108 protein-coding genes and 5 pseudogenes (2 of these 113 cut by a window edge) are annotated in these 113,259 nt (G+C 69.4%); 56 read left to right on the forward strand and 57 right to left on the reverse strand.

Annotation, left to right across the window (positions count from 1 at the left end):
* Nucleotides 1-982, reverse strand: partial view of a succinyl-diaminopimelate desuccinylase gene (gene dapE / locus ABCR94_RS10805; protein WP_347118990.1) — the 5' portion only. It extends 98 nt beyond the left edge of the window; the window shows 982 of its 1,080 coding nt (coding positions 1-982); its start codon is at nt 980-982; its stop codon lies beyond the left edge, outside the window.
* Nucleotides 983-1,069: 87 nt separating this feature from the next.
* Between dapE and ABCR94_RS10810 the strand changes: the two genes are divergently transcribed.
* Nucleotides 1,070-2,023: a VldE C-terminal domain-containing protein gene (locus ABCR94_RS10810; RefSeq protein ID WP_347118991.1), complete on the forward strand. Its 954-nt coding sequence runs from the start codon at nt 1,070-1,072 to the stop codon at nt 2,021-2,023.
* 297 nt (nt 2,024-2,320) lie between these two features.
* Nucleotides 2,321-2,758: an ATP-binding protein gene (locus ABCR94_RS10815; protein ID WP_347118992.1), complete on the forward strand. Its 438-nt coding sequence runs from the start codon at nt 2,321-2,323 to the stop codon at nt 2,756-2,758.
* Nucleotides 2,759-2,928: 170 nt separating this feature from the next.
* Here ABCR94_RS10815 and dapC read toward each other — a convergent pair whose 3' ends face one another.
* Both dapC and fdxA read right to left on the reverse strand, forming a co-directional pair.
* The gene (dapC, locus tag ABCR94_RS10820; RefSeq protein WP_347118993.1) at nt 2,929-4,023 is read right to left on the reverse strand and encodes a succinyldiaminopimelate transaminase; all 1,095 of its coding nucleotides are present in this window, start codon (nt 4,021-4,023) and stop codon (nt 2,929-2,931) included.
* A gap of 188 nt (nt 4,024-4,211) precedes the next feature.
* A complete protein-coding gene (gene fdxA, locus ABCR94_RS10825) occupies nt 4,212-4,532 on the reverse strand; it encodes a ferredoxin (protein ID WP_030573070.1) in 321 nt (106 codons plus the stop codon).
* Nucleotides 4,533-4,671: 139 nt separating this feature from the next.
* Between fdxA and ABCR94_RS10830 the strand changes: the two genes are divergently transcribed.
* Together ABCR94_RS10830 and ABCR94_RS10835 are read left to right on the forward strand one after the other, a co-directional pair.
* Nucleotides 4,672-5,667, forward strand: coding sequence for a GNAT family N-acetyltransferase (locus ABCR94_RS10830; protein ID WP_347118994.1), 996 nt, complete (start codon nt 4,672-4,674; stop codon nt 5,665-5,667).
* Nucleotides 5,668-5,685: 18 nt separating this feature from the next.
* Nucleotides 5,686-6,531 carry a transglutaminase family protein gene (locus ABCR94_RS10835; protein WP_347118995.1) on the forward strand — a complete coding sequence of 282 codons (846 nt, stop codon included), beginning with the start codon at nt 5,686-5,688 and terminating at the stop codon, nt 6,529-6,531.
* Nucleotides 6,532-6,595: 64 nt separating this feature from the next.
* Here ABCR94_RS10835 and ABCR94_RS10840 read toward each other — a convergent pair whose 3' ends face one another.
* The 4 genes from ABCR94_RS10840 to ABCR94_RS10855 form a co-directional block, all read right to left on the reverse strand.
* Complete coding sequence (locus ABCR94_RS10840; RefSeq protein WP_347118996.1) at nt 6,596-8,776, reverse strand: peptidoglycan binding domain-containing protein; 2,181 nt, start codon at nt 8,774-8,776, stop codon at nt 6,596-6,598.
* Nucleotides 8,777-8,951: 175 nt separating this feature from the next.
* Nucleotides 8,952-9,329, reverse strand: a complete 378-nt coding sequence (locus ABCR94_RS10845) for a DUF6113 family protein (RefSeq protein ID WP_347118997.1) — start codon at nt 9,327-9,329, stop codon at nt 8,952-8,954.
* Entirely contained in the window at nt 9,326-10,258 is a 933-nt protein-coding gene (gene mshB / locus ABCR94_RS10850; protein WP_347118998.1) for an N-acetyl-1-D-myo-inositol-2-amino-2-deoxy-alpha-D-glucopyranoside deacetylase, read from the reverse strand. Before mshB ends, ABCR94_RS10845 begins: the two co-directional genes overlap by 4 nt.
* A 37-nt stretch (nt 10,259-10,295) precedes the next feature.
* Entirely contained in the window at nt 10,296-10,490 is a 195-nt protein-coding gene (locus ABCR94_RS10855; protein WP_347118999.1) for a hypothetical protein, read from the reverse strand.
* A gap of 178 nt (nt 10,491-10,668) precedes the next feature.
* On the opposite strand from ABCR94_RS10855, the gene ABCR94_RS10860 reads away from it, so the two are divergent.
* On the forward strand, nt 10,669-12,837 hold the full coding sequence (locus ABCR94_RS10860; RefSeq protein WP_347119000.1) for a prolyl oligopeptidase family serine peptidase: 2,169 nt from the start codon (nt 10,669-10,671) through the stop codon (nt 12,835-12,837).
* A 326-nt stretch (nt 12,838-13,163) separates the two neighbouring features.
* Here ABCR94_RS10860 and ABCR94_RS10865 read toward each other — a convergent pair whose 3' ends face one another.
* The 5 genes from ABCR94_RS10865 to ABCR94_RS10885 all read right to left on the reverse strand — a co-directional run bounded on the left by ABCR94_RS10865 (nt 13,164) and on the right by ABCR94_RS10885 (nt 18,735).
* A complete protein-coding gene (locus ABCR94_RS10865; RefSeq protein WP_347119001.1) occupies nt 13,164-14,252 on the reverse strand; it encodes an ABC transporter ATP-binding protein in 1,089 nt (362 codons plus the stop codon).
* Complete coding sequence (locus ABCR94_RS10870; protein WP_347119002.1) at nt 14,245-15,219, reverse strand: ABC transporter ATP-binding protein; 975 nt, start codon at nt 15,217-15,219, stop codon at nt 14,245-14,247. Before ABCR94_RS10870 ends, ABCR94_RS10865 begins: the two co-directional genes overlap by 8 nt.
* A gap of 13 nt (nt 15,220-15,232) precedes the next feature.
* Nucleotides 15,233-16,213 (reverse strand): ABC transporter permease, encoded by a 981-nt coding sequence (locus ABCR94_RS10875; protein ID WP_347119003.1) that lies wholly within the window; start codon nt 16,211-16,213, stop codon nt 15,233-15,235.
* The gene (locus ABCR94_RS10880; RefSeq protein ID WP_347119004.1) at nt 16,206-17,129 is read right to left on the reverse strand and encodes an ABC transporter permease; all 924 of its coding nucleotides are present in this window, start codon (nt 17,127-17,129) and stop codon (nt 16,206-16,208) included. The genes ABCR94_RS10875 and ABCR94_RS10880 overlap by 8 nt, the downstream gene beginning before the upstream one ends.
* Before the next feature lie 85 nt (nt 17,130-17,214).
* Complete coding sequence (locus ABCR94_RS10885) at nt 17,215-18,735, reverse strand: peptide ABC transporter substrate-binding protein (RefSeq protein WP_347119005.1); 1,521 nt, start codon at nt 18,733-18,735, stop codon at nt 17,215-17,217.
* On the opposite strand from ABCR94_RS10885, the gene ABCR94_RS10890 reads away from it, so the two are divergent.
* The gene (locus ABCR94_RS10890; RefSeq protein ID WP_347119006.1) at nt 18,686-19,165 is read left to right on the forward strand and encodes a GNAT family N-acetyltransferase; all 480 of its coding nucleotides are present in this window, start codon (nt 18,686-18,688) and stop codon (nt 19,163-19,165) included. The two genes, ABCR94_RS10885 and ABCR94_RS10890, sit on opposite strands and share 50 nt — an antisense overlap.
* Here the strand turns inward: ABCR94_RS10890 and ABCR94_RS10895 are convergent.
* From ABCR94_RS10895 to ABCR94_RS10930, 8 genes are all read right to left on the reverse strand, one after another.
* Entirely contained in the window at nt 19,119-19,703 is a 585-nt protein-coding gene (locus ABCR94_RS10895) for a chloramphenicol phosphotransferase CPT family protein (RefSeq protein WP_347119007.1), read from the reverse strand. The genes ABCR94_RS10890 and ABCR94_RS10895 overlap by 47 nt on opposite strands.
* A 128-nt stretch (nt 19,704-19,831) precedes the next feature.
* Complete coding sequence (locus tag ABCR94_RS10900) at nt 19,832-20,980, reverse strand: ABC transporter ATP-binding protein (RefSeq protein WP_347119008.1); 1,149 nt, start codon at nt 20,978-20,980, stop codon at nt 19,832-19,834.
* A gap of 21 nt (nt 20,981-21,001) precedes the next feature.
* Complete coding sequence (locus ABCR94_RS10905; RefSeq protein WP_347119009.1) at nt 21,002-22,066, reverse strand: ABC transporter ATP-binding protein; 1,065 nt, start codon at nt 22,064-22,066, stop codon at nt 21,002-21,004.
* Between the two features lie 10 nt (nt 22,067-22,076).
* Complete coding sequence (locus ABCR94_RS10910; protein WP_347119010.1) at nt 22,077-23,054, reverse strand: ABC transporter permease; 978 nt, start codon at nt 23,052-23,054, stop codon at nt 22,077-22,079.
* 121 nt (nt 23,055-23,175) lie between these two features.
* Complete coding sequence (locus tag ABCR94_RS10915) at nt 23,176-24,975, reverse strand: ABC transporter substrate-binding protein (protein WP_347119011.1); 1,800 nt, start codon at nt 24,973-24,975, stop codon at nt 23,176-23,178.
* Between the two features lie 105 nt (nt 24,976-25,080).
* On the reverse strand, nt 25,081-26,115 hold the full coding sequence (locus ABCR94_RS10920) for an ABC transporter permease (protein WP_347119012.1): 1,035 nt from the start codon (nt 26,113-26,115) through the stop codon (nt 25,081-25,083).
* A 726-nt stretch (nt 26,116-26,841) separates the two neighbouring features.
* The gene (gene typA, locus ABCR94_RS10925; RefSeq protein WP_347119013.1) at nt 26,842-28,713 is read right to left on the reverse strand and encodes a translational GTPase TypA; all 1,872 of its coding nucleotides are present in this window, start codon (nt 28,711-28,713) and stop codon (nt 26,842-26,844) included.
* Nucleotides 28,714-29,047: 334 nt separating this feature from the next.
* Nucleotides 29,048-31,468 (reverse strand): ABC transporter family substrate-binding protein, encoded by a 2,421-nt coding sequence (locus ABCR94_RS10930; RefSeq protein ID WP_347119014.1) that lies wholly within the window; start codon nt 31,466-31,468, stop codon nt 29,048-29,050.
* A 304-nt stretch (nt 31,469-31,772) separates the two neighbouring features.
* Between ABCR94_RS10930 and ABCR94_RS10935 the strand changes: the two genes are divergently transcribed.
* The 12 genes from ABCR94_RS10935 to ABCR94_RS10990 all read left to right on the forward strand — a co-directional run bounded on the left by ABCR94_RS10935 (nt 31,773) and on the right by ABCR94_RS10990 (nt 43,973).
* Nucleotides 31,773-32,066, forward strand: a complete 294-nt coding sequence (locus ABCR94_RS10935) for an Rv0250c family protein (protein WP_347119015.1) — start codon at nt 31,773-31,775, stop codon at nt 32,064-32,066.
* Between the two features lie 71 nt (nt 32,067-32,137).
* On the forward strand, nt 32,138-32,956 hold the full coding sequence (sdhC, locus tag ABCR94_RS10940; RefSeq protein ID WP_347119016.1) for a succinate dehydrogenase subunit SdhC: 819 nt from the start codon (nt 32,138-32,140) through the stop codon (nt 32,954-32,956).
* Between the two features lie 16 nt (nt 32,957-32,972).
* On the forward strand, nt 32,973-34,919 hold the full coding sequence (locus tag ABCR94_RS10945; RefSeq protein ID WP_347119017.1) for a fumarate reductase/succinate dehydrogenase flavoprotein subunit: 1,947 nt from the start codon (nt 32,973-32,975) through the stop codon (nt 34,917-34,919).
* Nucleotides 34,916-35,686 carry a succinate dehydrogenase/fumarate reductase iron-sulfur subunit gene (locus tag ABCR94_RS10950; protein ID WP_347119018.1) on the forward strand — a complete coding sequence of 257 codons (771 nt, stop codon included), beginning with the start codon at nt 34,916-34,918 and terminating at the stop codon, nt 35,684-35,686. Before ABCR94_RS10945 ends, ABCR94_RS10950 begins: the two co-directional genes overlap by 4 nt.
* Before the next feature lie 193 nt (nt 35,687-35,879).
* A complete protein-coding gene (locus ABCR94_RS10955) occupies nt 35,880-36,248 on the forward strand; it encodes a hypothetical protein (RefSeq protein ID WP_347119019.1) in 369 nt (122 codons plus the stop codon).
* Between the two features lie 20 nt (nt 36,249-36,268).
* Complete coding sequence (locus ABCR94_RS10960) at nt 36,269-36,610, forward strand: hypothetical protein (protein WP_347119020.1); 342 nt, start codon at nt 36,269-36,271, stop codon at nt 36,608-36,610.
* 87 nt (nt 36,611-36,697) lie between these two features.
* The gene (locus tag ABCR94_RS10965) at nt 36,698-37,753 is read left to right on the forward strand and encodes a LacI family DNA-binding transcriptional regulator (RefSeq protein ID WP_347119021.1); all 1,056 of its coding nucleotides are present in this window, start codon (nt 36,698-36,700) and stop codon (nt 37,751-37,753) included.
* Between the two features lie 389 nt (nt 37,754-38,142).
* Nucleotides 38,143-39,384, forward strand: coding sequence for a sugar ABC transporter substrate-binding protein (locus ABCR94_RS10970; protein ID WP_347119022.1), 1,242 nt, complete (start codon nt 38,143-38,145; stop codon nt 39,382-39,384).
* Nucleotides 39,385-39,433: 49 nt separating this feature from the next.
* Entirely contained in the window at nt 39,434-40,375 is a 942-nt protein-coding gene (locus tag ABCR94_RS10975) for a carbohydrate ABC transporter permease (protein WP_521976746.1), read from the forward strand.
* On the forward strand, nt 40,372-41,202 hold the full coding sequence (locus ABCR94_RS10980) for a carbohydrate ABC transporter permease (RefSeq protein WP_347119023.1): 831 nt from the start codon (nt 40,372-40,374) through the stop codon (nt 41,200-41,202). Before ABCR94_RS10975 ends, ABCR94_RS10980 begins: the two co-directional genes overlap by 4 nt.
* A gap of 59 nt (nt 41,203-41,261) precedes the next feature.
* A complete protein-coding gene (locus ABCR94_RS10985) occupies nt 41,262-42,461 on the forward strand; it encodes a glycoside hydrolase family 1 protein (RefSeq protein ID WP_347119148.1) in 1,200 nt (399 codons plus the stop codon).
* A gap of 96 nt (nt 42,462-42,557) precedes the next feature.
* Entirely contained in the window at nt 42,558-43,973 is a 1,416-nt protein-coding gene (locus tag ABCR94_RS10990) for a glucoamylase family protein (protein WP_347119024.1), read from the forward strand.
* 17 nt (nt 43,974-43,990) lie between these two features.
* Here the strand turns inward: ABCR94_RS10990 and ABCR94_RS10995 are convergent.
* A pseudogene (locus tag ABCR94_RS10995) lies at nt 43,991-44,181 on the reverse strand (hypothetical protein); the annotation flags it as partial.
* Between the two features lie 148 nt (nt 44,182-44,329).
* Here ABCR94_RS10995 and ABCR94_RS11000 point away from each other — a divergent pair.
* Both ABCR94_RS11000 and ABCR94_RS11005 read left to right on the forward strand, forming a co-directional pair.
* On the forward strand, nt 44,330-46,411 hold the full coding sequence (locus ABCR94_RS11000; protein ID WP_521976748.1) for a TPM domain-containing protein: 2,082 nt from the start codon (nt 44,330-44,332) through the stop codon (nt 46,409-46,411).
* Nucleotides 46,412-46,561: 150 nt separating this feature from the next.
* Nucleotides 46,562-47,272: a PspA/IM30 family protein gene (locus ABCR94_RS11005; protein ID WP_347119026.1), complete on the forward strand. Its 711-nt coding sequence runs from the start codon at nt 46,562-46,564 to the stop codon at nt 47,270-47,272.
* 14 nt (nt 47,273-47,286) lie between these two features.
* Here the strand turns inward: ABCR94_RS11005 and ABCR94_RS11010 are convergent, their stop codons facing one another.
* From ABCR94_RS11010 to ABCR94_RS11035, 6 genes are all read right to left on the reverse strand, one after another.
* Nucleotides 47,287-49,791: a SpoIIE family protein phosphatase gene (locus tag ABCR94_RS11010; protein ID WP_347119149.1), complete on the reverse strand. Its 2,505-nt coding sequence runs from the start codon at nt 49,789-49,791 to the stop codon at nt 47,287-47,289.
* Nucleotides 49,792-49,979: 188 nt separating this feature from the next.
* The gene (locus ABCR94_RS11015; RefSeq protein ID WP_347119150.1) at nt 49,980-50,408 is read right to left on the reverse strand and encodes an ATP-binding protein; all 429 of its coding nucleotides are present in this window, start codon (nt 50,406-50,408) and stop codon (nt 49,980-49,982) included.
* A gap of 178 nt (nt 50,409-50,586) precedes the next feature.
* A complete protein-coding gene (locus ABCR94_RS11020; RefSeq protein ID WP_347119027.1) occupies nt 50,587-51,006 on the reverse strand; it encodes a (deoxy)nucleoside triphosphate pyrophosphohydrolase in 420 nt (139 codons plus the stop codon).
* A 129-nt stretch (nt 51,007-51,135) separates the two neighbouring features.
* Complete coding sequence (locus tag ABCR94_RS11025; RefSeq protein ID WP_347119028.1) at nt 51,136-51,318, reverse strand: SPOR domain-containing protein; 183 nt, start codon at nt 51,316-51,318, stop codon at nt 51,136-51,138.
* 258 nt (nt 51,319-51,576) lie between these two features.
* Nucleotides 51,577-52,329 (reverse strand): GntR family transcriptional regulator, encoded by a 753-nt coding sequence (locus ABCR94_RS11030; protein ID WP_347119029.1) that lies wholly within the window; start codon nt 52,327-52,329, stop codon nt 51,577-51,579.
* A gap of 425 nt (nt 52,330-52,754) precedes the next feature.
* Complete coding sequence (locus tag ABCR94_RS11035) at nt 52,755-54,317, reverse strand: S8 family peptidase (RefSeq protein ID WP_347119030.1); 1,563 nt, start codon at nt 54,315-54,317, stop codon at nt 52,755-52,757.
* 232 nt (nt 54,318-54,549) lie between these two features.
* Between ABCR94_RS11035 and ABCR94_RS11040 the strand changes: the two genes are divergently transcribed.
* From ABCR94_RS11040 to ABCR94_RS11050, 3 genes and pseudogenes are all read left to right on the forward strand, one after another.
* Nucleotides 54,550-55,695: a threonine synthase gene (locus ABCR94_RS11040; protein WP_347119031.1), complete on the forward strand. Its 1,146-nt coding sequence runs from the start codon at nt 54,550-54,552 to the stop codon at nt 55,693-55,695.
* Between the two features lie 171 nt (nt 55,696-55,866).
* On the forward strand, nt 55,867-56,448 hold the full coding sequence (locus ABCR94_RS11045; RefSeq protein WP_347119032.1) for a Uma2 family endonuclease: 582 nt from the start codon (nt 55,867-55,869) through the stop codon (nt 56,446-56,448).
* Between the two features lie 10 nt (nt 56,449-56,458).
* Nucleotides 56,459-56,632, forward strand: a pseudogene (locus ABCR94_RS11050) (type II toxin-antitoxin system RelE family toxin); the annotation flags it as partial.
* Nucleotides 56,633-56,738: 106 nt separating this feature from the next.
* Here ABCR94_RS11050 and ABCR94_RS11055 read toward each other — a convergent pair.
* The 3 genes and pseudogenes from ABCR94_RS11055 to ychF all read right to left on the reverse strand — a co-directional run.
* Nucleotides 56,739-56,831 (reverse strand): annotated as a pseudogene (locus tag ABCR94_RS11055) (type II toxin-antitoxin system YoeB family toxin); the annotation flags it as partial.
* A pseudogene (locus ABCR94_RS11060) lies at nt 56,828-56,932 on the reverse strand (type II toxin-antitoxin system prevent-host-death family antitoxin); the annotation flags it as partial. The pseudogenes ABCR94_RS11055 and ABCR94_RS11060, both read right to left, overlap by 4 nt.
* A 106-nt stretch (nt 56,933-57,038) precedes the next feature.
* The gene (gene ychF / locus ABCR94_RS11065) at nt 57,039-58,127 is read right to left on the reverse strand and encodes a redox-regulated ATPase YchF (protein WP_347119033.1); all 1,089 of its coding nucleotides are present in this window, start codon (nt 58,125-58,127) and stop codon (nt 57,039-57,041) included.
* 255 nt (nt 58,128-58,382) lie between these two features.
* Here ychF and ABCR94_RS11070 point away from each other — a divergent pair, with 255 nt between their 5' ends.
* Nucleotides 58,383-58,982, forward strand: coding sequence for a DUF6542 domain-containing protein (locus ABCR94_RS11070; protein ID WP_347119034.1), 600 nt, complete (start codon nt 58,383-58,385; stop codon nt 58,980-58,982).
* Between the two features lie 59 nt (nt 58,983-59,041).
* Here the strand turns inward: ABCR94_RS11070 and ppgK are convergent, their stop codons facing one another.
* Nucleotides 59,042-59,791: a polyphosphate--glucose phosphotransferase gene (gene ppgK / locus ABCR94_RS11075; protein WP_347119035.1), complete on the reverse strand. Its 750-nt coding sequence runs from the start codon at nt 59,789-59,791 to the stop codon at nt 59,042-59,044.
* Between the two features lie 91 nt (nt 59,792-59,882).
* Complete coding sequence (locus ABCR94_RS11080; protein ID WP_347119036.1) at nt 59,883-60,878, reverse strand: 4-hydroxy-3-methylbut-2-enyl diphosphate reductase; 996 nt, start codon at nt 60,876-60,878, stop codon at nt 59,883-59,885.
* A gap of 159 nt (nt 60,879-61,037) precedes the next feature.
* On the opposite strand from ABCR94_RS11080, the gene ABCR94_RS11085 reads away from it, so the two are divergent.
* From ABCR94_RS11085 to ABCR94_RS11100, 4 genes are all read left to right on the forward strand, one after another.
* Nucleotides 61,038-62,456 carry an APC family permease gene (locus ABCR94_RS11085; protein WP_347119037.1) on the forward strand — a complete coding sequence of 473 codons (1,419 nt, stop codon included), beginning with the start codon at nt 61,038-61,040 and terminating at the stop codon, nt 62,454-62,456.
* A 9-nt stretch (nt 62,457-62,465) separates the two neighbouring features.
* The gene (xseA, locus tag ABCR94_RS11090) at nt 62,466-63,686 is read left to right on the forward strand and encodes an exodeoxyribonuclease VII large subunit (protein WP_347119038.1); all 1,221 of its coding nucleotides are present in this window, start codon (nt 62,466-62,468) and stop codon (nt 63,684-63,686) included.
* Nucleotides 63,687-63,780: 94 nt separating this feature from the next.
* Complete coding sequence (locus tag ABCR94_RS11095) at nt 63,781-64,014, forward strand: exodeoxyribonuclease VII small subunit (protein WP_347119039.1); 234 nt, start codon at nt 63,781-63,783, stop codon at nt 64,012-64,014.
* A gap of 157 nt (nt 64,015-64,171) precedes the next feature.
* Nucleotides 64,172-64,762, forward strand: a complete 591-nt coding sequence (locus tag ABCR94_RS11100; RefSeq protein WP_347119040.1) for a malonic semialdehyde reductase — start codon at nt 64,172-64,174, stop codon at nt 64,760-64,762.
* 67 nt (nt 64,763-64,829) lie between these two features.
* Here ABCR94_RS11100 and ABCR94_RS11105 read toward each other — a convergent pair whose 3' ends face one another.
* Entirely contained in the window at nt 64,830-65,354 is a 525-nt protein-coding gene (locus ABCR94_RS11105; RefSeq protein ID WP_347119041.1) for a DUF4245 domain-containing protein, read from the reverse strand.
* 170 nt (nt 65,355-65,524) lie between these two features.
* Between ABCR94_RS11105 and glpX the strand changes: the two genes are divergently transcribed.
* The gene (glpX, locus tag ABCR94_RS11110; RefSeq protein WP_347119042.1) at nt 65,525-66,556 is read left to right on the forward strand and encodes a class II fructose-bisphosphatase; all 1,032 of its coding nucleotides are present in this window, start codon (nt 65,525-65,527) and stop codon (nt 66,554-66,556) included.
* Nucleotides 66,557-66,753: 197 nt separating this feature from the next.
* Here the strand turns inward: glpX and ABCR94_RS11115 are convergent, their stop codons facing one another.
* Nucleotides 66,754-67,134 (reverse strand): WhiB family transcriptional regulator, encoded by a 381-nt coding sequence (locus tag ABCR94_RS11115; protein ID WP_347119043.1) that lies wholly within the window; start codon nt 67,132-67,134, stop codon nt 66,754-66,756.
* Between the two features lie 92 nt (nt 67,135-67,226).
* Nucleotides 67,227-67,943, reverse strand: a complete 717-nt coding sequence (locus ABCR94_RS11120) for a DUF1707 SHOCT-like domain-containing protein (RefSeq protein ID WP_347119044.1) — start codon at nt 67,941-67,943, stop codon at nt 67,227-67,229.
* A 168-nt stretch (nt 67,944-68,111) separates the two neighbouring features.
* Here ABCR94_RS11120 and ABCR94_RS11125 point away from each other — a divergent pair, with 168 nt between their 5' ends.
* Entirely contained in the window at nt 68,112-69,794 is a 1,683-nt protein-coding gene (locus ABCR94_RS11125) for a fumarate hydratase (RefSeq protein ID WP_347119045.1), read from the forward strand.
* 178 nt (nt 69,795-69,972) lie between these two features.
* Here the strand turns inward: ABCR94_RS11125 and ABCR94_RS11130 are convergent, their stop codons facing one another.
* Entirely contained in the window at nt 69,973-71,505 is a 1,533-nt protein-coding gene (locus ABCR94_RS11130; protein ID WP_347119046.1) for a ricin-type beta-trefoil lectin domain protein, read from the reverse strand.
* Between the two features lie 105 nt (nt 71,506-71,610).
* On the opposite strand from ABCR94_RS11130, the gene ABCR94_RS11135 reads away from it, so the two are divergent.
* The 4 genes from ABCR94_RS11135 (at nt 71,611) to ABCR94_RS11150 (ending at nt 77,528) form a co-directional block, all read left to right on the forward strand.
* Complete coding sequence (locus tag ABCR94_RS11135; RefSeq protein ID WP_347119047.1) at nt 71,611-73,020, forward strand: class II fumarate hydratase; 1,410 nt, start codon at nt 71,611-71,613, stop codon at nt 73,018-73,020.
* Between the two features lie 128 nt (nt 73,021-73,148).
* Nucleotides 73,149-73,814: a cytidylyl-2-hydroxypropylphosphonate hydrolase gene (gene fomD / locus ABCR94_RS11140; protein ID WP_347119048.1), complete on the forward strand. Its 666-nt coding sequence runs from the start codon at nt 73,149-73,151 to the stop codon at nt 73,812-73,814.
* A 242-nt stretch (nt 73,815-74,056) separates the two neighbouring features.
* Entirely contained in the window at nt 74,057-75,955 is a 1,899-nt protein-coding gene (locus ABCR94_RS11145) for an ATP-binding SpoIIE family protein phosphatase (protein WP_347119049.1), read from the forward strand.
* A gap of 109 nt (nt 75,956-76,064) precedes the next feature.
* Entirely contained in the window at nt 76,065-77,528 is a 1,464-nt protein-coding gene (locus tag ABCR94_RS11150; protein WP_347119050.1) for a catalase, read from the forward strand.
* Nucleotides 77,529-77,601: 73 nt separating this feature from the next.
* On the opposite strand, the gene ABCR94_RS11155 is transcribed toward ABCR94_RS11150, so the two are convergent.
* Nucleotides 77,602-79,836 (reverse strand): transglycosylase domain-containing protein, encoded by a 2,235-nt coding sequence (locus ABCR94_RS11155; protein ID WP_347119051.1) that lies wholly within the window; start codon nt 79,834-79,836, stop codon nt 77,602-77,604.
* A 272-nt stretch (nt 79,837-80,108) separates the two neighbouring features.
* Between ABCR94_RS11155 and ABCR94_RS11160 the strand changes: the two genes are divergently transcribed.
* The 5 genes from ABCR94_RS11160 to ABCR94_RS11180 all read left to right on the forward strand — a co-directional run bounded on the left by ABCR94_RS11160 (nt 80,109) and on the right by ABCR94_RS11180 (nt 85,294).
* Nucleotides 80,109-81,044: an SPFH domain-containing protein gene (locus ABCR94_RS11160; protein ID WP_347119052.1), complete on the forward strand. Its 936-nt coding sequence runs from the start codon at nt 80,109-80,111 to the stop codon at nt 81,042-81,044.
* Complete coding sequence (locus ABCR94_RS11165; protein WP_347119053.1) at nt 81,041-81,349, forward strand: type II toxin-antitoxin system antitoxin; 309 nt, start codon at nt 81,041-81,043, stop codon at nt 81,347-81,349. The genes ABCR94_RS11160 and ABCR94_RS11165 overlap by 4 nt, the downstream gene beginning before the upstream one ends.
* 344 nt (nt 81,350-81,693) lie before the next feature.
* Complete coding sequence (locus tag ABCR94_RS11170; protein ID WP_347119054.1) at nt 81,694-82,218, forward strand: PadR family transcriptional regulator; 525 nt, start codon at nt 81,694-81,696, stop codon at nt 82,216-82,218.
* Nucleotides 82,215-82,901, forward strand: coding sequence for an ABC transporter ATP-binding protein (locus ABCR94_RS11175; RefSeq protein WP_347119055.1), 687 nt, complete (start codon nt 82,215-82,217; stop codon nt 82,899-82,901). The genes ABCR94_RS11170 and ABCR94_RS11175 overlap by 4 nt, the downstream gene beginning before the upstream one ends.
* On the forward strand, nt 82,898-85,294 hold the full coding sequence (locus ABCR94_RS11180) for an ABC transporter permease (RefSeq protein ID WP_347119056.1): 2,397 nt from the start codon (nt 82,898-82,900) through the stop codon (nt 85,292-85,294). Before ABCR94_RS11175 ends, ABCR94_RS11180 begins: the two co-directional genes overlap by 4 nt.
* Before the next feature lie 78 nt (nt 85,295-85,372).
* On the opposite strand, the gene ABCR94_RS11185 is transcribed toward ABCR94_RS11180, so the two are convergent.
* Nucleotides 85,373-86,326 (reverse strand): hydrogen peroxide-inducible genes activator, encoded by a 954-nt coding sequence (locus tag ABCR94_RS11185; protein WP_347119057.1) that lies wholly within the window; start codon nt 86,324-86,326, stop codon nt 85,373-85,375.
* Between the two features lie 131 nt (nt 86,327-86,457).
* Here ABCR94_RS11185 and ABCR94_RS11190 point away from each other — a divergent pair, with 131 nt between their 5' ends.
* Both ABCR94_RS11190 and ABCR94_RS11195 read left to right on the forward strand, forming a co-directional pair.
* Nucleotides 86,458-87,012: a peroxiredoxin gene (locus tag ABCR94_RS11190; protein ID WP_347119058.1), complete on the forward strand. Its 555-nt coding sequence runs from the start codon at nt 86,458-86,460 to the stop codon at nt 87,010-87,012.
* 5 nt (nt 87,013-87,017) lie between these two features.
* A complete protein-coding gene (locus ABCR94_RS11195) occupies nt 87,018-87,557 on the forward strand; it encodes an alkyl hydroperoxide reductase (protein ID WP_347119151.1) in 540 nt (179 codons plus the stop codon).
* 84 nt (nt 87,558-87,641) lie between these two features.
* Here the strand turns inward: ABCR94_RS11195 and ABCR94_RS11200 are convergent, their stop codons facing one another.
* From ABCR94_RS11200 to ABCR94_RS11220, 5 genes are all read right to left on the reverse strand, one after another.
* The gene (locus tag ABCR94_RS11200; protein WP_347119059.1) at nt 87,642-88,388 is read right to left on the reverse strand and encodes a hypothetical protein; all 747 of its coding nucleotides are present in this window, start codon (nt 88,386-88,388) and stop codon (nt 87,642-87,644) included.
* Complete coding sequence (locus tag ABCR94_RS11205) at nt 88,385-89,722, reverse strand: AI-2E family transporter (RefSeq protein WP_347119060.1); 1,338 nt, start codon at nt 89,720-89,722, stop codon at nt 88,385-88,387. The genes ABCR94_RS11200 and ABCR94_RS11205 overlap by 4 nt, the downstream gene beginning before the upstream one ends.
* Before the next feature lie 129 nt (nt 89,723-89,851).
* Nucleotides 89,852-90,583: an aggregation-promoting factor C-terminal-like domain-containing protein gene (locus tag ABCR94_RS11210; RefSeq protein WP_347119061.1), complete on the reverse strand. Its 732-nt coding sequence runs from the start codon at nt 90,581-90,583 to the stop codon at nt 89,852-89,854.
* Between the two features lie 424 nt (nt 90,584-91,007).
* A complete protein-coding gene (gene phoH2 / locus ABCR94_RS11215) occupies nt 91,008-92,330 on the reverse strand; it encodes an RNA 5'-3' helicase PhoH2 (protein WP_347119062.1) in 1,323 nt (440 codons plus the stop codon).
* 320 nt (nt 92,331-92,650) lie between these two features.
* Nucleotides 92,651-93,412: an isoprenyl transferase gene (locus tag ABCR94_RS11220; protein WP_347119063.1), complete on the reverse strand. Its 762-nt coding sequence runs from the start codon at nt 93,410-93,412 to the stop codon at nt 92,651-92,653.
* Nucleotides 93,413-93,578: 166 nt separating this feature from the next.
* Here ABCR94_RS11220 and mgrA point away from each other — a divergent pair, with 166 nt between their 5' ends.
* Entirely contained in the window at nt 93,579-94,616 is a 1,038-nt protein-coding gene (gene mgrA, locus ABCR94_RS11225) for an L-glyceraldehyde 3-phosphate reductase (RefSeq protein WP_347119064.1), read from the forward strand.
* Nucleotides 94,617-94,991: 375 nt separating this feature from the next.
* Here the strand turns inward: mgrA and ABCR94_RS11230 are convergent, their stop codons facing one another.
* From ABCR94_RS11230 to ABCR94_RS11240, 3 genes are all read right to left on the reverse strand, one after another.
* On the reverse strand, nt 94,992-95,348 hold the full coding sequence (locus ABCR94_RS11230) for a winged helix-turn-helix transcriptional regulator (RefSeq protein ID WP_347119065.1): 357 nt from the start codon (nt 95,346-95,348) through the stop codon (nt 94,992-94,994).
* Between the two features lie 79 nt (nt 95,349-95,427).
* Nucleotides 95,428-96,972 (reverse strand): DUF2079 domain-containing protein, encoded by a 1,545-nt coding sequence (locus ABCR94_RS11235; RefSeq protein WP_347119066.1) that lies wholly within the window; start codon nt 96,970-96,972, stop codon nt 95,428-95,430.
* 293 nt (nt 96,973-97,265) lie between these two features.
* Nucleotides 97,266-98,390, reverse strand: coding sequence for a baeRF3 domain-containing protein (locus ABCR94_RS11240; protein WP_347119067.1), 1,125 nt, complete (start codon nt 98,388-98,390; stop codon nt 97,266-97,268).
* A 188-nt stretch (nt 98,391-98,578) separates the two neighbouring features.
* Here ABCR94_RS11240 and ABCR94_RS11245 point away from each other — a divergent pair, with 188 nt between their 5' ends.
* The 4 genes from ABCR94_RS11245 to ABCR94_RS11260 all read left to right on the forward strand — a co-directional run bounded on the left by ABCR94_RS11245 (nt 98,579) and on the right by ABCR94_RS11260 (nt 100,983).
* On the forward strand, nt 98,579-98,962 hold the full coding sequence (locus ABCR94_RS11245) for a DUF192 domain-containing protein (protein WP_347119068.1): 384 nt from the start codon (nt 98,579-98,581) through the stop codon (nt 98,960-98,962).
* Between the two features lie 484 nt (nt 98,963-99,446).
* Nucleotides 99,447-99,638 (forward strand): hypothetical protein, encoded by a 192-nt coding sequence (locus tag ABCR94_RS11250; RefSeq protein WP_347119069.1) that lies wholly within the window; start codon nt 99,447-99,449, stop codon nt 99,636-99,638.
* 60 nt (nt 99,639-99,698) lie between these two features.
* A complete protein-coding gene (locus ABCR94_RS11255; protein ID WP_347119070.1) occupies nt 99,699-100,106 on the forward strand; it encodes a hypothetical protein in 408 nt (135 codons plus the stop codon).
* A 130-nt stretch (nt 100,107-100,236) separates the two neighbouring features.
* Nucleotides 100,237-100,983 (forward strand): Clp protease N-terminal domain-containing protein, encoded by a 747-nt coding sequence (locus ABCR94_RS11260; protein WP_347119071.1) that lies wholly within the window; start codon nt 100,237-100,239, stop codon nt 100,981-100,983.
* Between the two features lie 34 nt (nt 100,984-101,017).
* Here the strand turns inward: ABCR94_RS11260 and ABCR94_RS11265 are convergent, their stop codons facing one another.
* The 3 genes from ABCR94_RS11265 to ABCR94_RS11275 form a co-directional block, all read right to left on the reverse strand.
* Complete coding sequence (locus ABCR94_RS11265) at nt 101,018-101,179, reverse strand: hypothetical protein (protein ID WP_347119072.1); 162 nt, start codon at nt 101,177-101,179, stop codon at nt 101,018-101,020.
* A gap of 11 nt (nt 101,180-101,190) precedes the next feature.
* Nucleotides 101,191-101,544 carry a DUF4406 domain-containing protein gene (locus ABCR94_RS11270; RefSeq protein WP_347119152.1) on the reverse strand — a complete coding sequence of 118 codons (354 nt, stop codon included), beginning with the start codon at nt 101,542-101,544 and terminating at the stop codon, nt 101,191-101,193.
* Nucleotides 101,545-101,679: 135 nt separating this feature from the next.
* Entirely contained in the window at nt 101,680-102,465 is a 786-nt protein-coding gene (locus ABCR94_RS11275) for a DeoR/GlpR family DNA-binding transcription regulator (RefSeq protein WP_347119073.1), read from the reverse strand.
* Between the two features lie 90 nt (nt 102,466-102,555).
* On the opposite strand from ABCR94_RS11275, the pseudogene ABCR94_RS11280 reads away from it, so the two are divergent.
* Nucleotides 102,556-102,651 (forward strand): annotated as a pseudogene (locus ABCR94_RS11280) (DUF2087 domain-containing protein); the annotation flags it as partial.
* Between the two features lie 27 nt (nt 102,652-102,678).
* Here the strand turns inward: ABCR94_RS11280 and ABCR94_RS11285 are convergent.
* On the reverse strand, nt 102,679-103,512 hold the full coding sequence (locus tag ABCR94_RS11285; protein WP_347119074.1) for an SGNH/GDSL hydrolase family protein: 834 nt from the start codon (nt 103,510-103,512) through the stop codon (nt 102,679-102,681).
* Entirely contained in the window at nt 103,505-104,080 is a 576-nt protein-coding gene (locus tag ABCR94_RS11290; RefSeq protein WP_347119075.1) for a PadR family transcriptional regulator, read from the reverse strand. Before ABCR94_RS11290 ends, ABCR94_RS11285 begins: the two co-directional genes overlap by 8 nt.
* Before the next feature lie 96 nt (nt 104,081-104,176).
* Here ABCR94_RS11290 and ABCR94_RS11295 point away from each other — a divergent pair, with 96 nt between their 5' ends.
* Complete coding sequence (locus ABCR94_RS11295) at nt 104,177-104,608, forward strand: nuclear transport factor 2 family protein (RefSeq protein ID WP_347119076.1); 432 nt, start codon at nt 104,177-104,179, stop codon at nt 104,606-104,608.
* A 10-nt stretch (nt 104,609-104,618) separates the two neighbouring features.
* Here the strand turns inward: ABCR94_RS11295 and ABCR94_RS11300 are convergent, their stop codons facing one another.
* Nucleotides 104,619-105,110 (reverse strand): ATP-binding protein, encoded by a 492-nt coding sequence (locus ABCR94_RS11300; protein ID WP_347119077.1) that lies wholly within the window; start codon nt 105,108-105,110, stop codon nt 104,619-104,621.
* A 291-nt stretch (nt 105,111-105,401) separates the two neighbouring features.
* Between ABCR94_RS11300 and ABCR94_RS11305 the strand changes: the two genes are divergently transcribed.
* The 3 genes from ABCR94_RS11305 (at nt 105,402) to ABCR94_RS11315 (ending at nt 107,213) form a co-directional block, all read left to right on the forward strand.
* Nucleotides 105,402-106,253, forward strand: a complete 852-nt coding sequence (locus tag ABCR94_RS11305) for a helix-turn-helix domain-containing protein (protein ID WP_347119078.1) — start codon at nt 105,402-105,404, stop codon at nt 106,251-106,253.
* An 11-nt stretch (nt 106,254-106,264) separates the two neighbouring features.
* Nucleotides 106,265-106,456 (forward strand): hypothetical protein, encoded by a 192-nt coding sequence (locus tag ABCR94_RS11310; protein WP_347119079.1) that lies wholly within the window; start codon nt 106,265-106,267, stop codon nt 106,454-106,456.
* Between the two features lie 91 nt (nt 106,457-106,547).
* A complete protein-coding gene (locus ABCR94_RS11315) occupies nt 106,548-107,213 on the forward strand; it encodes an AAA family ATPase (protein ID WP_347119080.1) in 666 nt (221 codons plus the stop codon).
* A gap of 13 nt (nt 107,214-107,226) precedes the next feature.
* Here the strand turns inward: ABCR94_RS11315 and ABCR94_RS11320 are convergent, their stop codons facing one another.
* Together ABCR94_RS11320 and ABCR94_RS11325 are read right to left on the reverse strand one after the other, a co-directional pair.
* Nucleotides 107,227-108,255, reverse strand: a complete 1,029-nt coding sequence (locus ABCR94_RS11320) for an IS3 family transposase (protein WP_347119138.1) — start codon at nt 108,253-108,255, stop codon at nt 107,227-107,229.
* Nucleotides 108,252-108,635, reverse strand: coding sequence for a hypothetical protein (locus tag ABCR94_RS11325; RefSeq protein WP_347118891.1), 384 nt, complete (start codon nt 108,633-108,635; stop codon nt 108,252-108,254). The genes ABCR94_RS11320 and ABCR94_RS11325 overlap by 4 nt, the downstream gene beginning before the upstream one ends.
* A gap of 19 nt (nt 108,636-108,654) precedes the next feature.
* Here ABCR94_RS11325 and ABCR94_RS11330 point away from each other — a divergent pair, with 19 nt between their 5' ends.
* Both ABCR94_RS11330 and ABCR94_RS11335 read left to right on the forward strand, forming a co-directional pair.
* Nucleotides 108,655-109,278 carry an AAA family ATPase gene (locus tag ABCR94_RS11330; protein WP_347119081.1) on the forward strand — a complete coding sequence of 208 codons (624 nt, stop codon included), beginning with the start codon at nt 108,655-108,657 and terminating at the stop codon, nt 109,276-109,278.
* Between the two features lie 25 nt (nt 109,279-109,303).
* Complete coding sequence (locus ABCR94_RS11335; RefSeq protein WP_347119153.1) at nt 109,304-109,876, forward strand: DUF4276 family protein; 573 nt, start codon at nt 109,304-109,306, stop codon at nt 109,874-109,876.
* A 78-nt stretch (nt 109,877-109,954) separates the two neighbouring features.
* Here the strand turns inward: ABCR94_RS11335 and ABCR94_RS11340 are convergent, their stop codons facing one another.
* Nucleotides 109,955-110,098, reverse strand: a complete 144-nt coding sequence (locus ABCR94_RS11340; protein ID WP_347119082.1) for a hypothetical protein — start codon at nt 110,096-110,098, stop codon at nt 109,955-109,957.
* A gap of 275 nt (nt 110,099-110,373) precedes the next feature.
* The gene (locus ABCR94_RS11345) at nt 110,374-110,838 is read right to left on the reverse strand and encodes a hypothetical protein (protein ID WP_347119083.1); all 465 of its coding nucleotides are present in this window, start codon (nt 110,836-110,838) and stop codon (nt 110,374-110,376) included.
* Between the two features lie 120 nt (nt 110,839-110,958).
* On the opposite strand from ABCR94_RS11345, the gene ABCR94_RS11350 reads away from it, so the two are divergent.
* The 3 genes from ABCR94_RS11350 (at nt 110,959) to ABCR94_RS11360 (ending at nt 112,906) form a co-directional block, all read left to right on the forward strand.
* On the forward strand, nt 110,959-111,342 hold the full coding sequence (locus tag ABCR94_RS11350; RefSeq protein ID WP_347118891.1) for a hypothetical protein: 384 nt from the start codon (nt 110,959-110,961) through the stop codon (nt 111,340-111,342).
* 59 nt (nt 111,343-111,401) lie between these two features.
* Nucleotides 111,402-112,367 carry an IS3 family transposase gene (locus ABCR94_RS11355; RefSeq protein WP_347119154.1) on the forward strand — a complete coding sequence of 322 codons (966 nt, stop codon included), beginning with the start codon at nt 111,402-111,404 and terminating at the stop codon, nt 112,365-112,367.
* 347 nt (nt 112,368-112,714) lie between these two features.
* A complete protein-coding gene (locus ABCR94_RS11360; protein ID WP_347119084.1) occupies nt 112,715-112,906 on the forward strand; it encodes a hypothetical protein in 192 nt (63 codons plus the stop codon).
* A 272-nt stretch (nt 112,907-113,178) separates the two neighbouring features.
* On the opposite strand, the gene ABCR94_RS11365 is transcribed toward ABCR94_RS11360, so the two are convergent.
* A protein-coding gene (locus tag ABCR94_RS11365) for a hypothetical protein (protein WP_347119085.1) crosses the window boundary here: on the reverse strand, nt 113,179-113,259 show its end. It continues 384 nt past the right edge of the window; 81 of the gene's 465 nt are visible here — the last part of the coding sequence; its start codon lies off the right edge, out of view; it ends in the stop codon at nt 113,179-113,181.

Genomic DNA, 113,259 nt, shown 5'->3' on the forward strand with positions numbered 1-113,259 from the left:
GCCCGTAGTTCACCGCGGGCACCCCGAGCGCGCTGAAGAGCGATACGTCCGTCCAGCCGAACTTGGGCTGCGCGGTGCCGCCCACCGCCGCCATGAACGCGGCGGCGGCCGGGTGCGAGAGGCCGGGCAGGGCCGCACCCGAGTGGTCGTCCACGATGAATTCCGCGATGTCGCAGTCCGCGAAGATCTCCCGTACGTGCGCCAGTGCCTCGTCCGCGCTGCGGTCGGGCGCGTAACGGAAGTTGACCGACACCGTGCAGGCGTCCGGGATGACGTTGCCCGCGACCCCGCCCTCGATCTTCACCGCGTTGAGGCCCTCGCGGTACTCCAGGCCGTCGATGACAGGACGCCGCGGCTCGTACGCCGCCAGCCGCGCCAGGATCGGGGCGGCCTGGTGGATCGCGTTGGAGCCCATCCAGCTGCGCGCCGAGTGGGCGCGCTCCCCCGCTGTCCGCAGCAGCACTCGCAGCGTGCCCTGGCAGCCGCCCTCGACCTGCGCGTCGGACGGCTCCAGGAGTACGGCGAAGTCGCCCGCCAGCCAGTCGGGATGCGCCTCGGCGACATGGCCCAGGCCGTTGAGGTGGGCGGCGACCTCTTCGTTGTCGTAGAAGACGAAGGTCAGGTCACGGTTGGGGGCCGGGACGGTCGCCGCGATCCGCAGCGATACGGCGACCCCGGACTTCATGTCGCTCGTGCCGCAGCCCCACAGGACGCCGTTCTCGTCGAGCCGCGAGGGCACGTTGTCGGCGATCGGGACGGTGTCGATGTGCCCGGCCAGGATGACCCGCTCCGCGCGCCCCAGGTTCGTGCGGGCCACCACGTTGTTGCCGTACCGGTCGACGGTGAGGTGCGGCAGGGCGCGCAGCGCCTCCTCGACCGCGTCGGCGAGGGGCTTCTCCTGGCCGCTCTCCGACCGGAAGTCGACGAGCCGGGCGGTCAGCGCGGGGGCGTCCAGCGCAAGGTCGAGCGGGGTTTCGGGCATGGCCCCGAGCCTAACGCTCCGCCCCGGAGCGGTCCGAAGCAGTGGGACCCGGCAGGCTCTTCACTCGCCTCCAGTACCTTTGGCCACGTGTCTGAGCCCACCGTTTCCACCCGCCGTGGCCGTACCCTCCGCATAGCGGCGGGTGTCGCCGTGCTGCTCGCCCTGGCCGGGTACCTGGTGGCGCAGTACGTGAGCGGCGGCGGGGGCGCGCCCCGCTGCACCGTGCGCCCGGCGGAGGGCGACGGGGCGACGTACGAGATCAGCCCCGAGCAGGCCGTCAACGCCGCGACGATCTCCGCCGTGGGCACCTCGCGCGGGCTGCCCGAGAGGGCGGTGACGATCGCGCTGGCGACCGCGCTCCAGGAGTCGGCGCTGCGCAACATCAAGCACGGCGACCGGGACTCGCTCGGCCTGTTCCAGCAGCGCCCCTCGCAGGGCTGGGGGACCCGGAAACAGATCCTGGACGCCGGCTACTCGGCGGGGAAGTTCTACGAGTACCTGGAGAAGGTCCCCGGCTATTCGCGGCTGCCGCTGACCGTCGCGGCCCAGCGCGTCCAGCGCAGCGGCTTCCCGCAGGCGTACGCGAAGCACGAGCCGGACGCCGCGCTGCTGGCCGCCGCGCTCACCGGCCGCTCCGCCGCGTCCCTCACGTGCGCGGCGGCGCAGGACGCGCAGGTGGGCAAGCCGGCCGACGTACGGGCCGCGCTGGTGCGGGACTTCGGGCCCGATGTGCTGCCCAGGACGCAGGCGGCGGGCGCCGGTACGACCGCGAGGCTCGGCGGAACCACGGCGAAGGCCACCGTGACCGTCCCGGTGCCCGAACAGGCGGCGGGCAGCGCGGGGGCGGCCCGGGGGGCCGACGGGGAGCGGCGCGGCTGGGAGCTGGCCCACTGGGCCGTCGCCCACTCGTCCGCGTTGCACATCGAACGCGTCACCTACGGGGACCGGGTGTGGACCGCGGGGGACTCCGGGCAGGCGTGGAGCAAGGCGAAGGGCACCGAATCCGGCCCGGCAGAGGTCCGGATCAGCACCGCGCAATAGTGCGGACGGTCACTCGAAAGCGGTACGCGAGCCCCATCGGTTCCGCTTTTTGCGAGAGGCCGCGCGCCCCCTTCCCACTACCCCCCGAAAACCCTGTGAACAAAGGGAACCGGCGGTACGGCAGGTCATTCTGGGCGGCTCATTTGCCCGCATTCATCCATAACTGATTATGCGACGCATTACCAATTCTTTACCTTGGTGTACCGCATCCAACCCCTCCCCCCGAGGGGTTGTCAGTGCGTCCGATCGCCGGACAAGACAGCGTCCACGAACGTCTTCTCCCGTTTAAGGAGCACCATGTCCCTCCCCCTGGCCCGTCGGATCGCCCGCGCCGCACTCATCATCGCGGCCGGCGCAGCCCCCGTGGTCGGAGCGGCCGGTTCCGCGAGCGCCGTGGACCTCCCCGCGGCTCCCAGCCTGAGCGGCGTGACCGCACTGGACGGCGCCGGTCTCGGCAACGCCGTCGACGGTGCGGCGCAGAAGTCCACCGATGTGGCAGGCGACACCGGCAGCAAGGCCGTCAAGAAGGCCGCACCGACCGCCGGAAAGACCGTCGGCACGGCAGGCAAGACGGCCACCCCCGCCGCACAGAACGCGGCCGGTGACGTCGCGGGCAGCGCCGGCGACATCCTCGGCGAGACCGCGTCCACCGCGACCGGTGCCGGCGGCGGGCTCCCCTCCGGCGGCGGCCTGCCGACCGACCAGCTGCCGCTGAAGGGCCTGCCGATCGGCTAGTCCGTACGGCAACCACGCACGTCCGACACCACGCCAGTACGACACCACGCCAGTACGGCTCAGCGCACATACCGGCTCAGCGCACGTACGGCACAGAAAGCGGAAGGGGCCCCGGGGAGCACGAACTCCCCGGGGCCCCTTCTTCCACGCTCCACACCGCGCGCAGGCGGTCAGCCGAGGCGCTTGACCGCCGCGGCGACCCGCTCGTCGGTGGCGGTGAAGGCCACCCGTACGAACCGCTCCCCCGCCGGCCCGTAGAAGTCCCCCGGCGCCACCAGGATCCCCAGCTCCGCCAGGTGCCCCACGGTCGTCCAGCACGGCTCGTCGCGCGTCACCCACAGGTACAGGCTCGCCTCGCTGTGCTCGACCCGGAAGCCGTGCGCCTCCAGCGCGGAGCGCAGGGCCGCGCGCCGGGCCGCGTACCGCGCGCGCTGCTCGGCGACATGTGTGTCGTCCCCGAGCGCGGCGACCGTCGCGGCCTGCACCGGGGTGGGCGTCATCATCCCGCCGTGCTTGCGGATGAGCAGCAGGTCACCCAGGACGTCGGCGTCACCCGCGAGGAAAGCGGCGCGGTACCCGGCCAGGTTCGAGCGCTTGGAGAGCGAGTGGACGGCGACGATGCCCTCGTACGTACCGCCGCAGATGTCCGGGTGCAGTACGGAGACGGGCTCGGCCTCCCAGCCCAGCTCCAGGTAGCACTCGTCGCTGAAGACCAGCACGCCGTGCTCACGCGCCCAGGCGACCGCCGCACGCAGCTCGTCCGCGCCGAGCACCCGGCCGGTCGGATTCGACGGCGAGTTGAGCCAGAGCAGCTTGAGGCCGGCCGGGTCCAGGTCGGTGACGTTGTCGTACGCGACGGGCTCGGCGCCGCACAGTCGCGCGCCCACCTCGTACGTCGGGTACGCGAGCCGCGGGTACGCCACCTTGTCCCCGGCGCCGAGCCCGAGCTGCGTCGGCAGCCAGGCCACCAGCTCCTTGGAGCCGACGACGGGCAGCACATTGGTGTGCGCCACGTCGCGGGCGCCGAGCCGCCGCTCCACCCACCCGGTGAGCGCGTCCCGCAGCGCGACCGTGCCCCACACCGTCGGGTAGCCCGGCGAGTCGGCGGCGTCGACGAGTGCGCGGCGGATCAGCTCGGGGACGGGGTCGACGGGCGTGCCGACTGAGAGGTCCACGATGCCGTCCGGGTGGGCCGCCGCGGTCGCCTTGTACGGCTCCAGCTTGTCCCAGGGGAAGACGGGCAGACGGTCGGTGACTGCGGACACGGTGCATCACTTTCTTGCTCGTACGGGCTCACACGGGCTCGCACCGACACTCGTACCGGCGGGCTCGTACGGGCCGGCCCGTGCGGTCTCGTACCGGCGGTCTCGTACCGGCGGCAGGATACTGAAACGGCTCGGTCCCGCACGGCGGACAGGCCGTACGGGACCGGGGCGGCGCGGCTGGCGATCGCCTACTGGTTCTGCGGCGGCAGCGCGGCGATGAAGGCGTGGTCACGCTCGATCAGGCCGAGCTTGGAAGCACCACCGGGCGAACCGAGCTCGTCGAAGAACTCGACGTTCGCCTTGTAGTAGTCCTTCCACTCCTCAGGAGTGTCGTCCTCGTAGAAGATGGCCTCGACCGGGCAGACCGGTTCACAGGCGCCACAGTCGACGCATTCGTCCGGGTGGATGTACAAGGACCGGGAGCCCTCGTAGATGCAGTCGACAGGGCACTCTTCGATGCAGGCCTTGTCCTTGACGTCGACACAAGGCTGCGCGATGACGTAGGTCACGCTGTCGTTCCTCCTCGATAGGGCGCGGCGGGCCGATCTGCGGCTCCGTCGCGGGCGCGCGGGAGCGCGGCGTCGTCGATGCCCACCTCTAGTATCTCCGTTCCCGGGCACGATCCGAACAGGAGGGGCGGACAGAGCTGTGGAATTCACCGGCGGCGGACAACTCACGGTCCGTATTACGCCCGATGACGTGGGCAAACGGGTATCAGTCAGGCGCACGGAGGAGGCCGGACTTCCGGGAGCGAAGTTCACCGACACGGTCGGCGTTCTCACATCCTGGAACGACGGTGTGCTCTCGATCACACGAAGGAGTGGCGAGGTCGTACGCATCGACGCGTCAGCCTTGGTCGCGGGCAAGGTCGTCCCCGCCGCCCCGGCCAGACGGCGCGGCCCCGCGGCGACCTTCGAGGAGCTCGCCCGTGTCACGGCACGCGCCTGGCAGCCCGTCGAGAGCGAGCCGCTCGGCGCCTGGCAGCTGCGGGCGGCCGGCGGTTTCACCCGGCGCGCCAATTCGGCGCTGCCACTGGGCGACCCGGGCATGCCGCTCGACGCGGCGCTGGAGCGGGTGCGCGAGTGGTACGCGCGGCGCGGCCTTCCGGCGTACGTCCAGACGGCGACCGGGGCCGCGGGCACCCAGGAGCTGCTCGCGGCGGAACTGGCGCGGCGCGGCTGGACGCTTGAGGTCACCGCCGAGGTGTGGACCGGTGCGCTCGCGCCGGTCGGCGACCTGGACGCGGATGTCTCGCGGGTACGTCTGGACCGGGCCTGTGACGCGGGGTGGCTGTCGCGCTACCAGCGGTTCACTGAGCCGGGGCCGCACGTGCTGAAGGTGCTGGGCAGCGGGCCTTCGGTGTGGTTCGCGTCGGTCCCCGGTACGGAGGGAGCGCCCGCCGCGATCGGGCGGTGCGTGGTCGACGGGCGCTGGGCGGGGTTCATGGCCGTCGAGGTCGCCCCGGAGTGCCGGCGGCAGGGGCTGGCCAGCGCTGTGATGGCCGCGCTGGCGCGCCGCGCCCTGGACGAGGGGGCTTCGGCCGCCTGGCTCCAGGTCGAGGCGGACAACGAGAGCGCGCGGGCCCTTTACAGTCCGATGGGCTTCGCCGCCCATCACAGCTATCACCATTTCCGGTCGGCGTAGGCGGGGTACGAACCGCGTATGCAACCGGAACCCGAATCCGGATTCGCCCAGCGGCGGCAGCGATTCGCCGAGGAGGTCCGCTCCGAGCGGCCCGACCTGGCCCTGCTGTGCCTGCTGGTGAGCGCCGAAGCGGATGGATCACTCGACCAGGCCGAGATCGACGCGGCCGAGATCGAACTCGACCGGCTGGCCGGTCTGCTGCCCTTCAGACCGCCCGCCGGGGCGCGGGGCTGGGCGGTGGCCGTGTCCGAGCTGCTCGGCGCGCGCTACGGGTTCAGAGGCAGCCCCGGCGACTACCAGCGGCTCGGTTCCTCGCTGCTGCACAAGGTGCTGCGGCGGCGGCGCGGGCTGCCGATCCTGCTGTCCGTCGTCTGGATCGAGGTCGCCAGGCGGGCGGGCGCCCCGGTGTACGGCGTCGCCCTGCCCGGCCACTTCGTCGTCGGCTTCGGCCCTCCGGAGGACCAAATCCTCGTCGACCCCTTCGACGGGGGCCGGCTGCTGACGGACCAGGACACGGACCTGCTGGTCGCGGGCGCCACCGGTGCGCCGCTCGACCCGTCGATGCTGGCGCCGGCGGACCCGCTGGAGATCGTGCTGCGGATCCTCAACAACGTCCGGGCCTGGGCGGCGGCCCGCCCCGAGCGTACGGACGTCCAGCTGTGGGCGGTGGAGCTGTCGCTGCTGCTGCCCGCGCACCCGGCGCGGCTGCGCTACGAGCGCGCCCAGCTGCTGGTCCAGCGCGGCGACTTCCTGGGCGGCGCGGCGGAGATGGACGCGTACGCCGATGTGGTGGCGGCGATCGAGCCGAGCTCGGCGGAAACGATCCGCCGCCGGGCACGGGCGGCTCGGGCGCGGCTGAACTGAGGAGTCCGGGCGCGGCGGTGCCCCCGCCCGGAGTGTGGGCGGGGGCACGTGAAACTGCCGTGGATCAGTTCCCGTTGAGGTTGATCTCCTGGATGCGGTCCGCCGGGGTCTTGCCGACCAGCGCGGTCTGCATCGCCTGGGCCACGTCGTCCGCGGTGATCTGGTGCTTCTTGCCGTCGCCCTTGGTGGCCAGGACTCCGTCGAAGACACCGTCGAGAAGCTCCTCGATCGCCGGCTTGTTGTAGACCGGGACCAGGGTGCCGTCGATCGCCTTCATGGAGAGGATCTTCGGCAGCGACCGCTCCGGGCCGAACTGGATCTGCTTGCCGCCCGCCTTGATCGTGATCAGGCCGGACATCGCGGGCTCGGCGAATTCCGTCATGGCCCGGGAGATCTCGGGCTGGGTGATCGTCGGTTCCACGGAGGCGACGGGCAGGTCGACGACGTTCGGCTTACCGGTCTCCACCTGGGCGCGGTACGCGTCCTTCACCGAGCGCACCGACTGGCTGACGTCGAGTTGCTTGCCCGCCTTGCCGGGTACGGCGACGGCCTTGCCCGGTACGAACTTGACGGTGCCCTCCACCGCGGTGCCGGAGTCGCCCGCGAGGTCGGTCAGCGCGACGCTGAGCTTCTCCTCGTCGGCCGGGAGCACGGGCTGGGCGACGCGCTCGCCGCCGAAGAGCGAGCCGATCACCGAGACGGGGTTGTAGTCCGCTCCGGCGGCGGCGCGGACCGTCTCCTGGCTGTCCAGGGTGAGGCCCGCCTGCTCGGGCGAGAGCTTCGTCTCCTCGCCGTCGACGGTCAGCCGGAGCGGGTCGGCGGCGCGCTTGCCGAGCACTCCTTCGAGCTTGCCGACTGCCTCCTCCTTGGTGCCGCCGCCGATGTCGACGCCGAGGACCGTGGTGCCCTTGGGTACGTCGGAGTGGTTCATCAGCAGCCCCGCGCCGTACGCGACACCGGCCAGGCCCACGACGCCGACGGCCGCCAGGACCAGCTTGGAGCGGCCCTTCTTGGCGGGCGGGGGTGTGGTGGCCCGCGCGGGGGCGGCGGCCTGGCCCGGGGGCTTGGGGCCGTCCGGCAGACGGGGCGTCGGGTCGGGGGTGAAGCGGCCGTCCTGGCCGTTGCCGCCGCCGGCCTGGGGGCCGGTGGGGAACGGCGAGCGCCGGTCGCCCGAAGGCACCACGGAGATGCCGCTGCTCAGCGTGTCACCGGAGACGTTGCCGCCCCCGGCGCCGGGGGCCGCCTTCTGCGGGGTCAGTACGGCGGTGTCGTCGGACATCCGCGGCGGGAAGGTCGCGGCGGACTGCGGCTCGAAGGACGGGTCGCCACCGCCCGGCGGACGCGCACCGCTGTGGCGCGGGGCGGACGGCGGGCCCACCGGGTCGTAGCCGGGCGTCGGCCCGCTCGGGTCGTAGCCGGACATCGGGCCCGGCTGCTGGCCCGATGGCGGCCCGGACTCCGGGCTCGCCGCGGACGCGCCGGGCAGGTAGCCGGACAGCGGCGAGCTGCCAGTGGCCGGGCCCGTCGTCGGCCCCGAGGGGCCGCCGCCGGAGAAGCCGCCCGGCGCCCGGCCGCCGTTGCCCCCGTCGAGATCGCTGAGCGCGCTGCGCGGCGGGCCGCCCTGCGGCTGCTGCGGGTCCGGCGTGAAGTACGGGAGGTCGGGGCGCTGTCCGCCGGCCTGCGGCGGGGTGGGCGCGGCCGGGCCGGGGGCTCCGGGTCCCGACTTGCGCGGGGCGAACCAGTCGCTGGGGGCGGCCGGCTTCTCCTCGCCGGACCACTCACCGCCCGCGTCACCGTGTTCGGCCGCGGGTGACGCGCCCTCCCGCTTCACCTCGGGCCACGGCGTGCCCGAGGTGCGCTCGGTGCCGGCGTTCCCGGCGCCATTGCCGTTTCTGTTGCCCGTGCTTCTTTTGCCGGCGCCGTTGCCCGCGGCCGGATCGGAGGCCGCGGACGAGGCGGCTCCCGGCGCCGGATCGAGGTCGCTCATCGGCGTACGCATGACGACGGGCGGGATCGGGCGCGACCCTGGGATGTTGATCCGGATACGCGTGGTCAGCGTGGTCTCGGTCCTGGGCTCGTCGGGCTCCACCGGTGCGGGGGCGGCCTGGGGGGCTTCCTCCGGCGCGTCCTGCGCTGGGTGCGGCGACGGATACTGGCGCGATCCGTACGGCGGGGTACCCGAGGGGTACGCGGCTCCGCCACGCCCCTGGGGGCCGGACGACGAACTGTCAGTTTCACGACTCAAGGCAGGTTCTCCCGGTTGGCTCCACCGCCCGCTCTTACGTTCTTGCATGCCTGGTGCGGGCAGCTCGGCAGCGCGCACCACCATACTGGCCGCCGACGGCACGTACCCCTCGACCGTGGGAAGCGAGACCCGACGCTCGTGCGGGGGCGCTCAATTCACCGACTCAAGTGGTACGTCATTTGCCAAGTCGGGCAGTGCATCTGCCCGGTTGCGGCAGGTCCAGCATCGTGGCACACATCACAGCGAGCGCCATTCCGCCCAGCATGTAGAAGTATGAGACCGGGCTGCCGCCGATGAGCAGGTCGCCCTCCGGCCGACTGAGGGTCAGCAGCACGATCGAGACGATCCATCCGGCGGCCGCCGTACCCGCCCCCGCCTTGGTGCCCATCGCCTGCATGGCACCGTAGAAGAGGGCCGTCGACGCGAGGAGCGCGAGCAGCAGCCCGCCGGGGAACCAGCCGGCGTGGACGAGCACGCCTGCCGTGCCGACGACCGCGCCGAGCACGGCGAGCAGCAGGTAGGCGGCGAGGCGGGCCGGGGTGGTCGCCGTCATGACGCCGCCCCCTCAGCGGCTGTGATTCCCGCGAAGAGGTCGGTCTCGCGCCCGCCGTCGGCGCCGCCGGCCTCTCTTCGTACTCCTCGTACTCCTCGTGCCAACTCGTAGAACTCTGTGGTGAAGATGGGTTGTCCCAGGTGGTTGGAGAGCGCGAAAAAGGGGTCCTCGACCGCGATCTGGGTGGTGTGGGCGCGCATGGCCGCGGCCTTGGCACCGGCGTACGCCGTGCCGTCGATCTCCGTGGTGACCGACGCGTCGTCGATCACGCCCGGCACGTCGTTCACGGCGGCGATCCCCGGGAAGCCGGGGAAGTCCGGGCCGGCCGCGCGGAGGCGGGCGAAGCCCTCATCGACGACGGTGCGCGGCACCCGGTTCCAGTAGATCTTGCTGATGGTGTGCGGTGCGCCGAGGTCCGGTCGGTGGTCAGGGTCGGCCGCAAGCTCGGCGCCGCGCGTCGCGACGCGGTGCGCCTGGATGTGGTCCGGGTGCCCATAGCCTCCGTCCGGGTCGTACGTCACCAGCACCTGTGGGCGTACGGAACGGATCACCTCGACGAGGTACACCGCGGCGTCGTCCACGCGCGTGTGCCAGAAGGCGCCCTCGCGGTCGTTCTGCTCGGTGCCCGTCATTCCGGAGTCGCGGAAGCGGCCGGGGCCGCCGAGGAACCGGTGGTCGGTGACCCCCAGCTCCTTCATCGCGGCGGCGAGTTCACCGGCGCGATACGGGCCGAGCGTGTCGTCCCGGTCGGCGGCGAGGTGGGCGAGCGCGGCCGGGATGACCTCGCCCTCCTCGCCGAGGGTGCAGGTCACCAGGGTGACACCGGCGCCCTCGGCCGCGTACTTGGCCATGGTGGCGCCGTTGTTGATCGACTCGTCGTCGGGGTGCGCGTGCACCAGGAGCAGACGACGGGCGGGAAGATCCGTCATGGGAACAGCCTACGAGGCGCCGCGGCCGGGGAGTGCCCTAGAACTTGATGCCGCCGATCATCCCGGCCACGTTGGTGGTGAACTCGTTGATCGTCGGGGCGATCGAGGAGCTGGCGAGGTAGAAGCCGAGCAATACGCAGATCACCGCATGTCCACCTTTGAGCCCGGATTTCCGGACCATCAGGATGACGATGATCGCCAACAGCACTACCACCGAAATAGAGAGTGCCACGGCGGTTCACCTCCACTTACCGTAAGGGCCGTTTGTGCGGAACGGGCATGACGACAAGCGCCAGCAGCTTCATACCCACCTAGCGCTACGGATCATAACTATCCGTGCGTCCGCATTGATCGCGCACGGCAGCACGAGGGGCGCATGGCGACGGAGGCGGGGCGGTAGTTTCGGTCGTATGACCTCGAAACAGCTCTCCTTTCCAAGGCAGTTCGCCAGGACCCAGCGCTTCACCCTCGGCGCACCGCGTGCGTTCACGGTGTCGCCGGACGGGGCGCGTGTGGTGTTCCTGCGCTCCTCGTCCGGCACCGATCGCGCCAACGCGCTCTGGGTGCTCGACCTGGAGGGGCGCGCGCAGGAGCGCATCGCGGCGGATCCGCAAGGGCTGCTCGGCGGGGCCGCCGAGCAGTTGTCGGCGCAGGAGAGGGCGCGCCGCGAGCGCAGCCGCGAAGGGTCCGCGGGCATCGTCGGCTACGCGGTGGACGGCGCGGTCGAGTTGGCGGCCTTCGCGCTGTCGGGCCGGCTGTTCGTGGCGGAACTGCGGGCCGGGACTGCGCGCGAACTGCCTGCCGCGGGGCCGGTTATCGACCCTCGTCCTTCGCCCGACGGGCGGCACGTCGCGTACGTCGCCGGGGGCGCCCTGCGAGTGGTCGGCGCGGACGGCAGCGGGGACCGGGTGCTCGCGGAGCCGGAGGACGAGCACACGACGTACGGCCTGGCCGAGTTCGTCGCGGCGGAGGAGATGGGGCGCACGCGCGGCTTCTGGTGGTCGCCGGAATCCGACCGGCTGCTGGTGGCCCGCGCCGACGACGCGGCCGTGACGCGTTGGTGGATCTCCGACCCGGCCCATCCGGACCAGGAGCCCTCCTCGGTCGCGTACCCGGCGGCCGGGACGCCGAACGTGGACGTACGGCTGTTCCTGACGGGCGTGGTGGCGGGGCCGGATGCGGGGACCGGCGCGGATGCGAAGGTGGGGCGGACCGAGGTGGTGTGGGACCGGGAGCGCTATCCCTACCTGGCCCGGGTCCACTGGTCGGGCGCGGGTGCGCCGCTGTTGCTCGTGCAGGCCCGGGACCAGTGCAGCCAGCTGTATCTGGCGGTGGACATGCAGACCGGGGCGACCCGGACGGTGCACGCCGAGGAGGACGAGGCGTGGCTTGATCTTTTCGACGGGGTGCCGGTGTGGGCGCCGGACGGGCGGCTCGTACGGGTCGCCGACGAGGACGGCGTGCGGGTGCTCGCGGTCGGCGACCGGACGCTGACCGGGCCGCAGTTGCACGTACGGGCGGTACTCGACGTCTCCGCCGACGACGTCCTCGTCTCGGCGTGGGCGGGCGTGGAGGCCGCGGAGCCGCAGACCGGCGAGGTGCATGTCTACCGGGTCGACGAACGGGGCGTGGAGCGTGTGTCGGAGGGGCCCGGCGTACACTCCGCGACCCGGTCCGGCGCCGTGACCGTGCTGTCATCGGCCCGTCCCGACCGCAGCGGCACGGTGGTCCAAGTCCTGCGCGACGGCAAGCCGACGGCCGTGGTCGCGTCGTGCGCGCAGGAGCCGGCGCTGCACGCACGCGTGCGGCTCGTCGAGGGGGGCGCGCGGCGAATTCCGTGCGCCGTCCTGCTCCCCTCCGATCACACGGAAGGGGACGGTCCGCTTCCGGTGCTGATGGACCCGTACGGAGGACCTCACGCGCGGCGTGCGATTGCCGCGCACGATGCGCACCTCACCTCCCAGTGGTTCGCCGACCAGGGTTTCGCGGTGGTCGTCGCGGACGGGCGTGGCACCCCCGGCCGGTCCCCCGCGTGGGAGAAGGCCGTCAAGAACGATTTCACGCTCACGCTCGACGACCAGATCGAGGCACTGCACGGGCTGGCCGGGGAGTTCCCGCTGGACCTGGGGCGGGTCGCGATCCGCGGCTGGTCGTACGGCGGCTATCTGGCGGGCCTCGCGGTGCTGCGGCGTCCCGACGTGTTCCATGCGGGGATCGTGGGGGCGCCGGTCACCGACCTGCGGCTGTACGACACGCATTACATGGAGCGGTATCTCGGTGACCCGCGCGAGCGGGGGGACGTCTACGCGGCGAATTCGCTCGTCACGGACGACGGGCTGTCCGGGGCGGCGGAGCAGCACCGGCCGATGATGATCATCCATGGGCTCGCGGACGACAACGTGGTGATGGCGCACACGTTGCGGCTGTCCTCGGCGTTGCTGGGGGCGGGGCGGCCGCACGAGGTCCTTCCGCTGACCGGGGTGACACATATGACGGCTCCGCAGGAGCAGGTCGCGGAGAATCTGCTGCTGCTTCAGGTGGACTTCCTGAAGAGGGCGCTGGGGATGCGGCGGGGGTAGGGCGGCCGGATGACCGGACATCCCCAACGGGGATACTCCACCGCCGCCCCAAGGTGAACAAGGGGCCCGGCGGCACGGATGCGACCGGCCAGGACGACATGGCGCGTCCCGGCCGGTCCACGGCACCCGCACGGCCGCACACTGTTCACCATGGCGTGTTCGCATATCGGTGTTGCGACAGTCAAGTTGCTTGCGTGTTAACGAAATTGACGAGCATTCATTGCCAGATGTCGCCCATCTTTTGAGTGTGCCAAGGAGCCGTCGGCTCTTGAAGTTGGCGGCCTCCTCGCGACGGTTCTCGCCTGTTTCAGAGGGCACCCCACCCCCTAGGGAGTGTCCGGCTCGCCGACCACCGGCACGACCTGCTTCTCCTCCGCGAAGTGGCAGGCCGAGTCGTGCGCCGCCGGGGTGCCGGCGTCCCGGAACACCGCCGGGACCGCGAGCAGCGGCACCTCCAGCGCGCAGCGCTCCTGCGCCTTCCAGCAGCGGGTGCGGAAGCGGCAGCCGGACGGCGGGTTCGCCGGGGACGGCACATCGCCGGTGAGGATGATCCGCTCGCGGTGCTCACGCGCGAGCGGATCGGGCACGGGCACGGCCGACAGGAGCGCCTGGGTGTAGGGATGCGTGGGGTGGTCGTAGATCTGCTCGTCCGTGCCGATCTCGACGATCCGGCCCAGGTACATCACGCCGACCCGGTCGGAGATGTGCCGGACGATCGACAGGTCGTGCGCGATGAAGATGTACGACAGCTGGAACTCGCTCTGCAGCTTGTCCATCAGGTTGATGACCTGCGCCTGTACGGACACATCGAGCGCGGAGACCGGCTCGTCGGCCACGATGATCTCCGGCTGGAGAGCGAGCCCGCGCGCGATGCCGATGCGCTGGCGCTGACCGCCGGAGAACTGGTGCGGGTAGCGGTTGATGTACTCGGGGTTGAGGCCGACGACGTCAAGCAGGTCCTGGACCTTGCGCCGCCGCTCCCCCTTGGGCGCGACCTCGGGGTGGATGTCGTACGGCTCCCCGATGATGTCGCCGACCGTCATCCGGGGATTGAGCGAGGTGTACGGGTCCTGGAACACCATCTGAATGTTGCGGCGTACCGTTTTCAGCGCACGCCCGGACAGCTTGGTGATGTCCTCGCCCTTGTACAGAATCGTCCCGGCGGTCGGCTGCTCCAGATTGACCAGCATCCTGGCGACGGTGGACTTCCCGCAGCCGGACTCCCCGACGACGCCCAGGGTCTCGCCCTTCGACAGGTCGAAGGAGACCCCGTCGACCGCCTTGACGGCGCCCACATGCTTCTTGATGACGATGCCCCTGGTCAGCGGGTAGTGCTTGACCAGGTCGCGCACTTCCAGAATCGGCTCGGTCGCCTGCCGGGGCCGCTCGGTCCGCTCAAGCTGCTGCTCAGGCATCAAGCGTCTCCTTCCAGAAGTGGCAGGCGCTCTGCCGGGTCTCGGACACCTGCGCCAGCGGCGGCACGTCGGTCCTGCACACGTCCTGGGCCATCGGGCAGCGCGGGTTGAAGGCGCAGCCGGGCGGGATGTGCATGAGGTTCGGCGGCAGGCCCTTGATCGCGTACAGCTCCTTGCCCTTCTGGTCCAGGCGAGGGATCGATTCGAGGAGGCCCTTGGTGTACGGGTGGGCGGGCGCCTTGTAGATCTCGTGGACCGGTGAGGTCTCCACGATGCGTCCCGCGTCCATCACGGCGATCTTGTCGGCGACGTCCGCGACCACGCCCAGGTCGTGGGTGATGAGGATGAGCCCCATGTTGAGCTCGCGCTGCAACTCCGCGAGCAGCTCCATGACCTGGGCCTGCACGGTCACGTCCAGCGCGGTCGTCGGCTCGTCCGCGATGATCAGTGAGGGCTCCAGGGCCAGCGCCATCGCGATCATGATGCGCTGGCGCATGCCGCCGGAGAACTGGTGCGGGTAGTCCCCCACCCGCTCCTTCGCCGCCGGGATGCGCACCCGGTCCATCAGCTCGACGGCCTTGGCCTTCGCGTCCTTCCTGGACATGCCCCGGTGGACGATGAACATCTCGCCGAGCTGCTCGCCGACGCTGAGCACCGGGTTCAGCGAGGAGAGCGCGTCCTGGAAGATCATGGCCATCTCCCGGCCCCTGACCTTGCGCCGCTCCTCCTCCTTGAGCTTCAGCAGATCGCGATCCTGAAAGATGATCTCGCCGCCGGTGATCTTCCCGGGCGGCATGTCGAGGATGCCCATGATCGCCTGTGCGGTGACGGACTTCCCGGATCCGGATTCGCCGAGTACGGCGAGCGTCTCGCCCTCGGACACCGAGTAGTCAACCCCGTTGACGGCCTTGGCGATACCGTCCCGGGTCCGGAACTCCACGTGCAGATCGCGCACTTCGAGCAACATGGCAGCGGGCTCCTCAGCGCAGCTTGGGGTCGAGGGCGTCGCGCACCGCGTCGCCGAGCATGATGAACGCGAGCACGGTGACCGCCAGCGCACCGGCCGGCCAGAGCAGCATGTGCGGGGCGTTGCGGATGTACTGCGAGGCGGCGGAGATGTCGATGCCCCAGGACACGGCGGGCGGCTTCAGGCCCACGCCGAGGTACGAGAGGGTTGCCTCCAGCGAGATGTACGTACCGAGGGCGATGGTCGCCACGACGATGACCGGGGCGACGGCGTTGGGGGTGACGTGCCGCAGCAGCATCCGGGAGTTGCTGGCGCCGAGCGCGCGGGCCGCCTGCACGTAGTCGTTCTGCTTGACGGTGATGACCGAGCCGCGCGCGATGCGGGCGATCTGCGGCCAGCCGAGCAGCACGATGAATCCGATCACCGGCCAGACGGTGGTGGAGGTGATGACGGACAGGAACACCAGGCCGCCGAGGACCACCGGGATGCCGAAGAAGACGTCGGTGATACGGGACAGCAGCGCGTCCCAGCCGCCGCCGAAGAAGCCGGCGAGGCCGCCCAGGATGGAGCCGATGAGGGCCACTCCAAGGGTGGAGCAGACGCCGACGGTCACCGAGGTCCTGGCGCCGTACACGGTTCGCGTGTAGACGTCGCAGCCCTGGCCGTCGTAGCCGAAGGGGTGGCCGGGCCCGGAGCCCTGCTGGGCCTTGCCCAGGTCGCACTGGAGCGGATTGCCGCTCGCGATGAGCGACGGCCAGAGGGAGATGACGACGAGGAAGGCGATGACGAGTCCGGAGATGATGAAGACCGGGTTGCGGCGCAGTTCGCGCCAGGCGTCGGACCACAGGCTGCGGGGCTTGCCCGTCGGCCCGGCGCCGTTGGGGCCGCCGGGTGTCTTCTCCAGCGTCTCGCCCTCCTGCAGGGCGAGCTGCATGGCGCCGCCGGCGCTGGCCGGCGACATCGCTGCGTCGGGTTCGTTGCGCGGCTCAGGCATACCGGATCCTCGGGTCGAGTACGGCGTACAAGAGGTCGACGATCAGGTTCGCCACCAGGAAGACCAGCACCAGCACGGTCACGAAGCCGACGACGGTCTGTGAGCTCTGCCGGAGGATGCCCTGGTAGAGCTGGTAGCCGACGCCGTGGATGTTGAAGATCCGCTCGGTGACGATCGCACCGCCCATCAGAGCGCCCACGTCGGTGCCGATGAAGGTGACGACGGGGATCAGCGAGTTGCGCAGGAGGTGCCGGGAGATGATGCGGTGCCTGGGCAGGCCCTTGGCGACGGCTGTGCGGACGTAATCGGCGCGGGCGTTCTCGGCGACGGACGTCCTGGTCAGCCGGGTGACGTAGGCGAGCGAGACCGAGGCGAGCACCAGGCCGGGGATCAGCAGCTCGTCGACCGTGGCCTCGGGCGAGACTGCGGGCTTGATGATGCCCCACTTCACGCCGAGCAGCAGCTGGAGCAGCAGGCCGGTGACGAAGGTCGGGATCGAGATGACCACGAGCGTCAGGAGCAGCACTCCGGTGTCGACGGGACGGCCGCGGCGCAGGCCGGTGACCACACCGAGGCTGATGCCGATGACGACTTCGAAGACGATGGCCACGATGGTCAGCCGGATGGTGATGGGGAACGCGGTCGACATCAGCTCGGTGACCTTCTGGCCGTTGAAGGCCGTACCGAAGTCGCCGGTGAAGACGTTGCCCATGTACGTCAGGTACTGCTGCCACACAGGCTTGTCGAGGCCGAACTCCGAGCGCAGCTGCGCGGCGGTCGCCGCGTCGCACTGCCGGTCGCCGCAGAGGCCCGCGATGGGGTCGCCCATCACGTTCACCATCAGGAAGATCAGCAGCGTGGCGCCGAAGAAGACCGGGATCATCTGCAGCAGACGCCGGATCACATAACGTCCCATGAAGGGCTCCGGGGGTCGTGGGGAGCGGTGCGGTTCGGCGCGGAAAGGCACCCCCTAGGCGCCGGGCCGTACGTGTGTTGGCGCGTCAGTTGACCTTGATCTCGCTGTAGACCGGGACGCTGAACGGGTTCAGGGTCACGTTGGAGACGCGGTCGGAGTAGCCGGCGCTGCCGTTCTGGTACCAGAGCGGGATGGCGCCCATCTCGTCCCGCAGGACCTTCTCGGCCTGCTGGAAGAGGTCGACGGCCTTCGCCACGTCGGTCTCGGCGTTGGCCCGGTCGACGAGCTTGTCGAACTCGTCGTTGGTCCACTTGCCGTCGTTGGACGAGGCGTCCGTGTAGTACAGCGGCTGGAGGAAGTTCTGGATGAGCGGGTAGTCCATCTGCCAGCCGGCCCGGAACGGGCCCGTCATCTTGGACTGGGTGATCTGGTTGCGGTAGTCGGCGAAGGTGCCGATGGGGTTGCCCGCGCACGCCTTGTCGTTGCCGAGCGCGTTGTTGATGCTGTTGCACACCGCGTCGACCCACTCCTTGTGGGAGCCGGTGTCGGCGTTGTACGAGATCTTCAGCGTGCCGCCGGGGATGCCGCCGCCGTCGGCGACCAGCTTCTTCGCCGCGGCCTCGTTGTAGACACACGCGTCGCCGCACAGCTTGTCGTCGAAGCCGCCGTCCGCGCCGAGGACCGGTGAGGTCCAGTCCTTGGCCGGGGTGCGGGTCTTGGCGAAGATCGTGTCGGTGATCTGCTCGCGGTTGATCGCCTTGGACAGGCCCGTACGGACCTTGTCCATGCCGGCCGCGTCCCACTTCTTGTCGTAGAAGGGGAAGGCGAGGGTCTGGATGATGCCGGCCGGGGTGTTGATGTACCGGTCGCCGAGGTCCGCCTTGACGTTCTTGAGCTGCGAGGCCGGGACGTCGTCGACCAGGTCGAGGTTGCCCGCGGTCAGGTCGGTGTAGGCGGTGTTGTTGTCGGTGTAGACCTTGAGGTCGACGCCGCCGTTCTGCGCCTTGTCGTCGCCGGGGTACTTCTCCCACTTGCGCATGCTCATCTTGGAGCCCTTGGTGTACGAGCCCACGGTGTACGGGCCGTTGCCGACGGGCTTGGACAGCCATGCGTCGTGGTCGTCGAAGAACGCCTGGGGCAGCGGCGCGAAGGCGGCGTAGCCGAGGGTCTCGGGCCAGGTGGAGAACTTCTGCGACAGCTTGACCGTGAAGGTCTTGGGGTCCTTGACCTTGAGGCCGGAGAGGGTGTCGGCGGAGGCCTTGCCCTTCTCCGGGTGCACCTTGTCGTAGCCGTCGATGTAGCCGAAGAAGTGGGCGTTCTTCTGGTTGTTCTTCAGGTGCGCGCCGTAGTTCCAGGCGTCGACGAACGACTTGGCGGTGACCTTCTCGCCGTTGCTGAACGTCCAGCCGTCCTTGAGCGTGACGGTGAAGTTCTGCGAGTCCGTGGTGTCGATCTTCTCGGCGAGCATGTCCTTGGCCTCGCCCGTCTTCGCGTCGTACCGCTTGAGGCCGCGGAAGAGCATGTCGAGGACCTTGCCGCCCTGCACCTCGTTGGTGTTGGCCGGCTCCAGCGGGTTCTGCGGGTCGCCCCAGGAGGAACTGACCACCGGGGGCAAGGACGCCGACCTCACCGACCGCCTGGACAAGGGCCTTGACGCCTTCAACGAGGGGCCCACCGGTGCGGCCCCCCAGGGCACGCTCTCGGTCCGGGTCGACGACGCGGCGGGCGAGCTGGTCGGCGGTCTGACGGGGTCGACCTGGGGCGGCCTGTTCGGCATCGAGATGCTGTGGGTGCGCGAGGGCAGCCGTACGGACGGCTGGGGCAGCCGGATCCTGCTGGCCGCCGAGGCGGAGGCCCGGCGGCGCGGCTGCGACCGCGCGATCGTCTCCTCCTTCACCTTCCAGGCCCCGGCCTTCTACCAGCGCCACGGCTACACCGAGACGGGCCGCACCCCGGGCATCCCCGGCGGCCACGAGGACGTACACATGTTCAAGACCCTGTCGGCGCCGGCGCCGGCATCGACGCCCGCTGTGTGAGGAGTCGCTCGAAGGCCGTGGAGCCCTGCCTTCGCGACAGGAAATCCTTGATCTTCCACGCGCACTCCGACGGGCTGTCGCCGCTCGTGTCGCACTCGACGTCGTAGACGCCATGGGTGTGCACGCGTGCGAACTGCTGGGCGGCCAGCCCCCGGCCGCGGTCGCCGCGGGCCCGCTCGCGCCTTTCCAGTTCCGGCAGGGGGCAGTGCACGCCCACCAGGACGACGTCCTCGGGGGCGAAGAGGTCCAGGCAGTCGGCCAGGCGCCACGGCCGGCTCAGCACATGGTCCACCACGACGGTGTTGCCGCCGGCGGCCATGCCCGCGACCGCGCGGTGGAAGCCCCGGACCGCGCGGTCGATCTCGTCCTGCAGCTGCTCCGGCGGGATCGGCCGCTTGGACCGCATGGCGTGGAAGGCGTCGACCGGCAAGTGGAAGGACGTGGTGTCGAGGATCTTGAGGAGTTCGGCGGCGATGCTCGACTTCCCGGAACTCGATGTGCCGTTCAGGAAGATGATCAACCCGGGCGGAGCGGTCATCAAAAGCCCCTCACTTCGTATGCCGGTGCACGACTGCCGGTGCACGACTGCCGGTGCACGACGAAGCCCCCGCGGGCCGGTGCCGGTCCGCGGGGGCCATGTCGTGATCATGTACGGGAAACAGCCGGTCAGCCGGTCTTGGCCGTCCCGGCGTCGCCCTGGTCCTTCTCCATCGCCACGAGGGCGGGGTCGAGGATGATGTCGTGCTCGCGCGGGCCAGTCGTCGGGTCCTCGGGGAAGTGGCAGGCGGTCAGGTGCCCTTCCTTGTTGCCCGAGAGCTGGATGAGCGGCGGCTCCTGCGTGGCGCACTTGTCCTGCGCCTTCCAGCAGCGGGTACGGAAGTGACAGCCGGACGGCGGCGCGATCGGCGAAGGTACGTCGCCGGAGAGCCGGATCCGCTCCTTCTTGTCGACGTCGATGTCCGCCTCGGGCACCGCCGAGAGCAGGGCGTGGGTGTACGGGTGGCGCGGGCCGGTGTAGAGCGAGTCGCGGTCCGCGACCTCGACCACCTTGCCCAGGTACATCACGGCCACGCGCTCCGAGAAATGCCGTACCACCGCGAGGTCGTGCGCGATGAAGACGAACGCGATGCCCATCTCCCGCTGCACTTCCTGCAGCAGGTTGACCACCTGGGCCTGGATGGACACGTCGAGGGCCGACACCGGCTCGTCCGCGACGATTATCTTGGGCTTGAGCGCCAGGGCGCGGGCCACGCCGACGCGCTGCCGCTGGCCGCCGGAGAACTCGTGCGGGAAGCGGTTGTAGTGCTCCGGGTTCAGACCGACGATCTCCAGCAGCTCACGCACCCGCTTCTCGCGGCCGCCCGGCGGGTTGATGCCGTTGATCTCCATCGGGCTGGCGATGATCGTGCCGACCGTCTGCCGCGGGTTCAGCGAGGCGTACGGGTCCTGGAAGATCATCTGGATCTCGGGGCGGATGGGCGCCAGCTGCCTGCGGTTGGCGCGGGTGATGTCCTTGCCCTGATAGGTGATCGTGCCGGCGGTCGGCTCAAGGAGGCGGGTCAGCAGCCGGCCCGTGGTGGACTTGCCGCAGCCCGACTCACCGACGAGCCCCAGGCTCTCGCCCGGGAAGATGCTCAGATCCACCCCGTCGACGGCCTGCACCGCGCCGACCTTCCGCCGGAACGGAAAGCCGCCGTAGATCGGGAAGTGCTTGGTCAGGCCCTTGACCTCAAGCAATGGCTCGGTGGATCCGGAGGCCCGCTGCGAAGGAACCGCATCGGCCGCTGTGTTGGTGTTCGTGTTCGTCTCGCTCATGATCTCTGCCCCAGTTGCCGGTCAGCCCAGCCGGGGCTGAATCTTCTCAATGAAAACCTGCTGCTTCTGCTCACCGGTGAGGTGGCAGGCGGACGCGCGCCTTTCGGGAAGCTCCGGACGCTTGGTCACGCAGCTCCCGCTGTCGTCCACCAGGCCGGTGAAGGTGCACCGCGGGTGGAACGCGCAGCCCGAGGGCGGGTTGAGCAGGCTCGGCGGAGCGCCGGGAATGGGCATCAGGGGCTCGGACACATTGGAGGACAGCCGCGGCATCGACCCGAGCAGACCCCAGGTGTACGGGTGCTGGGGCTGCTTGAGGATCTCGCGCACCGAACCGCGCTCCACGGCCCGGCCGGCGTACATCACCAGCAGGTCGTCGGCGATGTTCGCGACGACGCCCAGGTCGTGGGTGATCAGGATGATCGACGAGCCGAACTCCTGCTGGAGGTCCTTGAGCAGGTCGAGGATCTGCGCCTGGATGGTGACGTCGAGGGCCGTGGTCGGCTCGTCGGCGATCAGCAGGGCCGGGTTGCAGACGAGCGCCATGGCGATCATCGCGCGCTGACGCATACCGCCGGAGAACTGGTGCGGATAGTCGTCCACGCGGGACTTGGCATCCGGGATGCCCACCTTCTCCAGCATCTGGATGGCCCGCGAGCGGCCCTCCTTCTTGCTGGCGCCGGTGTGCTTGACGAACGGCTCGGCGATCTGACGGCCGACCGTGTAGTACGGCGACATCGCGGTCAGCGCGTCCTGGAAGATCATCGCCATCTTGTTGCCGCGGAGCTTCTCCAGCTCCCGGTCCGACTTGTCCGTCAGCTCCTGGCCGTCCAGCACGATCTCGCCGCTGACCGTGGTCGACTGCGGATTGTGCAGGCCAAGGATGGACAGGCTGGTGACCGACTTGCCCGAGCCGGATTCGCCGACGATACCGAGCGTCTTGCCGCGCTCCAGATCGAAGGAGAGTCCGTCCACCGCCTTGATGGCGCCGTCCTCGGTGGCGAACTGCACCCGCAGGTCGCGTACCGAGAGGAAGTGGGCCGAGTCGGTAGGTGCCGGGGATTCGCCGGACTTGATGAGTGTCGTCACGGTCATTCTCCTAGGACAGCCGCACGCGCGGGTCGATGAGTGCGTACAGCGCGTCCACGATGATGTTGAACAGCAGAATGAAGGCGGCGCTGATCAGCATGACGCCCATGGTCACCGGGAGGTCCTTCATGACAACCGAGTCACGGGCCAGGCGGCCGATTCCCGCGAGACCGAAGGTGATCTCGGTGACCATCGCACCGCCGAAGAGCGCCGCGAGGTCCATGCCGAGGATGGTGACGATCGGGGTGAGCGATCCGCGCCAGGCGTAGCGGAAGAACACAAAGCGGGATGACATTCCCTTGGCGCGGGCCGCGCGCACATGCTCTTCCTGGAGCTGTTCGATCATCGTCGAGCGTGACATACGGGTGTAGTTCGCCGTGAAGATCACCGACATGACGAACCATGGAATCAGCAGGCCCATGAACCAGCCCGACGGACTCTCGGTGATCGGGACGTACTTCGGCGTTTCCAGCCAGCCGGTGGAGTAGACGAGAAGACCGACGACAATCGGGCCGAGGAAGTAGATCTGGAGGGAGCTGAGGCCGATCGACGCGGTGGAGAACACCTTGTCGACGGAAGTGCCCTTCTTCCAGGCGGCGATCATGCCGGCGCCCAGGCCGAAGGTCAGGAAGACCAGAAGTCCACCCACCGTGAGGGAAACGGTGAGGGGGAAGCGGTCAATGATCGTGTCCCAGACCATCTGCTGGTTGTCGAAGGAGACACCGAAGCAGGGGGCCGCGCAGTGGCCGACCGGGAAGTCGCGCCCGGCGAAGATCCCGACAACGAAGTCCCAGTACTGCACCGGGACCGGCTTATCGAGCCCGAGGTTCTGGTGAATGATCGCCAGCGCGTCCGGTGTGCAGTTCTTGCCACACATGAGCATGGCGGGGTCCTGCGGAATCGCGAAGAACATGAAGAACGTAAATGCACTGATCAAGATCAGGATGACAACGGCGCCGAACGTCCGGCGAAAGAGGAATTGAAGCATGGCAGATCGCTGCTCTCAGGACGGCGGCTGAGTCTGAGGGGGTGGTGGTATGAAATGGCCCGCCACCTCGGGGGTGTGTGCTCCGCCGTGCGCACACCCCCGAGGACGGCCTGAGCGGCTGCTACTTCTTCAGGAAGACGTTCTTCACGTCGATGTAGCTGGTGTCCGAGGAGTACCGGGCACCGCCGACGTTGGAACCCTGGATCTGAAGCACCTTGACGAAGTACAGCGGGGCGGCGGGGTTGATCTCCTCCACGATGTACTTGTGCAGCTTCGTCCACTCCTTGCTGGCAGCGGCCGGGTCCGTGATCTTGAGGATCCGGTCGATCTCGCCATTCACGTGATCGTCGTTCAGGTGCGCGTAGTTCGCGGCGCCGTCCTGGATCTGCTTGCCGTCGAACGACGGCGGGATGACGGTGGCGGCGGACGCCCAGTCCTGGCCCCAGCCGGTCATGTAGACGTCAAAGCCGTTCTTGACCTTGCCCATCTGCTCGTACCAGGTGGCGTTGTCGACTTCCTTCTTCTGGACGTCGAAGCCGGCCTTCGTCAGGGCGTCCTCGATGATGACCGACTGCTGCTGGCGCACCGGGGTGTTGGAGTAGGCATAAACGAGCTTCATGCCCTCCTTGCCGGCTTCCTTCAGCAGCTGCTTGGCCTTCGCGATGTCACCGGCCGGCTTCTTGATCTTGCCGTACGGGTCGTAGCCCTTCTCGTAGCCCGGGACGGTCGGGGCCAGCAGGCCACCGGCCGGCTCGCCGCCGTACGAACCGCCGTCGGGACGGTAGACCTGGCCGCCCGGCATGGCGTAGGTGATCGCGTCGCGGACCTTCTTGTCCTTGATGCGGTCCATGTTCATGTTCAGCTGCCACACGTACGGGGCGTAGCCCGCGATCGTGCGCTTGTTGGCCTTGGGGTCCGTGACAACGGCCTTGACCTGGCTGGTGGCGACCTGGCCGGTCATCATGATGGCGTTCTTGGCTTCACCGCGGTCGGCCAGGATGCGCTTGGTCTGGTCCGTGTCGTCGTGGTTGAAGCTGATGTTGAAGCCGTCGACGTACTGGTGGCGGCCCGAGTCGGTCTTCGGGTCCCAGTTCGTGTTCTTGACGAGCGTGAGCGACTTGCCCGGCTTGAACTCGGAGATCTTGTACGGGCCGGTGGCGACCGGCTTGGTGTCGTACTTCTCCTTGGTGTCCGTCTTCTCCGGGACGATGGAGTAGCCGACCATGGCGAGCGCCTGCGGGAGGTCGGGCTGCGCGTCCTTGAACTTGAAGATGACGGTCTTCGCGTCCGGCGTCTCCAGGACAGTGTCCGGCAGGTGCTTGCCCTTGTACGGGCCCTCCGGCAGAGCCTTGCGGTACGTCGTGCCCTTGCCCGACAGCCACTGCTGGATGTAGGTCGGACCGTCCGTGATGAACGGCGCGTACGTGCGCTCGAAGGTGTGACGGACGTCGGCGGACGTGATCGCCTTGCCGTTCTCGTCCTTCACCCCGTCCTTGAGGGTGTACTTCCAGACCTTGCCGCCCTCCGACTTGGTGCCGGAGTCGGTGGCGATGTCGCCGACGACGGTGACCGCGCCCTTGTCGTCCTCATTGTTCGCGGTCAGACCGCGGTGGACGAGGTTGCCGAGGAGGCGGCCGTCGCTGACGTAGGTCTGCGCCGGGTCCAGGTGGGAGAAGTCGTTCTCCTGGTAGACCGGTATCGTGCCGCCGGGCTTGGCACCGGCGACCGGCTTGGCCGGACCGGTGGAGGCCGCGGCGTCACCGAAGGCGACGGGCTTGGCCTGCGTGGCGGCTTCGTCCTGCGACTTGCCCTTGGGCTTGTCGGAGCTGTCGTTGCCGCTGCCGCAGCCGGTGAGCGCCAGCGAACCGACGGCCACGGCGACTACCGCCGCGCGTGTTCCGCGTGAACTGAGGATACTCATGAGGTTGAGCACACCTATCTGTGAGTAGTGATCCAACTGTGCTGCCGAACGAACCGGCCGGAAGTGGCGCCACACAAGTGGCCGCCGCGCTCCCCGAGTTGGACGTCAGCGCCCGGACTTGGGGTCGAAGGCGTCTCGGACTGAGTCGCCGAGGAGGTTGAAGGCCACAACGAAGATCACCATGGCGATACCCGGGTAGAACATGTACGCCGGGTCCTGCTCGTAGATCTTGCCCGCCGTGGCGAACATGCGGCCCCAGTCCGGGGTGGGCTCGACATAGCCGACGCCCACGAAGGACAAGAAAGCCACCGAGAGGATGGTGGAGGGCAGCATGTAGGTGCCCTGGACCAGGATCGGCGTCACCAGGTTGGGGAGGAGCTCCTTGCGGATGATCCGCCACGGTGAGGCGCCGGCGACCTTGGCCGCCTCGATGAACTCCCGCTCGCGCAGGGAGAGCACCGAAGCACGGACCAGCCGGGAAAGTCCCATCCAGCCCAGGAACCACATGACTCCGATGATCGCCACAGTTCTGACGTACGTCGGAGTCTCTTCGTTCGGGCTGACGAACACGGAGACGATCACGGGCATCGCGGCGATGAAGAACAGCTGGCTCGGGAAGGCCAGCAGGAAGTCCGTGAAACGGCCGAGCAGGTAGTCCGTCTTGCCGCCGAGGTATCCGCCGAGCAGACCGATCAACACGCCGAAGATCACCATCAGCACCGTCGCGACCAGCGCCGTGTACAGCGAGGTCCGCATGCCGTAGAGCAGCTGGGTGAAGACGTCACGGCCGAGGTCGGGCTCGACGCCGAACCAGAAGTCGCCGGACATGCCGCCCAGGGGCCCGGCGGGCAGACCGAACTCGTCGAGGAGCTCGATGTTCTCCTGCCCGTACAGGGTGTACGGATTCTTGCCGTACAACGCCGAGATCACCGGCGCGAGGGCGGCGACCGCGAAGAAGAAGATGACGATGAACGCACAGACGACGCCGGTGCGGTCACGCTTGAAGCGACGCCACATCAACTGCCCGGGGGTACGCCCGGTCGTGTCCGATCCTTTGCCGACCTCTTTACCGAGGGCGACTTCCGAGTCGGCTTCTGGGACTTTGATACCGGCCGCTGATGCCGGGGTAGAGCTGGTCATGACGCGGAGACTCCCGCACTCGGAATATTCGTGGGACGGCTCAGGGCGGCCTGAAGTGCCCTGAGCCGGAAGGACCCTGACGAGAAGTCACCTGCGGGAGTCGCGCGATGTGCGCCGGGGCGGGACCTGAACCCGCCCGTGCCGTCGCCACCACGGTCAGCAGTACTGCCGAGAGCAGTCGCAGTTGGCGCAGCGCTAGCCGCCCACTCGACCCACCCGGCGCTTGTGGCGCCGCGCATGGGTGCCTCCTCAAGAGTCCACTTGTTCATTGACAAGCAAGGGAGCCGACGCTCCGCCGACACCCCTGACGGCGAAGATCAACACCCTCTGCATGCTCGTGAGTCGGCGCACATAACTACGCGTAACCCATTGACCCGAGCTCTGTGGCCTCAACTATCAGCCATGGGCCACGCCGCGACTACAGTGTTTTGATCTCGGTTCGATCACACATCGCACCCACAACTCCCACAATCTGGACAAACAGATACACGATAGATGGTCGCGAAACGGACTTGTTACATACCTATCGGGCAAGCCTCTCCGCTCACCGAACAGGACATCCCTGAAAATCGGTTGCGCCGGACCGTACAACTGCGAGAGACCTCACACGCAGACACCCCGGAGCACCCGGGAGCACCCCGGACATGCCGACGGCCCGGTGCGCCACGAACGTCGTGGCGCACCGGGCCGTCGGTCGGTGCGTGCTGTGTGCCCGACCAGCGGGGGTCAGCGCTTGGCGCGCGAGGCGGTGCGGCCGCGCTCCTTCTGGTCCAGGACGACCTTACGGATACGGACCGTCTCCGGGGTCACCTCGATGCATTCGTCGTCGCGGCAGAACTCCAGCGACTGCTCAAGCGACAGCTTGCGCGCAGGCACCACGTTCTCCGTGTTGTCCGCCGCCGCCGCACGCATGTTGGTGAGCTTCTTCTCCTTGGTGATGTTCACGTCCATGTCGTCGGCGCGCGAGTTCTCACCAACGATCATGCCCTCGTAGACCTCGGTGCCGGCCTCCAGGAAGATGATTCCGCGCTCCTGCAGGTTGACCATCGCGAACGGGGTCACCGAGCCCGAACGGTCCGCGACCAGCGAGCCGTTGTGGCGGGTCCGCAGCTCGCCGAACCACGGCTCGTGGCCCTCGAAGATCGAGTGCGCGATGCCGGTGCCACGGGTCTGCGTCAGGAACTCCGTACGGAAGCCGATGAGGCCGCGCGACGGGACGATCCACTCCATGCGGATCCAGCCCGAACCGTGGTTCGTCATGGTCTCCATGCGGCCCTTGCGGGTCGCCATGAGCTGGGTGATCGCGCCGAGGTGCTCCTCGGGGGAGTCGACCGTCATGCGCTCGATGGGCTCGTGCAGCTTGCCGTCGATCTGCTTGGTGACCACGACGGGCTTGCCCACGGTCAGCTCGAAGCCCTCGCGGCGCATCTGCTCGACCAGGATGGCGAGCGCGAGCTCACCACGGCCCTGGACCTCCCAGGCGTCGGGGCGCTCGGTGTCCAGGACGCGGAGCGAGACGTTACCGACGAGCTCCTTGTCCAGGCGGTCCTTCACCATGCGGGAGGTGAGCTTGTGGCCCTTGCCGCCCTTGCCGACGAGCGGCGAGGTGTTGGTGCCGATGGTCATGGAGATCGCGGGCTCGTCGACCGTGATCAGCGGCAGCGCGATCGGGTTGGCCGGGTCGGCCAGCGTCTCGCCGATCATGATGTCCGGGAATCCGGCGACCGCGCAGATGTCGCCGGGACCGGCACGCTCGGCCGGCCGGCGGGTGAGCGCCTCGGTCATCATCAGCTCGGTGATGCGGACGTTCGAGATCGTGCCGTCGCGCTTGATCCACGCGACGGTCTGGCCCTTCTTCAGCTCGCCCTGCTCGACGCGGCACAGCGCGATACGGCCGAGGAAGTTGTCCGCGTCGAGGTTGGTGACGTGCGCCTGGAGCGGGGCGTCCTCGATGTACTCGGGGGCCGGGACGTGCGACAGGATCGTGTTGAAGAACGGCTCAAGGTTCGTGCTGTCCGGCGGGACGGTGCCGTCCGCGGGCTTGGTCAGCGAGGCGACGCCGTCACGCGCACAGGCGTAGACGATCGGGAACTCGATCTGCTCCTCGTCCGCGTCCAGGTCCAGGAACAGGTCGTACGTCTCGTTGACGACCTCGTCGATCCGGGAGTCGGGGCGGTCCGTCTTGTTGATGCAGAGGATGACGGGCATCTTCGCCTGGAGCGCCTTGCGGAGCACGAAGCGCGTCTGCGGCAGCGGGCCCTCGGAAGCGTCGACCAGCAGAACGACCGCGTCCACCATCGACAGGCCGCGCTCGACCTCACCACCGAAGTCGGCGTGGCCGGGGGTGTCGATGATGTTGATGTTGACGACGTCTCCGCCGTCCTTCGGGTGGTACTTGACCGAGGTGTTCTTGGCCAGGATCGTGATGCCCTTCTCACGCTCCAGGTCGTTCGAGTCCATCATGCGGTCGTCGAGGTGCTCGGCAGTGTGCGCGGCGAAGGCGCCCGCCTGCTTGAGCATGGCGTCGACCAGAGTGGTCTTGCCGTGGTCGACGTGGGCGACGATGGCTACGTTACGGATGTCGTGGCGCGTGGGCATAGGAGACTTGCGCTTCTCTCGATCGTGGGATCGGGCGTCGTCATCGGTTCGGTCCTCATACGCCCGCCGGGCGGACGCGCCACGGCTGCCCCCATGGTACGGGGCTACTGCCGCGCGGGCTTCCCGGGCAAGGGAAACCGGGGTCCGCAGGGGCTCGGGAGGGGCTGATGGGCCCTCGGGAACGGGCTCCCGGGCCATCTCAGGGGCACTGTGACGAATCAGTCAGAGCCATGCGGGGTGCGAGGGGTGTCCCGGGTCGGTGGGTGGCACGACCTTGCCCGCCGGAGGTGCCGGCGGGCAAGGGAATTGAGCCAATCCTGAGGGTTCTGACCTGCTACTTCTTCTTGGGCTTGGCGGTTTGCGGCTTCTTGAATCCAATGTCCTGGTAGCGCGGGGCCGCCAGGCCGAAGGCACCCGCGTTGACGAGCGTGGGCTTGATCGCGATCAGCTCGGGACGCTGGAAGAGCGGGATGGACCCGGCCGCGGCCCAGATCCGGGCATCGGTACGCCGCATCAGGTCACGAGCCTCCTCGTCGTCCAGCTCACCCACCGCCTGATCGAACAATTGATCGATATGGTCCGTGCCGACCCGGGTGTAGTTCTGCTCGACCTGGAGCGAGCCGTCCGCCGCGGGCTCCGGCTTAGCGAAGATCGGACGGGCGTCGGTCGCCGGGTAGGCGGTGGCGGGCCAGGAGTAGAGCGCGAGATCGTAGTCGCCCGCGGCGATGTGGTCCTTGAAGTAGCTGTCGTCGGCGACCTTGGTGATCTCCGTACGTACGCCGATGTCCTCCAGCATTCGCGAGATCTTGTCGCCGACGGTACGCAGCGGCTCGGAGCCGGGGCCCGAGGGCAGGACGAAGCGCAGCGTCAGCGCCTTGCCGTCCTTGCCAAGCGGGCCACCCACGACGGCGGGGGCGGCGGTGCCGCGCGGGGCGTAGGCGCCGGCGACGCCGCCCTTGCCCTTCTCATTGGCCTTCGCGTTGGCCTTGGCATCGGCCTTCGCGTTGGCCTTGGTGCTGATGCCGGAGTCCGAATCGGAGTCGGAACCGGAGTCGGAGTCGGATTTCCCGTCGGACTTTCTGCTGTCCGACTTCTTGGCGTCCAGCGACGAAGCCTGCCGGAGCAGCACCTCGCCCTGGAGCGCCGCGATCCGGGCCGGGGCCAGGACATAGCGGCCGGACTCCGAGCCGTAGCCGCCGTCGCCCGGCTTCGAGTCGCTCTCGTCGCTCTCGTCGCTCTCGTCGCCGACGATGTACGCGCCGTCGTCGGACGCGTCGTCCTGCTCGGCCTTGTCCCCCTTCTTCTCCCCCTCGCCCTTCTTGGTGTCGGCCTTGCTGCCTGCCTTCGTCCCGTCCGGCTTCGCGTGCGCCCCGCCCGGCGTCCAGCCCGCGTCCGCGAGCAGCGCCTGTGCGGCCTGGGTGTCCTGCTTGCCCAGCGCGCCGCTGCTGTCGGCGTACGCCTGCTGGCCGGCCAGCGCGAGGTGGCTGCCGAGCGGCCGGGCGGGCAGGCCCAGCGGCTTGAGCACGGCCTCGGCCAGCTCCTGGCGGTCGAGCGCACGGGCCACGGCGCGGCGCACCCGGTCGTCGGTGAGCGGGCCCGATGTGCCGTTCAGCGCGAGCTGCGTGTAGGCGGGCTCCAGCGACTTGCGGATGGCGAAGCCGCGCAGCGCGGCCTGCTCGGCCGCGTACTTCTTCACCGCCCTGCTGTTCTTCTCCCGGATCTCCTGCTCGGCCTCGGCCTTCTCGTCCGAGGAGCCGTGCGCGAGCGCCCAGGATCTGAGCGCGGATGCGGGGGTGACCGTCGCGCCGGGGCCGTGGCTCAGCTGCTGCCCCTTGGCGCCGCCCGCGTCCTTGGCGGCCAGGGTGACGCGGTCCACGGTGCTGCGGCCGATCTCGGCGATGTCGAGCTTGCCGCCAGCCAGCGCGGCGGCGCGCTTCTCGCTCGGCACCGCGCGCAGGACCAGCGAGTCAAGCTTGGCGGGCTGCCCCCACCAGCGGGGGTTGCGTACGAGAGTGGCCCTGTTGTCCGCGCGGTCCAGCTCCTTCAGCGCGAAGGGGCCCGCCGTCACCTTGAGCTTGCCGCGGGCCCCGTCGTTGAACGAGTCGGGGCTGCCCATCACGTCCTTCGGGTACAGCGGGGTGAAGAGGGCGCGCCAGTCCGCGTAGGGCTTGCCGAAGGTGACCTTCACTTCGAGGTTGTTGGCGCCGCGCTCGATCTTCTCGATGCGCTCGTAGCCGGCGTTGCGGGCCGTCCAGTACGCGGTGTCCTTGCCACTCAGTGCGCGCCACTGGGCCACAAAGTCGGGCGCGCCGATCTCCCGGCCGTCGCTCCACACCGCCTGCTGGTTGAGCTTGTAGAGCACGACCTGCTTGGGCTCGCGCTCGACGACCTCGGCGGACTCCAGGTAGTCGGCGTTGCGCTGCGGCCTGCCGCGCTGGTCAAGGGTGAAGAGCGAGGGGAGTACGGCGCCGGCGATCCGCGTGGTGGTGGCGTCCGCGTCGGCCTGGAAGGCGTTGAGGGTGGCGGGCATCGTGTCCACGGCCCAGCGCACCGTGCCGCCGTCGGCGACCAGCTCCCGCCCGGCCGGGGCGACGTCCTGAGCGGCCGTCACCGCCTGGGCCTCTTCGTCGCCCGCGCTGCATCCGGCCAGCACGGGCAGTGCGAGCACGCCCGTGGTCAGGAGCGCGAGGGAACGGTGGTTTCGCTGGGGCCTGCAGCGGGATGCCTTCCCGCGTGGGACGCCGACGTGGGACATGGCAGGTACCTCCAGGGCCGGCCCGGCCCACTCCCTGTCGGAATGAACCCGGTTTTTCACATTTGGCGGCATATGCAGCTGATCACATCTATTGCCCTCCCACTGAAAGGGCCGCCGGACGTGAGCCGTCGGCGACACGGCGGCGCACCCCCGAACCCCACCCGTGCGGCCCAACAGAAGGGGGCGCGCACGAAGCCGCGCGCCGAGAATCGCTGCACGTCCCCTTCACAAGGAGGGATGTGACGCGCGACACTCGCAGGCGCACGAGCGTGACCACGCGCCACCACGGAAGTGAGGGCAATCCATGTCCCTGCAAGATGAGTTGACGGCAGTTCAGCGCTGCCTCGACGAACTGGTCCGGTCGGTCGCACAGCTGGAGCAGCGGGTCGGCGGCGACGGCCTGGAGATCAGACGCGTACGAACCGACACCGGCCATCTGCGTGAGAGCCTCGCCCTGCTGAGGGAGGCCGCACCCGCCATACGCACACCCGAGTCGCGCCCGGACCTGGTGACCATCCCCGACGCCCCGTACGACAGCTCGCTGTGGACGGACACGGACGACGAGGGTCTGGGCGCCCGCGACCGGCACGCGCCGTAACCCCAGCACTGTCCGCCCTGCCCCTCCCCACCCGTCCCTGTCCCGACTGCCCGCTCCCTATGGAGTCCTCGTTGGCCACTGGCACAGAACCTCAAGCCTCAACGGGCGTACACGGCGCTTCGCGCGCCGCCATCACGCCCCGCCATCTGCGCACCGACCGCTGGTGGCTGGCGCCGGCCGCGACCGCCGCCGGACTGCTCGCCTTCATCGTCTACTCGACGTGGCGGGCCTTCTCGAACGCGGACTACTACGCGGCGCCGTACGTCTCGCCCTTCTACTCCCCGTGTCTGGCGGAGAACTGCGCGCCGATGAAGGGCGGCCCCAACTGGGAGATCCTCGGCTCCTGGTGGGGCCTGTCCCCCGCCCTGCTGATCCTGATCTTCCCGCTCGGCTTCCGGCTGACCTGCTACTACTACCGCAAGGCCTACTACCGGGGCTTCTGGGCGTCTCCCCCGGCCTGCGCAGTCGCCGAGCCGCACAAGAAGTACACCGGTGAGACCCGCTTCCCGCTGGTCATGCAGAACATCCACCGCTACTTCTTCTACGCCGCCGTGCCGGTCGCGCTCATCCTCACGTACGACACCGTGCTCGCCTTCCGCGACGAGAACTACGCGTGGGGCCACATGGGACTCGGCACGCTGATCTTCCTGGTCAACATCGTGCTGATCTGGGCGTACACCTTCTCCTGCCACTCCTGCCGGCACATCATCGGCGGGAAACTCAAGCACTTCTCCAAGCACCCGGTGCGCTATCGGATGTGGGGGTGGGTCAGCAAGCTGAACGCACATCACATGGGCCTCGCGTGGGCCTCGTTGATCAGCGTCGCGCTCGCCGACTTCTACGTCTATCTCGTGGCGTCCGGCGCCTTCGACGATCCGCGCTTCTTCTAACGGTAAGGGCCTTTTGATGACGCAACTCGAACGGCAGGAGTGGGACGTCGTCGTGGTCGGCGCGGGCGGCGCGGGGCTGCGCGCCGCCATCGAGGCGCGCGAACACGGCGCCCGTACCGCGGTGATCTGCAAGTCCCTCTTCGGCAAGGCCCACACGGTGATGGCCGAGGGCGGCATCGCCGCGTCCATGGGCAATGTGAACTCCGGGGACAACTGGCAGGTGCACTTCCGCGACACCATGCGCGGCGGCAAGTTCCTCAACCAGTGGCGGATGGCTGAACTGCACGCGCAGGAAGCCCCGGACCGGGTCTGGGAGTTGGAGACCTGGGGTGCACTCTTCGACCGTACGCCCGAGGGGAAGATCTCCCAGCGCAACTTCGGCGGACACGAGTACCCGCGGCTCGCCCACGTCGGCGACCGGACCGGCCTGGAGCTGATCCGTACGCTCCAGCAGAAGATCGTCTCCCTCCAGCAGGAGGACTTCCGCGAATTCGGCGACTACGAAGCCCGGTTGAAGGTCTTCCAGGAGTGCACAGTCACCAGGGTCCTGAAGGAGGACGAGCGGGTCTCGGGAGCGTTCTGCTACGAGCGGGAGTCCGGCCGGTTCTTCGTACTGGAGGCCCCGGCGGTGGTGCTGGCCACCGGTGGCATCGGCAAGTCCTTCAAGGTGACGTCGAATTCGTGGGAGTACACCGGCGACGGGCACGCGCTTGCGCTGCTCGCGGGCGCCCCGCTCCTCAACATGGAGTTCGTGCAGTTCCACCCGACGGGCATGGTCTGGCCGCCCTCGGTGAAGGGCATCCTCGTCACCGAGTCGGTGCGCGGCGACGGCGGGGTGCTGCGCAACTCCGAGGGTAAGCGCTTCATGTTCGACTACGTCCCCGACGTCTTCAAGGAGAAGTACGCGCAGTCCGAGGAGGAGGGCGACCGCTGGTACGAGGACCCGGACCACAACCGGCGTCCCCCCGAGCTGCTCCCCCGCGACGAGGTCGCCCGCGCCATCAACTCCGAGGTCAAGGCGGGCCGCGGCTCCCCGCACGGCGGGGTGTTCCTCGATGTGTCGACGCGTATGCCCGCCGACACGATCCGGCGCCGACTGCCGTCCATGTACCACCAGTTCAAGGAACTCGCGGACGTCGACATCACCGCGGAGGCCATGGAGGTCGGCCCGACCTGCCACTACGTGATGGGCGGCATCGCGGTCGAGTCCGACAGCGCCGCCACCCGCGGCGTCCCGGGTCTGTTCGCGGCGGGCGAGGTGGCCGGCGGCATGCACGGCTCCAACCGGCTCGGCGGCAACTCCCTGTCCGACCTGCTGGTCTTCGGGCGGCGCGCCGGACTGCACGCCGCCCAGTACGCCACCGGCTTCACGACCGGCGCCAGGCCCGCGGTGGACCCGGTCCAGATCGACACGGCCGCGGCCGAGGCACTGCGCCCCTTCAGCGCAGAGGGCCCCGGGCCCGGCGAGGAGAACGGGCGCCCGCCGGAGAACCCGTACAGCCTCCACCAGGAGCTCCAGCAGACGATGAACGACCTGGTCGGCATCATCCGGCGGGCACCGGAGATGGAGCAGGCGCTGGCGAAGCTGGCCGATCTGCGCGTACGGGCCCGGCGGGCCGGGGTCGAGGGGCACCGGCAGTTCAACCCGGGCTGGCACCTGGCCCTCGACCTGCGAAACATGCTGCTGGTCAGCGAGTGCATCGCGCGCGCGGCCCTGGAGCGCACCGAGAGCCGCGGCGGCCACACCCGCGAGGACTGCCCGGCCATGGAGCGGGACTGGCGGCGGATCAACCTGCTTTGCCAACTGACCTCTCCCGGAGGCGAGTTGACAGCGGCTGACCCGATGCAGGGGCAGGTCTCGCTGCTCCGGGAGAACACCGTGCCCATCCGACCCGACCTGCTCGCCCTCTTCGAGAAGGAAGAGCTGGTCAAGTACCTCGCCGAAGAGGAGCTCTACGAGTGACGTCGTACAAGGCCAACTTCAAGGTCTGGCGGGGCGATAAGGACGGCGGGGGGCTCAAGGACTTCACCGTCGAGGTGAATGACGGCGAGGTCGTCCTCGACATCATTCACCGGATCCAGGCGACCCAGGCCTCCGACCTCGCGGTCCGCTGGAACTGCAAGGCGGGCAAGTGCGGTTCGTGCAGTGCGGAGATCAACGGCCGCCCTCGGCTGCTGTGCATGACGCGGATGTCGGTCTTCTCCGCCGAGGAGACGATCACCGTGACGCCGCTGCGGGCCTTTCCCGTCGTCCGCGATCTGGTGACGGATGTGTCCTTCAACTACACGAAGGCGCGGGAGGTGCCCTCCTTCGTACCGCCGCCGGGGGTCGGGGCGGGCGAGTACCGGATGCAGCAGGTGGATGTGGAGCGGTCGCAGGAGTTCCGCAAGTGCATCGAGTGCTTCCTGTGCCAGGACACCTGCCATGTGGTGCGCGACCACGAGGAGAACAAGGCGTCCTTCGCCGGCCCCCGCTTCCTGATGCGGGTCGCGGAGCTGGACATGCATCCCCTGGACGCAGCAGCGGAGGCGGGACTCGACCGCAAACAGACCGCCCAGGACGAACACGGGCTCGGCTACTGCAACATCACCAAGTGCTGCACCGAGGTCTGCCCCGAGAACATCAAGATCACCGACAATGCGCTGATCCCGCTGAAGGAACGGACGGTGGACCGGAAGTACGACCCCCTGGTCTGGCTGGGGAACAAGATCCGCCGCCGGGGGGAGTGAGGGAGCGGGGGGCGGAATAGCCGTGGTGCGCGCCGTTGCTGCACCTGTCGCATTGCTTCGATTTTTCGGTATTCGACGCAACGGGACGGGATTTTCGGCATGCGGAACGGCGACGCACCCGATATTCCCGCCCCACAGTGGAGGGAATGCGGGCAGAATGGGACCACTCGCCACCACGAGGGGACCACGAACGATGAACGACCAGCCTGCGGAGCCTCCACAGGACGAGCAGATCAGCGCGAACGTGACGGTCAGCGGAAGCCGGGCCTCGCTGCTGCGTGACTTGGCCGCCGTCCTCGGGCGCACACCGGAAGCCCTCATCGGGGAATGGGCCACCGGCTCCCTGACCATCCCCTCGGAGCCCATCGGCGACGATCCACGCGTGCCCGAATGGGGATTGTTCGACGGGGCGGCCGACCTGGCCGCCCGCACCGACGAGCATCTCCGCGAAGGATTCGGCCAGCGACCGATGCTCCGCCTGTCGCCATTGTCGACACGTGCATACTGGTCGCCGCCTACAACCGGAAGGACGACGCCCATCAGGCGGGGGTCGCGGCACTGAATGCGCCGCGCATTTTGGTGGTGTCCCTCCTGCCCGAGGCCGAAGATCTGATGTCCAGGTACTTCGGTCACGCTCTCGGGCTGGCGGACACCGTCAACGCCACACTGGCCTGGCGCCTGGCTCGACCCGCGATCCTGTCCTTCGACCAGCACTATACGAACGTGATCGTTCCACGCACCCAGGCCGAAACGCGCCTCGAAGTGATCCCCGGACCGTCCCGCCGAGCACCGCTTCCCGCCGCCGGCGAGATGGCCCGCATCGCAGCCGACCGACACGGACGCCGAGCTGCCGGCGGCCAAGTCGGCCTGACGGCCACCCCGGCCGCGGGGTCGGTCTTGCTCCCGGTCGCTGTCGCCGCCTAGGGTGAATGCGCTTTCAAACGCAAGCGCAAACGGTTACGGAAACGCGGAGAAAGACCGCGGACAAGAAGCGGACGGACGGTCGGTCGGGTGAGCGCCCCCACGGTGTACGACGTCGCCGAGCGGTCGGGCGTCTCCATTGCGACGGTGTCGCGGGTCTACCGGAACCCGGATTCCGTCCGGGCCCAGACCCGCGACCGGGTCGTGGAGGCGGCGCGCGAGCTCGGCTATGTACCGAGTGGGAACGCGCGGGGGCTGGCGAGCAGGACCACCGGCGTGCTCGGGCTGTGCTTTCCCGACTTCGCCGACCCGGACGCCGAGGCCGACACCGAGGCGGCGGACGACGACTCCGCGGTGATGCTCTACTCCGACCACGTCATCCGGGGCATGGAGCGGGCGGCCAGGCGGCACGGGTACGCGCTGCTGATCGCGGCCTCGCTCGCGGGCGGTCCCGAGAGCCTGGTCGCCAAGGTGGCGGGGCGGGTGGACGGCTTCGCGGTGCTGGCGCGGACGGTGCCCACCGAGGACCTGGAAGTGATCTCGCGGCGGCTGCCGGTGGTCATGCTGGCCGGGCCCCGGGAGATCGACCATCTCGACCACATCGAGGTGGCGAACTCCGACGGCGAGCGCGAGCTGGCCCAGCATCTGATCGAGGACCACGGGCTGCGCAGGCTGGCCTTCGTCGGGGGCCAGCCGGACTCCCCGGACGCCGAGGCGCGATTCCGCGGCTACCAGGAGGCGTGCCGCGACGCGGGGCTTCCGGTGCCGGACGAGCCGTCCGTACGGGCCGCGATGATGACGCGGGCCGAGGGGCAGCGGGCCGCCGAGACGCTGCTGGGCCGGGGCGACGCGCCGCGCCCGCAGGCGATGCTCTTCGCCAACGACCAGATGGCCGTGGGGGCGCTGCACGCGCTGGAGCGGCGTGGGGTGCGGGTCCCCGAGGACATCGCCGTGACGGGGTTCGACGGGATTCCGCTGAGCCGGATCGTACGGCCGTCGCTGACGACGGTGCGCCAGCCCATCCAGCGTCTTGGCGAGGAGGCGGTGGAGCTGCTGGTGCGGCGGCTCGCCGACCGTGACCGTGATCCGGTGTCGCTGATGCTGCCGGTGTCGGTGGCCCGCCGGGACAGCTGCGGCTGCGGCTGAGGGCTGCCCCGACGCGGACAGTTGCGGGTGTGGCTGCGGCTAGGGAGTCCCGCCGCGGACGACCCCGACCCCGCCTGCGGACAGCTGCGGGTGCGGGCCGCCCCGCCCTCGAACAGCTGCGGCTGCGGGCCGCCCTCGGACCGCCCCGGACCGGCCTCCTGCGTCCGCCCCCGCCCGCCCCGCGACTGCCGCCGGACGCGTCGTCCGTCTCACACGCTTTCCATCTGCAACGACCCCGCTTAGCGTTCCCCAAAGCCGTCCCCACATTTCCGGCTCGTTACGCAAGCGTGACCAGGTCTCCCCTTGCGGCGCCCCGCGCCCCTGCAGCAGGGTGATGTATGCGCTTACAGACAGCGCATACATCGGGGGAGCTCAAGGAGGAGCCGTCCATGCACAGCACCACCAGAACCGTCTCGGCCGCCCTCGCACTCGCCACGGCGTTCGGAATCACCGCCTGTGGCGGATCGGGCGGTGAACAGGTGGCTGCCGACAAGAAGCAGACGCTCACCGTCTGGGCCATGGGCACCGAGGGCGAGAAGCTCGTAGACATCGCCAAGGCGTACGAGAACCAGCACGCGAACCTCACCGTCAAGGTCACCCCCATCGGCTGGGACGTCGCCCACCAGAAGCTGGTCTCCGCCGCCGCAGCCGGCTCGCTGCCCGATGTGATGCAGATGGGCTCGACCTTCATGGGCGAGTTCGCGGAGCTGGGCGTCCTTGAGCCGGTGGACACCAAGGCGTTCAAGAAGGCCGACTTCTTCCCGGCCGCCTGGGAGAACAACGTCGTCGAAGGCGAGGCCTACGGCGTCCCCTGGTACGTCGACACCCGCGTCCTCTACTACCGCACCGACCTCGCCGAGAAGGCAGGCGTCAAGCAGGCGCCCAAGAACTGGAAGGAAATGTCCGCACTGGCGGCCGCCTACCAGGACAAGGCGAAGACCAAGTGGGGCGTCTCGTTCCAGCCGTACACCCTGGACACCTGGCAGAACTGGCTGCCGTTCCTCTACTCCGCCGGCGGAGAGCTGCTCAAGGACGGCAAGCCCGCCCTGGACAGCGCCGCTTCGGTGAAGGCCCTGAAGGAGTACGCCTCGTACTTCGACAAGGGCTACTCCAAGAAGAGCGTCCAGCCCGGCTACGACGTCATCAAGGACTTCGGCAACGGCTCGGCGCCGATGTTCCTCTCCGGGCCCTGGCAGACCACCAACATCGCCGAGAACCAGCCTGGCCTGAAGGGCAAGTGGGCGGTCGCGCCGATGCCCGCCGACGCCGCGTCCACCTCCTGGGTGGGCGGCTCCAGCCTGGTCGTGTCCAAGGACAGCGAGCACAAGGCCGCGGCCCAGGGGTTCATCCAGTCCCTGACCGCCCCCAAGGCGCAGGCAGACTGGTACACCCTGACCACCGACCTGCCCGCCAACCAGGCGGCCTGGGACCAGGGCAAGCTCGCCACCGACCCCAATATGAAGATCTTCAAGACGCAGATGGAAACCGCCAAGGGCGTCCCGGCGATCGCCAGGTGGGCCGAGTTCGGCGCGAAGATCGACACGGCGGTCGAGTCCGTGACGCAGGGCAAGGCCACCGCGGAGCAGGCCGCCAAGAAGCTGCAGGCCGACACCTCCGGCCTGGTGGGGTAGTGCGGTGAGCGCCACCCGTACGACTCAGGGGTCCGGCGGGATCGCCAAGATCCCCGCCGGACCGGGCCCGGCCGCCCCGGCCGCCGGGCCCCCGGCCCGGCGCAAGAACCGGGCCGGGGTGCAGAACCTCGCCGGCTGGCTGTTCTCCACGCCCTTCCTGGTGTTGTTCTCGGTGTTCATGGCGCTGCCGATCGTCGCGACGCTGGTGATGAGCTTCACCGACTTCGGACTGCGCAATGTCACCGACCCTCTCTCCGCGAAGTTCATCGGCTTCGAGAACTACACCAAGCTCTTCGGCGACGAGAAGTTCCTCAAGTCCCTTTTCAACACGGGGTACTTCGTGGTCGTCGGCGTACCGCTGACAGTCGTCTCGGGTCTGGCCGTCGCCGTCCTGCTGAACAACGGCATCAACCGCATGCGCACCGTGTTCCGGATCGGCTTCTACGCGCCGGTGGTGACCAGCATCGTCGCCATCGCCGTCGTCTGGCGCTTCGTCCTCGACCCGGCCGACGGCCTGATCGCCGGACTCGCCTCCGAAGTCGGCCTCACCGCACCCGACTTCCTCGGCTCCGAGGCACTCGCCATGCCCTCGCTGATCGTGATGGCGGCGTGGCGCAACCTCGGTACGGTCATGGTGCTGTGCATCGCGGGGCTCCAGGCCATTCCGGCGGACGTCCGCGAGGCGGCCCGCCTCGACGGCGCCGGTCTGTGGCAGGAGTTCCGCGCGATCACCGTTCCGCTGCTGCGGCCGACGATCCTGTATGCCACGGTGATCACCACCATCGGCTACCTCAATGTCTTCGAGGAACCGTTTGTGATGACCAACGGCGGGCCCTCCGACAGCACCCTCACGGTGTCGCTCAACATGTACCGCGAAGGCTTCAACTTCTTCCACATGGGCTATGCGAGCGCGATGGCGTACGTCCTCTTCGTCGTGATCATGGGCATCACGGTGCTCCAGCTCCGACTGCTGAAGGACAACACGAAATGAGCGCCGTACGGCTGCGCAAGCCCGTCACCTACAGCCTGCTCGCCCTCGGCCTGCTGGCCATGGCGGCTCCCTTCCTGTGGATGGCGCTGTCCGCCTTCAAGACCAAGCCCGAGCTGGCCGCGAGCCCCCCGGTGTGGATCCCCACCGAGTGGACCCTGGCCAACTTCCGTGAGCTGCTCGACCTGCTCGATCTGCCGCTCTACTTCTTCAACTCCACCGTCGTCGCCACCCTCGTCACGGTGTCCAATCTGCTGTTCTGCTCGATGCTCGGCTACGCCCTGGCGAAGCTGAACTTCGCGGGCCGCAGGCAGCTGTTCGCCCTGGTGCTCGGCGCGCTGATGGTGCCGGGCAATCTGATGCTGCTGCCGCTCTTCGTCCTGATGAGCAAGATGCAGCTGATCGACTCGTACGCCGGTCTGGTGCTGCCCTTCGCGGCCGCGGCCTTCGGGGTGTTCCTGATGCGGCAGTTCATGCTGTCGATCCCCGACGAGCTGCTTGAAGCGGCCCGGCTGGACGGCGCCGGTGAGTGGTACATCTTCTGGCGGATCGTGATGCCGCTGGTGAAACCGGCTCTCGCGACGCTGGGGATCATCACGTTCCTCGGGTCCTGGAACAACTTCGTCTGGCCGCTGATCGCGACCAACGACCCGGACAAATACACCCTCCCGGTGGCGCTGGCCACCTTCGCCACCGACCCCAACCGGGCGAACGGCGCCAACGGGGTGCTGATGGCCGGATCCTTCCTGGTCGTGCTGCCGGTCCTGCTCGTCTTCGCCGTACTGCAGAGGCACTTCACCCAGGGCATCGCGACCGCGGGTCTGAAGTAGCCGAAGGTCACGGCACGGCACCACACCCCCCACACCCCCCACACCAGAGAGACATGACGATGACGCACGCCCCGACCCGCTTCCCCGACGGCTTTCTGTGGGGTGCCTCCACCGCCGCCCACCAGATCGAGGGCAACAACACCAACAGCGACTGGTGGGTGAAGGAACACAGCGCGGACTCCACCATCGAGGAGCCGAGCCTGGACGCCTGCGACAGCTACCACCGCTGGGACCAGGACATGGACCTCCTCGCGGAACTGGGCTTCACCGACTACCGGTTCAGCATCGAGTGGGCTCGCATCGAACCGGCCCAGGGCCACTTCTCCCGGGCCGAGCTCGCCCACTACCGGCGCATGGTCGACGGCGCCGTCGCCCGCGGGCTGCGGCCGATGGTCACCCTGCACCACTTCACCGTGCCGCAGTGGTTCGAGGAGCGCGGCGGCTGGGTCGCCGACGGCGCCGTGGAGCTCTTCACCCGCTACGCCGAGGCCACCGCGACGGTCATCGCCGAGGATGTGCCGTACGTCTGCACCATCAACGAGCCCAACATGATCGCGGTGATGGCCGGGGCCGCCAAGGCCGGCAACATCGGCTTTCCCCCGGCGGGGCTGCCGACCCCCGACAAGGAGACGACGCTGGCCGTCATCGCCGCCCACCACGCCGCCGTCAAGGCCGTGAAGGGCATCAACCCGGACATCCGGGTCGGCTGGACCGTCGCCAACCAGGTCTACCAGGCGCTGCCCGGCGCGGAGGACGCCACCGCCGCGTACCGCCGCCCCCGCGAGGACGTGTTCATCGAGGCCGCCCGCGGCGACGACTGGATCGGCGTCCAGTCCTACACCCGGACCAGGATCGGCGCGCAGGGCCCGATCCCGGCGCCCGAGGACGCCGAGCGCACCCTGACCCAGTGGGAGTACTACCCGGCCGCGATCGGGTACGCGCTGCGCCACACCGCCGAGTTGGTCGGCGACGTACCGCTCATCGTGACCGAGAACGGCATCGCGACCGCCGACGACACCCGCCGGGTGGACTACTACACGGGCGCGCTCAGCGCGGTCGCCGCCGCCCTGGACGACGCCATCAACGTCGACGGCTATCTGGCCTGGAGCGCCCTGGACAACTACGAGTGGGGCTCGTTCCAACCCACTTTCGGGCTGATCGCCGTCGACCCGCAGACGTTCGAGCGGACCGCCAAGCCGTCGGCGGTCTGGCTCGGCGGCCTCGGCCGCACCCGCGAACTGCCGCGCATCGCCGCCTAGGGGCCCACGCACCACCCCTGAAGACCCGGGAGCCGGCGGACCTGACCCCGCCGGCTCCCGTCCATCTCCGCACCTGCGACCGGGAGTTGATCCTTCATGGACCGTCGTACGTTCGTCACCGCCACCGGCGCCGGGGCCGCCGCCCTGTCCCTGGCAGCCGCCGGGGCGCCCACCGCGTCCGCCCGCACGACCGATCGCCCGCACGCCGCCGACACCTCGCTGCTGCACACCTGGTTCCGTGACACGTACCGCTCGATGCGGGCGATGACGACCGACTTCGGCCTCACGGCCGACAAGACCGACCTCTCCGCGCCGGGCCGGCCCGTCCCCTCGCAGAACACCTCGCCGACCAACATCGGCTGCGGCCTGTGGTCCACCGTCGCCGCGGCCGGACTCGGCGTCATCGACCACGACACGATGCACCGCCGTCTGGAGCACACCGTACGAGCCGTGGAGAAGCTGGAGCGCCACCACGGCTTCTGGCTCAACTGGTATGACGCGTACGACGGTTCGGTGCTCACCAGCTGGCCGGGCACCGGCGACCCGGTCCGCCCCTTCCTGTCCTCCGTCGACAACGCCTGGCTGGTCACCGGCCTGCGCATCGCCGCCGACGCCGATCCGCAGCTGCGCCCGCGCATCAGCAAGCTGCTGGCCGGCGCGGACTGGTCGTACTTCTACACGCCGTACGACCCGGCCGACCCGGTGAAGGGCCCCGGCCAGCTGCGCGGCGGCTTCTGGACCGACACCGGCGAGCCGACACCCCACCACTACGGCGCCCTCAACACCGAGCCCCGCATGGCCAGTTACCAGGGTATCGCGGACGGCAGCCTGCCCACCGACCACTACTGGCACCTGCTGCGGACCATGCTGCCCGAGCACGAGCAGGAGCAGACCCCGCAGGGCGCGTACGCCGTGATGGACGGCGTACGCGTCTGGCAGGGCCACTACACCCATCGCGGCCGCAAGCTCGTCCCGACCTGGGGCGGCTCGATGTTCGAGGCGCTGATGGTGCCGCTCTTCGTCCCCGAGTCCACGTGGTCGGCGTCCTGGCGCACCACCCACGGCCGTTACGTCCGCTCGCACATCGAACACGGCCTGATCGAGGCCGAGTACGGATACTGGGGTTTCTCCCCCGCGAACATCCCGGCCGGCGGCTACCGCGAGTACGGCGTGGACGCGATCGGCATGCAGCTGGAGGGGTACGAGTCGCACGGCGTCGTCACCCCGCACGCCTCCTTCCTCGCGCTCCCGCAGGCCCGCACCGAGGCGCTCGCCAACCTCAAGGCGCTCGCGCGCGACTTCGGCGCTTACGACGAGGGTTACGGCTTCCGGGACTCCGTCGATGTGGTGACGGGCCGGGTCAGCGACTTCGTCCTCGCGCTCGACCAGGGCATGGTCATCGCCGCGCTCGCCCAGGAGTTGAGCCCCGGCCTGCTCCAACGCCCGTTCCGCACCGGCGGGTTCGACACCCGGGTCCGGCCGATGCTCGGCAGGGAGCGCTTCAGCATCTGAGCCGGTGCGGGCCTCCCGCCCCAGCCCGCCCGGTACGCCGCCCAGTCGCCCTCCGTCGCCGCGAAGTCGACGTACAGCGCCACCCCGAACCGGCGTTCTCGTGGTGGCTGAGGTCGTCCTCGTGGAAGAACGGCAGCCCCATCAGGAGGTCCGTCCCCTCGGGCGTGACCTCCAGGGCGAGGGAGGTCTGCTGGGCGACGTAACCGCCCGTTCGGTCGATGCGCGCCGGACGGGCTTCGTTCGTACAACCGTCCGATGCTTGACGACATCGTGGGGACGGACGCGCCGACGCCGGTGATCGGTTCCGGTCGCGGGGCAGGGAGTGCGGACATAGCCTCGCAAACGTGACGCCGCTGCTGAGCCGAACCGGGACCTTCCTTGCCGTGTCCGTCCTGGCGGCGGGGTGGTTCGCGGTGCCCGCCGACCGGGGCGCCCGCGCCGAGGACCCCGTTGTCCTGTCGCGCGAGGGCCAGATCACCGACAAGGTGGACGCGCTGGGCGACCGTAGGAACGACACCGTGCGCGCCCTGGACCGGCTCTACGACGACCGCCGCCTTCAGCTCTTCGTCGCGTACGTCCGTGACTTCTCCGGGCAGTCCGCGCAGAGCTGGGCCGACAGCACCGCCGGGCGCAGCGGCCTGGGCCGCGACGATGTCCTGCTCGCCGTCGCCACCCACGACCGGCAGTACGCCTACTCCGTCGACCAGGACTCGCGCCTCACCGACGCCCAGCTCGCCGACGTCGCCAGGACGGCCGTGGAGCCCGCGCTCAAGGAGAACGACTGGGCGGGCGCGGCGATCGGCGCCGCCGACGGGTACGACGCGGTACTCGCCGGTGATCCCGTCCCCGCGCCCGCCATCACCCCCGGCGAGACCGACCCCGGCGGTGGTGGCGGTGACAGCGGTGGCGAGAACAGCGCCGCGGATCTGGCGGTTCCGATCATCGCGGTCGGCGGCGCCTGTGCGCTGGCGGCGTACGCGTACAGCCGCCGCAAGCGGCGCTCCATGACCGGGGCCACGACCGGCACGACACCCGGTGGCGGCTGGGCTCCCGCGGCGTCGGCGCCGACGCCGTTGCCCGAGCTCGATTCCCGGGCCAAGCAGACCCTCGTCGACACGGATGACGCCGTACGCACCAGCGAGGAGGAACTGGGCTTCGCCTCGGCCCAGTTCGGCGAGGAGGCCGCGCGGCCCTTCGCCGAGGCCCTCACATACTCCAAGGGTGAACTGACCGCCGCCTTCCGGCTGCGCCAGCAGCTCGACGACGCCCACCCCGAGGACGACGAGACCCGCCGGCACATGCTCGACGAGATCATCGCCCGTTGCTCGGAGGCCAACCGGCGCCTCGACGCCGAGTCCGACGCCTTCGACCAACTGCGCGACCTGGAGAAGAACGCCCCCGCCGCACTGGCCGCCACCGAGGAGTCCTTCCGCGAACTCACCGGGCGCACGGGCATCGCGGAAGCCACACTGACCGCGATGCGGACGCGGTACGCGGACTCCGCCGCCGCGCCCATCGCCGGTCACGCCGAACAGGCCAAGGACCGGCTCGTCTTCGTGACCGGCACCCTCGACGAGGCCAAACAGGCGCTCGAAGCGGGCGACACGGGCCGGGCGGCCGTCTTCGTCCGGGCCGCCGAGGGCGCCGTCGGGCAGGCGGCCACCCTCATCGACGCCGTGGACCGCCGCGCCCGGGAACTCGCCGAGGCCGCGGGCAAGCTGCCCGGCGCCCTCACCGAGACGGAGACCGACCTCGCCGATGCGCGCGGCCTCCTCCAGGGCAGCAGCAAGGGCAGCTCCACGGCCGACCTCCAGGGGCGTATCGCCCGCGCGGAGGCCGTCGTCGCCGACGTACGGCAGGAAGAACAGTCCGGCAGGTACGACCCCATCGACGCGCTGCGCCGGGTGGAGGAGGCCGACGGCGCGCTGGACGAGGCGCTGGCGGGCGCGCGGGAGCGCGAGTCCGCCGGGCAGCGCGCCCGCGCCCTGCTCGACCAGGCCACGCTCGGCGCCCGCGCCTCCGTCGGAGCCGCCGCCGACTACATCACCACGCACCGCGGAGCGGTGGGCAGCCAGGCCCGTACCCGCCTGGCGGAGGCCCAGCGCCACCTCGAACAGTCCGCCGCGTCCCCGGACGCGCAGGCCGCGCTCGCGGAGGCCCAGCAGGCGGACGCGCTGGCCCGGCAGGCGCAGAGCCTCGCGGAACAGGACGTACGGGGGTACGACGACCCCTACGGCGGGGGCCGCGGACGCGGCGGCGGGGGCGGCGGCCTGAACGGCGCGGTGCTCGGCGGGATCATCCTCGGCGGAATCCTGGGCGGCGGCGGAGGCGGCCGGGGCGGAGGCAGCTTCGGCGGCGGCTTCGGCCAGGGCGGCGGGCCCGGCAGCTTCGGCGGCGGGGGCACGCGCGGCCGAAGGGGCGGCGGGAGCCGGTTCTGACCCGTACCAGTGCCCGAGTCAGTGCCCGCACCCACCCGAGTCAGTGCCCGCACCCATACCCGAGTCAGTGCCCGTATCAGTGCCCGCACCCATAGCCCGTAAAGCGCCCATTCGCCCCGTACACACCACCCACCCGCAAGGAGTCGTCCCATGTCGAAGCAGACCATCCTCGGCCGCGTGACCCAGCTGGCGAAGGCCAACATCAACGCCCTCATCGACCAGGCCGAAGACCCGCAGAAGATGCTGGACCAGCTGATCCGCGACTACACCAACAACATCGCGGAGGCCGAGGAGGCCGTCTCGTCGACCATCGGCAATCTGCGGCTCCTGGAGCAGGACCACCGCGAGGACATGGAAGCGGCGGCCGAGTGGGGCGGCAAGGCGCTCGCCGCCAGCAAGAAGGCCGACGCGCTGCGCACCACCGGTTCGGCGGCGGAGGCGGACACCTTCGACAATCTCGCCAAGGTGGCGCTCCAGCGGCAGTTGCAGTCAGAGAAGGAGGCGAAGACGGCGGAGCCGACCATCGCCTCGCAGACGGAGGTCGTCGACCGGCTCAAGTCCGGTCTCGACCAGATGCGGACCAAGCTCGGCGAGCTGGCGGCCAAGCGCGACGAGCTGGTGGCCCGCGCGAAGTCCGCCCAGGCGCAGAACCAGATGATGGACGCGGTCAAGAACATCAACGTGCTCGACCCGACGAGCGAGCTGGGCCGTTTCGAGGACAAGGTGCGCCGCGAGGAGGCCAGGGCGATGGGCAAGCAGGAGCTGGCCGCCTCGTCCCTGGATGCCCAGTTCGAGCAGTTGGACAGCCTCGGCGACGGCGCGGAGATCGAGGCGAGGCTGGCCGCGCTGAAGGGCAGGTGAAGCCCCCTGGGGGCTTAGTACATGCTCAGCAGCTGCTCCACGCTCGGCTCACCCTTCGGCCGCCCGTTCGGCAGGGCGAGTTCGAACCAGACCGTCTTGCCGCGCGGTGTCCGCCGCGAGCCCCAGGCCGCGCTGAGCAGCCCGACCAGCTGCAGCCCGCGCCCGCCCTCGTCGGTGACGCGCGCGCGCCGCCGGCGTGGCTGGACCAGACCGCCGTCCCACACCTCGCAGACGAGCGTACGGTCGCGCAGCAGCCGGAGCCTGATCTCGCCCTCGCCGTACCGCAGGGCGTTGGTGACCAGCTCGCTGACCAGGAGTTCGCAGGTGTCCACCAGGTCTTCGAGGTGCCAGGTGACCAGCTGCGCCCGCGCCAACTCGCGCGCCCGGCCCACCGAACGCGGCTCCCGCGGCAGCTGCCAGTCGCCCACCGCCTCGGCGGGCAGCCCCTGGATGCGGGCCATCAGCAGGGCGATGTCGTCCTCGCCGTGCCGGGTGTCGAGGGTGTTCAGGACGTGATCGCAGACGTCCTCCAGGGGGCGGCCCGGGTCGGTGAGGGCCGCGCGGAAGGCCCGCAGCCCCTCGTCGAGCGGATGGTCCCGCGACTCGACGAGCCCGTCCGTGTAGAGCGCGAGCAGCGCGCCCTCGGGCACCTCGACCTCGACCTCCTCGAACGGCTCGCCGCCGACACCCAGCGGCATGCCCGGCGGTACGTCGAGCAGCAGCGCCTCTTCGCCGGGCTCGACGAGGACGGGCGGCAGGTGGCCCGCGTTGGCGAACGTACACCGGCGGGTGACCGGGTCGTAGACCGCGTACACACAGGTCGCGAGGTAGACCTCCGACAGGTCGGCCTCGCGTGCCTTGTGGGTGGCGCGCGAGGCGTGCTGGGCGCCGCTGGGTGTGCCCAGGCCGCGCGCGATCTCGTCGAGGGCCGAGAGCACTTCGGCGGGCTCCAGGTCGAGCAGCGCCAAGGTCCGTACCGCGGTGCGCAGTTCGCCCATGGCGACGGCGGCGCGCAGGCCGCGTCCCATCACGTCGCCGACCACCAGGGCCGTGCGGTGTCCCGGCAGCTCGATGACGTCGAACCAGTCGCCGCCGACCTCCGTCGCCGTATTGCCGGGCAGGTAGCGGCAGGCGATGTCGAGGCCTGCTGCCACCGGGTCGCCCGGCGGCAGCAGGCTGCGTTGCAGGATCAGGGCCCGCTCGTGCTCACGCCGGTAGAGGCGTGCGTTGTCGATGCAGACGGCGGCGCGGGCGGCCAGCTCGACGGCGAGTGCGCGGTCGCGCTCCCCGAAGGGCTCGCTGCCCTTCGTACGGGAGAACTGGACCAGGCCGACGACCGTGTCGTGGGCGACCATCGGGACGGCCAGCGTGGACTGGATCAGGCTGCCCTCCCTGCTGGGCACCACCTGCACCCGGGCGGTACGCAGGGCGCCCGCGCAGGGCGAGTTGAACGGGTAGCGGTGGACGACGCCGACCTCGGTCGGCGCCGGCTCCTCGCCCTCGGCGACGCAGCCGGGGGCGACCAGCGGGCCGTCGGAGACGGCGCTGGCGAAGGCCACCCGGCGCAGCTCCGCGCTGCCGTCGGCCAGGCCGGGCGGGGCCTCGTCGCCGGCCACCAGGCCCTGGTAGAGGTCGACGGAGGCGAGGTCGCAGAAGCCGGGGACGGCCACGTCGAGGAGTTCGCGGGCGGTGGTCTCCAGGTCGAGGGAGTTCCCGATGCGGGCGCCCGCCTCGTTCAGCAGGGCCAGGTTGCGCCGGGCGTCGGCCGCCTCACGGGCGGCCGTGTGGCGGCGGGTCACGTCGGTGGCGAGGCCCGCGACGCCGATGGGGCGGCCCGCGCCGCTGTGCACCCGGTAGAGGTTGACCGACCAGTGTCTGCGGTCCGTGCTGCCGGGGATGGCGCCGATGATCTGCATGTCGGTCACGGACTCGCCGGTCTCCAGCACCCGTTGGAGCGCCGCTGTCATCCGGACGGCCTCGGGCGGGGAGAGGTAGTCGTGGACCGTACGGCCCCGGTGGTCCTCCGCACCGCCGCCGAAGACGGTGGCGAAGCGCTTGTTGGCCCGCTGCACGGTGAGGTCCGTACCGAACAGGAGGAAGCCGAAGGGAGATTGGCCGAAAATGGCCTGCGAAGAAGCCAGATCCGTTTCGATCCGGCGCAGCGCGCGGACGTCGACGACGATGCACAGCGCCGCACGCTCGGCGTTCGACGTCTCGCTCGGCATCACATAAATTTCCGCGATCCCGTGCGCACCCCCGCTGTCGGGCATACGGAACGGGACCAGCCCGGTCCATTCCTTGCCGTCGAGGATCTCCGCGACCTCGCGGTGACCGCGCACGCGCAGCTCGGCAGGCATGAACGCCTCGACCGGATCCTTGCCCACCACATCGCGTGCGGCCAGGCCGAACAGCTCCTCGGCCCTTCTGCTCCACTGCTCGACGAGCCCGTCGGGGCCGATCGAGAAGGACGCGACTTTGATGTAGTCATAGATCGAGCCGGGCGGGCTGCTCTGCCACATGGCTTCGCCCGCCGCCGCCGATATCTCATTCACGCGACCGTCCCCTCCAGCTCAACGCACCGGACCGGTCCTTCCCGCAGTATTCAGCACTACGGGCCCAAGCGGCACGGCGTTCACGATCACAGCACGGACTCGTTCCTTTTCGGCCGGAAAGGCGGCCGGGCAGTGATCGTTGTCCCTTCACTCTTCTAACCAGGCAGAGCCAGCTCGAACCACACCGTCTTGCCCGTCCTGCCGTGACGTGTACCCCACCGCCGCGCGGAGCGGGCCACCAGCTGCATCCCGCGTCCTCCCTCGTCATCGGGGCCCGCGATGCGCGCGAGGGGCGGATCCGGAAGCGGATCCGACACTTCCACCAACAGGACGGGCCCGGTGACGGGAGGAAGCCCGGCAGGGTCGCACCGCAGCAGCCGGACACCGATGGGGCCCGATGCGTACCGCAAAGAATTGGTCACCAGTTCGCTGACCAACAGAACGGTCATATCGCCGACCGCGTCCAGCAGGCCCCAGGTGCGCAGCGCGTCACGGACGGCATGGCGTGCGGTGCGTACGGCATTGGCCTCGGCAGGGAAGGTCCACTCGGCGCAGTCGCCTTCGGTGTCGATCACGCCGACCACATCCCAGATCCCAGACAAACAGCGGGGCCCGCGTCCTTTTTCGGGGGGTTAATCAGCACATACCCGATATACGGTCCGAGTTAATCCCGGCAATGGAAGCATTGGGGCACAAAAGGCGCACGGGATCACAGCCCACGCCCCCGCCCCACCTGCCCCGAAGGCGCTCCACGGGGGCGGTTCAAGCCTGGGCGGCCGGTCCGGACAGAGCACTCAGGCGGCGTACCGCTTGGGCCACCGCGGGGCGGTCCTGGTCCAGCCAGTCCACCGCGTCCGCAGCCTCGTGCGGCGCGAGCCAGCGCAGCGCGTCGTGGTCCTGGAGCGGCCTGGGCGTGCCCGAGACAAGGCGGGCCGTCCACACCTGGAGGACCAGACCCGGCTTTAGGGGCCACTCGCCGGGGATGCGCTCCACCGGCCGCACCTCGACGCCGAGCTCTTCGCGCAGCTCGCGCACGAGCGCCTGCTCGGGGCTCTCGCCGGGCTCCACCTTGCCGCCCGGCAGCTCCCAGCGGCCGGCCAGCTCGGGAGGGGCACTGCGGCGCGCGGCCAGCAGCAGCCCCCGGTCGCACACGGCTGCGCCCACCACGACACGATCAGTCATGCGCGGAGCCTACGTCCCGGGCGCGACCGGGAACTGTCGGTGGTCCCGCCGGAGGCCCTCGACGCTCCCGGGGCGGCAGGCGATCCCGCTGGACGCTCCCGGGGGCTGCCGCCGGTCCCGCCGAAAGCTCTACTGGACGCTCTGGCCGACCCGTTCGACCCAGTAGAGCTGCTGCTGGCGTCCGCGGCCGTCGAGACTGTCCGCGATCTTCTGCGCCTCGGTCTTGGTGGCGTACCTGCCGACCCGGTAGCGGTTGCCGTTGTCGTCCTGCCGTACCACCAACCATGGGAGTACGGACCCGCTGTCGTTCATCGTGCGCCTCCGTCCGCCGGAGCACTTACCTCTAACGATCCCCAGGAAACCGCAATCCGCATATGCCCGAGCGTACGCCTGACCTTCACTCAGCGAATACGCTTTTATACAAAGAGGTACGCATCCGGCCATGAACGAGGGGGCGTGCTCCGCGGAGCACGCCCCCTCGTTCATGCCATCCCCCCATGCGGCATCCACCCCGCACTGCAGACGACGCGTTCGCGTACCGGTCATTTCACCCCGGTCACTTCACCCCGGTCACTTCACCGGCAGGTGGTAAGTGATCCGGTAGCGGTCCGCAGGGACCACCACGTCGGCCGTCTCGACCGCCCGGCCCGACGCGTAGTACGTCCGCTCGATGACCAGCACCGCATGCCCCGGCACCCCGCCGAGCTGCATCAGCTCCTCCGCGAGACCGGGCCGCGCACCGACCTCCTCCACCACGTTGTCCACGACGAAGCCGATCGCCGCCATCCGCTCCACGACGCCGCAGCCGCCCAGCGGCCCTTCCTCGGGAAGCATCACCGGGGTGCGCCCCGTGACGGCCAGTGGCTCCCACGACGTCGAGAGCATCATCGACTCCCCCGCGTCCCGGAAGACATACCGGGTGCGCATCACCCGGTCGCCCTCCTCGACGCCGAGCCGCTCCGCGATGGGCCGCGGCGCCATTTCCTGCTCGCTGCTCGACTCCCAGGTGCCGCGCGCATCGCTCTCCGACTGCTCCTGCCGGAACGGCGTCGACGGCCCCTTTGTGCGATGCCCGGAGCGCGAGACGCGACGCGGGACGGGCTGCTCGCGCACATACGTACCGGACCCCGAGCGGCCCTCGACGAGACCCTCCGCCATCAGGACCTTGCGGGCCTCCAGCGCGACGGTGTCGGAGACCCCGTACTCCTCGCGGATGCGTGCCTGCGAGGGAAGTCGGGTGTGCGGTGGCAGGGAACCGTCGACGATCTTCTGTCGTAGATCGCCCGCGACGCGCAGATAGGCCGGCTGCTCACCGAATGTCACTGGCCACTCCCATCAGGTTTACACACAGCAACAGCCTGGCAACCGTGGGTTGTTGACCGCAAGTAAAGGCCAAAGTTTCACTCGAAGTGATGACTTGCCTTTACGCAGGGCGTTGGCGCGGGTATAGGGATCCGGACGGCCGGTGCGAGGACCAGGAGACCGCGGACTCGACGCCACTGCTCGAACCCCCGTCCGCGGGAACGCCAGTGGGGGCATCGGTGGGGGCATCGGGGAGCCTGGCCGGGCATGGGCGGCGGTATGTCCACAGGTACGCAGCTCCTCGTCGGGGGCGGGCGACCGCCCCGCGCATGGCAAGCGAAGAGGGGGCGACCGCCGATGGCGGTCGCCCCCTCGTTCACGTACACACAAACCACTCACGAGCAACTCAGCACTGGCCAGCCCTAATCAGGACCGATCAGGACCGATCAGAACTGCAACGCCCAGGAGTCGATCTTCCCGACGTCCTGCGCCGCGTTGTCGCTCACCCGCAGCTTCCAGATGCCGTTGGCCACCTCCGACGAGGCGTTCACGGTGTACGTCGTGTTCAGGTTGTCGCTGCTGCCGCCCGTGCCGTAGCCCTTGAGGGTGTAGGCGGTGCCGTCGGGGGCGATCAGGTCGACCTTGAGGTCACCGACGTACGTGTGCTTGATGTCGACCGGCACACTCAGGCTCGCCGGTGCGTTTCCGGTGACGCCGCTGACGGTGACCGGGGACTCGACGGTCGTGTTGTCGCTGATGGTGAAGTCGGTGAGGTTCTCGAACCGCTTGCCGGGCGGCGGGGTGTCACCGGTGCCGACGTACAGCAGACGGTTGGGCGAGCCGGTGCCCGGGCTGCCCACCACATTGGGCGTGGCGGCGGCGACCAGCGCGGCCGACACCTGCGCCGGGGTGGCCGTGGGGTTGCTTGCCAGGTACAGCGCCGCAGCGCCCGCTGCGTGCGGGGACGCCATCGAGGTGCCGGAGATGCTGTTCGTCGCGGTGTCGCTGGTGTTCCAGGACGACGTGATGCCCGAGCCGGGCGCGAACAGGTCGAGCACATCGCCGTAGTTCGAGTAGCTCGCCCTGGCGTCCGTGTTGGTGGTGGCGCCGACCGTGATCGCCTCGGTCACCCGGGCGGGCGACTTGGTGTTGGCGTTGGTCGACTCGTTGCCCGCGGCCACCGCGTAAGTGACGCCGGAGGCTATGGAGTTGCGTACGGCGGTGTCCAGCGCCGGGTCGGCGCCGCCGCCGAGGCTCATGTTCGCGACGGCGGGCTTGACCGCGTTGCGGGTCACCCAGTCGATGCCGGCGACGACCTGCGCGGTGGTGCCCGAGCCCTGGTTGTTGAGCACCCGGACGCCGACGATCTTGGCCTTCTTGGCCACGCCGTACGCACCGCCGCCGACCGTGCCCGCGACGTGCGTGCCGTGGCCGTGGCCGTCCTGCGCGGTGTTGTCGTTGTCGATGGCGTCGTAGCCGTAGGTGGCGCGGCCGCCGAAGTCGCTGTGGGTGATGCGCACACCGGTGTCGATGACGTACGCGGTGACACCCTCGCCCGCCTTGTCGGGGTAGGTGTAGCTCTGGTTCAGCGGGAGGGCCCGCTGGTCGATGCGGTCCAGGCCCCAGGAGGGCGGGTTCGGCTGGGTGGCGGAGACCGTGAAGGTCCGGTTCTGCACGACCGAGTCGACGGCCGGGTCGGCCGCGAACTTCTTCGCCTGCGCCGCGGACAGCTCGACGGCGTAGCCGTTCAGGGCCGCGCTGTACGTCTGCTTGATCTTGGCGCCGTACTCCTTGGCGAGCGCCTTGCCCTCCGCGGAGCCCGCGTCGGCGGACGCCTCGTCAAGGAGGACGATGTAGCTGCCCGCGATCGTTCCGGGAGCTCCTGCGTTCAGAATCTGCCCCTCGGCGGCGGTGGCCGGGAGAGCGGTGACCGCGCCGAGTGCGAGGGCGGCGACGGCGGTGGCACTGGCTGCGGCGAGTCTTCGCCTGGAAATACGCATCACGGACATGTGAGGGGTCCTCCTCATAGCGGTGCGCTGGTGGGGGGTGGTACGGCATGGGCATGACAACCCATCGCCTCGGTGTCCGCGACGGGCTCCGCGCCCTGCTGCCAGCGAAAGGTTGGCGCATCCACAAGAAACCCACAAGGGCTCCGACACGCCCGCAACCCGACCGCCACACTGCCGTCATGACCGTCTGTCATGACGGCCCGTCAGCTCGGCTGATGCATACGCTTCCGGCATGACGACCACGACACCCACCACGACCTACCGCTGCCCCACGGACGGCACCCGGGGCTCCATCGATTCCCTCGCCTGGCAGTGCCCGGCCTGCGGCGGACCCTGGGACCTCGAATTCACAAGCGCCGCGGTGGACCTCAAGTCCCTTGCGGGGAGAGTGAATTCACTCTGGCGCTACGAGGAGGCGCTCCCCCTGCCCGGCGGCGCACCCACCGTCACACTGGGCGAGGGCCGGACCCCGCTCGTGCCGCTCACCGACGCGGTATCGGCCAAACTCGACTTCCTGATGCCGACACTCTCCTTCAAGGACCGCGGCGCGGTGCTCCTGGTCGAGCTCGCCCGGCGCCTCGGTCCCGACCGGGTGTCCCGGGTGATCGCCGACAGCAGCGGCAACGCGGGCACGGCCGTCGCCGCGTACAGCACCCGGGCGGGACTGCCCTGCACGGTCTACGTCCCCGAGGCCACCTCCCCCAAGAAGGTCGAGCAGATCGAGGCGCACGGCGCGCACATCGAGCTCGTCCCCGGCGACCGCCAGGCCACCGCGTGGGCGGCCCGCGCGGCGGCGGACACCCCCGGCACCTTCTACGCGAGCCATGTCCACAACCCGTTCTTCCTGCACGGCACGAAGACCTATGTCTACGAGATCTGGGAGGACCTCGGCGGCCGGCTCCCGGACGCGATCGTCGTCCCGGTCGGCAACGGGACACTGCTGCTCGGCGCGTCCCTCGCCATCACCGAACTGCACGCCCACGGGCTCATCGACCGCCGCCCCGAACTGATCGCCGTACAGGCAGAGGCGGTGTCACCCCTCGCGGCGGCGTTCCACGCGGGAGCCGACGACCTCATCGGCGCGGAGACCACCCGCCCCACCCTCGCCGAGGGCATCGCGATCCCGCAGCCGCCGCGCGCCCGGCAGATCCTGCGCGCGGTACGGGATTCGGGCGGCACCTTCCTGACGGTGACCGAGGAGCAACTCCGCGCGGCCCAGCTCGACCTGGCGTCCCGCGGCCTCTTCGTCGAGCCGACGGGGGTCGCGTGCTGGGCAGCGGTGAGCGCACACCCGCTGGCGGGCCGCAGCGCGGTGGTCCCGCTGTGCGGCGCGGGGGCGAAGACGGGTCTTGCGGCGCCGGAGGTGGTGGGGCGGTAACCGGGCGAGTCCCGCAGGGCCGTAGGCCTGTAGGCCCCGTACGGCCGCAGGCCCTTACGCCCTCGCGCCGTCGCCAAACCAGAAGAACTCTTCCCGAAGAGTTCTTCTGCCCACGGCTCCACGGCTGACGATCCCGTGGCCCGGATCTCCCCGAATCGCTACGGTTGAGCCATGACCGCACTGCCCGACTGGATGCGCCCGCCGCGCGCGGAAGGCTGGTTCGCGGAGGACCTGGACCGCCTCCCCGAGGCACCCCGCCACACCGAGCTGATCGACGGAGCGCTCGTTTTCATGGTGTCCCCACAGCGATCCTGGCACGGGCGACTCGTCACCACCCTGACAACCACGCTGATGGCCCAGACCCCCGAGGGCCTTGAGGTCGAGCGGGAAATGACGATCCGCCTCGACGCACGCACCAGGCCCGAGCCGGACCTCCTGCTGACAACAGCTTCGTACGCCCCGGACCGCACCTGGTACGCACCTGAGGACGTTCAACTCGTCATCGAGGTCGTCTCCCCCGAGTCCGCCCACCGGGACCGCACGGTCAAGCTGCGCAAGTACGCCGAGGCCGGCATCCCGCACTACTGGTGCATCGAAGACGAGGACGGGGCCCCCGTCGTGCACGTCTACGAACTGGACGAACCGACCGGAGCGTACGCGCCCGGCGGAATCTTCCGGCACACACTGCAGCGACCCGTGCCGTTCGACATCACGCTGGACCTCGACAAGATGACACCCGGCCGGGCCGGCTGAACGCGGGAGGGGGCGGGCTCACCGGAAACCCGCCCCCTCCTCCTCAGCCGCCTCGCAGACGACCCAACCCGAGCGTCGTCGAATGCGCGTGGGCGACTACCGGGTCGTCTACACGGTCGACAACGGGGAACTGGTCGTGTGGGGCGTGCACGTCGGACACCGTTCCACCGTTTACGACATCTGACCTCCAGCGCCGATTCCGCAGAATGCCGCCGCGCTTTGCACAGGCACACCGTCCCACCGGAACCGCTCTGCGGTCAGTAGCGATAACGAGCCGCGAGAATGACGATGATGAGCTTGTTGATCCGAGCGAGCATCCTGCGGTCGTTCCTGAGCCAGGACGTGTAGTCCTCCCAGCCCTGATCCTCGAAGACGAGCCTCACGCGGCACCCGCAGCAGGATCCGCCGCATCAGGATCGATCAGCTCGCGCTCCGACACGTTGATGTTGCTCAAGGCATTCTCGTACGCCTTGAGCAGTCGCCGTCAGGCATCTCAGTACGGGATGCAGCGAGGGGCCGACTCCTGGCAGAGCCGACCCCATTTGAACTGCATGTTTACCAGGTCGCCAACGTGGTGTTACTTCACCCGCTCACACGTTGAAGCGGAACTCCACCACGTCGCCGTCCTGCATGACGTACTCCTTGCCCTCCATACGGGCCTTGCCCTTCGCGCGGGCCTCGGCGACCGAGCCGGTCTCGACCAGGTCGGCGAAGGAGATGACCTCGGCCTTGATGAAGCCCTTCTGGAAGTCGGTGTGGATCACACCAGCCGCCTCGGGGGCCGTGGCGCCCTTCTTGATGGTCCAGGCGCGGGTCTCCTTGGGGCCTGCCGTCAGGTACGTCTGGAGGCCCAGGATGTCGAAGCCGACACGGCCGAGGGTGGCCAGGCCGGGCTCCTCCTGGCCCATCGACTGGAGGAGTTCGAGGGCCTCCTCGTCGTCGAGCTCGATGAGCTCGGACTCGATCTTCGCGTTGAGGAAGATCGCCTCGGCCGGGGCGACCAGCGCGCGCTGCTCGTTCTTGAAGTCCTCGTCGACCAGCTCGTCCTCGTCGACGTTGAACGCGTAGAGGAACGGCTTCGTCGTGAGCAGGTGCAGCTCGTGGAGGAGGCGGCCCTTCTCCGTGTCGGCCGTGATGCCCGCCGCGAAGAGGGTGGTGCCCGTCTCCAGGATCTTCTGCGCCTCGTCGACCGCGGCGAGGACCGCGATCTTCTCCTTCTGGAGGCGCGACTCCTTCGTCAGGCGCGGGACGGCCTTCTCGACGGACTGGAGGTCGGCGAGGATCAGCTCGGTGTTGATCGTCTCAATGTCGTCCTTGGGCGAGACCTTGCCGTCGACGTGTACGACGTTCTCGTCCTTGAAGGCACGGATAACCTGGCAGATCGCGTCGGACTCACGGATGGTCGCCAGGAACTTGTTGCCCAGGCCCTCACCCTCCGAAGCGCCGCGCACGATGCCCGCGATGTCGACGAAGTCGACGGTCGCCGGGAGGATCTTCTGCGAGCCGAAGATCTTCGCGAGCACGGCCAGCCGCGCGTCGGGGACACCGACGACGCCGACGTTCGGCTCGATCGTGGCGAACGGGTAGTTGGCCGCCAGCACGTCGTTCTTGGTCAGGGCGTTGAACAGGGTCGACTTGCCGACATTCGGCAGGCCGACGATTCCGATCGTGAGCGACACGTTGGCGACTTCCTGAAGAGTGAGAGTGAGGAGCGAGGGGTGGGGTGCGTGCTTGTGGGGTGCCGGCCCGCCGACTGGTCCGTACGGACCAGGGCCAACCGATCCCCCAGTTTACGGGCGGGCCCGACGGGCCCGCGCCGGGAGCCCGGATGGGGCGGACCGGACGCGGGGCCCGGCGTCGAACTCTCAGCCAAGGTCACCCAAAGGGCGTGTCCTGCGCCTGATTCCTGCCGCCTTGCGACCTACGTTGTCCATGTGGAGCAACCCAGGACACGTACCCCTCGTCACCAGCAGCGGCCGCAGACGCCCCTGCTCCCGTCGGTCGGTCCCGCCGAGGCCGCAGCTGCCTCCGGGGCCGCACGTGTCTACCGGGCCGCGGCCCGGCCGGGCCGGGCCGTTCCGCCGGTGATCCTCGCGCTGCGGCGGCTGCCGAATCCGCGACTGACCGGGCTCGGCAGCGGGCTGTTCGCCGCGGCCACGATGCTCGTGCTCGGCGGCCTTGACTGGCTGCTGCTCGACGGCTCACCACTTGTGTACGGGCTGCTCTTCCTGCCGGTCAGCGCCGTGACCGCGCTGTGGGTGCGGCCCGCCGACCTGGTGACCGCGCCGATCGTGGTGCCGATCGCCTTCGCCATCGGGATGGTGCCGATCGCGGGCGGCGCGAGCGGGCTCGGCAGCCGCATCATGGCCGTGGTCACCGCGCTCGCCGTACACGCGGGCTGGCTGTACGGCGGCACGCTCGTCGCCGGGCTCATCGCGACCGTACGCAAGGTGCGGCTGATGGGGCGGCGCCGGCAGGCACTGGCTGCGGGCGCCACCCGTGGCCGCCGGCCGGGCAAGCAGGACGCCCTGTAGGCCCGGGCTGGAGCGGGGACTCCGTCCCGGAGTACCGGCTCCAGGCCGACGTACCGGCCCTAGGCCGACGGACCCGTCTTCGCCGCCGCCATCGCCGCGCCCACGATCCCCGCGTTGTTCTGCAGCTGCGCGGGGACGATCTCGGCGCGGATGTCCTCGATCAGCGGGATGAACCGGTCGGCCTTGCGGCTGACCCCGCCGCCGATGATGAACAGCTCCGGCGAGAACAGCATCTCGACGTGCGCCAGATACTTCTGCACCCGGTGCGCCCAGTGCAGCCAGCTCAGGTCCTCGTCCTCCTTGGCCTTCGTCGACGCGTGCTTCTCCGCGTCGTGGCCGTGCAGCTCCAGGTGCCCCAGCTCCGTGTTGGGCACCAGGACGCCGTCGCGGAAGAGCGCGCTGCCGATACCCGTGCCGAAGGTGAGCAGGAAGACCGTGCCCTCGCGGCCCGCGCCTGCGCCGAAGGTCATCTCGGCGACCCCGGCCGCGTCCGCGTCGTTGAGGACGGTGACGGGCAGGCCGATGCGCTCGCCGAGCAGGGTGCCGGCGTCCAGGTCCACCCAGCCCTTGTCGACATTGGCCGCGGTCCGGGTGACACCGCCGGTGACCACACCGGGGAAGGTGACGCCGACGGGGCCCGACCAGTCGAAGTGGTCGACGACCTCTTTCACGCGGCCCGCCACGCCGTCGGGCGTGGCCGGGTGCGGGGTCAGCACCTTGTGTCGTAGTTCGGCCAGGTCGCCCCGCTCCAGGTCCACGGGCGCGCCCTTGATGCCCGAACCACCGATGTCCACACCGAAGACGTTCATGAAGGCAACGTTACGGTGTGGCACCGACAGTGACTCGGGCGACGGTCACTTCTCGCCGGAGCCGACCGTCACTTCTCCGTGCGGCCGACCGTTACTTCTCCGACAGGCCCGCCGCCTCCGCACGCAGGTCGCGGCGGAGCTCCTTGGGAAGCGAGAAGATGATCGACTCGTCGGCGGTCTTGACCGTCTCCACGTCGCCGTAGCCGCGCTCGGCCAGCCACTCCAGCACACCGTCGACCAGCACCTCGGGGACCGAGGCGCCTGAGGTGAGGCCGACCGTGGTGACACCCTCCAGCCAGGCCTCGTCGATCTCGTCGGCGAAGTCGACCAGGTACGCCGCTGCGGCACCCGCGTCGAGGGCGACCTCGACCATGCGGATGGAGTTCGAGGAGTTCTTGGAGCCGACGACGATGACCAGTTCGGCGTCCTCGCTCAGCTTCTTCACCGCGATCTGGCGGTTCTGCGTGGCGTAGCAGATGTCGTCGCTCGGCGGCGAGAGCAGGTTCGGGAACTTGCTCTTGATCGCGTCGACCGTCTCCATCGTCTCGTCCACGGAGAGCGTGGTCTGGGAGAGCCAGACGACCTTCGACTCGTCGCGGACGGTGAGGTTGGCGACGTCGTCGGGGCCATCGACCAGCGTGATGTGGTCCGGGGCCTCACCCGAGGTGCCGATGACTTCCTCATGGCCCTCGTGGCCGATGAGAAGGATGTCGTAGTCCTCCTGGGCGAAGCGGACGGCTTCCTTGTGGACCTTGGTGACCAGCGGGCAGGTCGCGTCGATGGTCGCGAGTTTGCGCTCGGCGGCCTCCGCGTGGACGGCCGGCGCGACGCCGTGCGCGGAGAACATCACGATCGATCCCTCGGGGACCTCGTCCGTCCGCTCGACGAAGATCGCGCCTTTCCGCTCCAGGGTCTGCACGACGTACTTGTTGTGGACGATCTCGTGGCGCACGTAGATCGGGGCTCCGTACTGCTCCAGAGCCTTCTCCACGGCGATCACGGCACGGTCCACGCCCGCGCAATAGCCACGGGGAGCAGCGAGCAGGACACGACGGGCTCGGGCGGCAGTAGCAGTCATGTTTCCCATCGTAAGGCCGTGCCTGCCAAGCCAAAGATCGCCTCTGTGGTCAAGATGGTGCCCCGGCTCCACGGTCCGGCCCCATGCACGTCCCATGCACGTCCCATCCATGTCTTACGCACGCGCCCTATGCACGTCCCTATGTACGTCCCTATGTACGGAGGCGCGATGTCCACAACCCAAGGTGAGACGGCGGGGACGACGGGACTGCGACGCAGTCTGGGCTTTCGTGATCTTGTCGTCTACGGGCTGCTCTTCATCGCTCCCATGGCCCCCGTCGGCGTATTCGGGACCCTCGACGCGAAGTCGCACGGCGCCGTGGCGCTGGTCTATCTGGTCGCCACGGTCGCGATGGCTTTCACCGCTTTCAGCTACGCGCAGATGGTGCGGGTGGTCCCCCAGGCGGGTTCGGTCTTCGCGTATGCCAGGAAGGCGCTCGGCGAGGGGCCCGGTTTCATCGCCGGTTGGATGGCGATGCTCGACTACCTGCTGATCCCCGCCGTCGCGTATCTGTTCTCCGGAATCGCGATGCACGCGCTCGTGCCGTCCGTCTCGCAGTGGGTGTGGACGGCGATCGCCGTCCTGGTGACGACCGCGCTGAACATGTGGGGCGTACGGGCGGCGGCCCGGGTCGGCTTCGCCGTGCTGGCGCTGGAGATCGTGGTGCTGGTGATCTTCGTGGTCGCCGCGGTCGTGGTCCTCGTACAGGACGGCGCGCGGCGCGGCTGGCTCTCGCCGCTCACCGGTGACGGCTCGATGGGGTCCTTCTCGATGGCGGCGGTCCTCGGGGCGGTGTCGGTGGCGGTGCTGTCGTATCTCGGCTTCGACGCCATCGCTTCGTTCGCCGAGGAGGTCACGGGCGGCTCGGAGCGGGTGGCGCGGGCGGTGCTGTTCTGTCTGGTGCTCGCGGGTGTGCTGTTCGTGACACAGACGTATCTGGCCTCGCTCCTGGCGCCGATGACGGCGGCGGAACTGGCCGCCGATCCCGGGCGCCAGGGCACCGCGTTCTACGACACCGTGGACTCGGCGACCGGCAGCTGGCTGCACGACCTGGTGGCGATCAGCAAGGCCATCGGCGCGGCGTTCGCGGCGCTGGCCGGGCAGGCGGCGGCCGGGCGGCTGCTGTTCGCGATGGCGCGGGAGCGACGGCTGCCGAGCGCGCTGGCGAAGATCGATCCGAAGTCGCGCGTACCGAGGCTGGCGCTGCTGCTCGCGGCCGTGGTGACGCTGGTCGCCGCGGTGTGGGCGGCCCGGCGCGACGACGGCATTGATCACCTGGTGTCGGTGGTGAACATCGGCGCGCTGACGGCGTTCGTGCTGCTGCACGCGTCGGTGGTGGGCTGGTTCGCGGTACGCAGGATGGGCGGGCCGCCGGTGTGGTGGCGGCATGTGCTGCTGCCGGTGCTGGGCGCGGTGGTGGCGATCGCGGTAATCGTGGAGGCGTCGCGTACGGCTCAAGTGGTCGGCGCGGTATGGCTGCTCGCGGGGCTGGTGGTACTCGCCGTACAACGTGGCCGTCGGGCCGGGCGTGGAGACGGCGGCAAGGACGGGCGCAGTGAAGGCCTCGGTGTCAGTACCGGCGGCTAGCCTGCGTACATGGCTCTCAATACGTCCGCGGAAGCGCCGCTGCCCGTCGGTGAGGTCTCGCGCCTGATCGGCGGGTGGATCGACCGGCTCGGAGCGGTGTGGGTCGAGGGGCAGATCACGCAGCTGTCGCGCAGGCCTGGCGCGGGGGTCGTCTTTCTGACCCTGCGTGACCCTTCGCACGACATCTCGGTGGGTGTGACGTGCTACCGGCAGGTCTTCGACGCGATCTCCGACGTCGTGTCCGAGGGCGCGCGCGTCATCGTCCACGCCAAGCCCGAGTGGTACGCGCCGCGCGGCCAGCTCTCGCTGCGGGCCACCGAAATAAAGCCGGTGGGCATCGGTGAGCTGCTCGCCCGGCTGGAGCAGCTGAAGAAGTCCCTCGCCAGTGAGGGCCTGTTCGCCCTGGACCGCAAGCGTCCGCTGCCCTTCCTGCCGCAGCGCATCGGTCTGGTCACCGGACGCGCGTCGGCGGCCGAGCGGGACGTCCTGGAGAACGCGCGCCGCCGCTGGCCCGCTGTGCGCTTCGAGGTGCGCAATGTGGCGGTGCAGGGGGTGCACGCGGTGGCCCAGGTCGTCCAGGCGGTCAAGGAGCTCGACGAGCTGACGGACGTCGACGTGATCATCGTGGCGCGGGGCGGCGGCAGCGTCGAGGACCTGCTGCCGTTCTCCGACGAGCAGCTCGTACGGACCGTGGCCGCATGCCGTACGCCGGTGGTGTCCGCGATCGGGCACGAGCCGGACTCGCCGCTGCTGGACCTGGTCGCGGACCTGCGGGCGTCGACGCCGACGGACGCGGCGAAGAAGGTCGTGCCGGACGTCGGCGAGGAGCTGGACCGCGTACAGCAGCTGCGGGACCGGGCCCTGCGGACCGTGCAGGGGCTGATCGACCGCGAGGAGCGGGGGCTGGCGCACGCGCTGGCCAGGCCGGTGATGGAGCGTCCGCAGCGGATGGTGGAGGAGCGCGAGGACGAGGTCCATGCACTGCTCGCCCGCAGCCGCCGCACGCTCGGGCACCTCCTGGACCGCGCCGACTCCGAGCTTTCGCACACCAGGGCGCGGGTGGTGGCGCTGTCGCCGGCCGCGACGCTGGAGCGGGGGTACGCGGTGCTGCAGACGGTGGACGGCGCGGTGGTGCGCTCGGCGGGCGACGTGGGTCCGGAGCAGGAGCTGCGGGCCCGGGTCGCGGAGGGCGAGTTCATGGTGCGGGTGGCGGACACAGCCACCGAGTGAGGGCCACGCGCGGGGCCTGCGGGTCGCGCGGCGGGCATGGGACGGACGAGCGTGCCCTCCTGGGGAGGGACAGCCGATGCGTAGGGTGGATGACATGGCGAAGACGGACGAGGCGACGGCGACCGCGGCACTGGGCTACGAGCAGGCCAGGGACGAGCTGATCGATGTCGTACGCCGCCTGGAGGCGGGCGGCACGACGCTGGAGGACTCGCTGGCTCTGTGGGAGCGGGGCGAGGAGCTGGCCAAGGTCTGCCGCCACTGGCTGGAAGGTGCGCGCGCCCGCCTGGACGCGGCGCTGGCGGACCCGTCGGAGCCGTCGAAGGCCTGAAGCCGGGCAACGGGCAACAAGTGGCTCCAGCTGCCCGAAAAGTCCTTAGGCGTGTGAAACAGATCACGGAGATCCAGTTTTAGTTGAAACTTAATCTAAAACGTCCTACCGTGAGTGCATCGCTCGAACCCCCACGCACGCCCGGAAGGTAAGTCGTATGTCTCTCGTTCTTGACCCCGCCGCCCAGGACCTCCTTTTCCGCGAGGCCCGCACCGCCAATACGTTCACCGACGAGCCGGTGACCGAGGAGCAGGTCCAGGCGATCTACGACCTCGTCAAGTACGGCCCGACCGCGTTCAACCAGACGCCGCTGCGCGTCGTCCTGGTCCGCTCGGCCGAAGCGCGTGAGCGCCTCGTCCCGCACATGGCCGAGGGCAACCGGCCCAAGACCGCCACCGCCCCGCTGGTCGCGATCCTCGCCGCGGACAACGAGTTCCACCACGAACTCCCGGCGCTGTTCCCGCACTTCCCGCAGGCCAAGGACGTGTTCTTCGCCGAGCGCCCGGCCCGTGAGCAGGCCGCCGGCATGAACGCCGCCCTGCAGGCCGCGTACTTCATCGTCGGCATCCGCGCCGCCGGCCTGTCCGCCGGCCCGATGACCGGCTTCGACTTCGCCGGTGTCCAGAAGGAGTTCCTGGACGACGACCACACCCCGCTGATGGTCGTCAACATCGGCAAGCCGGGCGACGACGCCTGGTTCCCGCGCTCCCCGCGGCTGGCCTACGACGAGGTCATCACAACCGTCTGAGTCCCGTACGTACGACGATGCCGCCGCACCCGGAAAGGTGCGGCGGCATCGTCGTACCCGCGTCGGGTCAGGACTTCTTCGCCTCCAGCGCGGCAGCCATCTTCACCAGCTGCTCGTGCGGGGCGGTGCCCGTGACCACCGTCGTCACGCCCTTCTCCACGCGCACCAGCGCGTCGTACTTCGGTCCCTCCCAGCGCTGCCAGCTCTCCGAGCCGACCTGCTGGGTGCGGCCCGTCTTCGTGGCCTGCTGGCTGACCATCCCGATGAACCGCTCGGCGGGCCCGCTCGACTGCTCGACCGCGACGTACTCGTCGTCCGGGTCGAGGAAGCCGAGGTGCCAGGCGTCCTCGTCCTGCCCCCGGTACGAGACGGACGTCGGCCGCCACGTCTCCGGCAGGCCCACCGGGGCCGCCACGGGGTACGGTGCGGCGCGCCTCGCCGTGATGAGTTCGACCCGGTAGTCGACCGTGCGGGTCGGGTCCTTCTTCTCGTCGTGCGGGATGAAGACGTAGATACTCGCGACGACGGCTCCGATCACCGTCATCGACAGCACCATGTCCCGGACCGTCTGCTTGCCCTTCGTACTTGCCACCCCACCATCGTCCCCCATGCCGGGTGGACGCCTGCTCCAGGGGTCGTGGATCACAGCGAGGATCACAGTACGGCGCTCATACGTGACCCGGTCTGCTCATTTTGTCGACGTACCGATAGAGTCGCAGCACCCTCTTTTCCGGCCGTCGCCGTACAGAAAGGTGCGCTCCGATGACCGAGCACCATCTTCCGTCTCAGCTCGAAGTCTCGCCCGAGGCCCCCGACCGCAACCTGGCCCTGGAGCTTGTCCGGGTCACCGAGGCCGCTGCCATGGCCGCCGGGCGGTGGGTCGGCCGCGGTGACAAGATCGGCGCGGACGGCGCTGCGGTGAAGGCCATGCGGACCCTTGTCTCGACCGTCTCGATGAACGGCATCGTCGTCATCGGTGAAGGCGAGAAGGACGAAGCCCCGATGCTCTTCAACGGGGAGCGGGTCGGCGACGGCACCGGCGCGGAGGTCGACATCGCTGTCGACCCGATCGACGGTACGACGCTGAACGCCAAGGGCATGCCGAACGCCATCGCCGTTCTCGCCGCCGCGGACCGCGGCACCATGTTCGACCCGTCCGCGGTCTTCTACATGGACAAGCTCGTCACCGGGCCCGAGGCAGCCGACTTCGTCGACATCAACGCCCCGGTCTCCGTCAACATCCGCCGGGTGGCCAAGGCCAAGCACTCCACCCCCGAAGACGTCACCGTGATGATCCTCGACCGCCCCCGTCACGAGGGCATCGTCAAGGAGATCCGCGAGACGGGCGCCCGCATCAAGTTCATCTCCGACGGCGACGTCGCAGGCTCGGTCATGGCGGTGCGCGAAGGCACCGGTGTTGACCTGCTGATGGGCATCGGCGGCACGCCCGAAGGCATCATCTCGGCCTGCGCGATCAAGTGCCTCGGTGGCACGATCCAGGGCAAGCTGTGGCCCAAGGACGCGGCGGAGCGCCAGCGGGCGCTCGACGCGGGGCACGACCTCGACCGCGTGCTGCACACGAACGACCTGGTCAGCGGCGAGAACGTGTTCTTCGTCGCCACCGGCATCACGGACGGCGAGCTGCTGCGCGGCGTCCGCTACCGCGCCGAGACCGCCACCACCCAGTCCCTGGTGATGCGCTCCAAGTCGGGCACCATCCGCCAGATCGACTCCACGCACCGGCTGTCGAAGCTGCGCGCGTACAGCGCGATCGACTTCGACCGCGGGAAGTAGCGGGCAGGGCAGGCTGAGCGAGCAGCGCCAGTACCAGTACCAGTACGGCGTAGGAGAAAGGGGCGGCCCCGTTGTGCAGCGGGGGCGCCCCTTTCTCGTACGCGATACGAGACCGGGCGGGGGCCTGAACAGCGGGCCGGGAACAGCGGACCCGAAACAGCGGGCCTGAACAGCAAGCCGGGAAACAGCGGGCCGGATCAGCCCGCCGCGGCGATCCGCGAGTCGGTCTGGGCCGTGCCCGCGAGGTTGCTGAGCTCCAGTTCGCGCCGCCTGCGCCGGGCCAGCACCACCCGGCGCTCGGCAGCGGTCAGCCCGCCCCACACGCCGTACGGCTCAGGCTGGAGCAGTGCGTGCTCCCGGCACTCGACCATGACCGGGCATCGGGCGCAGACCCGCTTCGCAGCTTCCTCCCGCGCCAGCCTCGCGGCCGTCGGTTCCTTGGAAGGGGCAAAGAACAGCCCGGCTTCGTCCCGGCGGCACACCGCCTCCGAGTGCCAGGGGCCGGCCTGATCACGCGCCGGCGCACGCTGCGACGGAATGGCGGTGACCTGCAGAGACTGATGCGGCGGATGCAGCACGGTCTACTCCTGACGACGACTTCGGGAGCGAGCGACGATGAAGCACTCCCTACCCGCTGTGCGCGAGCCTATGCACTGAGTTTCGAAGGACGTCAGGCCCCGAAGTGTTTGCGCATGCGACGCTGAAGATCCGCGATGCGCTTACCGCGCTTGGGTTTTGCCTCGATACTGCCCAGCACGGAGAAGCCGTTGACCACCACGACGGGTGCCTGCGGGTCGTGTGCTTCAAGGGTGTCGACCTCGAAACTTCCGAGGATGCCGGTGCCGCTGCCGCGCAGCGAGATGTTCTCCGGGACCCGTACCTCGACGCTCCCGAAAATCGCGGTCGCGTTGATCACGGTCGTCCGCTGCCCGAACAGCGCCTCGGTGAGGTCGATCTCGACACTGCCGAACAACGCGAAGGCGTTGGTCTTGCGGCCGATGCGCCAACGGCCCTTGCGGGTCGAGCTGCTGAAGATCGCGACCAGGTTCTCGGCGGTGTCCGGGCCCGGCGAATCATCCGGGGCGTACGACGCCGAGGACGCCGCGCTGCGGGCCTCCGGCGCGGGCAGGTCCCGCACCAGCGGTTCGAGCTCGGCGACGGTCTTGGCGCGGTACACGGCGTCGATACGATCGGCGTGCTCGTCGGCCGTCAGCCTGCCCACGGCCATCGCCTCGCGCAGGATGTCCGCGATCCGGTCGCGGTCCGCGTCGGACGCGCGGATGGCGGGCTCCGCGGGCTCGGCGGGCTCGGCGGGCTCCGCGGGCTCGGCGGGCTCGGCGGGCTTCGCGGGGGCGGCCGGCTGCTGGGGGCGCTTTTCGAGGTCCACCGGCCCAGCGTACCCAGACGCGATAGATCGCGACTAGCCCCCACTGCGATACACCGGAGAGCAACTGAGCCTTACCTCACCGGCTCACTGTCCGAGGGGCGTCTTACGCTGGTGGGCGCACTGCGCCAATGGAGGCCAGTCGCCGTCGCCGAGTGAGGAATGGCCGTCATGTCCCCTGTCTCCCGCCCGCCCAACCCGGCGTTTGTGTACTCCGATCTGCTCCCCCTGGGAGAGGACACCACGCCGTACCGGCTGGTGACCGCAGAGGGTGTCTCCACTTTCGAGGCCGAAGGCCGGACGTTCCTCAAGGTCGATCCCGAGGCGCTGCGCACGCTCGCCGCCGAGGCGATGCACGACATTTCGCACTATCTGCGGCCCGCCCACCTCGCGCAGCTGCGCAGGATCATCGACGACCCGCAGGCCTCCTCCAACGACAAGTTCGTCGCGCTCGACCTGCTGAAGAACGCGAACATCGCGGCGGCCGGCGTACTGCCGATGTGCCAGGACACCGGCACGGCGATCGTCATGGGCAAGCGCGGCCAGCACGTCCTCACCGAGGGCGGCGACGAGGAAGCCCTCTCGCACGGCGTCTTCGACGCGTACACCAAGCTCAATCTGCGCTACTCGCAGATGGCCCCGCTGACCATGTGGGACGAGAAGAACACCGGCTCGAACCTGCCGGCCCAGATCGAGCTGTACGCGACGGACGGCGGCGCGTACAAGTTCCTCTTCATGGCCAAGGGCGGCGGCTCGGCCAATAAGTCGTTCCTCTACCAGGAGACGAAGGCCGTCCTGAACGAGGCCTCCATGATGAAGTTCCTGGAGGAGAAGATCCGCTCGCTGGGCACGGCCGCGTGCCCGCCGTACCACCTGGCCATCGTCGTCGGCGGTACGTCGGCCGAGTTCGCGCTCAAGACCGCCAAGTACGCCTCCGCGCACTACCTGGACGAGCTGCCCGCCGAGGGCTCGCCGACCGGCCACGGCTTCCGCGACAAGGAGCTGGAGGAGAAGGTCTTCGAGCTGACGCAGAAGATCGGCATCGGCGCGCAGTTCGGCGGCAAGTACTTCTGCCACGACGTGCGGGTGGTGCGCCTGCCGCGGCACGGCGCCTCACTGCCCGTCGCCATCGCCGTGTCCTGCTCGGCGGACCGTCAGGCCGTCGCGAAGATCACCGCCGAGGGCGTCTTCCTTGAGCAGCTGGAGAGGGATCCGGCGCGCTTCCTGCCGGACACCACCGACGAGCACCTGGACGAGAGCGACGTCGTACGCGTCGACCTGCGCCGCCCGATGGACGACATCCTCGCCGAGCTCACCAAGTACCCGGTCAGGACCCGGCTCTCGCTGACCGGCCCGCTGGTCGTGGCGCGCGACCTCGCGCACGCCAAGATCAAGGAGCGGCTGGACGCGGGCGAGGAGATGCCGCAGTACCTGAAGGACCACCCGGTGTACTACGCGGGCCCGGCGAAGACTCCCGAGGGGTACGCGTCGGGGTCCTTCGGCCCGACGACCGCCGGGCGCATGGACTCCTACGTCGAGCAATTCCAGGCGGCCGGCGGCTCCAAGGTCATGCTGGCCAAGGGCAACCGCTCGCAGCAGGTCACGGACGCGTGCGACAGCCACGGCGGCTTCTACCTGGGCTCGATCGGCGGGCCCGCGGCGCGGCTCGCGCTCGACTGCATCAAGAAGGTCGAGGTAGTCGAGTACGAGGAGCTCGGCATGGAAGCGGTCTGGCGGATCGAGGTCGAGGACTTCCCCGCGTTCATCGTGGTGGACGACAAGGGCAACGACTTCTTCACCGAGCGGGCGCCCGCCGCCCCGACGTTCACCTCGATCCCGGTCCGTAAGCTCTGACGTCCAGCTCGGCGGACCGGACAACCAGGAGAGCGCCGGGATGCTCCCCGGCTACGAGCCGGCCCGCAAGACCGTGCGCGCCTCCTGAACCAGGCACTCGTACGCACCGGATCTGCCCCCGCTCGGCACACGAGCGGGGGCAGATCCCGTCACCGGGTCACCATGGGTCGGTGGGCGCTCAGATGAAGCGCTGGTTCGCCGCCCCCGTGCAGGGCTGGAGCCGCAGCTGGTCCTTCGCGCTCGCCAGGGTCACGCACAGCCCGGAGGCCGCCGCGGGGCGCAGGGTGTCCTGCTGCTGTACGAACTGCTGGTTGGCCGCGCCCGAGCAGTTCCAGAGGATCAGCCCGGCCCCCGCCTCGTACTTCGCGCCGGGGACGTCCAGGCAGCGGTCGTGGGTCAGTTCGGTGCGCAGCGACTTCTGGGCGCTGTCGAACCACCAGCCCTGATTGCGCCCGTCGTGGCAGTCCCAGCCGCCGACCGCCGTGCCGTTGCGGGTCGTCGAAGCGGGTACGTCGACGCAGCTGCCGGTGCCGGTGTTCTTCAGTGGCTTGTACGCGTCGTCCCAGGCGCCCGCGAACAGTGCAGGCTTTCCTGTGCTCGCCGGATCCGCGCAACCCGCTTCACGCAGGCCCGAGTTGTAGATCTGGGTGAGGCAGGACGCGAAGGCCGCGTGGCCGCGCACGTTCGGGTGGAAGGACTGGCGCAGGGAGTTGGAGTCCGGCGGGAAGGGGTTGGCGATGTCGATGTACAGGCCGCGCGCCCAGGCGTCCTCCATGCACACCTCGTGACCTTGGAAGAGGCGCGAGTTGTCGAGGTAGACGGAGCCGGTGTTCGCGGCGGCCGTGCGCATGCCGCGCTCGAAGGCCGGGACGGCGCTGTTGCGTCCCCACGCGGCGTCGGAGTCGTATCCCGTACAACCGCCGACGATCTTGCCGGGGAACTTCGGGTTGTCCTTGAAGTCGGGGCCGATGGGGCTGGGGTAGCCCATCGTGACCAGCTTGTAGTCGCCGTCGGCGTAGCCCGCGTCGCGCATGACGGTGCGCAGGTCGCGCAGGGTCTGCTCGACCTTGGGGACGAGCCCGTCGACGCGCGCCTGCCAGCCCGGCTGGTACTTGGGCTCGCAGGTGCCCTGGATGAGCAGCCAGCGGGTGACGCAGTCCGTCATGACGGGCCCGAACTGGAGGTCGTCATTGGCCCCCGCGACGAGCAGCACCATCTTGATCTTCGTATTGCGGGCCTTGACGGCGAGGTTGTCGCTCTGGACCAGCTCGTCGGCGTACTGCTTTGAGCCGCCGATCCTGATGTTTCCGGAGTACGCGCCCGAGCAGGAGACGTTATAGGTGACGTCGGCGGCGATGCCGGTGCGGTGGATGGCGGCGTCGGGCGAGCGGTGGCACCAGTTGGTGGGGCCGTTGGTGCCCGGTTCGTAGGTGCCGACGCCCTCACCGGAGATCTCGCTGTCGCCCAGCGAGATCAGCCCGGACTTGCGGTCGCCGAGCGGGCGCTCGGCCGGGTCGCCGTAGAGCTTGGCGGCCTCGGCCGCCCGGATCTTCTCCAGCTCGGGCGGCAGGGGTACCGATGCCGCGGCGCTCTCGGCCGTCGTATCGGCGGCAGTGGCGGGTGAGGTGGTGAACGCCATCCCGCCGAGTGCCGCCGTCAGCGCGACGGCGGCCGCGAACGTGCTGCGAACTCTGTGTCTGTTGCGCGTCATTGCGCCTCCACGGTTTCTTGTTACCCCCGGTATTTACTGGTCAGTAGGCGACTTGGGAATACATAGAACAAGACAAGTGCTCAACTTTTGCAGGAGGTACCACTGATGACGACCGACCACCACGGCGACCACGACGGCTACCGCGTCGAGCACGACTCGATGGGCGAGGTACGGGTGCCCGCGCACGCCAAGTGGCGGGCCCAGACCCAGCGCGCCGTGCAGAACTTCCCGATCTCCGGGCAGCGCCTTGAGCGGGCCCACATCGAGGCGCTGGCCCGGATCAAGGCCGCCGCCGCCCAGGTCAACGCGGAGCTCGGGGTGATCGACCAGGACATCGCCGGGGCCGTCGCCGCTGCCGCGGGCGAGGTCGCCGACGGCCGCTGGGACGAGCACTTCCCGGTCGACGTCTTCCAGACCGGCTCCGGCACGTCGTCCAACATGAACATGAACGAGGTCGTCGCCACCCTCGCCACCGAGCGGCTCGGCAGCCCCGTCCACCCCAACGACCATGTGAACGCGTCGCAGTCCTCGAACGACGTCTTCCCGTCCTCCATCCACATCGCGGCGACGGCCGCAGTGACGGGCGACCTGATCCCCGCGCTGGCGCATCTCGCGGAGGCGCTGGAGCGCAAGTCCGCCGAGTTCACGCAGGTCGTCAAGTCCGGCCGTACGCACCTGATGGACGCCACCCCGGTCACCCTGGGCCAGGAGTTCGGCGGTTACGCCGCGCAGATCAGGTACGGCGTGGAGCGCCTGGAGGCGTCACTGCCCCGCTTGGCCGAACTGCCCCTCGGCGGCACCGCGGTCGGCACCGGCATCAATACCCCGCCGGGCTTCTCCGCCGCCGTGATCGCCGCGGTCGCCCGCGCCACCGGGCTGCCGCTCACCGAGGCCCGCGACCACTTCGAGGCGCAGGGCGCGCGCGACGGCCTCGTCGAGACGTCCGGGCAGCTCCGGACCGTCGCGGTCTCCCTCACCAAGATCTCCAACGACCTGCGCTGGATGGCCAGCGGCCCGCGCACAGGATTGGCCGAGATCAGCCTTCCCGACCTCCAGCCGGGCTCGTCGATCATGCCCGGCAAGGTCAATCCGGTCATTCCGGAGGCCGTACTGATGGTCGCGGCCCAGGTGACCGGCAACGACGTGACGGTCGCGACGGCCGGCGCCGCGGGCAACTTCGAGCTCAATGTGATGCTCCCGGTGATGGCCAAGAACCTCCTGGAGTCGGTGCGGCTGCTCGCCAACGCGTCCCGGCTGCTCGCGGACCGCACAGTCGACGGCATCACCGCCAACGTCGAACGGGCCCGTGAGTACGCGGAGTCGTCCCCGTCCGTCGTCACCCCGCTCAACAAGTACATCGGGTACGAGGAGGCGGCGAAGGTCGTCAAGAAGTCCCTCGCCGAGCGCAAGACCATCCGCGAGGTGGTCCTGGAATCGGGCTACGTCGAGCGGGGCGACCTGACGGTGGTGCAGTTGGACGAGGCGCTGGACGTACTGCGCATGACGCATCCGTAGCAGGTGAAAGGAACAGCCGACGCGACAGCCGCCCGGACTCCGCCGCAACGGCGGACGTGACGGAGGCGGGCGATCACCGGCCGACCCGGATAGCAGCGGCAACGTACACGTACTCCTAAGATCTGCTCATGAGAGATACGGCAGGCAGGGTGCGTTGGGCGCCGGGGGACCACATCCTCTGGCGCTACCGCGGCAATGCCACCGAGCAGATCCACATCTGCCGTCCCGTCACCGTCGTCCAGGACACCGACGAGCTTCTCGCGGTGTGGATGGCGCCCGGCACGCAGTGTGTGAAACCGGTGCTCAGCAACGGCACACCGGTGCACGAGGAACCGCTCGCGACCCGGTACACCGCCCCGCGCACCACGGTCACCTCGCACTGGTGGGGCACGGGCGTGCTCAAACTGGCGCGGCCCGGCGACCCCTGGTCGGTGTGGCTGTTCTGGGAACCGGACTGGCGCTTCAAGTCCTGGTACGTGAATCTTGAGGAACCCAGGACCCGCTGGTCGGGCGGGGTCGACTCGGAGGACCACTTCCTGGACATCTCCGTGTACCCCGACCGCGGCTGGCACTGGCTGGACGAGGACGAGTTCGCCGAGGCCCGGCGGGCCGGACTGCTGAACACGGAGCAGGTCCGGCGCGTACGGGAGGCGGGGCGCGCGGCGGCCGGGGTCATCTCCGCGTGGGGAACACCGTTTCGGGACGGCTGGGAGGACTGGCGTCCTGATCCGAGGTGGACTGTCCCCAAATTGCCTGATGACTGGGACCGCACTCCGGCGCACATGGCGTCGTGAGACCCTTGATGCGCCCCCATGGTTCAAACGTAGGATCGTCCTCCGCAAGGCTGCGCCCTCGGCAAACCGAGGGCGTAGAGCAAGACTTGACCGCATGTCACCACAGGGGGCGGAGCCGTGCCCGGAAGTGAGTCTGTAACGTTCACGGCCCGCCGTCCTGTCGACGCCGCCCGCAGAGCGGGTATATCGCCACACAAAGCGATTGCATCGCACAAGCTCCCTGGACGGACGGAACCCCACGCGTGACGGAGCACCAGTCCACCTCGCACGAAGGCCGGCAGCCTCTGGCCGCCGGTCAGCACGAGCGCACCCGGCCGCGACAGGAGGAGATGTCCGCCCCGGCCCAAGGAGCGGTCCCGGGCCCCGATGCCTCCCCCGCTCCCGTCCCGCCGCAGAAACCCGCGGCGGGATCGGACGCCCCCGAATCCGCCACGCCGCCCGATCCCGCGGGCGTGGCGCGGAGTGAGGGCGACCGGCTGCGGTTCGTGGGCGCGGCCACCCGCCGGATCGCCCGCGGCATAGACCTCGACGAGATCGTGCTCGGCCTGTGCCGGGCATCGGTTCCGACGTTCTCCGACGCGATCCTCGTGTATCTCCGCGATCCGCTGCCGGTCGGTGACGAGCGGCCTGCCGTCCCGTTCATGCTCCGCCTGCGCCGTACCGACCGGCTGCGGCTGGCCGACGACGGGGCGGCGGAGCTGGACGTCCAGGCGGAGGCACTGCCCGCGGCGCAGCTGTGCGAGGTGCGCAGCGGCGGCGCGCTCGCCGAGGTGCTGCGGGGCGTACGGCCGGTGTTCGGCGACTCCTCCGCCGCTCTGGCGGCGCTGCCCGAGCTCCTCGGGGACGCCCTCGCCATACCGGACGGGCGGCGCGCGATCCTCGCCCCGCTGCGCGGCCGGCGCCGGGTGATCGGCGCCGCGGTCTTTCTGCGGCGCTCCGAGCGGCCCGCCTTCGAGGCCAATGACCTCCTGGTGGCCGCCCAGTTGGCGACCCACACGGCGCTCGGCATCGACAAGGCCGTGCTGTACGGGCGCGAGGCGTACATCGCCGACGAGCTGCAGCGCACCATGCTGCCCGACTCGCTCCCCCAGCCGACCGGCGTCAGGCTCGCCTCGCGCTATCTGCCGGCCGCCGAGACGGCCCGGGTCGGCGGCGACTGGTACGACGCGATCCCGCTGCCCGGCAGCCGGGTCGCCCTGGTCGTCGGTGACGTCATGGGCCACTCCATGACCTCCGCCGCGATCATGGGCCAGCTGCGCACCACCGCCCAGACGCTGGCCGGTCTCGACCTGCCGCCGCAGGAGGTGCTGCACCACCTCGACGAGCAGGCGCAGCGCCTGGGCACCGACCGCATGGCGACCTGCCTGTACGCCGTGTACGACCCGGTGTCGCACCGGATCACCATCGCCAACGCCGGGCATCCGCCGCCCGTCCTGCTGCATCTGGGGGGCCGCGCCGAGGTGCTGCGGGTGCCGCCCGGCGCGCCCATCGGGGTCGGCGGCGTCGACTTCGAGGCCGTCGAGCTGGACGCCCCGGCCGGCGCCACGCTGCTGCTGTACACCGACGGGCTCGTCGAGTCCCGGCTGCGCGACGTATGGACCGGCATCGAGCAGCTGCGCGAGCGGCTGGCCGCGACCGCTCAGCTGACCGGCCCGGACCACCCGCCGCCCCTGGAAGCCCTGTGCGACGAGGTGCTCGACATGCTCGGCCCCGGCGACCGGGACGACGACATCGCGCTGCTCGCCGCCCGCTTCGACGGGATCGCGCCGAGCGATGTCGCGTACTGGTTCCTGGAGCCGGAGGAGCAGGCCCCGGGCCGGGCCCGCCGACTGGCCCGCAAGGCGCTCACCCGTTGGGGCCTGGAGGAGCTGTCGGACTCGATGGAGCTGCTGGTCAGCGAGGTGGTGACCAATGCCGTGCGGTACGCGGAGCGTCCGGTGACGCTGCGGCTGCTGCGCACGGATGTGCTGCGCTGCGAGGTCGGCGACGATTCTGCGCAGCTGCCGAGGCAGCGCAAGGCACGTGACACCGATGAGGGCGGACGCGGCCTTTTCCTGGTGAACCGGCTGGCCGAGCGGTGGGGAGCGACCCGGCTCTCGACCGGCAAGGTGGTCTGGTTCGAACTGGCCACTCATACATAGACCAGAATTGGACCGTGTCCAAGTGTTGCCGACATCGCGTCGGCGGAGTTGACTGCTGTGGTGGGCGAAGCGACCTGAAACCCTCATCCCTCACCACGGGAGGACGCTCGTGACCGAGGCACCCAAGGCCACGTACACGACCAACAACGCCGGGATCCCGGTGGAGAGCGACGAGCACTCGCTCACCATCGGGCCCGACGGACCGATCCTGCTGCAGGACCACTACCTCATCGAGAAGATGGCCCAGTTCAACCGCGAACGGGTACCCGAGCGAGTGGTCCATGCCAAGGGGGCTGGCGCGTACGGCTTCTTCGAAGTCACCAACGATGTCAGCCAGTTCACCAAGGCGGACCTCTTCCAGCCGGGCAAACGGACAGACATGCTGGCCCGCTTCTCGACGGTCGCGGGCGAGCAGGGTTCGCCCGACACCTGGCGCGACCCACGCGGTTTCGCGCTGAAGTTCTACACGGAGCACGGCAACTACGACCTCGTCGGGAACAACACCCCCGTCTTCTTCGTACGTGACCCGATGAAGTTCCAGGACTTCATCCGCTCCCAGAAGCGCCGCCCGGACAGCGGGCTGCGCGACAACGACATGCAGTGGGACTTCTGGACGCTGTCCCCCGAGACCGCGCACCAGGTGACGTGGCTGATGGGCGACCGCGGCATCCCCAAGTCGTACCGCCATATGAACGGCTACAGCTCGCACACCTATCTGTGGGTCAACGCGGGCGGCGAGCGGTTCTGGGTGAAGTACCACTTCAAGACCGACCAGGGCATCGAGTTCCTCACCCAGGACGAGGGCGACGCCCTCGCGGGCAGCGACGGCGACTGCCACCGCCGCGACCTGTTCGACTCGATCGAATCGGGCAACGCGCCGAGCTGGACCCTGAAGGTCCAGATCATGCCGTTCGACGACGCCCCCGACTACCGCTTCAACCCCTTCGACCTCACCAAGGTGTGGCCGCAGGGCGACTATCCGCTGATCGAGGTCGGCCGGATGACCCTGAACGAGAACCCGGAGGACTTCTTCGTCCACATCGAACAGGCCTCCTTCGAGCCCTCGAACCTGGTGCCGGGCATCGGCCCGTCCCCGGACAAGATGCTGCTCGGCCGGCTCTTCTCGTACCCGGACACTCACCGGTACCGGATCGGCCCGAACTACCAGCAGCTGCCGCCGAACCGGCCGCGTTCGCCGGTCAGCTCGTACGCGAAGGACGGACCGATGCGGTACGAGCCGTCCCGCACGGGAGCGGTGTACGCGCCGAACTCCTACGGCGGGCCCGCGGCCGACACCGCGCGCTTCGGCGAGCCGGCCGGCTGGGCGTCGGCCGGCGAGATGGTGCACCACGCGTACACGCTGCGCAGCGAGGACGACGACTGGGGCCAGCCGGGCACGCTGGTGCGCGAGGTCCTGGACGACGCCGCGCGCGACCGGCTGGTGTCCAACATCTCCGGGCACCTGCTGGGCGGCGTGAGCCGGACCGTGCTCGACCGCGCGCTGCAGTACTGGCGCAACGTCGACAAGGGCCTCGGTGACCGTATCGCCACCAAGGTGAACGGGACCGTCTGATCCCTGACGCGGCTGTGCGGCGGGCACCCGAGGGTGCCCGCCGCACAGCTGCGTCTGTCGCTCCGGAGGTGCGCTAGAACCCCGGCAGGCCGGTTTCGTCGTCCTCGTCACCCTCGCCCGGCGGCGGTGAACTCGACGTCGTGGGATCGGGGCTCAGCGTCCCGCTCGGCGTGGTCGGAGGCATGCTCGGGGACGACGGCGGCGGGCTGCTCGGGGTCGTCGGAGGCGTGCTCGGCGTGGTCGGCGGCGTGCTCGGGGTCGACGGAGTCGCGCTCGGCGTCCGGGTCGGCGACGGAGGGTCGGTCGGCGGCGGGCTGTAGGTGTCGCCGGAGTCGATCTTCAGGTCGAAGTCGGCGTCGGAGCCGCCGTTCAGGGCGCCGAGCGTGTAGTCCGCCCAGATCTTGGCGGGGAAGCCACCGCCGTTGGCGCGTCCCGAATTGGCCGTGCCGGTCAGCGTGACCTGCTTGCCACCGTCGGCGGACTCGCCGAAGAGGGCGACCGCGGTGCTCAGCTCCGGGGTGTAGCCGACGAACCAGGCGGACTTGTTCAGCTCCGAGGTGCCGGTCTTGCCCGCCGCCTTGTACGCGCTGCTGTTGGCCTCCTGGGCGGTGCCGCCGCGCACGACCCCGGTGAGCACCTTGGTCACGCTGTCGGCCGTCGAGCGGCTGATCACCTGGCTGCCGATCGGGTCGGGGAGATCGACCTTGCCGCCCTCACGGTCCTTGTGCTCCGCGGACTTCACGATGGACGGCAGGACCCTCTTGCCGTGGTTGTCGAGGGTCGCGTAGACACCCGCCATGTCCATCGTGCTGGCGCCCATCACACCGAGGGACATGGCGGGGCGCTCGTCGAAGCCGCCCTTGTCCTCCATGCCCATCTCCATCGCGGTGTCCTTCACCTCGTCCGGGCCCACGTCGACGATCATCTGCGCGAAGACCGCGTTGACGGAGCTGTTCATGGCCTTCTGGACGGGGATGCGGCCGTAGGACTCGTTGTTCTCGTTCTGCGGGGCGAACGCGGTGGCGCTGCCCTTCACGGGGCGCCTGCTGGTGCCGTCGTAGATCGTGTTGGGCGTGATCGGTGTGCCGTCCTGGGTCTCGGCGTCGTTCTCCAGGGCGGAGGCGAGGACGACCGGCTTGAACGTCGAGGCCGGCTGGTAGTCGGAGCGGGTGGCGTTGGATATCCAGTGCTTGGTGGCGTCCTGGCCGCCGTAGAGCGCGACCACCGCGCCGGTCTTGGGATCCACCGAGGTCGCACCGGCCTGAAGCGTCGCGTCGACCTTGTTGTTCTTGCGGTCGAGCTTGGAGTCCAGCTGCTGCTTGACCGCCTGCTCCAGCTTCTTCTGCCGCTTCTCGTCGATGTTCAGCGTGATCGTCCAGCCGCCCGCGTCGATCTCCGCCTCGCTGACGCCCTGCTTGCGCAGCTCGTCCTTCGCGGCCTTGATCATGTAACCCCGCTGGCCTTCCTCGCCGGGGGCGCCCTTGGGGTGCTGCGGCTTGGGGAACGTCAGCCCTGAGCGCTTGCCCTGGTCCAGCTCACCCATCTCGACCATGTTGTCGAGTACGTAGTTCCAGCGGTCCTGGACCAGCTTCTTGCTGACCGGGCCCGCCGACGACCAGTCGTACTGGCTGGGGGCCTGGAGCAGCGCGGCGAGGTACGCGCCCTGCTGGACGTTGAGCTTCTCGGCGTCGACGCCGTAGTAGGCCTGGGCCGCGGCCTGGATGCCGTAGGCGCCGCGGCCGTAGTAGCTGGTGTTCATGTACCCGGCGAGGATCTCGTTCTTGGTCTTCTTCCGGTCCACCTTGATCGAGATCACCAGCTCCTTGAGCTTGCGGGTGACCGTCTGGTCCTGATCGAGGTAGTAGTTCTTGACGTACTGCTGGGTGATCGTCGAGCCGCCCTGCTTGCCCTTGCCGCTGAGGGTGTTGATCAGGCCGCGGGCGGTGCCCCTGAAGTCGACGCCGGAGTCCTTGTAGAAGCCCTTGTTCTCGGCGGCGACGAAGGTCGACTGGACCTCCTTGGGGATCCGGTCGAGGCCGACGATCTCCCGGTTGACCTTGCCCGTACGGGCCATGATCTTGCCGTCGCTGTACTTGTAGACGTTGCTCTGCAGCTCGGCCTGGACGTTGGCCGCGGGCACGGGCACGTAGACGTAGAGCGCGACGAAGGCCGCCATGGCGAGCAGGCACAGCCCGAAGAACGTGCCGAGCAGCTTCTTGAACGTGAAGAAGCGGCGTATGCCTCCCGCCTTCTTCTTAGCCCGGCGCGCACCACGCTTCCGGTCCTGTCTGGCTTCTGCTCGGCCCATTACTCCGTCGCTCCGCTCGTCGAGCCCCCTGATATCAGCTCAGAAAGCTAACACCGCACCTACGGACAAAGGGCACCCGATCCGGTCTTTTCCGGACGTGACAATCAGCACCCGTCTCTCAGGAACCGACTCATGAGAGGGGTCCAGGGTTGCGAGGCGGGTCGCACAGGTTTGTGGCGCGCCTTAATGTGTTATCACTTTGCTAGAGAATGTCGGCCGTACGCACGCACCATCGGCTCACCATCTGCTCACCATCGAAACGGGGACCCACCATGCCCATCACCAGCACAGACACCCCCGCCGACCTGCCCGACATGCCCGCACCACAGGTCCGGGAATTCACCGCGCACAGCATCGCGGGCGGTCTCGCGCTGCTGCTCGGTCTGCTCGGCCTGCTCGTCGGGGCGGGGCTCATCGCCGTCGCCGCCCCCGTCACCGCGACCGGCCTCAAGGCCGCGCTGGTCGTCGTCGGCGCGCTGGTCGCGACCGGCGCCTGCTTCGCGATGGCCGGGCTCAACATGGTCGCGCCGGGCGAGGCCCGCGTCGTCCAGCTCTTCGGCCGCTACCGGGGCACGATCCGCACCGACGGGCTGCGCTGGGTCAACCCGCTGACCACCCGCTCCAAGATCTCCACGCGTATCCGGAACCACAAGACCGCGGTCCTGAAGGTCAACGACGCCTACGGCAACCCGATCGAGCTCGCCGCGGTGGTGGTCTGGAAGGTCGAGGACACGGCGCAGGCGAGGTTCGAGGTCGACGACTTCCTGGAGTTCGTCGCGACCCAGACCGAGGCGGCGGTACGGCACATCGCGATCGAGTACCCGTACGACGCGCACGACGAGGACGGCCTGTCGCTGCGGGGCAACGCGGAGGAGATCACCGAGAAGCTCGCGGTCGAGCTGCACGCGCGCGTGGAGGCGGCCGGGGTGCACATCATCGAGTCCCGCTTCACCCACCTCGCGTACGCGCCCGAGATCGCCTCGGCGATGCTTCAGCGGCAGCAGGCGGGGGCGGTCGTCGCGGCCCGCAAGCTGATCGTCGAGGGCGCGGTGGGGATGGTCGAGATGGCCCTCACCCGGATCGCCGAGCAGGACATCGTCGAGCTCGACCCCGAGCGCAAGGCGTCGATGGTGAGCAATCTGATGGTGGTGCTGTGCGGCGACCGGGCCGTTCAGCCTGTGCTCAACACCGGCACGCTCTACCAGTGACGGATCCGCAGCCGGAGCCGCAGCCACGGCGGCAGCCGCGGCCGCGCAAGCAGGTGCTGCTGCGGTTGGATCCGGCGGTGCACGATGCGCTGGCGCGCTGGGCGTCGGAGGAGCTGCGCAGCGCGAACGCGCAGATCGAGTTCCTGCTGCGCCGCGCCCTCGCCGACACCGGCCGCCTCCCCGGCACCGCGTCCCCGATCCGCCGCCGGGGACGGCCGCGGGGGGCGGCGCAGCCGCCGGATACGGGCGGGGATGCGGCTCCGGATGCGGGCGGGGGCCGGGAGCCGGAGCCGCCGGCGGGGTAGGGCGGGGCGGGCGCCTGCGGCGGGCTTGTTCCCCTACCCGCCCCTTCCCGAAGCCGGGGGTACCCCCGGACCCCCGGACGCCCTTCGGGCGTGTCCTCAAGCGCCGGACGGGCTGAATTTCAGCCCGTCGAGGGGGTCCCTCCTATGCCCTTAAGGCAATGGGGGAGCTTGAGGACCGGGGTCTGGGGCGGAGCCCCACCACGCGGCGGCAGCCGCACAATGACACAGCGGGAAGGGGCGGGGAGGGGAAAGCGCCGCAGACAACCCGCACCAAAGCGGCGCCCCCGCCCGCACCCGCACACCACTATACACACCATGTATACCCACCATGTATAGTGCTCCGTATGTCAATCGGACACACCCTCCTCGGCCTGCTCGAATCCGGCCCCCGCCACGGCTACGACCTCAAGCGCGCCTTCGACGACAAGTTCGGTCAGGACCGGCCGCTGCACTACGGCCAGGTCTACTCGACCATGTCCCGGCTCCTCAAGAACGGCCTCGTCGAAGTCGACGGCATAGAGTCCGGCGCCGGCCCAGAGCGCAAGCGGTACGCGATCACCGACGCCGGCATCACCGATGTCGACCAGTGGCTCGCCCAGCCCGAGAAGCCCGAGCCGTACCTCCAGTCGACGCTCTACACCAAGCTCGTCCTCGCGCTCCTGACCGGCCGCAGCGCCGCCGGCCTGCTCGACGTCCAGCGCGCCGAACACCTGCGACTGATGCGCATCCTCACCGACCGCAAGCGCAAGGGCGATCTCGCCGACCAGCTCGTCTGCGACCACGCCCTTTTCCACCTGGAAGCCGACCTGCGCTGGCTGGAACTGGCCGCCGCGCGCCTCGACAAGCTCGCCACGGAGGTACGGGCATGACTCCCGCCGGCTCCCTGCTCAGCGCCGACAATCTACACAAGGCGTACGGCCCCACCCCCGCCCTCGACGGCGCCCACTTCTCGATCCACGCCGGCGAGATCGTCGCCGTCATGGGCCCGTCGGGCTCCGGTAAATCGACCCTGCTGCACTGTCTGGCCGGGATCGTCACCCCGGACTCGGGCACCATCACATACCAGGGCCAGGAGCTGTCGTCCATGCCCGACGCCCGGCGCAGCGCACTACGCCGCAGCGACTTCGGGTTCGTCTTCCAGTTCGGCCAGCTCGTCCCGGAGCTGACCTGCGTCGAGAACGTCGCGCTCCCCCTGCGCCTGAACGGCGTCAGGCGCAAGGAAGCCGAGCGTGAGGCCCTGCGCTGGATGGAGCGCCTGGAGGTCGACGACCTCGGCCACAAGCGCCCCGGCGAGGTCTCCGGCGGTCAGGGCCAGCGCGTCGCCGTCGCCCGCTCCCTCGTCTCCTCGCCCCGTGTGCTCTTCGCGGACGAGCCGACCGGCGCACTGGACTCTCTCAACGGCGAGCGCGTCATGGAGCTGTTCACCGAGGCCGCCCGGTCGGCCAACGCAGCCGTCGTCCTGGTCACGCACGAAGCGCGCGTCGCCGCCTACTCCGACCGCGAGATCGTCGTACGCGACGGAAAGTCCCGTGACCTGGAGTTCTCCGCATGACGCTCACCGCCAGGCGGCCCGCATCCGACACTCCCCCGGCCCCCGCCCCGCCCACCGGCCCGGCCGCCTGGATCCGCGACCTCGGCCTCGGTATCCGCTTCGCCGTCTCCGGCGGGCGCGAGGGCTGGGTCCGTACGATCCTGACCGCCGTCGGCGTCGGCCTCGGCGTGGGCCTGCTGCTCGCCGCCGCGTCCGTGCCCTCGCTCAACGAGACCCGGCTGGAGCGCACCAACGCCCGCATCCCCACCAGTTCGGAGATGGACCGGCCCAAGGCCTCCGACACCACGGTGCTCTGGGGCTTCGCGGGCACCGAGTTCCGCAACTCGGCGATCGACGGGAGGCTCCTGCGCGCGGACGGCGCGAACCCGGTTCACCCGCCCGGCATCAAGAGCGTCCCGGCACCCGGCGAGATGTACGTGTCCCCCGCGCTCAAGGACCTGCTCGGCTCCGCCGATGGCAAGCTGCTCAGGGAGCGCCTGGACGAGCGCATCGTCGGCACGATCGCCGACCCCGGCCTGGCCTCCCCGAGCGAACTCCTCTACTACCTCGGCAGTTCGACGCTCACCCGCGACTCCGGCGGCTACCGGACCACGGGTTACGGCGGGGACGAGAAGCACGAGCCGATGGACCCTGTCCTGGTGGTCGTGATCATCCTGATCTGTGTGGTGCTGCTGGTTCCGGTGGCCATCTTCATCGCCACCGCCGTCCGGTTCGGCGGCGAGCGGCGCGACCGCAGGCTGGCCGCGCTGCGCCTGGTCGGCGCCGACATTCGGATGACCCGGCGGATCGCCGCCGGCGAGGCCCTGTTCGGCTCGGTGCTCGGCCTGGTCGTCGGCGTCGGCGTCTTCCTGGCTGGCCGTCAACTCATGGGCGGCGTACAGATCTGGCGCTTCAGCGCCTTCCCCCAGGACCTGACCCCCGTCCCGGCGCTCGCCGCGCTGGTCACCCTCGCGGTACCCGCGGCGGCCGTCGCCGTGACGCTCGTCGCGCTGCGCTCGGTGGCCATCGAGCCGCTGGGCGTCGTACGCAACAACCGCACCCGTTCCCGCCGGCTGTGGTGGCGGCTGCTGGTCCCCGTCGCGGGCATGGCGGTACTGCTGATGACCGGTAGCGTCGACGGCCAGACCCAGGCCGTTGATCCGTACCCCATCGCGGGGGGCGCGGTGCTGGTACTCCTCGGGCTCATCCTGTTGCTGCCCTGGCTCGTTGAGGCCGTGGTGGCCCGTCTCGGCGGCGGGCCCGTTCCCTGGCAGCTGGCCACCCGCCGACTCCAGTTGAGCAGCGGCACAGCCGCCCGCGCGGTCAGCGGCATCACGGTCGCCGTGGCGGGCGCCATCGCGATGCAGATGCTGTTCGCCGCGATCCAGGACGACTTCACCAGGGTGACCGGCGAGGACCCGTCCAGGGCCCAGATCAGCGTCATGGCGGAGGTCGCCAATGGTGAGCTGGCGAACCGGATGATCGAGGACTTCCGCGCCACCAAGGGCGTGGAGAAGGTCATCGGCATCGTCCGGACGTTCGTCGTCCTGCCGGGCAACGGCACGGTGAACGGCACCCGGCCGACCTCCACGCTGACCGTCGGCGACTGCGCGACCCTGCGCGAGCTGGCCCGTATCAGCTCCTGCAAGGACGGCGACACCTTCGTCGCGCACACCGAGGACTCCAAGCTGAACGACTGGATCGACAAGACCGCGCGGATCGGCAAGCCGGTCAACGTCAACCCGTTCACGAGGGAGGACGGTTCGAAGCCGGTGCTGTGGACCCTGCCCAAGTCGACCCGGATGGTGCAGGCCAGGCCCGACCCGTCGGGCAACGTCCACGACGGCATCTACGCCACTGTGGGCGCGGTCGACCCGGCGGGCCTGCCCGAGGCGACGACGCATGCCCAGGTCAAGGTCGACCCCAAGGTGGCGGACGCCACGGAGTACGTACGCAACACCGCCGCCCGGATCGGCCCCGGCCTGCAGGTATCCACACTCCACGCGACCGAGCGCGACAAGCAGTACGCGAGCGTGCAGACCGGGCTGCTGGTCGGGGCGAGCGCGACGATGATGCTGGTCGCTGCGAGCATGCTGGTCTCGCAGTTGGAGCAACTGCGGGAGCGCAAGCGACTGTTGTCGGTCCTGATCGCGTTCGGCACGCGCCGCGCCACCCTCGGGTGGTCCGTGCTGTGGCAGACGGCGGTCCCGGTGCTCCTCGGTCTGACGGTCGCCATCGGCGGCGGTCTCGCGCTCGGCGCGGCGCTGCTCAGGATGATCAACAAGCCGGTGAGCGACTGGTGGGTGTTCCTGCCCTTCGCGGGCGCGGGCGCGGCGCTGATCCTGACGGTGACGCTGCTCAGCCTGCCGCCGTTGTGGCGCATGATGCGGCCGGAGGGGCTGCGGACGGAGTGAGGCGGGGGTGCGGGTGCGGGTTGCAGGGTGCGGGCGGGCCGCTGCGCGGGGCCTGTTCCCCACCCCGCCGCAGGCGGCCTACCCGGCGTCCCCCACCACCCGCACCGGAAGCTCCGCCATCGCCCCCCGCAGCGCCTGCGCGAACGCCTCGAACTCGCCCTGGCGCGCCGCCCCCGACCGCATCGCCAGCGCGACCCGCCGCGACGGCGCCGGATCGGCGAAGTACCCGGTGACCAACTGGTCGTTGCGGTCGGTCTCGACCCGTACCGCCGTGCGCGGCAGCAGCGTCACGCCGAGGCCGCCCGCGACCAGTTGGACCAGCGTGGACAGCCCGGCCGCGGTCGTCGTCACCGGCGCGCCGTCCACCCGGCCCGCCTCGCGGCAGATGTCGAGCGCCTGGTCGCGCAGGCAGTGCCCCTCGTCGAGCAGCAGCAGATGCAGCTCACCCAGCGCCGAGCGCGGAATGTCCGAACGCCCGCCAAGCCAATGGCCCTTGGGCGTGACCAGCACGAAGTCCTCGTCGAACAGCGGCAGTTCGGTCACCCCGGGCACCCCGAGCGGCACCGCGAGCAGCAGCAGATCGAGCCGGCCGGCCGCCAGCCCCTCCAGGAGCGAGGAGGTCTGCTCCTCGTGCACCTGGAGATCCAGTTCCGGATAGCGCTCGTGTACGAGCCTGAGCACCGTCGGCAGCAGATACGGCGCCACCGTCGGGATCACCCCGAGCCTGAGGACCCCGGTGAAGGGGGCCCGTACCGCCTCGGCCTCCTCCAGCAGCTCCCCGACCGCGTCGAGCACCGCCCTGGCCCGCACCGCGAGCCGCTCGCCCGCCGGGGAGAGCAGCACCTTGCGCGTCGTGCGCTCGACGAGCTGCACGCCCAGTGTCTCCTCCAGCGCCGAGACAGCCCCGGACAGGGCCGGCTGGCTGGTCCCGATCGCGGCGGCGGCGTCGCGGAAGTGCAGGTACTCGGCCACGGCCACGAACGCCCGCAACTGCGACAGGCTGGGCTGTTTGCCCCTATGTACGACAGCCACTGATAGGTACCTCCGATCACGTCGAGCAAGTCTAGCTATTTCCGCGATCAATACCTCCTATGTCACTCTGGGGATCCGTCCAACCCCAGGAAGTCGCCCAAATGGGATTTCCTTCGCTGCAAGGAGAGCGCGTGCTCACTGTTGGTGACAAGTTCCCCACGTACGACCTCACTGCCTGTGTCTCCCTGGAGACCGGTCAGGAGTTCGAGCAGATCAACCACAAGTCCTACGAGGGCAAGTGGCGTGTGGTCTTCGCGTGGCCCAAGGACTTCACCTTCGTCTGCCCCACCGAGATCGCCGCGTTCGGCAAGCTGAACGAGGAGTTCGCGGACCGCGACGCGCAGGTCCTCGGCTTCTCCGGTGACTCCGAGTTCGTGCACCACGCCTGGCGCAAGGACCACCCGGACCTGACGGACCTGCCCTTCCCGATGCTGGCCGACACGAAGCACGAGCTCATGAGTGACCTCGGCATCGAGGGCGAGGACGGCTTCGCGCAGCGCGCGGTCTTCATCGTCGACCCGAACAACGAGATCCAGTTCACGATGGTGACCGCCGGCAGCGTGGGCCGTAACCCCAAGGAAGTCCTCCGGGTTCTCGACGCCCTGCAGACCGACGAGCTGTGCCCGTGCAACTGGACCAAGGGCGAGAACACCCTTGACCCGGTCGCCCTCCTGTCGGGCGAGTGACCGCGATGTCCCTCGACGACCTCAAGTCCGCCGTACCGGACTACGCCAAGGACCTCCGCCTGAACCTGGGCTCGGTCATCGGCAACAGTGACCTCCCGAAGCAGCAGCTCTGGGGCACCGTGCTGGCCTGCGCGATCGCCTCGCGCTCGCCGAAGGTGCTTCGCGAGCTGGAGCCCGAGGCCAAGGCCAACCTCTCCCCCGAGGCGTACACCGCCGCCAAGTCGGCCGCGGCCATCATGGCGATGAACAACGTCTTCTACCGCACGCGTCACCTGCTCTCCGACCCTGAGTACGGGACGATGCGCGCCGGTCTGCGGATGAACGTCATCGGCAACCCGGGTGTGGAGAAGGTCGACTTCGAGCTGTGGTCGCTCGCCGTCTCCGCGATCAACGGCTGCGGCCAGTGCCTCGACTCGCACGAGCAGGTCCTGCGCAAGGCCGGTGTCGAGCGTGACACCGTCCAGGAGGCCTTCAAGATCGCCGCGGTGATCCAGGCCGTCGGCGCGACCGTCGACGCCGAAGCGGTCCTCGCGGAACTGTCGTAGCAGTACGTCGTACGTACGAACGGCCCCGCAGACAGTGCGTCTGCGGGGCCGTTCGCGCGTTCCGTCCGACAACGCGACAGCGGGTCAGCGCTTGAGCGCGGCCAGAAGGTCGCGAGCGTCCTTAACCATGAGGGGGCGGACCGAGGACGGGTCCAAGGACACCGTCGGCTCCTTGTCCGTGGTCTCCTCGTCCCCGGTGTAGGTCATGCTGACGCCGACGTCGAGTGTGAGCACCGCTCCCCCGTCCAGAACCTTCAGCCGGAGCGCCTGCATGCCGTCGTCAGTACCGTCGTCCATCACGAAGTACGCCTTCTCGCCGAGCTCGGGCACCGCTTCCTTCGCCCCGGCCGGTGGGGAGCCGGGCCAACGGGCCTCGGTGACAGTGGCCTCGAACTCCGGCCCCGGGTCGGTCTTCTTGTGCAGTTCGACCAGCGTCTGGACTTCATAGTTCAGGGTGAAGTCGTCCCCTGCCTGCTGCCCATCGGGCACCAGCAAGAAAGAACATTCGCCCCGGTCCAGCGCACTGTGCTCGCTGGCCATCTCCACCGGTTCCTCCGCCTTCGTACCCAACTCTCCACCCAGCGCGCTCAATTCGACCTCCGCGCAGAGCCCCTTCCCCACCTTGTACCCCCGCGAGTCCACCCCGCCGTCGAGCCCGGCCACGTACAGCCCGCCCGCCCACAGCGCGGACGCCAGCAGTGCGCCGCCCACCGCCCAGGCCCAGCGCGGGACTTCGCGGCGTGGGCGCTTGGGGGCCGGATCGTCTTCGGCGAGGGTGTCCGGGCCGTCCGGCGGCCCTATTTCCCCCTCCAGCTCAGGCTCGGAGATCATTCCTGCTCCACCGGGCGATCCGCCGAAGCCGGGGTCGGCGCCACCGCGCCGTGCGGCTGAGGGGCCGCGCGCAGGGCCGCCTCGTTGCTGTACGACCGCAGGTAGCCGACCACCGTATTGGTCACCGCGACCAGCGGCACCGCGACCACCGCGCCGCCGATGCCGGCGACCAGGCCGCCCGCCGCGACCGACAGGACAACGGCCAGCGGGTGTACGCGTACCGCCCTGCCGAGGATGAAGGGCTGGAGCACATGCCCCTCTATCTGCTGCACCGCGAGCACCACGGCCATCACCATCAGCGCCGTGAACGGGCCCTCGGTGACCAGCGCGACCACGATCGCCAGCGCCCCGGACATCACCGCGCCGACGAGCGGGATGAAGGCGCCAAGGAAGATGAAGACGGCGAGGGGCACGGCCATCGGGATGTCCAGGAAGAAGAGCCCCAGGCCGATGAATATCGCGTCGATCATGGCCACTATCACCGTGCCGCGCACATACGCCGTGAGCGTGCGCCATGCGCGCGGCCCCGCGCCCGCGACGCCGGGCCTGGCCGGGGAGGGCACCAGCTTGAGGCTCCACTCCCAGATGCGCTTGCCGTCGTACAGCAGAAAGAGCGTCGAGAACATCGCGAGCAGTATGCCGGTGAGGAACTCGACCATGACCGTGACGCCCTGCAGGCCCGCCGAGGTGATCTCCTCGGTGTTGGTGCCCACCGCGTCGCTCAGGTTCTTCGCGATGTCGTTGATCTGGTCCTCGGTCACATGGAACGGGCTGTTGAGGAGCCAGCGCTTGAGCTCCTCGATGCCGTCCCTGAGCCGGTCGGAGAGGTTGTCGAGGTTCTCCATGACCTGCCACACCACGAACCAGCCGACCAGGCCCATGATGACGAAGCCGAGGATCGCGGTGACGGCGGTCGCGAGGCCGCGCGGCAGTCCCACGCGCCGGAGGCGGGCGACGGTGGGCTGGAGCATCGCGGTGACGAGCAGGGCCGCGACAAAGGCGAGGACCACCAGCTGTACGGAGCTGATGATCTTCATCAGTACCCAGAGCGTGCCTGCCAGTACGAGCAGCCGCCAGCCGGCCTCGGCCGCGACGCGCATCCCCCACGGAACGGCCGCGACGGGGTCGGGCCTGGCCGCGACGGCGGGAGCGTAGGCGGGCGGCGCGGGGACGTGTTCGACACCGACCGCCGCGTCCGCGGGCGCGGCGAGCGGCCCTTGGGCGATCAGCTGATCCGGGTCGGCGTCCGCCTCGGCCCGGCGCTCTTCCAAGCGCGCCCCCACCCGGGTCAGCCCGTCACCCACCCGGCCGAGCCATCCTGGCACCTTCGACATGATTGATCCTCTTCCCCCGCAACTCCGCTGAGGGAGTTGGCCGGACCCGACCGTACACGGGGAGAGCCCCCCACCATAGGACGGTGGAGGGCTCAGCCGAGTTGAGCGCCAGAAGACCTGATGCCCGTACTAGTACCAGTTGTTCGCCTGCCAGAACTGCCACGCGCCACAGGGGCTGTCGTAGCGCTCGTTCATGTAGTTGAGGCCCCACTTGATCTGCGTGGCCGGGTTGGTCTGCCAGTCGGATCCCGCGGAGGACATCTTGGACGCGGGAAGCGCCTGGACGAGACCGTACGCACCGGACGAGGGGTTGCTCGCCTTGTAGTTCCAGGTCGACTCGTGATTCACGATGTTGCTGAAGCACTGGAACTGGTCGCCGGGGATCATCTGGCGCGCCATGGCCTGAACCTCGGCCACGGAGTAGGAACCCTGCGGGGAGAAGCTGGAAGCGTCACGGGACGCGGAGCGGGAGGCGACCTGCGACTCCTCCTTCTCACGCTCCTTGGCTTCCTTGGCGGCCTTGGCTGCCTTCGCCTCGGCCTCCGCCTTCTCCTCGGCGGACTCCTTCTTCGCCTTGGCATCCTTGGCGGCCTGAAGACGGGCCGATTCCTCGGCCGACTTCTTGGCAGTCGCGTCGGCGGCATAGGCCTGGGCGTCGGCCTGCTGCGTCAGGGACGCGGTCTGCACCTGGGCCTGCTGGCCGGCAGGGATGTCTGCGAGGAGCGTCGTGTCGGCTGCGGTCGCCTCGAAGTTGTCGTTCGAGGGCAGAGTGTCGCCCGAGGCGACGCCCACTACGGCGCCGACAGTGGTGACCGCGGTAGCCGAAGCCACGGCGAATCCCCGGACCGAAATCCGGCTCACACGGTTTCCTTCCAGCAGTGCCCGCTCGGGTGACCTCGCGGACGCAATCGTGCCCCTGGCACTGGCCTCCCTGACACTTTGTCACAGGAGACACTGGCCCGTTGGGCAACTCCCGTTAAGGGAGAGCCGTGTGGTGCTCGGGCGACATACGGCGAAGACTGTTGAGTTGTGCGGTATTGCACCGCGGGTGTTGCGGGTGTGCCGTATGCGGGGCCTGACGGAAGCAAGACTCTGCCGGAACCAGACGCCGGGAAGCAATTCTCCGCTGCGTGTGAAAGCTCACACGTCGTTTACGCCGGAAGTTTCTCGGAAACAGGCGCGCAGCGCGGCGCCGCCCGGCTATGCTCCTGCGCTTCGCCGGGCGGCGCCAACTGCCTTTTGCCCTCAATGGGTTACCGAACGGGCTACCCAGGGCCAGAGAGGGTCAGATCTGCCCTTCCTCCAGCATTTCGGTCACCAGCGCCGCGATCTGGGAGCGCTCGGACCGGGTGAGGGTGACATGCGCGAAGAGCGGATGGCCCTTCAACTTCTCGACGACGGCGACCACTCCGTCGTACCGGCCGACCCGCAGATTGTCGCGCTGCGCGACATCGTGGGTCAGCACCACCCGGGAATTCGTCCCAATCCTGGACAGAACCGTCAGCAGGACGTTCCGCTCCAGTGACTGGGCCTCGTCGACGATCACGAACGCGTCGTGCAGCGAGCGGCCGCGGATGTGCGTGAGCGGCAGCACTTCGAGCATGCCGCGCCCCAGCACCTCCTCGATCACCTCGCGGCTCGCGACGGCCGAGAGCGTGTCGAACACCGCCTGCGCCCAGGGGCTCATCTTCTCGGACTCGGAGCCGGGCAGATAGCCGAGCTCCTGGCCGCCCACCGCGTACAGCGGGCGGAAGACCATCACCTTCTGGTGCTGGCGGCGCTCCAGCACGGCCTCCAGGCCCGCGCAGAGGGCCAGGGCCGACTTGCCGGTGCCTGCCCGGCCGCCCATCGACACGATGCCGACCTCGGGGTCGAGGAGCAGATCGAGCGCGATGCGCTGCTCGGCGCTGCGCCCGTGGATCCCGAAGGCCTCCCGGTCGCCCCGTACGAGCCTGATCGTCCCCTCGGGGGTGACTCGGCCCAGCGCCTTGCCGCGCTCGGACTGGATCACCAGACCCGTATGTACGGGAAGCTCGGCGGCGGCCGGTTCGTACACCGTTTCCTCGGTGTAGAGCAGGTCCACCTGCTCGGCGGAGAGCGAGAGCTCGGACATCCCTGTCCAGCCGGAGTCGGTGACGGCGAGCTCGGCGCGGTACTCCTCGGCGAGCAGCCCGACCGAGGATGCCTTGATCCTCAGCGGCAGGTCCTTCGACACCACCGTGACGTCGAAGCCCTCGGCCTGGAGATTGCGCGCGACCGCCAGGATCCGCGAGTCGTTGTCCCCCAATCGATAGCCGGCCGGGAGCACGCCGGGATCGGTGTGGTTGAGCTCGACACGGAGGGTCCCGCCCAGGTCGCCCATGGGGATGGGGGCATCGAGGCGTCCGTACCGCACCCGGCAGTCGTCGAGCCGGCGCAGGGCCTGCCGGGCGAAGTAGCCGAGTTCGGGATGGTGCCTCTTGGCCTCCAACTCCGTGACCACGACGATCGGGAGCACCACTTCATGCTCGTCGAACCGGGCCATGGCGTTCGGGTCGGCCAGCAGGACGCTGGTGTCGAGAACGTAAGTGCGCCTGTCGGGCATGCGGCGCTTAGTACTGGTCACCACGGAAGGACGTACCCCCTCGGACGAGGTTGGGGTGCGACGACGTCGCGTGCCTTGGGACCGGGCTCGGGCCACGATGCGCGGGCCGAACGCCGGCCCTCCACGTCGTCCGTGCTCAGCACACGGTCTTCCTGGTGCAAAGGGCCTCCCGGGCGAGCGGTGTCTGCCGCTCACTGAGATGCGACGTCCGTGGACCGGACGTCTACCTGCAAGAGGTATTCCCTCGAACACCCGCTGCCATGCCACGGCATATGACATGGCGTGGGCCGAGGGGGGTCCGGAGCCGTGTCCCGAGGCTCCTGGGGTGGTGGGTCCGGGAGGGCTCAGGTCCCGTAACGCCGGTGTCTGGCGGCGTAGTCGCGCAGTGCGCGCAGGAAGTCGACCTTGCGGAAAGCGGGCCAGAAAACTTCGCAGAAGTAGTACTCCGAGTGGGCGCTCTGCCAGAGCATGAAGCCCGAGAGTCGCTGCTCACCGCTGGTACGGATCACCAGGTCCGGGTCGGGCTGGCCGCGCGTGTAGAGGTGCTCCGAGATGTGCTCGACGTCGACGATCTCGGCGACCTCTTCCAGCGAGGTGCCCTTGCGCGCGTGCTCCAGGAGGAGCGAGCGGACGGCGTCGGCGATCTCCTGGCGGCCGCCGTAGCCCACCGCGACATTGACGAGTATTCCGTCGTTGCCGTTGGTGGCCTGCTCGGCCTCCTTGAGTACGGCCTGGGTACGGGCGGGCAGCACGTCCAGCGTTCCGACGTGGTGCACGCGCCAGCGGCCGTCCGCCGCCAGGTCGCCGACCGCGCCCTCGATGATGCCGAGCAGCGGGGTCAGCTCGGCCTCGGGCCGGTCCAGGTTCTCGGTGGACAGCATCCAGAGCGTGACGACTTCCACGTCGGTCTCGGCACACCAGCCGAGCAGCTCCTGGATCTTGCTGGCGCCTGCCTTGTGCCCCTGCTCGGCGGTGCCGCCTGCGGCCTTCGCCCAGCGTCGGTTGCCGTCGAGGATGACCCCGATGTGCTTGGGCACCTGATCGTGATCGAGGCGGCCTTCCACCCTGCGTGCGTAGAGCCTGTACACCAGGTCGCGCAGGTTCACTGGGTCTCACCTCATGGCTTCGTGCGGGTGCGGTCGTCCCCCGGGGAGCTGCGGCGCGCGCTCACGGCCCCTCGTCGCACGTCAGCCCCGAAGCAAGCCACACTAGTGGGCAGGCGCAGCGGGGACCCAACCCGGTCTGTCACAAGTCCGTGATAAGGAGGGGATTGTGACTGATTCCGCTTCTTACCCCGCCGCCTCCGACCGCTATGACTCCATGGAGTACCGGCGCACCGGCCGCAGCGGACTCAAACTGCCCGCGATCTCCCTCGGCCTCTGGCACAACTTCGGCGACGACTGCGCGCTGGACAACCAGCGCGCGATCCTGCGCCGCGCCTTCGACCTGGGTGTGACCCACTTCGACCTGGCGAACAACTACGGCCCGCCGGCCGGTTCCGCCGAGCTGAACTTCGGCAAGATCTTCGCGCAGGATTTTGCCGCGTACCGCGATGAGCTGGTCATCTCGACCAAGGCCGGTTACCTGATGCACCCGGGCCCGTACGGCGAGTGGGGGTCGCGCAAGTACCTGCTGTCCTCGCTCGACGCCTCGCTGTCGCGGATGGGCCTCGATTACGTCGACATCTTCTACTCGCACCGCTTCGACCCCGGGACCCCGCTCGAAGAGACGATGGGCGCGCTCGCGTCCGCCGTACAGAGCGGCAAGGCGCTGTACGCCGGTGTCTCCTCCTACAACGCGGAGCAGACCGCCGAGGCGGCCAGGCTGCTCAAGGAGATGGGCGTTCCTGCCCTGATCCACCAGCCCTCGTACTCGATGATCAACCGCTGGACCGAGGACGACAAGCTGCTCGACACCCTGGAGACGGCCGGCATGGGCTGCATCTCCTTCGTGCCGCTCGCGCAGGGCCTGCTCACCGGCAAGTACCTGAAGGGCATCCCGGAGGGCTCACGGGCCACACAGGGCAAGTCGCTCGACCCGGACCTGCTCTCCGACGAGGTCGTCCGCCGGCTGAACGGGCTGAACGACATCGCGGCCCGGCGTGGTCAGTCGCTGGCCCAGCTGGCGCTGTGCTGGGTGCTGCGGGATCCGCGAATGACGTCGGCGCTGATCGGCGCGTCCAGCGTCAAGCAGCTGGAGGAGAATGTCGCGGCGCTGGACGGATCGGGGCTGTCCGACGAGGAGTTGAAGGAGATCGACGCCTTCGCCGTCTCCACCCCCGGCACCAACATCTGGGCCGGACGCGGCTGACAAAAAAACGGGCCGGTCCATGGGGGGGATATGGACCGGCCCGAGGGGGGGTTTACACCATAACCCTTCGTAAAGGGTGCTGGGCGCCACGCCATGCCGTAAGCCCTCTACGAATTATTGCGTTGCGGGCCGAGCGAACCTTGTGAGCCCAGTCGGCCCTAGGCCGGACGCCCGGTCCCGGGCCTCCGCCCCGGCCGCCGGGAGTCGTCCCGGCCGGGTAAACGGAACGGCGCCGACTTGACGCTCCGCTTACAACTGCCGCTCCTGCGTTGCAATTGCCGTGTGTTTCCTGTGCGTCCTGTGCGCATTCTGTGGGCGCTGCCCTGCGGGGCCTTTGCGGGCTGTTTGCGGGCCGCCTGTGGGCTGTTTGTGCGCCTACCCCGCGTCCCGCTGCTTGGCGGCGAGGATCTGCTCCATGTGCCGGTCGGCCCAGCTGCCGAGGGACCCCAGGGCCGTGTTGAGCGCCTGGCCCATCTCGGTCAGCGAGTACTCGACGCGCGGCGGGACTTCTCGGTACACCTCGCGGTGGACGATGCCGTCCGACTCCAGCTCGCGCAGCTGCTGGATGAGCATCTTCTCGCTGACGCCCGGGACTTCACGCCTGAGCTGCCCGAAGCGTAGGGTGCCGGAATTGTGCAGGGACCAGAGAATCAGCGCCTTCCACTTACCGCCGATGACGTCCATGGCGGCGTCGAGACCGCATACGTAGGGACCGGTCCGCTTGTGCGCCATCACTGACTCCTCTGCACGGCAGCATTACTTACCAGATCGACAGTACCTACGATTCGGGAGGTCAGGGAGGTCAGGGAGGTCAGGCGCGGCGGAGCAGGGTCACTCCGTCGCGGACGGCCACGACCTTGTAGCCGTACTTGCGCTGGGCTGAAGCCAGTTCAGCCTGCTGGCGGTCCAGCGAGTACGGCCAGTGCCCCGTCGGGTAGGGCCAGGCGTCCGGCGCCCGGCGGTCGTGGATGATCCACTCGGCGGTGGGCGGCGGCAGCCGTTTCACCCGGTACTGGTAGAGCCGCCCGCCGACCGGAAAGGTCGGGAAGATCACCACCTCGCAGCGTGAAGTGAGCTGCGGGGCAAGGCGGTTGGAGGCGGCGACGGTCGCACCGTCCGGAATCCTGGCCAGCAGGACGCGGGCCGCGCCGACATGCGCGGTGGTGCTCCAGGTGGCGCGGTGCAGCAGTTGGGCGAGCGGGAACGACGGCAGCAGCACCACGGTCACGGCCAGCACGGTGGCGAGCGAGGCGCGGATGTGGCGGGCGGCGAGGGGGTGGTCGGTGCGGCGCCACTGGGCCAGGGCGTCGATGAGGCCGGCGAAGACGATGGGCATCAGGACGGCGCTGTAGTGGAAGGCCGTGCCCCAGTGGAAGCCGTTCTGCGAGAGCATCCGCCAGGCGAGGGTCGGCACGGCGAGCAGGGCCAGTGGCGAGCGCAGCGCGAGCAGCGCGGACGGGGCGAACACCAGGACCAGGGTCATGGCCTTGATGTCAGGTCTGAGCGCGTCGAGCGGGGCGAAGGCGAGGGTGGCGAGCAGGGAGCTGTGCGCGCCCTCGCTGAGGTTGCCGCCGTGCGCGTACGAGCCTCCCGGGTTGAAGGCGGGCAGCAGCAGCTTGATCTCGATCAGCGAGCCGAGCAAACCGGCTGCGGCGGTAGTGAGACCGAGGCTATGCGGCCCCTTCCAGGCGATGTAGCCGCCGACGGCGGCGAGGGTGAGGCCGAGATCCTCCTTGATCAGCAGCAGCGGCGCCGCCCAGGCGACGGCGTACCGCCACCGCTGTCTGCCCAGCGCCTCCAGGGCGAAGGCCAGCAGCGGCACGGCCAGCACCACCTCGTGGAAGTCGAAGGCAGCGGCCGAGGCGATGCCCCAGCTCGCGCCGTACCCGAGGGCGACGACATGCGCGGCGCGCCGGCCGAGGACGCGCAGCGCCCAGCGGGCGAGGGGGACGACCGCGAGGGCGAGCAGCGCGGACTGGGCGACGAGGAGGCAGAGCGGGGAGGGCCAGAGCCGGTAGAGGGGGGCGAAGACGACGAGCGCGGGGTGGAAGTGGTCGCCGAGCAGATTGAACCCTTCGCCGCGCAGGGGGACGACGGGGGCGCGGAGTTGGGAGTACGCGCGGATGGCCTGCTCGAAGATGCCGAGGTCGTAGCCGGTGGTCCTGAGCAACTGATGCCGCCGCACGGCCACGGCGGCGTACAGCAGGAACAGCGCCCCGGCCCACAGCCAGGGGAGGGGGATGAGGAGGGGGAGGGGGAGGGGGAGCCGGGGGCGGGTGCGGGTGGTGGGATGCGCGGGAGTGGGGGCGGGGGTCTCGGTGCTCAGCAGCGCCCCACCGTCAGGGATTGTCCGCATAGGTCCGGATATTAGGCGGGGGATACGGGTGGGTGGAGGAGGCGGGGTCGGGGGGCGGTGGTGGTCAAACGCCGGACGGGCTGAAGGATTCGCGGCATCCGGGAAACTTTGAGCCCGTCCGGCGCTTGAGGACACGCCCGAAGGGCGTCCCGGGGGTCCGGGGGTACCCCCGGCTTCGGGAAGGGGCGGGTAGGGGACAGCGCCGCAGGCAACCCGCACCCCGCCGACGCACCCGCACCCGCACCCGGCAACCCGCCCCCGCGTCCGGCCGCACCCGCACCCCGCCCCCGCCCTCAGTACCGCAGCGCCGCCGCCGCCCCGCCCGCGTCCTTGAGCGTCTCGTCCGGGACGAAGACGACCTTGCCGTCCGCGCCGAGGACCGTCTCGACGAGCGAGTCGATGATGTCCTCCTCCGCCCCACGTGTCCCCGCCGCATCCCCCTCGTCGAGCAGCGTCAGCGTCGCCCGCTCCGCTCCCTCGACCGTGTCGGGGCGCGCGGTGACCCGTAGGCCCTCCTCGACCACCAGCAGCGCCACCCGGCCCTCGCCCGCCGCCTGCCACAGGTCCTGCACGCCGCCCGCGAAGCGCCGCCCACTGCGGGCCTCGTCCAGGGCGCGCAGCGCGTCCTTGGCGTCGGCCTCGGTGAGCGTGTGCCGGGCGGGGGCCAGCTGGGTGGCCAGCTCGGGCGCCGTGGAGTTCAGCAGCCCGCCGACCTCCACCTCGGCGGCGAGCGCCTGCCCGTGCCTGCTGACCTCGCGGAACGTCGCGATGTGCTGGCGCAGCCCGACCAGGATCACCGGCAGCCCGTTCTCCCCCTGGAGCAGCGGGGTGAGCTGCCTGTCGGCGTCGCTGAGCATGTTGAGGAAGTCCTGCGCGGCCCCGTGGTCGCCCTCCCGGTTGGGCGGCCCGTCCCGCTCGACGGCGGAGGTGATCACCGGGAAGCCGCCGGCGCGGTCCTCGGCCACCCGCTCGCCCTCCCCGCGCCACAGCCGTACCTCGCCCGAGCTGAGGATCAGGACCAGATACGGCCGCTCGCGCGCCGCCGCGGCGACCAGGTTGCGGGTGAGGTACGCCGTACCGACGACGATGCGCTCGGGCACATCCGTGCCGAGCACATACGTCGCGTTCTCGTCGTGCGATGCGTGCACGACAAGGCCGTCGAGGAAGTACTCGGGGTCGAGCCCTTCGGCGGCGGCGGCCAGCTGTCCGTGCACCGCGACGGCCTGGGCCCGCGGCACGTCGGGGTCGTCGGTGAGGCGCTTTGAGGCCTCGGCGAGGAGATTGCGCAGCCGGATGTGGTCCTGCTGGTTCTCCGGCCGGTGGCGGTGGGTCGGCAGGGTCACGGACACCACCGGGTAAGGGCGGGGCTTGCGCAGTTCGGCGAGCAGTTCCGGGGTCGGGCGGGGCGACTGCGTCATCGGGGCACTCCTGGCTGCGGCTGCGGCTTCGATCACGGGCGGGCGGGCGGCCTCCGCACCACCCGGTTCCTGCCAACTTCTCATGGTTGCGAAGTTGCCGCGATCGGTCGGCGCGGCACCTGCTCGATCAGGCCAGGCCCGGCTCCGGGGGGCGGACCGGCCGTGGAGCGATCCGCTACGGTCCGCGGATGGGGCAATGGCGGGACGGAGCGGCGACATTGACGGTCGAGGGGCGCGAAGGCAGCCCCCTTCCGCTGGAGATCGCGGCCTCCGCGCGGGCCCGGACGCGCGGTCTGCTCGACCGGGACGGGATCGTGGGCGCGCTGCTGCTCAGCCCGGCCAATTGTGTGCACACCGTACGGATGCGCTTCGCGATCGATGTGGCTTACCTGGACCGGGAGTTGCGCGTCATCGGGGTACGGACGATGCGCCCCGGCCGGCTCGGCCTGCCCCGGCCGCGGGCCCGGCACGTACTGGAGGCGGAGGCCGGCGCCCTGCGCCAGTGGGGCCTGCGGCCGGGGGTACGGGTGGCGGTACTGTCGGGCGCCACGGGCGCCGTCGGCCCGTCCTGAGCCGAACTCGTCGCCCCCCTCACGGCCTTGCCCCGCTTGACGGAACCGGCACCCGTGTCCGGCGGCCATGTCCGGCGGCCGGTGCCGCGCCGCAGCCCAGTGGCCGTGCGGCCGACACCGCTCGGTCGGGGCCGTAGCGGACCACATCGTAATTTCGCGGGTGAATCGACCAAGCCGGGTGAATCCTGGGCAACGGCTGGGCATACTGGAAAATGCCCTCCTGGAGTGACGCCTTTCGAGGCGGGCAGGAGACCGTGGAAGGGGACGGTCGGACATGACTCTTCAGCACTCGCCTCAGTACTCGCCTCAGTACTCGCCCAGGCAAGGCTCCCTGGTGGTGAAGCTCCCACCGGAAGTGGACATCGGCAACGCGGAGAGTGCGCGTACACACCTCCGTGACCTGGCAAGGAAGGGTTTACGCGGGTCTCCCCACCCTTCCGCAGAAACGGTCCTCCTGGACTGGTCGGCCGCCCCTTTCCTGACCATGGCCGGCGTACCGGTGAAGATCGTCACCAACCGCGCGGTGTCCCGTGCAGTGCTACGGATTGTCGGCATCGACGAGCTGGCTCCGGTGTACGACACGGTGGACAAGGCCCTGGCCTCCCTCAGCAACGGCAACGGCGCTCAACGGAGCAACCACGCGGACGGCCAGAGCGACGCGCCCAACACAGCATGAACGCCTGAGCCGGGACGGCTTGCATGGCTTCTACGGACGGCAGTGTGGGGGTGAGTGGTCATGGCTGACAGAGAGCGCAAACAACATCGGGGTACCCCCTCGACGCACCTGGCCGGCCAGGTGGACCTGGTCGCCCAGTTCACCGACCAGGCCCGGGTCGGGCTGGAGCGAGAGTCGGACACGGTCCGCCTCTTCATGGCGGTCTACTCCGGCTTCCTCATCGAGGCCGGCTCCGGAATCCGCTGCCTGCTGGACCCGTCCGTGATCGAGCAGGCAACCGTGGCCATCCGCAGACTCGCCCCGGACGCCCCTCACCCGCAGCGCAACCGGGCCACCCGGCTGCTGGCGACGCTCTGGTCCGCCGGCATCGTCGCGAGCATCGACACCGAGCACTGGATCAGCGAGGCACCGGAGCTGCCGGAAATCTGCCTGCGCATGGCGATGCTCTTCCCGGACGATCCCGATTAGCCCGATCAGCCGGAACGGCCGGAGCAGTGGGAGTAGTGGGAGTGGCCGCGGAAGTAGCGGAAGGACGCGCGAGACAGAAGACCGTCAACCCGGGGTTGACGACCCTGAATCGTCAACCTAGGGTTGACGCATGACGAATCCGGCCCGCATGACGAATCCCGTCCGGCTCGACGACCTGATCGAAGCCATCAAGAAGGTCCACCCCGACACGCTCGACCAGCTCTCCGACGCGGTGCTCGCCGCGGATCACCTCGGCGACGTCGCCGACCACCTGATCGGCCACTTCGTGGACCAGGCGCGGCGCTCGGGCGCGTCCTGGACGGACATCGGCCGGAGCATGGGTGTCTCGAAGCAGGCCGCCCAGAAGCGCTTCGTCACCAAGGACTCCGCCGAACCGATCGACCTGGACCCCAACCAGGGCTTCAGCCGGTTCACCCCGCGAGCCCGCAATGCCCTCATCGCGGCGCAGAACGCGGCCCGCGAGGCGCGGAACACCGAGATCGGCCCCGCGCACCTGGCGCTGGGCCTGCTCGCGGAGCCCGGCGCGATCGGCCCGGCCACGATCACCGCGCAGGGCATCGATCTGGACGCCGTCCGCCAGGCCCTGACCGCCGTACTGCCGCCGGCGACCACGGGCGAGGTGCCCGAGCTCATTCCGTACGACGCACAGGCCCGCAAGGCGCTGGAGCTCACTTTCCGGGAGGCGCTGCGGATGGGCCACAACTACATCGGGACCGAGCACATCCTGCTGGCCCTGCTGGAGCTTGAGGGCGGTACGGGCCCGCTCACCGGTATCGGCATCAACAAGGCATCCGCCGAAACGCACATCGTCGGCGCGATCTCCGCCGCCGTCGCCGCGCACAACCAGCAGGGCTGAGCGGCGTGCGCGATCAGTCCCGTCGGGCCGTCACTCAGGCCCGACGGGAGTCCTGCCGGTAGTTTTCGGCCAGTTCGGCGACGAGGTCGTCACGGCCCGAGGCGATCGCGGCGTTGATCTTCGCCACATAGGCGTCGTGCAGCAGCCGCGCCCCGTGGTTCGGGGTGCCGGTGGGTTCGGTAGGTTCGGTGGGCACGGTGGGCACGGTCATCGCGCCACCGGGATCTCGACAAGGTCGGCGTAGACGCCCTTGCCCGCCGCGCGGGCCTGCTCGACCATCATGTCCGCGCCCGCCGACGGACCGCCGATCCGCAGCACCGCGTCACAGCGGGACAGCAGCAGCTCGGACACGGGGTGGAAGATCTCGTCGAAGAGGGCGTCGCCCGTGCGGGTACTGCCGGCCACCTCCAACAGGGGGAGCGCCAGGGCCTCCCCCGTCACCGGGAGGTGCCCGGCGCGGAAGAGGCTCAGGGCGGTCTCGTTCATCGCCCTTACATGCGCCGCGAGTCGGGCCGGGTCGTCGCCGGTGCCGGACCGGTAGGGACCGGCGACCAGGATCATCAGCGGACGCGGGCCGGTGGGAGCAGCAGGAACAACGGGAACAACGGGGACAACCGGAACAGCGCGCACAACATCACTCCGTACTCGTCTACTCGTACTGGTCCTGCGCAGAGGTCCTGTGCAGGGAAGAAGACCTCAGATCAGCACGACGTCGACGTCCGCATCCCGCATGGCGGCCAGCGTCTCTGGCCCCTTCGGGTGAGTGGCGAGGTCGGCGGCGGCGGAGTCGGTCACGAAGGTGTCCACCGCGCCCAGATCGGCGACCTGGCTGAAGGCGCGGACGCCGAGCTTGGTGGCGTCGGCCACCGCGACCGTCCGTGACGCCTGGGCGAGGCCGGCCTGCTTCACGGCGGCGTCGTCCAGGGAGAACTCCGACCACCCGTGCTGCGCCTCGACCCCACCGATCGACATCACGAACACGTCGAACGCCATCGCGCCGACGGCCCGCAGCGCGAGCGGACCGATCAGGGACTGCTCCCCCGGGCGGGACTGGCCGCCGATGACCAGCAGCCGGATTCCCGGCCGGTCGGCCAGCCGTACCGCCGCCTGGAGACTCAGCACGGCCACCGTCAACGGTGCGCGGGCTACCAGGTGTTCGGCGACGTGGGCGGTCGTCGTGCCCGCGTCGAGCAGTACCGTCGCCCCTGGTTCGATCAGCTCGGCGACCGCGGCTCCCAGCCGGTCCTTCGTCGCCGCCTGCCAGCCCTCGCGGGCCGTGAACCCGGCCTCCTCCTCACGCGAGCGCGTGGTGACCGCGCCGCCGCGCACCCGTTTCACCAGGCCCTGGCGCTCCAGCTCGTCCAGGTCGCGCCGCACCGTCATCTCCGACACGCCCAGGCGCTGCGACAACTCCGCGACGGAGACCCGGCCGGTGCCCTGCACCAGCCGCAAAGTCAGATCAAGACGATTCGCTACTCCCATGCAGCATTTCTAACACACCAATGAGCGAACGAACAGCATCATGTGAGAAAGGGGGGCGTACGGGAAACCAGCTTGCCCGGCAGTCGGCCCGTACGGGAGGACTGCGCGGCGCTGCGCCGCGACCTGGTCGAGACGGGCCTGCTGGTCCGCCCGAGGGACGGCAGCAGCTACCGGCGGGGCCGCTGAGCGCGAGCGAGGCGCCGGGCGGGGCGGTTACGGCGCCTCCGGAGCCGGGCCCAACTCCGTGAGCAGCGGCAGGAGTTCGGGGCGTTTGGCGACCCGCCCGTCGCCCGAGGACCGGCCGCGCAGCCGGCGAAGCAGCCAGGGGCCGAGGAAACCGGACACCCAGCGCAGCTCGGTGCCCAGCACCTGCACGCGGGAGGAGAGCGGGGGCGGGGGGAGCGGGACGGTCCACGAGTCGTCGCTGCCCGGCAGCTCGATGGCGTGCGCGAGGGACGCGGCGATGCGTGCGTGGCCCAACGGGCTGGCGTGCAGGCGGTCCTGGTTCCAGATGCGCGGGTCCGTCGCGAAGGGATGCACGGCGCAGTCGGCCAACGCGACGCCGTGCCGGGCCGCCGCCACCCGGACGCGCGCGTTGAGGTCCAGCACGCGGGAGCGCAGCGGGCGGGCCAGCGGAGCGATCTTCCCCACGTCCGGGAAGGTCACCGTCGCCACCCGTACCCCGGCCGCCGTCAGCGCCACGAACATCGCCTCCAGCTCGGCCGCCACCTCGGCGGCATCGAACTTTGGCCGCATCAGGTCGTTCACCCCCGCAATGACCGTCACCAGGTCCGGACGCATGGCCAGGGCGGGTGCGAGCTGCTCGGCGCGGACCTGGCCGGCGAGCTTTCCCCGTACGGCCAGATTGGCGTACTGGAGACCGGGGTTGAGGACCGCGAGCTGCTCGGCGAGACGGTCCGCCAGGCCGCGCAGGCCTGTTACGTCGTCCCCGTCGCCGACGCCTTCGCTCTGGCTGTCGCCCAGCGCGACGTAACGCACATATCCATGTGCGATGTGCGCGTGATCCGTGTGTTCGTTGTCAGCCACGACGCGTACGCCTCTCCCTGTCCCGTTCCCTGAGCACGGCCGCGATCCGTCGGCACCATGCCTCGTGCTCCCCTTCGAGGGACAGCCCGCGCAGGCACGTCAGGTACGGGCCGATCCGCTCCCCACCGCGCAGGAACTCCTCCTCGTCCAGCGCACCGCGCATCTTCCGCAGCAGTTCGCGGAAGAGCTCGGTCTTGGCGCGGGCGACGGACGCCCGCTCGTCGAGCTGCTCGATCACCGGCCCGGCATCGACGAAGTCGACCGTCTGGACCTTCACCACCAGGTCGTCGCGGATGAACGTCGGCTTCGCCACGGCCGCCGCGAACCCCTCCAGCTCGGCCAGGCCCGTATCCGTGACGCGAAAGAGGCGCTTATTGGGGCGGCTCTCCTGGACCACTTCCCGGCCCACGACCAAGCCTTCCTTCTCCAGCTTGGCCAGCTCGGCGTACAGCTGCTGGGGCAGGGCGTGCCAGAAGTTCGCCACGCCCACGTCGAACGCCTTGGCCAGCTGGTACCCGCTGTACTCACCGTCCAGCAGGGCCGCCAGCACGGCGTGTCGCAAGGCCATCGAAGCGTTCTCCCGTCTCCTCTTCCCATTCCCGGACCCATCCCCCACCATACTCATGAAAGTGACTAGTCAGATCGATGAGTAGGAGAATCCACCATGGAGACTGCCGACCGCTTCCGTGCCGCAGTGGAAAAGAAGGACCTCGCCGCACTGGAGGCCCTGTTCACCGACGACATCCGGCTCTACAGCCCGGTGAAGTTCACCCCGTTCGAGGGCAGGCCCATGGTGATGGGCCTCTTCGGCGTCCTGCTCCGCACCTTTGAGGACTTCCGTTACGTCGGCGAGTTCGACGGCACCTCCGAGACGAGCGCGGACGGCGCCCCCTCCCCGTCGGCCGTCCTGCTCTTCCGGACCCTCGTGGACGGCAAGGAGATCCACGGCATCGACCTGCTGCACTTCGACGAAGCGGGCCTGATCAAGGAATTCACCGTCATGGTCCGCCCGCAGTCGGCCGTGCACGCGCTGGGCGCTGCGGTACTGGCCGGCCTCGCCGAGGACGGCCTCGCACCGGCGCCCGCCCCCAACTGAGCCCCAACTGTCACCGGGGCAACACCACCCAGGACTTGGTCCCCCGGTGCGGCGGGTGCGCGTCACCGACACCCCAGTCCCCGCCCCAGTCCCCGACCACCGCCGCGAGGAGCCACAGCGAACGCCGCCGCCGCTCCTCACAGACGGCCACCGCGTCGGGGTCGGAGTGACGGGGGTGCTGGTCCCAGACGACCAGGCGCAGTACGTCCTCGCGGTGGCGGAGGGACAGATAGAGGTCCTCCTCCGCATCCAACAGGGTGGCGGTGGCGACCAGTTCGGTCATGGCGATGGTCGCGGGCAGCGCGTAACGGTCGAGCCCGTGCGCGTGCAGCGCGCAACTGACCGCCGCACGCACGATCCCGGCACTGCGCGGCGCGCACGGCACGGTAAGGCTCAGCGCGAGGCCGTCGTCCGGGCGGGGGCGGAGGTAGGGGGCGGCCGGGCCGCCGGTTCCGCTGCTCGCGGCGACCGGACAGAGGGCGGTGCGGATGGATGGAGACATCGTCGACTCCCGTATGGGGGTGAGGTGTTGACCGGGCTCGCTTTCACGTGGGCGCACGGCTGATGAGTAGTGGCCTGTCTCCCTGACGCGGGACCGCCCCTCCCAGGGAAGGAGATTGCGGGCAGGACCGCGTGATGCGCTTCAACTCAACTGCGTGAGCATCGCGTTACTCAACGTAGAGGAAAATGTGGCTCACGTACCACCTATCCATGAACATTGCCCCCGATTGGGTGGACCAGCGGCCGGAGCAGGAGGCAGACTGACCCGCATCAGGCAGGAAGACGAGGACGGATGCCCACCAGAGCAACACCCACCGAGCGCCAGAAGCGACTGGGCGCCGAACTGCGCAAGATGCGAACAGCGGCCGGAGCGACCACCGAATACGCGGCCGGGCTGCTCGGGCTCGACCGGACGAAGGTCTCGAACATGGAGTCCGGCATCCGGGCGACTTCCGCAGACCGTGTGCGCACGCTGGCCAGCAACTACGACTGCCCGGACGAGGCCTATGTCACCGCCCTGGCAGGCCTGGCCGGCAATCGTCAGCGCGGCTGGTGGGAGGAGTACCGGGGTTCGCTTCCTCAAGGACTGCTGGATGTCGCCGAGTTGGAATGGAACGCCAGGTGTCTGCGAACGTTCCAGACTGTGCACCTGCCAGGACTGCTGCACCTGAGCGGATACGCACGCGCAGTGTTCAGCTCCGCCATTCCCCAGCTGCCGCAGTCAGAGATCGAACTCCGAGTCGCTCACCGCATACAGCGACAGAGGATCTGGGAGCGCGACAGCCCCGTGGGCTACGTCGGGTACGTCCACGAAGCCGCACTCCTGATGCAGTTCGGCGGCCGTCGCGCCACACGCGAACAGCTTGAGCATCTGTGCGTCATGTCGGAACACGACAGCATCGAGCTGCGCATCCTCCCCCTCACGGCGGGCGCGTTCCCCGGAGCAGGGCACGCCGTCCTGTACGCCAACGGACCCGTACCGCAGCTGGACACCGTGCAGCTCGACTCGGCACACGGGCCCGAATTCACTCATGCCGAAGCGCAACTGGCTAAGTACAACGGCCATCTGACCTGGATGGATACGCACACGCTGCACGCCCGGGAATCACGCGACCTCATCCATCGCATCGCCCACGAACTCTGAGGAAGGTCCACATGGCCGAGATTCAGTGGCAGGACCCGTTCTGCGCAGAAGGCAATAACTGCTTCCGCATAGGCACCGACACCGACGGCAACAGCTACATCGCCATCAACGGCGAGGAGGACCGCTACCTCACCGACAGCCACGAGGCACTGCGGACCATGATCCGAGACATCAAGGCCGGCAAGGCCGACCACCTGCTGTAGCCGCCCGTAGGCTCGGCCAGCAGTGAACACGCCGACCGGGCCGGGCCGGGTTACAGGATCTCGCCGCCTCCAGTGCTGCCAGACTGATCCCATGCAGGACAACTACTTCTCGCTGACCCGCGTCCGGCTGAGGCACTACCGGAGTATCGCGGCGGCCGACGTCGAGCTGGGCAGACTACTCCTGCTCGTCGGGCCGAACGGGTCCGGCAAGAGCAACTTCCTCGATGCGCTGCGACTGGTCTCCGAGTCTCTCCAGACGTCTCTCGACCAGGCTCTACGGAGCCGCGGTGGCGTGGCGGAGGTGCGGAGGAGATCGACTGGCCACCCGACCCATTTCTCGATCGACCTCGAATTCCGGGGCCCGGAGTACAAGGGCGACTACGGGTTCGAGATCGGCTCGGTGAAGGGCGGCGGTTTCCGGGTCTCCAGCGAGTACTGCCGCGTCTGGTTCGACGCGCGGAGCGATGAAGGCGTGAGATATGCCGATGCCAGCTTCCGTATCGTGAGCGGCAGTCTGATCGACAAACCCGAGCCCGTCATGCCTCCGGTGAGCGAGCAGCGCCTTTATCTGGTGTCCGCAGCTGGGCTTGAAGCTTTCCTGCCCGTGTACGAGGGACTCGCAGGCATCAGCGTTTTCAGTGTGAACCCGGATGAGATGCGCCGGCCCCAGACGCCTGACTCGGGGGACTTCCTGCGTCGCGATGGTTCCAACATCGCCAGCGTCCTGCATCGTCTCGGAAGATTTCAAGTCCAGTGAGACGGTCGGGACGCTATGAGGTTTGTGGTGCGGGTTCGCGGCGCTTGGCCGGGTCGTTGATCCAGGCTTTCTCGGGTATTCGGGGTGGTCGGGGGCGGCGGGCGAAGCGTTCGGGGTGGCGGGCGTATGCCTGGGCGAGAGTGACGGCTCGTTGGTCGCGGACCTCCTCGGCGGTCCCGAAGTGGACGGAGGCCGGGGTGTGCCAGCCGATGCCGGAGTGGCGGTGTTCGTGGTTGTAGTACGCGATGAACGTGTCGAACCACTCGCGGGCATGGGCCAGGGAATCGAAGCGGTCGGGGTAGTCCGACATGTACTTCGTGGTCTTGAACTGGGCCTCGCTGTAGGGGTTGTCGTTGGAGACCTTGGGCCGCGAGTGCGACCGGGTCACTCCGAGGTCGATCAGCATCTGGGAGACCTTCTTGCTGGTCATCGAGGTCCCGCGGTCCGCGTGCACGGTCTCGGGCACGATGCCGTTGCGGGTGATGGTCTCGCGGATCAACTCCTCGGCCCGCTCGGCCGATTCGGCCTTCTCGACAGTGTGGCCGACGATATAGCGGGAGTAGATGTCGATGATCACGTAGGCGTGGTACCAGATGCCCTTCTCGGGTCCGGCGGCCTTGGTGATGTCCCAGGTGAACACCTGCGAGGGGGCGGTGGCGAGGAGTTCGGGCACCGCCTTGGCAGGGTGGGTGGCCTGTCGGCGGCGCTCGCCGCTCTGGCCCTTTTCGCGCAGGATCCGGTACATCGTGGAGACGGAGCAGCGGTAGCGCCCGGCATCCAGCTCACGGGCCCAGATCTGGGCGGGCGGGAGTTCGGCGTACTCCTCGCGGTTCATCAGCTCCAGTACCGCAGATCGCTCCGGCGCGCTCAGGGCCGAGGGCTGGACCTGCGGCTTCCTCGGTTTCCGCTCGGCTGCGGGCCGCAGCCTGCGGTAGTGGGTGGCCCGCGAGCGTCCGGTCAGCCGGCACGCGGTGGTGATACCCAGTGCGGGCTCGACACCGGCGAAGGCGTCGTCGAGGACCGGGGCGGCGTTCTGGGTCAGTCCGCGCTCTCGGAGATCATTTCCAAGAGCGCGGAAGCTTTTCCCATGACCTCCAACGCGGCCTTGTTGCGGGCCAGTTCCTTCTCCAGCCGTTCCACTTGGCGGCGCAGTTTCTCGTTCTCCACCTCGGCGGGCGACCTCTTCGGCCTCGCCGGGCCGGTGCGCCTGTCGGCCAGCTTCTCCAGGGCCCCGGCATCCCGGGCGGCCCGCCACTCCTTGATGTGCGAGTGGTACAGCCGCTCGCGGCGCAGGACCGAGCCCTTCTCGTTCTTGGCCGCGGCGTCGTACTCGGCCACGATCCGCAGCTTGTACTCGGGACTGAAACTGCGGCGCTTCGGCTTCGCTGCCGGATCCGATCCGGACGGCTTCGTGCTGGTCATAAGGGTGGAACTCCTGTCGATGCCCTCTCAGGCTAACCCGACAAAGCGGGATGTCTCACCCAAGGCTGGCAGAGAGGGTCTGGAGCGCAGCCGCCGAGGCCGGGATGACAAGTCCCGCATCGAGAGCTACCTCCAGCAGATCGTCCCCGGCATGCAGGGTGTAGCTCGCTCCGTACTGGGAAATTGGGAGACGCTGGAGTTCGCCCAGGACGTACCGGGGGCGAAGAGCCCTTGGCGTTTCCAGGCTCAGTCGGTTTCCGACGGCACTCTGCGTGCGCTAGGTGTACTCGTCTCGCTGTTCGCCGGCACGGGGAGCACACTCAGTACGGTGGGGATCGAGGAGCCCGAAAGCGCTCTGCATCCGGCAGCAGCGGGTGTGCTCCTTGACGCGCTGCGGGACGCCGCTGAACGCCGTCAGGTGATCGTCACCAGTCACAGCCCCGACCTGCTCGACCGCCACGACTTCGACCTCGCTGAGCTTCGCGCCGTGCGCTCGGTCGGGGGCGAGACGAAGATTGGGCAGTTGGACGAAGCGGGCGCACTGGCCCTGCGCGACCAGCTCTACACCCCCGGCGAACTCCTCCGGACCGACCAGCTCCTTCCCTCCTCCGCCACCGAGCTTCACCCGGGGGTGGCCGAGTGACCTCGCCCCGGTTGTGGCTCCCATCGTGGAGGGACACGGCGAAGTCAAAGCCGTGCGTGAACTCATCAGCCGCATTGCTACTGATCTCTGCGGCGAGTGGACAGAAGTCGCTCAGCCGTTCCGCCTCGACTCCGGCAAGATGCGCAAGCCCGACGAGCTGGCAAAGGCCGTGCGCTTCCAGGCTGAGCGTGTCCGAGGGCGCGGCGGGGTCCTGATCCTTCGAGACGGCGACGACCACGACATCCGGTGCCCCGTCGAGCTTGCCCGCAGCATGGCACCGCAACCGGACTTGGTCACTGTCCCTGTGGAGATTGTGATCGCCCGACACGAGTACGAAGCTTGGTTTCTCGCCGGGGCGGACTCGCTCCGCGACCACCAGGCAGTGCGTGACGATGCGTACGCACCCACAGATCCTGAAGCCAAGCGGGATGCGAAAAGTCAGCTGGAGGCCATGATGAACGAGTCCTACAAGGAGACTCTGCATCAGGCGAAATTCTCTGCACTCATCGATCTCCGCGCGGCGGCGGACAAGAGCAGATCCTTCCGGAGAATGATCCACGCGGTTGTGGCACTGCTGGGTCACGTCCCGAAAGATTGACCGCCACGACAGACCGCGAAGCGACGCCCGGTGCTGCTCGTGACGTCGTCTCGTGTCCGGCGGATCCGGACAGCTCACTCACTTCACCAGGTACTCGCACAGCGTCTTGTCGGACTTGCCTCCCTGGTTGTCCGCGACCTTCTTCCCGTCAACGGTGATGAGGCAGGGCGCGGCGTGCAGCATGCCGTCGGAGCCCTGCACCGAGCCGGGAACGACGGACACTGTGGACCCGATCCTCTTCTCGGCGTCGGTCGTCAGGGTGATGGATCTCCGTCTTCTTCCACGGCAGTGTGGCGGTCTCCAATGGGGGTCCGGTGTTCCTCGACAAGGACCTGCGTGGCCGGACGGAATCCTTGCCATAGGGCTGCGCGCGGACTCCGCACCCGTGGGCATGGACGCCGGAACCGCGTACCAAGGGCTGGACCGGGGCGCGAACCGGGTGGGCGCGGGCAGCAGACCGAGCCATCCCGCGCCCGCCCGTCACGGAAGCAGCACCCTCAGAACCGCTCGACCTTCACGCCATCCGGCACCTGATAACAGCCGGAGACGACCATCAGGCTCAGCTTCGGCTTGTCGCGCTTTTGCATCTGGACGATATTGACGCTGTACTTCTTCGCGTCGTTGCCGGCCGTGAGATTGAGATTCTTGTTCTTGCTCGTGTCCAGCCCGTACTCGACGACCTTCCAGCCGTGCTTGGGCAGTTCTACCTTGAGCCGTTTCATCACCCCGTCGAGCTGGTCGGCCGATGCAGGGTAGAAGCTCCACGGGTGAAAGATCTGGAAATACTTCTCCGGATCCTTGCCGCTGCACTCCGAGACACCCGCTCCGCTGTTCGACGCCTTCCCCTTGATGCCGATCAGGTCATAGATCTCGCTGGAAACCTTCTCCGTCTTGTCCGCGGCGGCCTCCGAAGTCATGGTGCCCGCGGAGGGGATGTCGCCGGAGCCATTGGCGTCAGTCATGCTGCATCCGGTGAGGGTAGTGAGAGCGAGGGACACGAGGAGCCCTCTCTGCCAGCCTTGGGTGAGACATCCCGCTTTGTCGGGTTAGCCTGAGAGGGCATCGACAGGAGTTCCACCCTTATGACCAGCACGAAGCCGTCCGGATCGGATCCGGCAGCGAAGCCGAAGCGCCGCAGTTTCAGTCCCGAGTACAAGCTGCGGATCGTGGCCGAGTACGACGCCGCGGCCAAGAACGAGAAGGGCTCGGTCCTGCGCCGCGAGCGGCTGTACCACTCGCACATCAAGGAGTGGCGGGCCGCCCGGGATGCCGGGGCCCTGGAGAAGCTGGCCGACAGGCGCACCGGCCCGGCGAGGCCGAAGAGGTCGCCCGCCGAGGTGGAGAACGAGAAACTGCGCCGCCAAGTGGAACGGCTGGAGAAGGAACTGGCCCGCAACAAGGCCGCGTTGGAGGTCATGGGAAAAGCTTCCGCGCTCTTGGAAATGATCTCCGAGAGCGCGGACTGACCCAGAACGCCGCCCCGGTCCTCGACGACGCCTTCGCCGGTGTCGAGCCCGCACTGGGTATCACCACCGCGTGCCGGCTGACCGGACGCTCGCGGGCCACCCACTACCGCAGGCTGCGGCCCGCAGCCGAGCGGAAACCGAGGAAGCCGCAGGTCCAGCCCTCGGCCCTGAGCGCGCCGGAGCGATCTGCGGTACTGGAGCTGATGAACCGCGAGGAGTACGCCGAACTCCCGCCCGCCCAGATCTGGGCCCGTGAGCTGGATGCCGGGCGCTACCGCTGCTCCGTCTCCACGATGTACCGGATCCTGCGCGAAAAGGGCCAGAGCGGCGAGCGCCGCCGACAGGCCACCCACCCTGCCAAGGCGGTGCCCGAACTCCTCGCCACCGCCCCCTCGCAGGTGTTCACCTGGGACATCACCAAGGCCGCCGGACCCGAGAAGGGCATCTGGTACCACGCCTACGTGATCATCGACATCTACTCCCGCTATATCGTCGGCCACACTGTCGAGAAGGCCGAATCGGCCGAGCGGGCCGAGGAGTTGATCCGCGAGACCATCACCCGCAACGGCATCGTGCCCGAGACCGTGCACGCGGACCGCGGGACCTCGATGACCAGCAAGAAGGTCTCCCAGATGCTGATCGACCTCGGAGTGACCCGGTCGCACTCGCGGCCCAAGGTCTCCAACGACAACCCCTACAGCGAGGCCCAGTTCAAGACCACGAAGTACATGTCGGACTACCCCGACCGCTTCGATTCCCTGGCCCATGCCCGCGAGTGGTTCGACACGTTCATCGCGTACTACAACCACGAACACCGCCACTCCGGCATCGGCTGGCACACCCCGGCCTCCGTCCACTTCGGGACCGCCGAGGAGGTCCGCGACCAACGAGCCGTCACTCTCGCCCAGGCATACGCCCGCCACCCCGAACGCTTCGCCCGCCGCCCCCGACCACCCCGAATACCCGAGAAAGCCTGGATCAACGACCCGGCCAAGCGCCGCGAACCCGCACCACAAACCTCATAGCGTCCCGACCGTCTCACTGGACTTGAAATCTTCCGGAGCGCGGATGCGCCCAGCTTGATCTTCAAGTCGAAAAGCCTCGGTTGGTCGGAACAGGACACGGGCCGGTCGTTACGGTCGGGAATTTCGTGGATCGGTCGTCAGACTGGCACGGGCTGGCGCCCGTGGGCTCGTCATCCCTATCTCACTCCTGGCGATCGGCAGCACGCGTGGCACGGAATTCCTCTATGGCGAAGCCCAGTCCGCGAAGTACCGTGCGCATCTCGACTGGATGGACCGCCTCGCACTGAATCCCGAAGAGTCTCGGGGCTTCATCCACGACATCGCACGCCAACTGTGAGGGGACCTTCATGCCGGACATCGCATGGGACGAGCCGTTCTGCGGCGAGGGAAACTCCTGCTTCCGACTCGGGACAGACGAGCGCGGCAACAGCTACATCGCCGTAAAAGGCGAGGAGGACCGGTACCTCACCGACAGCCACGAGGCACTGCGGACCATGATCCGAGACATCAAGGCCGGCAAGGCCGACCACCTGCTGTAACAGCACATGGGCCCGTCAGCGATAAGGACTGCCAGAACGTTCGGGGGCGGATCATCAAAAGTCGGGCATCGCCACAGCTCGACGGCTCGATCGAAACCGCTGTACACAAACGCAGCGCAGACCCCGAACTGGCCCAACGCCCGCCTCACCGCCGTGACCGGGCAGACATGGGCACCGGAACCGCGCACCAAGGGCTGGACCGGGGGGCGAACCGGGTGGGCGCGGCGGCAGGCCGAGCCATCCCGCGCCCGCCCGTCACGAAAGCAGCACCCTCAGAACCGCTGGACCTTCTCGCCATCCGGCACCTGATAGCAGCCGGAGACGACCATCAGGCTCAGACCCGGCGGGTTGTC

Source organism: Streptomyces changchenzhani, from assembly GCF_039766235.1.
Lineage (GTDB): Bacteria > Actinomycetota > Actinomycetes > Streptomycetales > Streptomycetaceae > Streptomyces.

Bases quoted from the DNA above. Each gene is read 5' to 3' on its own strand.
- ABCR94_RS11245 (WP_347119068.1), top strand. From the start codon at position 98,579: ATGGGGCAATGGCGGGACGGAGCGGCGACATTGACGGTCGAGGGGCGC.
- ABCR94_RS11250 (WP_347119069.1), top strand. From the start codon at position 99,447: ATGGCCGGCGTACCGGTGAAGATCGTCACCAACCGCGCGGTGTCCCGT.
- ABCR94_RS11020 (WP_347119027.1), bottom strand. From the start codon at position 51,006: ATGACTGATCGTGTCGTGGTGGGCGCAGCCGTGTGCGACCGGGGGCTG.
- ABCR94_RS11180 (WP_347119056.1), top strand. From the start codon at position 82,898: ATGACGCTCACCGCCAGGCGGCCCGCATCCGACACTCCCCCGGCCCCC.
- xseA (WP_347119038.1), top strand. From the start codon at position 62,466: ATGGCTCTCAATACGTCCGCGGAAGCGCCGCTGCCCGTCGGTGAGGTC.
- ABCR94_RS11160 (WP_347119052.1), top strand. From the start codon at position 80,109: ATGCCCATCACCAGCACAGACACCCCCGCCGACCTGCCCGACATGCCC.
- ABCR94_RS10930 (WP_347119014.1), bottom strand. From the start codon at position 31,468: ATGTCCCACGTCGGCGTCCCACGCGGGAAGGCATCCCGCTGCAGGCCC.
- ABCR94_RS11305 (WP_347119078.1), top strand. From the start codon at position 105,402: ATGCCCACCAGAGCAACACCCACCGAGCGCCAGAAGCGACTGGGCGCC.
- ABCR94_RS11170 (WP_347119054.1), top strand. From the start codon at position 81,694: ATGTCAATCGGACACACCCTCCTCGGCCTGCTCGAATCCGGCCCCCGC.
- ABCR94_RS10900 (WP_347119008.1), bottom strand. From the start codon at position 20,980: ATGAGCGAGACGAACACGAACACCAACACAGCGGCCGATGCGGTTCCT.
- fomD (WP_347119048.1), top strand. From the start codon at position 73,149: ATGAGAGATACGGCAGGCAGGGTGCGTTGGGCGCCGGGGGACCACATC.
- ABCR94_RS11310 (WP_347119079.1), top strand. From the start codon at position 106,265: ATGGCCGAGATTCAGTGGCAGGACCCGTTCTGCGCAGAAGGCAATAAC.
- ABCR94_RS11175 (WP_347119055.1), top strand. From the start codon at position 82,215: ATGACTCCCGCCGGCTCCCTGCTCAGCGCCGACAATCTACACAAGGCG.
- ABCR94_RS11270 (WP_347119152.1), bottom strand. From the start codon at position 101,544: ATGATCCTGGTCGCCGGTCCCTACCGGTCCGGCACCGGCGACGACCCG.
- ABCR94_RS11155 (WP_347119051.1), bottom strand. From the start codon at position 79,836: ATGGGCCGAGCAGAAGCCAGACAGGACCGGAAGCGTGGTGCGCGCCGG.
- glpX (WP_347119042.1), top strand. From the start codon at position 65,525: ATGACCGAGCACCATCTTCCGTCTCAGCTCGAAGTCTCGCCCGAGGCC.
- ABCR94_RS11035 (WP_347119030.1), bottom strand. From the start codon at position 54,317: ATGTCCGTGATGCGTATTTCCAGGCGAAGACTCGCCGCAGCCAGTGCC.
- ABCR94_RS10845 (WP_347118997.1), bottom strand. From the start codon at position 9,329: ATGACGGCGACCACCCCGGCCCGCCTCGCCGCCTACCTGCTGCTCGCC.
- ABCR94_RS10815 (WP_347118992.1), top strand. From the start codon at position 2,321: ATGTCCCTCCCCCTGGCCCGTCGGATCGCCCGCGCCGCACTCATCATC.
- ABCR94_RS11125 (WP_347119045.1), top strand. From the start codon at position 68,112: ATGTCCCCTGTCTCCCGCCCGCCCAACCCGGCGTTTGTGTACTCCGAT.
- ABCR94_RS10980 (WP_347119023.1), top strand. From the start codon at position 40,372: ATGAGCGCCGTACGGCTGCGCAAGCCCGTCACCTACAGCCTGCTCGCC.
- ABCR94_RS10970 (WP_347119022.1), top strand. From the start codon at position 38,143: ATGCACAGCACCACCAGAACCGTCTCGGCCGCCCTCGCACTCGCCACG.
- ABCR94_RS11195 (WP_347119151.1), top strand. From the start codon at position 87,018: ATGTCCCTCGACGACCTCAAGTCCGCCGTACCGGACTACGCCAAGGAC.
- ABCR94_RS11230 (WP_347119065.1), bottom strand. From the start codon at position 95,348: ATGGCGCACAAGCGGACCGGTCCCTACGTATGCGGTCTCGACGCCGCC.
- ABCR94_RS10875 (WP_347119003.1), bottom strand. From the start codon at position 16,213: ATGCCTGAGCCGCGCAACGAACCCGACGCAGCGATGTCGCCGGCCAGC.
- ABCR94_RS11045 (WP_347119032.1), top strand. From the start codon at position 55,867: ATGACCGCACTGCCCGACTGGATGCGCCCGCCGCGCGCGGAAGGCTGG.
- ABCR94_RS11100 (WP_347119040.1), top strand. From the start codon at position 64,172: ATGTCTCTCGTTCTTGACCCCGCCGCCCAGGACCTCCTTTTCCGCGAG.
- ABCR94_RS10835 (WP_347118995.1), top strand. From the start codon at position 5,686: ATGCAACCGGAACCCGAATCCGGATTCGCCCAGCGGCGGCAGCGATTC.
- ABCR94_RS11200 (WP_347119059.1), bottom strand. From the start codon at position 88,388: ATGATCTCCGAGCCTGAGCTGGAGGGGGAAATAGGGCCGCCGGACGGC.
- ABCR94_RS10870 (WP_347119002.1), bottom strand. From the start codon at position 15,219: ATGTTGCTCGAAGTGCGCGATCTGCACGTGGAGTTCCGGACCCGGGAC.
- ABCR94_RS11010 (WP_347119149.1), bottom strand. From the start codon at position 49,791: ATGTGGCAGAGCAGCCCGCCCGGCTCGATCTATGACTACATCAAAGTC.
- ABCR94_RS11350 (WP_347118891.1), top strand. From the start codon at position 110,959: ATGACCAGCACGAAGCCGTCCGGATCGGATCCGGCAGCGAAGCCGAAG.
- ABCR94_RS11205 (WP_347119060.1), bottom strand. From the start codon at position 89,722: ATGTCGAAGGTGCCAGGATGGCTCGGCCGGGTGGGTGACGGGCTGACC.
- ABCR94_RS11315 (WP_347119080.1), top strand. From the start codon at position 106,548: ATGCAGGACAACTACTTCTCGCTGACCCGCGTCCGGCTGAGGCACTAC.
- ABCR94_RS11080 (WP_347119036.1), bottom strand. From the start codon at position 60,878: ATGGGAAACATGACTGCTACTGCCGCCCGAGCCCGTCGTGTCCTGCTC.
- ABCR94_RS11040 (WP_347119031.1), top strand. From the start codon at position 54,550: ATGACGACCACGACACCCACCACGACCTACCGCTGCCCCACGGACGGC.
- mshB (WP_347118998.1), bottom strand. From the start codon at position 10,258: ATGACGGATCTTCCCGCCCGTCGTCTGCTCCTGGTGCACGCGCACCCC.
- ABCR94_RS11255 (WP_347119070.1), top strand. From the start codon at position 99,699: ATGGCTGACAGAGAGCGCAAACAACATCGGGGTACCCCCTCGACGCAC.
- ABCR94_RS10945 (WP_347119017.1), top strand. From the start codon at position 32,973: ATGACGCAACTCGAACGGCAGGAGTGGGACGTCGTCGTGGTCGGCGCG.
- ABCR94_RS10860 (WP_347119000.1), top strand. From the start codon at position 10,669: ATGACCTCGAAACAGCTCTCCTTTCCAAGGCAGTTCGCCAGGACCCAG.
- ABCR94_RS11260 (WP_347119071.1), top strand. From the start codon at position 100,237: ATGACGAATCCGGCCCGCATGACGAATCCCGTCCGGCTCGACGACCTG.
- ABCR94_RS10865 (WP_347119001.1), bottom strand. From the start codon at position 14,252: ATGCCTGAGCAGCAGCTTGAGCGGACCGAGCGGCCCCGGCAGGCGACC.
- ABCR94_RS11295 (WP_347119076.1), top strand. From the start codon at position 104,177: ATGGAGACTGCCGACCGCTTCCGTGCCGCAGTGGAAAAGAAGGACCTC.
- ABCR94_RS10920 (WP_347119012.1), bottom strand. From the start codon at position 26,115: ATGACCAGCTCTACCCCGGCATCAGCGGCCGGTATCAAAGTCCCAGAA.
- ABCR94_RS11345 (WP_347119083.1), bottom strand. From the start codon at position 110,838: ATGACTGACGCCAATGGCTCCGGCGACATCCCCTCCGCGGGCACCATG.
- ABCR94_RS11325 (WP_347118891.1), bottom strand. From the start codon at position 108,635: ATGACCAGCACGAAGCCGTCCGGATCGGATCCGGCAGCGAAGCCGAAG.
- typA (WP_347119013.1), bottom strand. From the start codon at position 28,713: ATGCCCACGCGCCACGACATCCGTAACGTAGCCATCGTCGCCCACGTC.
- ABCR94_RS11095 (WP_347119039.1), top strand. From the start codon at position 63,781: ATGGCGAAGACGGACGAGGCGACGGCGACCGCGGCACTGGGCTACGAG.
- ABCR94_RS10915 (WP_347119011.1), bottom strand. From the start codon at position 24,975: ATGAGTATCCTCAGTTCACGCGGAACACGCGCGGCGGTAGTCGCCGTG.
- ABCR94_RS11235 (WP_347119066.1), bottom strand. From the start codon at position 96,972: ATGCGGACAATCCCTGACGGTGGGGCGCTGCTGAGCACCGAGACCCCC.
- ABCR94_RS11300 (WP_347119077.1), bottom strand. From the start codon at position 105,110: ATGTCTCCATCCATCCGCACCGCCCTCTGTCCGGTCGCCGCGAGCAGC.
- ABCR94_RS10990 (WP_347119024.1), top strand. From the start codon at position 42,558: ATGGACCGTCGTACGTTCGTCACCGCCACCGGCGCCGGGGCCGCCGCC.
- ABCR94_RS10910 (WP_347119010.1), bottom strand. From the start codon at position 23,054: ATGCTTCAATTCCTCTTTCGCCGGACGTTCGGCGCCGTTGTCATCCTG.
- ABCR94_RS11330 (WP_347119081.1), top strand. From the start codon at position 108,655: ATGCCCTCTCAGGCTAACCCGACAAAGCGGGATGTCTCACCCAAGGCT.
- ABCR94_RS10880 (WP_347119004.1), bottom strand. From the start codon at position 17,129: ATGGGACGTTATGTGATCCGGCGTCTGCTGCAGATGATCCCGGTCTTC.
- ABCR94_RS10935 (WP_347119015.1), top strand. From the start codon at position 31,773: ATGTCCCTGCAAGATGAGTTGACGGCAGTTCAGCGCTGCCTCGACGAA.
- ABCR94_RS11135 (WP_347119047.1), top strand. From the start codon at position 71,611: ATGACGACCGACCACCACGGCGACCACGACGGCTACCGCGTCGAGCAC.
- ABCR94_RS10955 (WP_347119019.1), top strand. From the start codon at position 35,880: ATGAACGACCAGCCTGCGGAGCCTCCACAGGACGAGCAGATCAGCGCG.
- ABCR94_RS10895 (WP_347119007.1), bottom strand. From the start codon at position 19,703: ATGACCGCTCCGCCCGGGTTGATCATCTTCCTGAACGGCACATCGAGT.
- ppgK (WP_347119035.1), bottom strand. From the start codon at position 59,791: ATGAACGTCTTCGGTGTGGACATCGGTGGTTCGGGCATCAAGGGCGCG.
- ABCR94_RS11005 (WP_347119026.1), top strand. From the start codon at position 46,562: ATGTCGAAGCAGACCATCCTCGGCCGCGTGACCCAGCTGGCGAAGGCC.
- ABCR94_RS11085 (WP_347119037.1), top strand. From the start codon at position 61,038: ATGTCCACAACCCAAGGTGAGACGGCGGGGACGACGGGACTGCGACGC.
- ABCR94_RS11360 (WP_347119084.1), top strand. From the start codon at position 112,715: ATGCCGGACATCGCATGGGACGAGCCGTTCTGCGGCGAGGGAAACTCC.
- ABCR94_RS11025 (WP_347119028.1), bottom strand. From the start codon at position 51,318: ATGAACGACAGCGGGTCCGTACTCCCATGGTTGGTGGTACGGCAGGAC.
- ABCR94_RS11290 (WP_347119075.1), bottom strand. From the start codon at position 104,080: ATGGCCTTGCGACACGCCGTGCTGGCGGCCCTGCTGGACGGTGAGTAC.
- ABCR94_RS10985 (WP_347119148.1), top strand. From the start codon at position 41,262: ATGACGCACGCCCCGACCCGCTTCCCCGACGGCTTTCTGTGGGGTGCC.
- ABCR94_RS11130 (WP_347119046.1), bottom strand. From the start codon at position 71,505: ATGACGCGCAACAGACACAGAGTTCGCAGCACGTTCGCGGCCGCCGTC.
- ABCR94_RS11240 (WP_347119067.1), bottom strand. From the start codon at position 98,390: ATGACGCAGTCGCCCCGCCCGACCCCGGAACTGCTCGCCGAACTGCGC.
- ABCR94_RS11275 (WP_347119073.1), bottom strand. From the start codon at position 102,465: ATGGGAGTAGCGAATCGTCTTGATCTGACTTTGCGGCTGGTGCAGGGC.